Here is a 113,454-nt window from a genome sequence, read left to right on the forward strand (position 1 = left end):
TGGAAAAGAAGGCGCGGGTCGTATCGTTGAGCATCAGCGGGAATTCGAAATTGCGGATGCGTACGAGCGCGTCGGCCAGTTCGTAGATGGCATTGTCGCGCACCGGAGCCGAGCTGTGCCCACCGGGGTTGGTCGCCTCGATGCGGTAGTTGACCGGCGTCTTCTCGCCCACGTGGATGGTCTGGACGACAACCTTGCCGCCCTGATCGAGGCGTTTGTCGGTCCGGCCCGAGCCGCCTTCGTTCAGCGCGAATTCGGCGGCGATGAGGTCTTTGCGGTTCTCGGTCAGCCACTTGACGCCGTTGAACGCCGTGCTGGTTTCCTCGCCGCAGGTCAGCGCCAGCTTGAGCGTCCGCTTCGGCTTCTGCCCTGCCTTGCGCAAGTTCATGAACATGTCGACCCAGATCGCGTCCATCGCCTTCATGTCGGCCACGCCGCGCCCGTAGAAGTAGCCGCCTTCCTCGATGAAGGTGTAGGGATCGCGGGTCCAGTCCTCACGCTTGGCGACGACGACATCAAGGTGGCCGAGCAGCAGGATCGGCTTGGCCGTCTTCGAAGTGCCCGGCAGGATCGCCACGATCCCGCCTTCCTTCGGCGCTTCTGGCACGGCAAAGCGATGAATCTCGGCGTCGGTGAAGCCGGCCTTGCGCAAGTGGCCTTCGATCTTGTCGGCAAGAGCGGTGCAGCTTCCGGTGGTGATCGAGGTGTCGGTCTCGACCATTTCCTTGAGCAGATCGCGATAGGCCAGCTGATCGGGACGGAGCGGGCTTTCGGCGGCCGACGCGGGGGCGGAAAGCAGGCTGGTAGCGACCCCGAGGGCGAAAATCTTGCGCATGGCGGAACCCCTGTTTGCAGGGCAGCGGACGGCCCCGAAAGAGGCATATCAGCAAGATTGCGCGCCCTTGCCTACAGCCTTGTGCCGTGCTCGCTCCGAAGTCGACGATTTCAGGCCCGTCGCTGTGTAAAACAAGGCGGATTCGCTTGGGTTTTTGCCCTTTCGTGCCTATGTGCAAACTATGGCCAGCACCAACGAAAACACACCGAACACCAACGCCTATGGCGCCGATTCCATCAAGGTTTTGAAGGGCCTCGACGCGGTCCGCAAGCGCCCCGGCATGTACATCGGCGATACCGACGACGGATCGGGCCTCCATCACATGGTGTTCGAGGTTTCGGATAACGCGATCGACGAGGCGCTGGCCGGGCACTGCGATCTGGTGCTGATCGAACTGAACCCCGATGGTTCGGTCTCGGTCGAAGACAACGGCCGCGGCATCCCGACCGATATTCACACCGAAGAGGGCGTCTCGGCAGCCGAAGTGATCATGACCCAGCTCCACGCGGGCGGGAAGTTCGAGAACACCTCGGACGACAACGCTTACAAGGTTTCGGGCGGTCTCCACGGCGTCGGCGTCTCGGTGGTCAACGCCCTGTCGGAATGGCTGGAGCTGACCATCTGGCGCGACGGCAAGGAGCACTGGATGAAGTTCGCGCACGGCGATGCCGTCGCGCCGCTCGAAGTGCGCGGGCCCGCTCCTGAAGGCAAGAAGGGCACCCGCGTGACCTTCCAGGCCAGCCACGAGACCTTCAAGAACGTGCTCGAGTTCGATTTCGACAAGCTAGAGCACCGCTACCGCGAACTCGCTTTCCTCAACTCGGGCGTACGCATCCTGCTGCGCGACAAGCGCCACGAGGAGGTCAAGGAGCACGATCTCTATTACGTTGGCGGCATCGCGGCCTTCGTGAAATACCTCGATCGCAACAAGCAGGCCCTGATGCCCGAGCCGGTGGCGATCTCGGCCAACCGCGATGGCATCGGCATCGACGTCGCGCTGGAATGGAACGACAGCTACTACGAAAACGTGCTGTGCTTCACCAACAACATCCCGCAGCGCGATGGCGGCACGCACCTCGCGGCCTTCCGCGCGGCGCTGACCCGCACGCTGAACGGCTATGCCGAGCGTTCGGGCATGCTCAAGAAGGAGAAGGTCACCCTTACCGGCGACGACATGCGCGAGGGGCTGACCGCCATCGTTTCGGTCAAGCTGCCCGACCCCAAGTTCTCCTCCCAGACCAAGGACAAGCTGGTTTCCTCCGAAGTGCGCCAGCCGCTCGAAAGCCTGATGGCCGACAAGATGGCTGAATGGCTCGAGGAAAATCCCGCGCACGGCAAGGCGATCATCCAGAAGGTGATCGATGCCGCCGCCGCGCGTGAAGCGGCCAAGCGCGCCCGCGAACTGACCCGCCGCAAGGGGGCGATGGACATCGCCTCGCTGCCGGGCAAGCTCGCCGACTGCCAGGAACGCGATCCCGCCAAGTGCGAACTGTTCCTGGTCGAGGGTGACTCGGCAGGCGGCTCTGCCAAGCAGGGACGTGACCGCAAGACGCAGGCGATCCTGCCCTTGAAGGGCAAGATCCTCAACGTCGAGCGCGCCCGGTTTGACCGTATCATCGGTTCGAAGGAAGTCGGCACGCTGATTCAGGCGATGGGCACGGGCCTGCGTGACGAATTCAACCTCGACAAGCTGCGCTATCACAAGATCGTGATTATGACCGACGCCGACGTCGACGGTGCACACATCCGCACGCTGCTGCTGACGTTCTTCCATCGGCAGATGCCCGACATCATCAAGGCGGGCCATCTCTTCATCGCCCAGCCGCCGCTCTACAAGGTCGCCAAGGGCCGCAGCGAAGTCTATCTCAAGGACAACGCCGCGCTCGATCGCTACCTCGTCGAAGCCGGACTTTCAGGGCGCGTGCTGGAAACCACCGGTGGTGCGCGCAGTGGTCCCGATCTCGAAGCACTGGTCGAACACGCTTTGCGCCTGCGCAACCTGATGGCCTTCGTGCCTCGGCGCTACAACACCGCGATCATCGAGGCGCTGGCACTGTCGGGCTCGCTCGAACACGCCATTGCCGGGGCCGAGCGCGATGCGGCGCTGGTCCGCGCGGCCGACTGGCTGAACCGTGGCGATGGCGAAGCGCGCTGGACGGTCGAGCTTGCCGAAGAGGGCGGCTATCACGTCAAGCGCGTGTGGCGCGGGGTGACCGACCATCACGTGATCGAAGCCGGGTTCCTCGTCAGCGCCGAAGCGCGCAAGCTGGCGCGGCTCGCGGCCGAAAACGCCGAAGTCTATGCCGGCATGGCCCGTCTGGTTCGCGCCAGCACGGCGCCGGTCGAGGCCGAACCTGCGGTCGTGGCTGAAGGTGACGACGAAGCCCCCGCAACTGCTCCTGCCGCCAAGGTCAAGGACGCGATCACGCGGCCTTCGGAACTGCTCGACGCAGTCTTTGCCGGTGGCCGCAAGGGTCTGTCGATCCAGCGCTACAAGGGCCTTGGCGAAATGAACGCCGAGCAGCTGTGGGAGACCACGCTCGATCCCGACAACCGCTCGCTCCTGCAGGTGAAGGTCGAGGACGCCGACGTGACCGACGAGATCTTCACCCGCCTGATGGGCGACATCGTCGAACCGCGCCGCGAATTCATTCAGGAAAATGCGCTGAACGTGGCGAATCTGGACGTCTGATCGTGGCCTTCACCGACGATATTCCGTGGGACCAGCCCGCCACGATGATCGACCTCGAAGGCCGCGCGCCAATCATCGGCACGATCCGCGACTGCGCTCTGCACTATGGGCTCTACAAGCCCCATGCACGCGACAACGCACGCGTGCTGCTGACCAAGCCGATCCATCGCGAGGGTCGGGCGACGCGGACGTGGCTGCTCGATCCATCGGAGATTGCGGAACTGGCCGACCGGCTGGCGCGCGAGACGAACTGACCCCCAGCTTTTGACCGTCACCCCGGCGAAGGCCGGGGCCATGGACTCTCGTTACAGGTCATGGATCCCGGCCTTCGCCGGGATGACGGAAATGTGAGATGGTGTTAGTCCGCCCGCATCGCCGCCGCAGCCAGACTCTCGGCTTCTACCAGCAGTTCGTCATCCGCAGCGCCCGCAGGCGTCGTCTCGCGGCCGATCATCACCAGCACCGGCACCGCCAGCGGGCTGACGCGGTCGAGTTCGACGTGGACCAGCTGGCCCGCGGCGCGGTCGAGCAAATCCCCTAGCCGCCCCACATCGGTCATCCGCGCCCGCGCATCGGCCCAGGCGGCCTCGAGCAGCAGGTGGTCGGGCTCGTACTTGCGCAATACGTCGTAGATCAGGTCGGTCGAGAACGTCACCTGCTTGCCCGACTTGCGCTTGCCCGGATGCTGGCGCTCGACCAGCCCGGAGATCACCGCAACTTCGCGAAAGGCGCGGCGCAGGAGGTGCGATTCCTGCACCCATTCCACGAACTCGTGCGCAAGGATATCGGGCGAGAGCAGCGGTGCTGGATCGAGCACGGGCCGCGCTCCCCATACTGCCAGGGAGTAGTCGTTGGCGACAAAGCCCAGCGGCATCAGCCCGCGCTCGTTCATGCGGCGCGTGATGAGCATGCCGAGCGACTGGTTGGCGTTCCAGCCTTCGAAGGTGTAATAGACGGTGTAGTGCTTGTTCTGGTGCGGAAAACTCTCCGCCAGCAGCATGCCCGGCCCCGGCAATCTGCTGCGCCAGTCCTGCATTTCCAGCCATTCGCGCACGTCGTCGGGAAAGCGCGACCAACCTGCGCGGTCCACAAGCAGGCCCCGCACACGGTCGGAGAGGTGCGTTGTCAGGGGCAGGCGTGCGCCCATGTAGCTGGGGATCTGGCCGGGCTTCTTCGCCGCGCGCACGATCAATTCGAGATCGCGCACGCCCTCGACTTCCAGGTCCATGCCGGCAAAGCGGATCGTGTCGCCGGGGGAGAGCGTCGCGCCGAAGCTTTCCTCCACCTTGCCCAGCGAGCGTCCGTTGCGGAAGCGCACTTCCAGCATCTCGGAATCGACGATGATCCCTGCGTTGAGCCGATGCCGCGCGGCATGCTCGGGATGGGTCAGACGCCATGTACCGTTGCGGTCGCGCACGATGCGCTTGAACCGGTCGTAAGCGCGCAGAGCGTAGCCGCCCGTCGCCACGAACGCCAAAACCCGCTGCCACTGCGCCGCGTCAATCCAGCGATAGGGATGGGCCGACCGCACCTCCGCATAGAGCGCCGTCTCGTCGAACGGCCCGGCGCAAGCGCAGGCCATCACATGCTGCGCCAGCACGTCGAGCCCGCCGGGGCGGAAGTCCTCGCCATCGCGGCGGCCTTCGTGGACCGCTTCCTGCGCGGCGAAGGCTTCGAGAAACTCGAAGCGGTTGCCCGGCGCGAGAAGTGCGCGGCTCGGGCAATCGAGGCGGTGGTTGGCGCGGCCGATGCGCTGGAGCAGGCGCGATGAGCCCTTGGGCGCGCCCATCTGGACGACAAGGTCGATGTCGCCCCAGTCCACGCCAAGATCGAGGCTGGCAGTGCAGACCAGCGCGCGCAGCTCGCCCCGCGCCATCGCGCCTTCCACCTTGCGCCGCGCCTCCTTGGACAGCGAGCCGTGGTGGATGCCGATCGGCAACTTGTCGTCGTTCACGTCCCACAACAGCTGGAAGATGTACTCGGCGAGGAAGCGCGTGTTGGTGAAGATCAGCGTGGTCTTGTTGCGGCGGATTTCGTCATAGAGCTGCGGCACGGCCCATGCCGCCGCGTGACCGCCCCACGGCACGCGCTGGTCCTCGGGGTTCATGATCGAAAGCTCGGGCCTGGCGCCTTCCTCGCCCTCGACCAGCCGCACCGAAGCGGCATCGCCATCGGGCGCGAGCCAGGCGCAGAAGTCCTGCGGATCGGCCACTGTCGCCGAAAGTGCCACACGCCGCATGCCCGGTGCCAGCGCCTGCAACCGCGCCAGCGACAGCGCCAGCAGATCGCCGCGCTTGCCGGTGGCGAAGGCATGGACCTCGTCCACGATCACCCGCTTCAAACCGGCGAACATCGTCGCAGCTTCGGGATAGCTCAGCAGCAGCGAGAGCGATTCGGGCGTGGTCAGCAGGACGTGCGGGGGCTTTGCGCGCTGGCGCGCCTTGCGATCGGACGGCGTATCGCCGCTGCGTGTCTCCACCCGCACGTTCAGGCCGATATCGCCGATGGGCGTGAGCAGGTTGCGCTGCACGTCATGCGCCAAGGCTTTGAGCGGCGAGACGTAGAGCGTGTGCAGGCCGTCGCCGGGAGGATTGTCGCCAGCAAAGTCCGCCAGAGTCGGCAGGAAGCCGGCGAGCGTCTTGCCCGCGCCGGTATCGGCCACCAGTAGCGCGTGCTGCCCCGCCCGCGCCGCCTCCAGCATTTCGCTCTGATGCCGCCGCACGCGCCACCCGCGCGCGGTAAACCAGTCGGTGATGGAGGAGGCCAGAATGTCGGACGAGGGCGTCATTGCCCTCAAGATAGGGACGGTCTCACAGAACCGAAAGGATCGCCTCGCGCTCCTTGGCCGATCCCTTCCAAGCCAGAGTGGCGTCAATCAGGGTTATGGTCACGGCGCACTGGTCGGCATCGGACCCCTTGTTGCCCATCGCCTGGCTGACGCGCTTGTCCGGAAGGCCGGTGGCGGTCATGACCTTCTCGACCAGCGGCCCCGGCACGCTGGCCGTGCCGGGCGCGATCCGCTGCGGCGGCCCCAACTGGCGTGCATCCAGCATGCGCGTGGCCAGATCGCGCTCGCGCAGTTGCAGCGCCACGGGGATCGAGACTTCGGGCGCCAGTCTGCGCGTGCGCACGTAGGCCATGCACTGCGCCGCACCAGACTTGCGCGCCGCGCGCAGGATGTCTGCGCGGATGCGCTGGACGTCTGACAGCAACTGGCCCTTCTGGACCAGCGCGGTCATGTACATGCGCTCGCGCACCAGATCGTGGACCTTTGCGACATAGACCTCGTCACTGCTGCCGTCGCTGCGTGCGATGGTGCGGTTGGCGCTGAACAGCGCGGCGAGATCGGGCTGGAGCGACTGCAGCCCGTCGAAGGTGATCTCCGGCCCGAACACCGTGGTCACCGCGCGATTGATGATCTCCTGCTCGCGCGCCGTTTCGGCGGACGAAAGCTCTATCGGCGGCACCGGCGGTGGCGCTGACTGCCGATCATTGTCGCTGAAGGCAAATCGCGCGACCTGGATCAGCAGGATGACGGCAAAGGCGATCAGCCGCCCGTTGCTGAACCAGCCCTGCCCGACATCGCTGCCTGACGGCTTCTCCCACAGCGCAACCCGCCAGGGATCGAAGTGGTGTTCCAGTTCAGGGAAGTTGCGCCGCACCCCCTCGAGCAACTGGTCGACTTCCGCACGCTTGACGAACCAGCCCTTGCGGCTTCCCTGCTGGGCGGGCGTGGTCAGTTCCTTCCACGCCTTGTGCAGCGGGTGCTTGGGGTCCTCCACCTTCTCGCGGAAGCGCAGGCCGCGCAGGCGGGCGTTGAGGAATGCGACGGCAGGCCGCTCGGAAACCTGCCCACGCTCGCTCTCCCAGCCGAAAAGCGCGGCGGCGGGTTCGAGCAGCGGGGCCGAACGTGGCCATGCATCGGCAAGGATGCGCGCCAGCCAGTTGTCGATTTCGTCGAAGCCGGTCACGCTGACCGTTTCGGCATGTCGCAGCACGGCCTTGAGATGGCCAAGCGCCATAGCCTCTTCCCACCCCTCGAGCGGGGGAAGCTCGTCGTCCTGGGCTTCGGGCAGAAGCAGGCGATAGAGCGCCTGTTCGTGTGCCCATGCCGGCATGACCGCATCCGACGTTGCCTCGAGGCCCAGCAGCACGGGGCGCGCAAACGGATCGCGCGCCACGGCGATGGCCTGATCCGCCGGAGCCTGTGCCGCCGAAAAACCGCTGACCACATCAAGCTTGGGAGCAGCGCCGCCCAGCCGCGTCGTCAGGCTCGGGTCGGATTCGCCCTTGGCCTCGGGTGCGGCATAGAGCCAGCTGGAAGGCTCGGGGTCCGGCTCGGTAGAGGCTTCGGGTTCCTCTAGCGGGGTCACGCCCGCGAAAGGATCGAACTCCTCCTCGGCTGCGGGCTTGGCGGCCTGCATCCTTGCCCAGCGCAGCGCCGCGTCGCGCGCCTCGCGCAGCCGGGCATAGCCAGCGACGTCCTTGTCGACATCCATCGCCTTGAGCCGATCGGCATAGGCGCGACGGATCGCCGCCACTTCCGGCGTCTTGGCAATCCCGAGGACTTTCCAGGCCTGCGTTGGCGTCAAAGCGGCGGGTTCGCTTCGAGCATGTCGAGCAGTTCGGTGAGCCCTGCCGCTGCATCGGCAATCCGGCGCGGGTCCTGGCTGTCGAGCGCGGCGACGAACATGCGCGTCCTGTCACCCACGTGGGCGCGAATGTCGCCGAGGAACTCCTCGTAGCAGCGCTCCGCCCGTGCCAGCAGAGCCTGATTGCCCGCTTCCTCGCGCGGGTGATGCTTGAGTGCGGCCAGCGCCTTGCGCCGCGATTCAAGATCGTTCGCGGCCCGGCGATCCTCCTCGTCGATGATCACCAGATTGTGCTTCGCGCCGGTCAGCGGCACTTCGACGTCGACTTCGAGCAGGCCCGAACTGTCGTAGGAAAAGCGCACGTCGATCGACACTTCGCCTGCGGGGCGCGGCGGCACCGGCACCTTGAGCTGGCCGAGGTGGACGTTGCCCGAGACCTCGCGCGCCTCGCCCTGATAGATTTTCACCTCGATCTGCTTCTGGTTGTCGGAGATCGTGCTGTAGAGGCCCGAGCGGCTGACTGGCACCGGGGTATTGCGCTCGATGATCGGCGAGAACAGGCCCTGCTGCACCGTGCCGCGCGCCGAATGTTCCGCGGTTTCTATGCCAAGCGTGAACGGGCAGACGTCGGTGATGCGGATTTCCTCGAGCCCGCCGTCGCGCGCGATCAGCCCACCCTGAATCGCCGCGCCCAGCGCCACGGCGTGGTCAGGGTGGACCGAGGAATTGGGAAATCGCCCGAACAGGCGGGTGATCGCCTTGCGCACCACCGGCATCCGCGTGGCGCCACCGACGAGCACGACTTCGCTCAGGCTTGCGGCATCGATCTGGCTGTCGCGCAGCGCGCGCACCACCGGATCGCGCAAGCGCTTGATCAGCCCCTCTGCCTGCGCTTCGAATTCGCTGGTAGTTACAGTGGTCGAAAGCCGCCGGTCCTCCACGGTCAGCGCGAATTCGGTCTCCTGCGCCTCGCTCAGCGCGCGCTTGGCCTTTTCGGCAGCCTGCAGCAGCAGGGCCTGCGCGCGTTGATCGCCGAGCTTGCCAAGCAGACCGTCAGGATCGAGCCGCCCGCGCACCGCCGTTGCCAGCGCGGTGTTGAAATCGTCTCCGCCCAGCCGGTTGTCGCCAGCAGAGGCGCGTACCTCGACGATGCCCTCGAACATCTCGACGATCGAGACATCGAACGTGCCACCGCCAAGGTCGAAGACCAGGAACGGTTCGCGCTCCTCCTTGTCCTGAAGCCCGAAGGCGAGCGCGGCGGCGGTGGGTTCGTTGATAAGGCGGCGGACGGTGAGCCCCGCCAGTTCGCCCGCGCGCCGGGTGGCCTTGCGCTGGCGGTCGTTGAAATAGGCAGGGACCGTGATCACCGCCTCGGTCGGGCGCGTGCCGGTCAGCGCGGTCACGTCGTCGCGCAGCGCCATCAGGACCAGCGCGGAAAGGTCCTCGGCGGAAAACTCCTTCTTGCCCAGCTTCACCTTGCGGTCGGTGCCCATGAAGCGCTTGAAGCTGGTGGCGGTTGCCCCGTCCTTGAGGCCCACACGCTCGAGCGCGGCCGCGCCGACCAGCGTCGTTCCATCCGGCAGGACCGATACGGCCGAAGGCGTCAGCAGCGCGCCCAGCGCATTGGGCACCAGCTGCGCCTGTCCCCCGCCATTGTCGTCTGCCTGCCACAGGGCCACCGCGCTGTTGGTGGTCCCCAGATCGATCCCGATGAGCATTCGTCTTCCCGTTCTGGTCAAGCGGCGTGATGCGACAGGCCTTGCGCGCTTGGCAAGCGCAAAGCATCAGTCCGGGCGCGACAATCCTACGGACTTCAGCCGAGCATCGACTTCGGCCATGAGCCGGTCCAGTCCGCCCGCATCACGGGCCTCGGCGCGCACCACCAGCACGTCCTCGGTGTTTGAGGATCGCAGCAGCCACCAGCCGTCGGGCGTGTCCACGCGCACCCCGTCGGTATCGTTGACCTGCCTCCCTTCAGCCTTGAGCGCCGCCAATACTTCGCTGACTGCAGCCACCTTGCGCTCACGCGGCACGGCAAAGCGCAGTTCGGGCGTGGCGACCATTTCCGGCATTGCATCGCGCAAGGTGGCAAGCGACTGCCCGATCCGGATCGTTGCCGCTATCAGCCGGACTGCGGCGTAGAGCGCGTCGTCATATCCGAAGTACTTGTCGGCAAAGAACACGTGGCCGCTCATCTCTCCGGCGAGCGGCGCACCTGTCTCCTTCATTTTGGACTTGATCGGCGAGTGCCCGGTCTTCCACATCAGCGGCACGCCGCCGAGCGCGGCGATCCGCTCGAACAGGGTCGAGCTGGCCTTCACATCCGCGATTATCGTTGAGTTTGGCTGATCGTGCAGCAGGTCCTGCGCATAGACTGCCAGCAGCTGGTCCGCCCACACAACCCGGCCCTTGCCGTCGACAGCCCCGATCCGGTCGCCATCGCCATCGAAGGCAAGTCCGAAATCGAGCCTTCGCGCCACGACAGCCGCCCTCAGATCGGCGAGATTGGCTTCGATAGTCGGATCAGGATGATGGTTGGGAAAATGGCCGTCCACGCTCGTGTGAAGAAGGGCATGCCGTCCAGGCAGTCGCGCCGTAAGCGCCTCGATGACGGGGCCCGCAGCGCCGTTGCCGGCATCCCAGCCGATGCTCAGGCGGTCGAGAGCAACCTGGTCGATCCCCTCGAGGGCGCCGAGCAGGCAATCGACATAGGCTCCGGCAATGTCGGCGTTTTGGACGCTGCCCCGGCCAGACGCCCACTGTCCTTCACAAGCGATGCGCCCGAGATACTCTATGTCCCCGCCAAAGAACGGCGCACCTTCAAGTACCATCTTGAAGCCATTGTGATTGGCGGGATTGTGGCTGCCGGTTACGTGAATGCCGCCCTGCACCTCTGGGGTTAAGGCGCCCGCGGCAGGAGTCGCTGCAAAGTAGAGCATCGGGCTTGGGCCAAGTCCGATTCGCACCACGTCCACACCGCTTGCGGTTATCCCTTCGACCAGTGCGTGTTCGAGCACGGGGGAACTGATCCTTCCGTCGTAACCCACCGCCACGCGGCTGCCGCCACGCGAACGAACGACCGAACCGAAGCTGCGCCCGACCGCGCGCGCGTCGTCCGCGCTCAGCGTTTCGCCGAATACGCCGCGAATGTCGTACTCGCGCAGGATCGAAGGGTGGAAGTCGTGGGCCATGTCAGACGATCGGCGCGCCCGTCGTTTCAGCCGCCGCGCCGGTCCGTGAGCCGCGCGAGGAGCAGATCGCGCGCGGCATTGGCTTCATGGACCGCCTCGCTGCTGCCGCCGCGGTCCGGGTGGACTTTCTGGATGAGCCGCCGATGCGCCTCGATCACCTCGTCATAGCCCGCCCCCGCGCCCAGCCCGAGGAGATTGCGTGCCCGCTTCTCGTTCGCCGCGCGGGAGTCTCCCTGCAGCAGTTCCCACGGCCAGCGTCCTGACAGCAGCTTGCAGGCAATGCTGACAAGGGCGACAAGCGTGAGCAACTTGATCATCAGGCCGCGCTTTCCAGCTTCGGTTCTGGGGCATTCTTTGCCGGCACCGGCAGGTTCAACCCCATCACCAGCGTGCGCAGTTCCTGCCGCGCGACCAGATGGCTGGTGCCGAGTTCGCCGAGATGTCCCTTGTCGAGCAGGGTCAGTCCGCTCGGGAACAGCTCGCGATAGATCACGCGTTCGGAAAGTCCGCTAGCCACGCGGAAGCCCACGCGCTTGGACAGTTCGGTCAGTGCCTGGTCGATGCGGCGCTGGTTGCGCGCTTCGGTATAGCCGGTGCGGTTGCGCACCACGACCCAGTCCATCTCGCGCCGCGCATCCTTGATCGTGGCCATGGCCCGCTTCTTGCGCGCTTCCCAGATCAGCTCGGCATAGAACGACAGGCGGCGAACCTTGAAGGTCTCGGCGTCCACCTGTCCGATCAAATCGAAGTCGACGAAGCTGTCGTTGAGCGGCGTGACCAGCGTATCCGCGCGCGTCGCCACGTGGCGGGCCATCACGTCGTCGCGGCCGGGCGTGTCGTAGATGATGAAATCGCAGGTTTCGGCAAGCCGCTCGGTCAGCGCGTCGAGGTCCTCGACGTTGTCCCCGCCGAAGACTTCGAACGTCGCCGTCGGCAGCGTGATCTCGCGGCGCTTCATCGTCTCGGCGCGGTTCTCGAAATAGCGGTGCATCGTGCGCTGGCGGTGGTCGAGGTCGATCGTCGCCACACGCGCGCCCTGATAGGCCAGCGCCACGGCGACGTGCACCGCAGTGGTGGACTTGCCGGTGCCGCCCTTTTCGTTGGCGAAGACAATGCGATGAGGGCCATGGGACAAGGCGCTGGACAAGGCTGGGTACTCTCTCGGTTGTTGCAGCGTCAGGCTTGCGAGAGGCGTTCGCCGCCCGTATCGCCCGTCCAGTCCGACTTAGTGGAGTGGCTGCCAAGGTGCAAACGATCAACCGGCTGGAAGACCTGCGCAAAGCGGTCGATGCGCTCAAAAACGGGGGAAAAACGGTCGCGTTCGTCCCCACCATGGGCGCGCTGCACGAAGGCCACCTGACGCTGGTGCGGCAGGCCCGCCAATGCGCCGATCACGTTGTCGCGTCGATCTTCGTGAACCCGCGCCAGTTCGGCCCGAACGAGGATCTCGACGCCTATCCCCGCCGCCTCGCCGCCGACGCGGCCCTGCTCGAGGCCGAGGGCGTGGCGATCCTGTGGGCGCCCACGGTCGATCAGATGTACCCTGATGGCTATGCCACCAACATCAGCGTTTCGGGCGTGAGCGAGGTTGCCTGCGGGGCCGCACGTCCCGGCCATTTCGACGGCGTGGCCACGGTGGTGTGCAAGCTGTTCAACCAGGTCCGCCCTGACTTTGCCCTGTTTGGCGAGAAGGACTGGCAGCAGCTTGCCATCATCCGCCGCATGGCGCGCGACCTCGACCTGACCCAGCCCCACGTCTCGAACATCATCGGCGTCGAGACCGTGCGCGAGCCGAGCGGTCTCGCCATGAGCAGCCGCAACCAGTATCTGACCGAGGCCGAGCGGAGCAATGCGGCGGGCCTGTCGGCCGCGATGCGTCGCGCCATTGCCGCGATCGAGGGCGGCGCCGATGTTGCTGAAAGCCTCGCGACGCTGAAGGCGGACATCCTCGCCACCGGCTTCGCCTCGGTCGACTATGCCGACTTGCGCGATGCCGCCTCACTCGAATCGCTGGACCGGTATTCCGGGCACCCCGCCCGTCTCCTCGTCGCTGCGCGCATCGGCGCGGCCCGCCTGATCGACAACATGCCCGTAGGACCACGATGACCCCGATTGAGCCGACCGCGTCCTTCAAGGACAACCTCGCCCTGCTGCCCTCCATCGACGGCATTGCGCGCATCGACCTGAGCGATGCCGCAGGCACCGTCGTCGCCAGCATTGCCAACGAACCGGGCAAGCAGGGCTCGCTCGCAGTCTACAACTATCTCAAGCTGTGCTTCGGGAAGCTCGATGCCGCAGCTGCGGCGCACGGCCTTGCCGTGTTCGGCGAGCATACGCCTGACGCGATGGCCCGTCCCGGTGCGCATCCGAACATCGACCGCCTGCTGGACATCGGCGCGACAGGGCTCGAGATCACGGTGCTCGGGAAGTAGTCAGGGCGGGGCCGGGTCTGCTCAGAACTCGGACCAGTCATGTGCGGGAACAGCCTTCAGCGCGGCATTGCCGTGGGATTGGTAGAGCGGCTGCGCGGCGGGCACTGCCGGCCGTATCAGCGTTGCACTGCGCCGACCTGTCTCGAACCGTTGCACCACCTTTACCAGTTCGGCGGCCTCCTGCGCCAGTGACCGTGCCGCTGCCGTGGATTCCTCGACCATGGCGGCGTTCTGCTGTGTGACGCGGTCCACGTCCACGACTGCTGTGTTGATCTGTTGCAGGCTGATTGCCTGCTCCTGCGCGTTGGTCGCGATCTGCGATACGAGCGTGTTGATCTCTCCGACGCGATTGAGAACTCCGGACAGGACAAGGCCGGTCTGCCCCACCATGCTCACGCCCGAGGCAACCTGCTCGCTCGATGTCGAAATCAGCGTGCGAATGTCGCGGGCCGCGTCGGCAGAGCGCTGGGCGAGGGCCCGCACTTCGGTGGCGACCACGGCAAAGCCCTTTCCGGCATCGCCGGCCCGCGCAGCTTCGACACCCGCGTTCAGCGCCAGCAGATTGGTCTGGAAGGCAATGCCATCGATGAGCCCGATGATCTGGCTGATTTCTTCGGCGGATTTGGCGATCGCGGCCATTGCGTCGACGGCCTTGTTCACGACCACCCCGCCATTGCTCGCCTCTTCCTGGGTGTGGGCGATCGAGTCACGGGCATCGTCGGCCGATCTTGCCATCGCATGGACGCCAACCGTGACCTGATTGAGTGCCACCGATGTTTCTTCGATGCTCGCGGCCTGCTGCTCGTTCCGCCGGGCGAGATCATCCGATGCGGAATTGATTTCCTGCGATCCGGTCATGACGCTCTGAGCGGTCTGCTCGACGCTGCTGATTGCTTCGTTCAACGCACTGACCGCGCGGTTGAAGTCGAGGCGCAGATCCTCGTAGACGCCTGGAAAGGGCTGCTCGATAGCGCAGTTGAGCCTGTTGGCGGCAAGGGCGCCCAGCGAGGTCTTGAGTGCAGAGACAACCAGTTCCTGCGCGACTTTTGCCTTTTCGACCTCCAGCGCATTCTCGGTGAAGGTCGCCATGGCCTTTGTCATGCGGCCCACGCAATCGCGGTGGTCGGTGTACTGGATGGGGCTCTGGGTATCTCCCTCGGCAAGCCCTTCCATGCGCAATACGGTGTTCACGTAGGGCGTGCAGATGCGGTCCTTGGCGACCAGGGTCGTTGCAATGATCGCTCCGACCGAAGTCAGGGCAATGCCAAGCGAGACCATCTGCGGTGCCAGATCATAGGCCCCAAGAATGGTCGCAACCAGGCCAAGGCCCGAAAGTGCGCTATAGACGACGAGGAGAGCCGTGAATTTCTCGCGGATCGGCGCATCACGTTCAAACCAGTCAAGCATCGCCACCATAGCTCCTTTTTAGCGAGCCACTTGCGCGCAGCGACGACGACGCAGGAACTCTGGCTCCTCCTTGGGTTACACGGTAAGGCGTAGAGACCATGCCCAAGAGGGCATAAGGATTCGCACTAGGGGCGTTGGTATAGGTTTTGCCGATCAGTGCACTGGCGGATCGAAAGCGGGCACCGCTCCCACAGGCGCTACGGGTTCGCCCTCGTTTCTCGGCGGCAGCGCGTTCTCCGGCACATCGTCGATCATCATGTCGCGGGTGGGCACATGTTCGAGGTTGCGCACGCGCACCGCGATGGTCTCGCCTTCCAGCGTCAGTTCGTTGAAGCTGGGCGGGGTGGAGCGGACGCGCTGGCTGAGCGTGCCGGCCCCGATCATCCGCACGGGGCCGTTGACCGTGGGGTGGATGAGGTCGAAAGGGTCGTGGACGTGGCCCGAGAGGACGGCAAGCACGTTGCGGCTCGCCAGTTCGGCCAGCGCACGGTCGCCGCCGCGGGTCAGCGCCTTGCCGCGCGTTCCGGCCTCGACCAGCGGGTGATGGCAGGCGACGATGGCGCGGGTGCCTGCGGGAAGCGCATCGATCGCGGCCAGCGTATGCGCCAGTGCCGCCTTTCCGACCGCGCCCTTCGACCAGTTGAGCCGGAACTGCGCGCGTGCGGTTGTCTTGAGCGGCACGATCTTCGCGCCCGGAATCGGCAACTCGCGTTCCAGCACGCCCTCGATCGAGCGGAAGCGGCGATAGGGATCGGTAAAACGCTCGATCAGGTTGAAGTAGGGGAGGTCATGATTGCCGACTTCGACCGTCACCGGCACGTCGAGCGCCTTGATCCAGTGGCAGGCCGCCGCAAATTCGCGATGGCGCGCGCGCATCGTCAGGTCGCCGGTGATCGCCACGGCATCGGGCTTCTCGCGCGCGATGCACTGCGCCACCCAGTCGAGCGCGCGGCGGTCCTCGAGGCCGAAATGGATGTCGCTGATGTGAAAGATGCGGGTCATGCGCGAGGGTTGATCGTCGCTGCGGGCGCGGCGGTCAAGCTCCTGCGGGCGCGGTCGAAATGAAGTCGAGCGCAAAGGTGTCGCAGGTGATCCGCTCTTCACGGCCGCCTTCGCGTCGTTCACCATCGATCATCAGCGCAATCGGCGCCTCGCTCACCAGCGTGACAGCATCGAAGGTGCCGAGTTCGTCATGCGGTCCCTGCCGGAAATCACGCTTGACCAGCATGGCAAATCCTTGCGCGGCGAACTCGCCAAAGTCGGCAAAGTCATAGCCGTCGGCTTCGAGCTGGTCTCCGCTGCAGCCGATGCGGACAGCGCGATAGCCTTCTGCCTTGCCTGCGACCGGATCGGTCAGCCGCACGCCGGGGCCGTCGCGGGTTTCACGAAAGGCATTGCCGAAGCTCTCTGCGATCGTGGCCAGATCGAGATCGCGCACGCCTTCACGGACGTCTGCCCACATCGCGCCCGGCCCGGCCAGCACTTCGATCAGGCCAGCACCTTGCGAGGTGCGGATGGCACGACGACGGATCTTGCGTGCGCTTGAGAGGGCTCCGGTGATCGCCTCGACCGGAACATCGCCGTGGAGCGACTTTGCGAGCAGGTTCTGGGTGCCGCCGGGCAGGACCAGCAGTGCGCCACCCCATCCTTCCAGCGCCGAACCTGCCGCATTTATCGTCCCGTCGCCGGTGAAGATCGCAAGGGTGGCAACACCTGCAGCATCGAGTTCCTCGCCCGTTGGGAGATCTTCGTCGGGGAAGCGGATGACGCGACCGGGGGCATGGCCCGCGGCAGCTAGCGAGGCGGCGACTTCATCCACAGCAGAGTCGGTGTTGCTGCCGCTTGCCGAATTGGTCAGGAGCCAGAGAGGGGAGTGTTCCATCACGCCCTGAACCGGTGGCGCGCCTCAAGGTTCCGCGTCATACCCGATCGGTCAGGATCAGCCAGGCCGAGAAGCTGTTGAGCATCGAATAGACCACATAGGCAATCGGTCCGCCGACGTTGCCTTCCGATGCGAACAGCAGCGCGCCGAGCAGCAGCGCGAACTCCACGACCAGCGTGAACCGTCCGCCCAGGCTGTGCACGATCCACGGCATGCGGCCGACAATCGGGTGCCCGCTGTCCATCACCGCGCGGTGAAGCGCGAAGTTGCCGATGCCGAGGAGGAAGGTGATCAGAATCGCCATGCGCCTGCCCGACCTTATTGAAACGCCATGGGATTGTCACACCTGCAGTTCGTGGAGTTGAAATTGCATTTCGTCGGACGCGCTAAGCACTTGTCGGACGTAACGGAAAGCTGGTCGAGACGCGCAAGATTTCATCGTCGGTCGGGCGTAGCGAGAATGCATGCGGTGCACCGGAAGAGCCGGAACAGCCGCGAAAAACACCCCCAGCCGGTTCCCTCGCCGGCATCCCGTCGAAGGAAGTTGCCATGTTCGCAAAGACCCTGTTCTCCGCCGGCCTCCTCGGCCTCGCTCTTTCCGCCAGCCAGCCTGCTCAGGCCGCCGAAAAGATGGTGCACTATCACGATCTCGATCTGTCCACCAAGGACGGCAGCAAGCAGCTCGATGCCCGGCTGCGCAAGGCCGCCAAGGAAGTGTGCGGGCTGAGCCAGATGGACCTGCCTTCGTCTGAATGGGAATCGGCCCGCCAGTGCTTCGTCAAGTCGCTCGCCGATGCCCGCAAGGCCAAGGCAGGCGCCGTGCAGGCAACGGCGCTCGCCTCAGCCAAATCCAAGTCCGATCTTGCTGTCCGCTGATCCCGGCAGCTTGCAAACCCGGCGGATCCAGTCCCCCACCGGGTCAAACTTGAGGGGTCGTCCTGAAACGGGCGGCCCCTTTTTCCTCAACTCGCTTCGCGCAGCGCAGGGCCGGTCGGCTTCTTCTCGAGTTCGGCACGATCCCGCCAAGTCAGGTCTTCGGGCGAGAGCCTGCGGCCATCGTGCGACTGGATGCCGATCTGTGCGATCGGCTGACCGTCGCGCGCGTCGCACAGCACAGGGTTTGCCGGAACGCCAAGTTCCCACTTCTCGCCCCACTGGCGCAGCGCCAGCATGGCGGGCAGCAGGTCGATGCCCTTGGGCGTAAGGCGATATTCGATGCGGCGGCGATCATCGGCGCAGTGTTCGCGCTTGAGGATGCCCGCCTCGACCAGGCGCGAAAGGCGGTTCGACAAGATGTTGCGGGCAATGCCGAGCTGCTCGAGAAAATCCTCGAAGTGGCGCACGCCGTTGAACCCGGCTCGCAGGATCATGAAGGACCATCGCTCGCCCATCGCTTCAAGCGCGCAGGGCAGGCCGCACTGGGCGATTTCGCCGAGTGGTTCTCTAAGGTGGGGCTCACGAAGTTTGTCCATGTCATCCTTTGCATAGCCCATTCGCGGGACCTGTTTAAGTTTCTAGTTGCAACCTGCAACCTATATTGATAGGTATCGATTCGCAACGGAAATAGCATCCTCTCCAGAACCCCGCAATTTCCGAAGCCCTAAACAAGGTAATCCAGGGGAAGAACAATGTTTGCAAGCAAGACCAGCGGCGCCCTGCGCCAGCTCCTCCCGGCGGTCCTCGCCCTCGTCGGCACCACCGTCAGCTTTGCCGTCACCGCTGAAACCGCCCGTGCCGCAACCAACGGACCGTTCTATTCAGTCACGCTGACCCGTCCGATGGATGGCACGCAGAAGCTCGTCCAGAAGGGTGTGCTGTGGAAGTGCGAAGGCGCCGAATGCTCCGCCGCCCGCGACACCTCGCGCCCGGTCATCGTCTGCGCCCGCCTCGCTCAGAAGGTCGGCCCCGTCGCCCGTTTTGCCACGCCTGAAGGCGAGCTTGCCGCGCAGGACCTTGCCCGCTGCAACGAAGCGGCTGCCGGATAAGCCCACTTTTCGATCTCCAGCGCATTCCCGGAACGATACCCTGCCGGGGGTGCAATCCCTGACCGTCAAGGTCATTGGGCCGCGAACAGCAACCCTGTTCGCGGCCCCTTTTTGCGCTATGATCCGGCTATGCAAATACCCTTTAGAGTTACCGCTCTGCTCGCGAGAGTTGCCCTTCTGCCTCTGACAGTTGGATTTGTGCCGGCACAAGCACAGCAGGCTCCGGCCCTGTCCGCACAGACCCATGAGGACTTGCGCTGTTCTGCGGCCTTTGCCCTTGTCTCGCTTGAGCAATCCAGCGGCGAAATGCTGGCCGGATGGCCTCAACTCGCCGTGCGGGGCAAGCGCTTCTTTGCCGATTCGGGTGAGGCGGCGATGAAGGAAGGGCAGTTGTCGCGCGAACAGGTTCGCGAACTGATCGCTGTGGAGGTGCGCGCACTGCAGACAGCATCCGATCCGGACAAGGCGCTGGCCGACCTCGCAAAGCCCTGCGTCGCCAGGCTCGATGCCAAGGTCGCTCCGCTCGCCATGCCCAACCTCAGCCAGTGCGCCGCGATCTTCGGCATCGCCTATGACGAAGTCCACGGCCGCGAGGGGATGAGCCCGGCGGCGCAGGATCTGAGGACGCTCGCCTCGGTGCTGGCTGCGCGCGAGCGCGAGGCGCTGATCGCGGCGGGAGGCACGGGAGACGATGCCGACCGAAAGCTGTCCGAAGCACGCACGGCGATGGGCGGCACCGCTGCCGATGGCACCGCCGAGGTCGACCGCTACGAAATCGCCCATTGCTACGACCTCGCCAAGCCGGCCGAGAAGTCGCACTATTGAGCGACGGGTGCAGGCTCCCCATATTCGCGGCAAAGGAGATCCCCAGATGCCCGACAAGATGAACCTGAGCGATGCCGAATGGCGCGAGCGCCTCTCGCCCGAGCAGTATCACGTGCTGCGCCAGGGCGGCACCGAGCGCGCCTTCACCGGCGCCTACGAGAAGAACAAGGCAAGCGGCGAATATCACTGTGCCGGTTGCGGCGCGCCGCTGTTCAAGTCCGACACCAAGTATGACAGCGGATCGGGCTGGCCGAGCTTCTATGCGCCGGTCGAACCGGGTGCGATCGAGGAGCACCGCGACACCTCGCACGGCATGGTCCGCATCGAGGCGCGTTGCGCGCGTTGCGATGGGCATCTTGGCCACGTGTTCCCTGATGGCCCCAACCCTACGGGCCTGCGCTACTGCATGAACAGCGCCTCGCTCGATTTCACGCCCGAGGACTGAGCTTGGGCGGAGCCTGACGGTCGTTTGCCGAATTAGCGGTTAACCCTGCGTTACAACTGGCCTATGCAGAGGGCCGCAGGAGTGCGCCGGGGCTGCTCGCAGACCGGCTCTGAATGAGGGAAGCGGTAAAAGACTGATGGCCAGACGGGACATTCCCCGCCGCCCCGACGGCGGCAGGTCCGAACCGCAACCCAAAGGCAGCTCCACGCTGGGACGGTGGTTTCGCCGCATCCTTGCGTGGGGTGCGGGCTTTGCGCTGCTCGGCACGATTGCGCTGGCCGTGGCGGTGGCGGTCACCATGCGCTCGCTTCCCGGCTACAGCGAACTGAAGTCGAGCCAGACCGGTCAGATGATCGTCGTGCGTGCGGCTGACGGATCGGAGATCGTCACGCTCGGCCCGAGCTACGGCAAATGGGTGCCCTACGAGCGCATTCCGCAGGTGATGAAGGATGCGATGATCTCGGTCGAGGACCGGCGCTATCGCAGCCATTGGGGCGTCGATCCGATCGGCGTTGCCCGATCGCTGATGGTCCGCGTGGAGAGCGGGACGTGGAAGCAGGGCGGCTCGACGATCACCCAGCAGCTCGCCCGTAACATCTTCCTCAACAATACCAAGACGTTCGGTCGCAAAGCGCGCGAATGGGTGCTGGCGCTGGCGCTGGAGCAGAAGTTCTCGAAGGACCAGATCCTCGAACTCTATCTCAACAAGGTCTATTTCGGCGGCGGCGCCTATGGCATCGACAGCGCCGCGCGCAAGTTCTTCGGCCATTCGGGCGAGGAGATCACCCTGCCCGAAGCCGCGATCATCGCTGGCCTGGTAAAGGCGCCGTCGCGCTATTCGCCGACCGCCGATGCCGATGCCGCTGTGGGCCGTGCCGGCGTAGTTCTGCAGACCATGCAGAACTCAGGCGTGCTGACCGCGCAGGAAGCGCAGGCGGTCGATCTCAAGGCCGTGAAGATGGTGGAGGATCGCGGCAGCCAGAACTCGGCGCGCTACTTCACCGACTGGGCCCTGCCGCAGCTCGACCTGATCCTGCCCGAGAACGACAAGCCGATCGAGGTCTGGACCACGCTCGACCCGATCGCGCAGAAGGCAGCGACCAGCGCGATTGCCGGTTTTGCACCCAAGGGCGCGCAAGGCGCATTGGTCTCGCTCGACCGCGATGGCGCGGTGCTGGCGATGGTGGGCGGCACCGATTACGTGACCTCGAATTACAACCGCGCGGTCAACGCCGTGCGGCAGCCGGGTTCGGCATGGAAGCTGTTCGTCTATCTCTCCGCGCTGGAAGCCGGGTACACGCCCGATGACCGCGTCGTCGACGAGCCGGTGACGATCGACGGTTGGACGCCACGCAACGACGGCAACCGCTACGCTGGCGAAATCGACCTGCGCACCGCGTTCGCCTATTCCAAGAACACCGTGGCGGCGCAGCTCGGCAACGAGGTCGGCTTCGGCACTGTCGCCAACATGGCACGCCGCTTCGGCATCACCACGCCTATAAACACGCTGCCCTCGATGGTGCTGGGATCATCCGAAGCGCGGGTGATCGACATGGTGCGCGCCTTCGCCTCGGTGCAGGCCAAGGGCATGTCGGTGACGCCCTATGGCATCCGCAAGGTGACGACGACCGATGGCGAAGTGCTTTACAAGCACCGGCCCGACACTGCGCAGCAGCTGGTCCCGCCCTATGTCGCGGCGGGGATGACCGACCTGATGCAGACCGCGGTAAATATCGGCACGGGCCGCGCCGCGCAGATCGGGAGGCCGGTGGCGGGCAAGACCGGTACGACGACTTCCAACAAGGACGGCTGGTTCCTCGGCTTTTCGAGCGGGATCACCACCGGCGTGTGGATGGGCCGTGACGATGCCAAGGCGGTGCCCGGCCTGCAGGGCGGTGCGGCCCCAGCGCGCGCCTTTGCCGCCTACATGAAGGTCGCCACGCGCAAGCGCCCGGTCGAGCAATTCGACACCGAGCTGAAGCTGCCGCAATGGCAGCTGGAGCCCGATGGAGAGGCGATGCAGGGCAATCCCGACGACTACTTCTACGTCGACGAGCAGGGCAATCTCGTCGATCCTTCGCGCAGGCAGGCGGACAACGGCGACGGGTTTGATCCCGATGCTCCACCCGAAGGCGTGCCGCCGGAAGTTCCGCAGGCCGCGAATGACGATTTCCTCAACCGGGCGACCGGTCGGCGCGATCCGGAAACCGTGCCTCCCGCTGCCGGGATGCGTCCGAGGCCTACCACTACGAGACCTGCGACCAACCCCTGAATCTTTTACGGCCTGAACCTTTTGGCTGTCCGTTCGTTGGCTGCTCGATGGGAGGCGATTACGCCTTCCGATTGAGGAGACGAACCATGAGCCTGCTGCAATGGGCGGTCGCTGGTGCGGCCGGATACGCGATCTATCGCGCGGTGCAGAAGAACAAGACCGAACACGCCCCTGCCGCGTTCGCGCAAGGGGAGGAGCCGGGCGGAAACTTTTCGCAGGTCCGCTCGGCCGGGGTGGAAGGAATGCGGTCCGACCCCAAGCGCTGGGACAAGATCGACCAAGCCTCCGACGAAAGCTTCCCGGCCAGCGATCCGCCGTCGACTTATTGATCGAACAGGCTGTTTCTACCACGTCATCCCGGCAAACTCCGGGACCCATTGCCTCTCGTTGAGACGCATTCGCCGCGTGATAAGAGAGGTTGTGGTCCCCGGCCTACGCCGGGGTGACGGTTTGGGGTGGGTGGACGATGGAGCTTTCTGGTCGGCGTTCTGCCGATGCTCTGCTGAATGGTGACCTTACCACTTGCTCGTCATCCCGGCGCAGGCCGGGATCCATGGGCTTTCGTTGAGACGCAGACGTTGCGATTTGCGAGGGGTTATGGACCCCGGCCTGCGCCGGGGCGACGGCTCAAGATGGTTTGATCGTCCCAACAAAAAAAGGCCGCTCCACTGATGGGGCGGCCCTCTTCTATTTCGTCGTTTGTGTTGATCAGCGGATGCGGACCGGCATGTATACTACCGGCTGGCCGCGGCGCTGGATGCGCAGAAGCACGGCCTCGCGGCCCTCGGTCTTGGCAGACCGTACAATCTTTTCGAGATCAGCGATGCTGGTCACGTTTATGTAGTTGGCCGATAGCACGATGTCGCCGCGCTGCAGCTTGGACGCTGCATCGGACGAAGCGTCGACAGCGGTGATGACCACGCCCTTGGCATCTTCGCCTGCGCCGAGCTGGCGGGCGATCTGCGGGGTCAGCGGGATGGCGGCGATGCCGAGCGAGCCTTGCAGGACGCTGGGGCCCTGCTGCTGTTGCGGCTTGCTATTGGGGCCGAACTGGTCGTCGTCCTGCGCATCGGGGTCGAAGGTCTGCTGGGCGAGCTCTTCCTCGCTCGGGCGCTTGCCGACGACGGTCTGCACCGTGAGGCGCTGGCCATTGCGGATAAGTTCGATCGGGATGCGCTTGCCCGGCGTGGTGTTGGCGACGATGAACGACAGGGTCTGGTCGGGCGTGACCTCCTTGCCATCGACCTTCACGACGACGTCGCCCCCCTGCATGCCGGCCTTGGCCGCTGCCTGTCCGGGCTCGACCGCCTGGATGAACTCGCCGCGGTTCTTCGGCAAGCCGAGCGATGCAGCGAGGTCTTCCGACAGCGGCTGGATGCGTACGCCGAGATAGCCGCGCTCGATCGCCTGACCTGCGCGCAGCTTGTCGACGATGGGCGCTGCGATTTCCGCCGGGATGGCAAAGCCGATGCCGACCGAGCCGCCGGTGGGCGAGAAGATCGCATTGTTGATGCCGATGACGTTGCCCGCCATGTCGAACATCGGACCGCCCGAGTTGCCCCGGTTGATCGAGGCGTCGGTCTGCAGATAGCGGTCATAGGCCGAGCCCGAACCGGTGTTGCGATAGACCGCCGAGATGATCCCCTGCGTGACCGTGCCGCCAAGGCCAAAGGGGTTGCCGATGGCAATCACCCAGTCACCCACGCGCGCCTTCCGCGAATCGCCGAACTTCACGAACGGGAAAGCCGTCGGGCGGCTGATCTTGAGCACCGCGAGGTCCGAAGCCGCGTCCTTGCCGATCAGCTTGGCAGGATATTCGGTGCCATCAGGCGTGGTGACGGTGATCGATTCGACCTCGCCCTGCCCGTCGGCAGTGATCACGTGGTTGTTCGTGACCACATAGCCATCGGCAGAGATGATGAAGCCCGAGCCCAGCGACTGCGCCTCGCGCGTTTGCGGGCTGCCGCCCTGACCGCCGCCGAACAGATCGCCGAACGGCGTTCCGGCGAAGGGGTTGTTGTTCTGCACCTTCACGCGCTGGCGGGTGGAGATGTTCACCACCGCAGGCTGGAGCTGCTGCGTAAGATCGGCGAAGCTCGACGGCGCACCGGCGCGCGGGACGACGCTGCGCATCTCCGACTGGTCGTTCTGCGCGACTTGCGCGCCTGCGGGAAAGCCTGTCACCAGGGTCAGTGCGCTGCCTGCGAGCAGCAGCGCCGAAGTCACACCATAAGCGTATCGCACGTGGCCTGGTCCTCTTTTTCTATCAAGCGCCGAATGCGGCGCGGCTGACTTGTGCCGCAGTCGATTCACGCGTCTTGCGATGAACGGACTTTGAATGACGATGTTCCGTATCGTTCAGGTTAGACTTTACTTGCCCTTGAACTGGCGGAGGTATTCGTTGTCGGGCGAGAGCACGATCGAGGTGCTGGATTCCTTGGTTGCAAACACGGCGTCGTAGCTGCGCATGGCCCGGTAGAAATCGTAGAACGCCGGATCCTTGTTGAAGGCGTCGGCATAGGTTTTCGATGCCTCGGCCTGCGCCGTCGCACTGACGATCTGCGCCTGCTTCTGGCCTTGTGCCCGGATGGTGGCGGCTTCCTGCAGGCGCGCAGTGGCCATGCGGGTGAAGGCCGATTCGAGCGGGGAGCCTTCGGGAAGGTCGGCACGCTTGATCCGCACGTCGATCACCTGCGCGCCATATTCGCGCGCTTCGCGATCAAGGCCCTGGCGAATCTGCTCCATTGCGCGGCCGCGGTCAGCCGTCAGCAGCGAGCCGAACGTGCGCTTGCCCAGTTCCTGGCGCAGTGCCGAATTGAGGATCGGCTGAAGCTGTTCGGCAACGCGCTCGGTCGTCCCTGCGGTCTGCACCATGCGCACCGGATCGATGATGCGGAAGCGGGCGAAGGCGTCAACCTCGAGGCGTCGCTGGTCGGCCGAAAGGACCTGCTGACGCTCCATGTCGAGATCGAGGATGCGCTTGTCGACCTCGACCACCTTTTCCATGAACGGGATGCGCCAGACCAGACCCGCGCCGGTCTGTCCGAAATCTGCATCGGGCTTGAAGCGGTTGACCACGCGTTCGGGCTGGCCGAGGCGGATGATCACGGCCTGGGTCTTTTCATCGACCACCTTGAGGCAGCTGGCCACGGCGGCAAGCGCGATCAGCGCAGCGACGATCGGGACTTTGCGTTCCTGCCAGAATGTTTGCATGGCGCTCATCTTACTGGCCCCCTTCCTGCGTCTTCTGGCTGCGCTTCATTTCGGGCAGCGGCAGATAGGCCTGGGTGTTGGGCGTTTCGAGGATCACCTTGTCGGTCTTGCTCAGCACGCGCTCCATGGTTTCGTAGTACATGCGGCGGCGGGTCACTTCCGGGGCGAGCTTGTACTGCTCGTAGACCTTGTCGAAGGCGGCGGCTTCACCTTGCGCTCCGGCGGTCAGCTGCTGGGCCTGTGCCTGGGCGCGGTTGATGGCGCTCTGCGCGTCCTGCTGGGCGGCAAGCACTTCCTTGAAGGCGTCGATGACCTTGGCTGGCGGATCGGTCTTCTTGATGTCGACGCCCTGGATCAGCACGCCCGAGCGATAGGCGTCGAGCACGCGCTGCATCCGGTCGCGCACGTTCTGTTCGATCTGCTGACGGCCAGAGCCCATCGCGTCGTTGAGGTTCACCTCGGCGATGGACTGGCGCATCGCGGCTTCGGCCACTTCGCGCACGGTCTGGTCGGGATCGGCCAGCTGGAACATGTAAAGCTTCAAGTCCTTGATGTTCCAGCGGACGAGGTAGGTGAGGTCGACGAGGTTCTGGTCGCCCGTCAGCATCAGCTTCTCGCCATCGCCCTCGGGAATCGATTCGCGGCGGATCGAGGTGACGTCTTCAACCTTCACCGACTGGATCGGCCAGGGCAGGGTCAGCGCGGTGCCGCTGTCGAGCGTGCGCGAATAGGAGCCGAACGTGGTGACCACGCCCTTTTCCTGCGGCGTGATCAGGTGGACCATCGAAGTGCCGAGCCAGACTGCGGCGATCAGCGCGATGCCGACCGGCGCCCACGACTTGCCATCGGGGCGCTGCGGTAGGCGGGGCATGTTGGGGCCGCGCCCGCCACCGCCGCCACCGCCACCACCCTTGCGGTTGCGGAACAGGTCTTCGATGTTGGGTCCGCGGCGCGCAGGGTCCTTGGCAGGCTCACCCGATTGGGGTGGGAGCCAGGGGTTGCGCGGGCCTTCGGCAGGCGGAGGAGGCGAAGAGGGCGGCGGAGAACCTTCGCCATCGGCAGCGGGCGGCACATCGTTGCCTCCGCCAGAGCCCCAGGGGCTTTTCTTTCCGGTCATGTAAAGGCCCCGGCCAAAACGCGCGATCAATCCGCCCAAGTCTGTCATGCATTCGTTATAGGAACGCCGAGCGCGAAAAACAGTGTCCATTCCCGAAAATTCATCTGCTAGGGGGCAGGAGAAGGCTCCAAGGCGGAGCGGAACAGGGAAATGGCGTGAGCATCGAAGAACAGGCGCTGCGCGAGGCGCTGAATGCGGTGGCGGGTGACCGTCTGCAGTCGGTCAAGCTTTCGAAGAGCGAGGCAGGCGAGGCCGCGACGATCGTGCTGGAAGTGGGCGGGCTGGACCGGCTCGACCGCGACAAGCTGGAAATGGCACTGCGCGATGCTGCGCGGAAGGCTGGCGTTGCCGAAGTGCGCATCGGCATGACCGCCGAGCGCAAGGCGCGGGTAATCATCGCGGTGGGATCGGGCAAGGGCGGCGTCGGCAAGTCGACGCTATCGGCCAACCTCGCGGTGGCCATGGCGCGGCTGGGGCGCAAGGTCGGGCTGGTCGATGCCGACATCTACGGTCCCTCGCAACCACGCCTGCTCCTGACCGAAGGCCGCAAGCCCGAGGCCGAGGGCAACAAGATGATCCCGATCGAAAGCCCGTGGGGCGTGCCGATGCTGTCGATGGGGCACTTGGTACAGCCCGGGCAGGCAATTGCGTGGCGCGGCCCGATGGCGGGCAATGCGCTGGGCCAGCTGATCGACGCGCATTGGGGCGACACCGAGATCATCGTCGTCGACCTGCCTCCCGGCACCGGCGACGTGCAGCTGACCATGCTGTCGAAGCACAAGCCTGCGGGCGCTGTGATCGTCTCCACCCCCCAGGATCTGGCGCTGATGGACGCGACGCGGGCGATCGGCCTGTTCGAACAGGGCCAGGTGCCGATCGTCGGAATGGTCGAGAACATGGCGGGATACATCTGCCCGCATTGCGGTGAAGAGAGCGATCCCTTCGGCGTGGGCGGGGCGGAAGCAGCGGCGAAGACGATGGGCTTGCCGTTCCTTGGCCGCGTGCCGCTGGACATGGCGATCCGGCGCGAGAGCGATGCGGGCAATCCGCCTGCCGCAGGCGATACCCCGCAGGCCGAAGCATTCCTCTCGATCGCGCGGGCGGTGCTCGCCTGGCTTGACGGGAAGCGCTGAGGCCCATGCGCCTCACCCGGCGAGGGATGCTGGTGGGAGCAGGGGTAGGCGGCGCGCTGCTCATCGCCTTCCCGCTGATCCCCCGCCGCTATCCCGTGCCGCTCGAGGCGGGCAAGGACGAGCATGTCGTCGATGCCTTCCTGAAGGTCGGTCGGGTCAAGGGTGGGGCAGCCGGTAAAGCCGACTGTATCCTGACCGTGGCGGTGCCCTTTTGCGAAATGGGGCAGGGGATCACCACGCTCGTTGCGCAGATCGTGGCGGATGAGGCAGGCGCGGACTGGCGCAAGGTGGCGGTGGAAGCCGCGCCGATCAGCCCGGCCTATGCCGACCCGGTACTTTCGGCAAAGTGGGCGCCGCTGTGGATGCCCGCTTTCGCCTCGCTCGGCGCCGATGCGGAAGGCATGCTGGCGCGGCTTCATGCCGAGCGCGGGCCGCTGATGATCACCGCCGATGGCACCGCGCTGGCCGCTTTCGAAGCACCCTTGCGCGAAGCGGGCGCGGCGCTGCGGGCGATGATGGCGCAGGCCGCCGCCGACAAGTGGGGCGTGGGCTGGGAAGAGTGCGAGACGAAGGACAGCTTCGTGACGCATGGGCCCAAGCGCCTGTCCTTTGCCGAGCTGCTTGATACAGCGGTGGACTACGATCCACCTGCCGTCCCGGTCCTGCGGGCCGAGCCCCCGCGCGAGAAACCCGGGCAATTTCCCGAAGGCGCACCGCCACGCCATCCAAGGCTCGATCTGCCCGCCAAGGTCGATGGCAGCTTCACGTTTGCAGGCGACGTGCGCCTGCCCGACATGGTCTTCGCCGCGATTGCCCACGGGCCGCAGGGGGCCAGCGTGCTGTCGAGCTACGACAAGCAGGCTGCGGCTTCCGTGCGCGGGCTGGTTGGCGTGGTCCATGCCAGGCGGTGGCTGGCGGCCGTGGCGACCGACTGGCATTCGGCGGACAAGGCGGTGCGGGCAATGGAGCCGCGTTTCAAGGCGGACGGGCCCATTGCCGACAGCGAGAAGGTGCTGGTTGCGCTCGACAAGGCGCTGACCAAGGGCGAGCCGCAGCGATTGCTGGCCGAGGGCGATCCCGATGCGCTGCTCGCCAAGCCTTCGCTGACCGCGCGCTACGATGTCGAGCCTGCCTTCCACGCCCCGCTGGAAACGGCGAGCGCCACGGCGCGGCTGCGTCATGGGCTGCTCGAACTGTGGATCGCGACGCAGGCACCGGAGCGGGCACGGCGCGCAGCGGCGCGGGCGGCGGGGCTCTCGCGGCGTGACGTGATCGTCTATCCGATGCACGCAGGCGGCAGCTTCGATGCGCGGCTCGATGTGCGGATCGCGGCCGAAGTGGCAGCGATCTGCAAGGTCATCGGCAAGCCGGTGCAACTGACATGGTCGCGCTGGCAGGAAGCGCTGGCCGGCATTCCCCGCACGCCGGTTTCGGCCCAGCTGGATGGTGCGCTGAGCCCGGACAAGACACGCGTGCTCGGCTGGCGGGCGCGGCTGGCCGTTCCTGCGACCGCGTTCGAGTCCGGCGCGCGGTTGCTCGACGGTTGGGGCGTGACGGATGCGCTCGATCTGCAGGATCAGGCCGATCCCATGGCATGCGAAGGCGCGATGCCGCTCTATCGCATTCCGGAAAAGGCGGTGGAGCAGGTGCCGCTGGCGCTGCGTCAGCCGACCGCGCGGTTTCGCGGGCAGGCCCATGGCTATACCGCGTTCTTCACCGAAAGCTTTGTCGACGAGCTCGCCCATGCGGCGGGCAAGGAGCCGCTGTCGTTCCGCGTCGGCATGCTGGAGGGCGAGCCACGACTGGTGGCATGCCTGCAAGGCGCGGGCCGTCTGGCGCAGTGGGGCGGCGGGATCGAGGCTTCGGGGCAGGGGATTGCCTGCCACCAGATGGAGCTCGCCCTTGGTGGCGGCAGGGTGACGAAAGGACTGATCGCGGTCGTCGCCACGGCACGTAGCGAGGCGGGCGTGGTGCGGGTCGAGCGGCTGAGCGCCTACGTCGACATCGGCCGCATCGTGAACATCGACATCGCCCGCCAGCAGATCGAAGGCGGGCTGATGTTCGGGCTAGCCCATGCTGTGGGCGGGGCCAGCGGCTATGCCAAGGGGCGCCCCCTTGCGGGCAGGCTCTCGCAATTGGGTCTTCCCCTGCTTGCCGATTGCCCGAAGGTTGATATTGCCTTTGCCGACAGCAACGAAGACCCGTTCGACCCCGGCGAACTGGGCATGGTTGCGGTGGCCCCTGCCATCGCCAATGCCCTGTTCTCTGCCACGGGCGTGCGCTTCCGCCGCCTGCCGCTGATTTCCGAAGGCCTCTGAGCCCTCATTTAAGGACCCTAATGGAACGCCCAGCCGACCATCCTGTTGTGCTTACCGGCAAAGTCGGCGTGCTTGTCGTCAACCTCGGAACGCCTGATGCGCCCGATGTGAACGCGGTGAAGCGCTACCTCAAGGAGTTCCTTTCGGACCCGCGCGTTGTCGAAATCCCGAAGCTGATCTGGCAGCCGATCCTGCGCGGCATCATTCTCAACACCCGGCCCAAGAAGTCTGCCCATGCCTACAGCCAGGTGTGGAGCGAGGACGGCTCGCCGCTGGCCGCGATCACCAAGGCGCAGGCCCGCGCGCTGCAGGCGCGGCTGGGTGATGCCGCGATCGTGCGCCACGCCATGCGCTACCAGTCGCCCTCGATGGAAAAGGAGCTAGATGCGCTGCTGGCAGAGGGGTGCGAGCGCATCCTCGTGGCGCCGCTCTATCCGCACTATTCGGGCGCGACGACCGCCTCGGCGCTCGATGCCGTGGCCGACTGGATCAAGGCGCGTCGCCGCCTGCCCGCGCTACGCACGTTGCCGCCCTATCACGATGATCCGGCCTATATCGGCGCGCTCCATGCCGACATGACACGGCAGATCGCCGCGCTCGACTTTGCGCCCGAAGTGCTGATGCTGAGCTACCACGGCATGCCCGAACGCACACTGTTCCTGGGCGATCCCTATCATTGCCACTGCCGCAAGACCTCGCGCCTGCTGGCCGAACGCTTTGCACAGAGCCATCCCGACCTGCGGCTGGTGACGACGTTCCAGTCGCGCTTCGGGCGGGCCAAGTGGCTGGAGCCTGCGACCGATACCGTTCTGGTCGAAGAAGCAGGCAAGGGCACGAAGCGCGTGGTCATTGCCGCGCCGGGCTTCTCGGCCGACTGCCTCGAAACGCTCGAGGAACTGGCGATCAGGGGCAAGGAGGATTTCGAGGCGGCCGGCGGCACGCACTTTGCCGCGCTCGAATGCCTCAATGCCGGGGCCGAAGGCATGGGCCTGCTCGAGACGCTGGCGCGGCGCGAGCTTTCGGGCTGGATCTGAAGAACCCGCTTGGCTGCTGCTGACAGCCATGTTAATTAACCGGTTAAACCACAATACCGGGAGATAGCATGGCCAGCCTCGCGCCTGACGTTGCTGCGAACCTTCATACAGAGCGCGCCAATCCGCACTGGGTGCGGCTGGGCGGCGATCACAAGCTCGATCACATTCCGGGCGAGGACGGCTGGCCAGTGCTCGGCACGACGCTGATGCAGCTGGCCGACCCCCTGGGCTTTCAAAAGCGCATGGTCGATACTTACGGCCCGGTGTTCCGCACGCGCAGCTTCGGACGGCGCGGAGTCAACCTGATCGGGGCGGATGCCAACGAACTGGTGCTGTTCGACCGCGACAAGCTGTTCTCCAACGAGCAGGGCTGGGGACCGGTGCTCAACCTGCTTTTCCCGCGCGGGCTGATGCTGATGGATTTCGAGGCGCACCGGGTGGACCGCCGGGCACTGTCGATCGCGTTCAAGCCGGAGCCGATGCGCGCCTATTGCGGCGTGCTCAACAGCGGCATTGCCTCGGCGATGGAGAACTGGGGCGGCAGGATGCGCTTCTATGACGCGATCAAGGCGCTGACGCTGGACACGGCGGCGTCGAGCTTCCTCGGCCTGCCGCTCGGGCCGGAAGCCGACCGGCTGAACAAGGCTTTCGTCGACATGGTCCAGGCCTCGGTCGGCGTGGTGCGCAAGCCGCTGCCGTTCACCAAGATGGGCAGGGGCGTTGCCGGGCGGCGCCTGATGGTCGAATACTTCGGGCGGCTGGTGCGCGAGCGGCGGGCCAATCCGGGGCAGGACATGTTCAGCCAGTTCGCGCTCGCCACGCGGGACGATGGATCGCTGCTGCCCGAGGACGTCGTGGTCGATCACATGATCTTCCTGATGATGGCCGCGCACGACACGATCACGTCTTCCGCCACGGTGCTGTTCTGGCAACTGGCGAAGAACCCCGAATGGCAGGATCGCCTCAGGGCTGAGGCGCGGGCAGTGACCGGCGGAGATGGCCTGCCTCTGGCCTATGAAGACCTCGGCCGGATGGAACTGACCGAAATGGCGTTCAAAGAAGCGCTGCGCTTCATGCCGCCCGTGCCCAACATGCCGCGCCGGGCCTTGCGCGAGTTCGAGTTCGGCGGCTTCCGCATCCCGGCCGGCACGCCGGTCGGCATCAGCCCGGCCGCCGTCCATGCCGATCCGGCGCACTGGGATTCGCCCGAGGTGTTCGATCCCATGCGCTTCACGCCCGACAAGGTCGCTTCACGGCACAAGTATGCCTGGGCGCCGTTCGGCGGCGGAGCGCACATGTGCCTCGGGCTCCACTTTGCCTATATGCAGGTCAAGCTGCTCGCCAACCATATCCTCACCCGCTTCGAGGTGCGGATGCAGCCGGGAGCCGAGCCTTCGTGGCAGGCATGGCCGATCCCCAAGCCGCGCGACGGGCTGCGCGTGGAGATGCGCCGAATCTGTTGACGATTCGGGCGCTCACGGTTAAGGGGCGCGCTTTCCGGCGGGATATCCCGTCATCCCACGAGAATTCATGCGGCCGCCCCGTGCGCCCGCTAAGGCACGAGAAACAGGAAAACCATGGCCAACACGCCGCAAGCCCGCAAGCGTATCCGTCGCAATGATCGTCGCGCCGAAATCAACGGCAACCGCCTCTCGCGCATCCGCACCTTCGTCAAGAAGGTCGAATCGGCGCTTGCTGGTGGCGACAAGACGGCTGCTGCTGCGGCGCTGAAGGAAGCCCAGCCTGAACTGGCTCGTGGCGTTGCCCGTGGCGTGCTCCACAAGAACACCGTTGCCCGCAAGATGTCCCGCCTGTCGAAGCGCGTCGCCGCGCTCTGATTCGGCTGCTCCTGCCTGACCGGAGGTCGGGACGGGAGATTCGGACCTGTGCGTGATTCTCTTTTGCCTCTTTGGGCCTAAGGGATATCCCGCAGATTCGGGCACAGAAACGGAACATGGCCGACGGGTTTCCCGTCGGCCGTTTTCGTTTCTGCGACGTGTCATGCATGCGGCTGTGCATTGTTACAGTGTGCAGTCGCAACAAGTCACGGAAACTACGCGATTCGCTTGGTTCAAACCCACTGCATAAGTAAATTTCGTTATTTTTCAGTGACTTGACGCATATCTGCGGGTTAAGGCGAGTCAAGGGCATTTATTTCAGTTTTTTTGCGCTCGCCCCGCTTGCGTGATGCCCCCCAACCCCAATAGACAATGCGAACCGGGGGCGGGAATCACTGCCTATCGGCGTCACAGGAAATTTTTTCGAACGGGGTCTGTCGCGCATGTGCGTGGCGGGGCGGCAGGTGAATTGTGCCTGCGTGCCCGACAGCGTGCGGGCAGGGAAGTCGGGGCAGCGACGCGTGAAGATTGATGATTTCGCAGGGGGGGCCGGCAGCCACGATGTGGCGGCCGTGGCCCAAGCCGACCGGATCGGCAACGAGCGGACTACAGTGGGCAGGAAGGGAAAAGACAGCACGATGATCGAGGACCAGGAAGCGCTGGATCTTGCAGCAGACTGGGCCGACATCAGCCAGGGGCTGAAGAAGGATCTCGGCCCGCAATTGCACGCGCAGTGGATCAAGCCGATCCAGCTCGGCTCCTTCTGCAAGGAAACCGGAACGCTGGACCTGTTCCTGCCGACCGAGTTCTCGGCGAACTGGGTGGCGGACCGCTTCGCTGACCGGCTGAGCCTTGCCTGGAAGATCGCCCGTTCGGAAGTGCGCCAGGTGCGCATCACCGTCCACCCGCGCCGCCGCTCCATGCCCGAGCTGCGCATCGGCGGGGAAGCGCCAGTTCAGGCCCGCGTGCCCACCCACATGAATTCCGCCCCGGCAATGATCGATTCGGCGCTTTCTGGCCTCGATCCTTCGCTGACCTTCGCCGAGTTCGTTTCGGGTTCGGCCAACGTGCTGGCGGTCAACGCCGCGCAGCGCATGGCAGCGATCGAGACCCCGCAGTTCTCGCCGCTCTACCTCAAGGGCTCGACCGGGCAGGGCAAGACACACCTGCTCCACGCCATCGGCCATGCCTTTGCCGCCAACAAGCCGGGCGCGCGCATCTTTTATTGCTCGGCCGAGCGGTTCATGATCGAATTCGTGCAGGCCATGCGGTCGAACGAGATGATCGAGTTCAAGGCGCGCCTGCGCGGCTTCGACATGCTGCTGGTCGATGACATCCAGTTCATCATCGGCAAGGCGAGCACGCAGGAGGAGTTCCTCCACACGATCGACGCGCTGATGAGCGCCGGAAAGCGCCTCGTCGTCGCCGCCGACCGTGCCCCGCAGGCGCTCGATGGCGTCGAGCAGCGGCTGCTCTCGCGTCTGTCGATGGGCCTTGTGGCGGACATCCAGCCTGCCGACATCGAACTGCGCCGCAAGATCCTCGAACATCGTCTGGGCCGCTTCGGCAACACCCAGGTGCCATCGGACGTGATCGAGTTCCTTGCTCGCACCATCAACCGCAATGTGCGCGAGCTCGTCGGCGGTCTTAACAAGCTGATCGCCTATGCGCAGCTCACCGGCCAGCCGGTGTCGCTGCAGTTGGCCGAAGAGCAGCTGACCGACATCCTCTCGGCCAACCGCCGCCGCATCACCATCGACGAGATCCAGCGCACGGTCTGCCAGTTCTACCGCGTCGACCGCACCGAAATGGCGTCCAAGCGCCGCGCTCGTGCCGTGGTGCGCCCGCGTCAGGTGGCGATGTACTTGGCCAAGGTGCTCACCCCCCGCTCTTACCCCGAGATCGGGAGAAAGTTCGGTGGGCGCGATCATTCGACGGTGATCCACGCAGTGCGTCTGATCGAGGAACTGCGCACCCGCGATGCCGACATGGATGGCGATGTGCGGACGCTGCTGCGGCAGCTGGAGGACTAAGACAAAGGGCAATGCGAGGGTCATCACCCTCGCGCTCCCATGAGTTGGCGCAGGCTCGATGTGTATTGCCAGATCCGCGAAGCGGCTTGATCTTTCCGGCTTCGCCGGGGCGCATGTGGGCAACCAAGCACCAATTCCCGGGAGCGCGAGGGTGATGACCCTCGCATTTCCTCCCTTTCTTCCCTAACTGCGTCGCATGACGCCAGACCGCCTAGACCGCTTCGCCCGCCATATCGTCCTGCCCGAAGTGGGCGCGATGGGGCAGGCGCGGCTTGCGGCGTCGCACGTGGTGCTGATCGGCATGGGCGGCATCGGTTCGCCCGCCTTGCAGTATCTCGCCGGGGCAGGCGTGGGCCGCCTTACGCTGATCGATGACGATGTGGTCGAGGCGAGCAATCTGCAGCGCCAGACGATCTACACGGGGGCTGACATCGGCACGCCGAAGGCTGAGGCAGCGGCTGCCTGGGTGGCGGCGTTTGATTCTGCCCTGACCGTCAACGCACATGTCACCCGCATCACGGGCGACAATGCTGCTGACCTGATTTCAGGGGCAGACGTGGTACTCGATGGCTGCGACAACTTCGCCACGCGTCTTGCCGTCTCGGATGCCTGCGTAAAGGCGGGCGTGCCGCTGACCAGCGCGGCGCTGGGGCGGTTTCAGGGACAGGTGGCGAACTTTGCCGGGCATCGTGAAAACCACGCCTGCTATCGCTGCTTCGTGGGCGATGCTTTCGACGCCGAGGATTGCGATACCTGCGCCGATCTTGGCGTGCTGGGGGCGATGGTCGGCATGGTCGGCGCGTTCGGTGCTATGGCGGCGATGCGGGTGCTGCTGGAAGGCGTCTCGACGCTAGGCGATCCCCAGTGGGGGCAACTGCACGTATTTGACGGCCTGAAGCCTTCCCTGCGCACGATGCGTATTGCGCGTGACCCGGAATGCAAAGGATGCGGCGCAGGCATCTGAGCGTCTCCTGAGGGCAAAAGGAAAAGGGCGCGAGGACCGAAGTCCCCGCGCCCTTTCTGTCTGGCTTGAAGCCGCCTCTTACGAAGCGAGCTTCCGCAGCACGTAGTGCAGGATGCCGCCATTCATGAAGTACTCGACTTCGTTGGCGGTATCGATGCGGCACAGCGCCGTGAAGGTCAGCTTGGTGCCGTCCTTGCGGGTGACTTCCACTTCCACGTCCTGGCGCGGCTGCAGGTTGGCAACGCCCTTGATCGTGAAAGTGTCGTCGCCCGAGAGCGCCAGCGAGGTGCGGTTCTGACCTTCCTTGAACTGCAGCGGCAGCACGCCCATGCCGACGAGGTTCGAGCGGTGGATGCGCTCGAAGCTTTCGACGATCACGGCGCGGACGCCGAGCAGGTTGGTGCCCTTGGCCGCCCAGTCGCGGCTGGAACCGGTGCCGTATTCCTTGCCCGCGATCACGACCGTCGAAACGCCGTCGGCCTTGTGCTTCATGGCAACGTCGTAGACCGAGCCGACTTCATCGCCATAGCGCGAGAAGCCGCCTTCGATGCCGGGGACCATTTCGTTCTTGATGCGGATGTTGGCGAAAGTGCCGCGCATCATCACGTCGTGGTGGCCACGGCGCGCACCGTAGGAGTTGAAGTCTGCCTTCGAGACCTGGTGCTCCATCAGCCACTTGCCTGCCGGGCTGTCGGCCTTGATCGAGCCGGCCGGCGAGATGTGGTCGGTGGTGATCGAATCGCCGAGGATCAGCAGGGGCTTGGCCTCGATGATGTCGCTGACCGGAGCCGGCGTCATCGACATGCCTTCGAAGTACGGCGGGTTGGCGACATAGGTCGACCCGGCGCGCCACTGGTAGGTTTCCGAACCGGTGACGTTGATCGCCTGCCAATGCGCATCGCCCTTGTAGACGTCGGCATAGCGGGCCTGGAACATCGCGCGATCCATGCAGCCAGCCATCGTCGAGGCGACTTCGCTGTTCGAGGGCCAGATGTCCTTGAGGTATACGTCTGCGCCGTCCTTGCTCTTGCCGATCGGGGTGGTGGTGAAGTCTTCGATCACCGTGCCCTTGAGCGCATAGGCTACGACCAGCGGCGGCGAGGCAAGGAAGTTCGCGCGCACGTCAGGCGAGACGCGGCCTTCGAAGTTGCGGTTGCCCGAGATCACTGCGGCGGCGACGAGGCCGTTGTCGTTGATCGCCTTGCTGATCGGTTCGGACAGCGGGCCCGAGTTGCCGATGCAGGTGGTGCAGCCATAGCCGACGAGGTTGAAGCCGACCGCGTCGAGGTGCTCCTGCAGGCCTGCGCGGACGAGGTAGTCGGTGACCACTTGGCTTCCGGGGGCCAGCGACGTCTTGACCCAGGGCTTGGGCTTGAGGCCCAGCTCGTTGGCCTTCTTGGCGACGAGGCCAGCCGCTACCAGCACGCCGGGGTTCGAGGTGTTGGTGCACGAGGTGATCGCCGCGATAGTCACGTCACCGTCGCCGATGTCGTAGTCGGTGCCCGCCACCGGAACGCGCTGCTGCGCCTTCTTGTAGGTGTTGGCCATGTCGGCGTTGAACACGTCGTCGACTTCGGGAAGCGAGACGCGATCCTGCGGACGCTTGGGGCCAGCGAGCGAGGGCACCACGGTCGACAGATCGAGTTCGAGAGTCGAGGAGAAGATCGGTTCGATCGACGGATCGATCCAGAAGCCCTGCTCCTTGGCATAGGCTTCGACGAGCGCGATCTGCGCTTCCTCGCGGCCCGTAAGGCGCAGGTAATCGAGGGTCTTTTCGTCGATGCCGAAGAAGCCGCAGGTGGCGCCGTATTCGGGGGCCATGTTGGCGAGAGTCGCACGGTCAGCAAGGCTGAGCGCGGCAAGGCCGGGGCCGAAGTATTCGACGAAGCGGCCGACAACGCCGTGCTTGCGCAGCAGGTTGGTGCAGGTCAGCACGAGGTCGGTGGCGGTGACGCCTTCCTTGAGCTCGCCGGTGAACTTGAAGCCGACGACTTCGGGGATCAGCATCGAGACGGGCTGGCCGAGCATGGCCGCTTCGGCTTCGATCCCGCCGACGCCCCAGCCGAGCACGCCAAGGCCATTGACCATGGTGGTGTGGCTGTCGGTGCCGACGCAGGTGTCAGGATAGGCGACGGTCACGCCGTTCTGGTCGGCGGACGTCCACACCGTCTGTGCGATGTTCTCGAGATTGACCTGGTGGCAGATGCCGGTGCCGGGGGGCACGGCGTAGAAGTTGTTGAGGCTCTTCGAACCCCACTTGAGGAAGTCGTAGCGCTCCATGTTGCGCTCGTACTCGATCTCCATGTTCTGCTCGAAGGCCTTGGGATGGCCGAACTCGTCGACCATGACCGAGTGGTCGATCACGAGGTTGACCGGCACCAGCGGGTTGATCTTGCTGGTGTCACCGCCGAGCGTGGCGATGGCATCGCGCATCGCGGCAAGGTCGACCACGCAGGGCACGCCGGTGAAGTCCTGCAGCAGAACGCGCGCCGGGCGGTACTGGATCTCGTTATTCGATTCGGTGGGGTTCTTCTGCCAGTCGACCACGGCCTTGACGTCGTCGGTCGAGACGGTGAAGCCGCCATCTTCGAAGCGCAGGAGGTTCTCGAGCAGCACCTTCATCGAGAAGGGCAGGCGCGAGATGTCGCCAAACTTGGCGGCGGCCTTGTTGAGCGAATAGTAGGCGAACTCCTTGCCGCCCACGTTCATCGTGCTGCGGGTGCCGAGCGTATCCTGTCCGACCTGGGTCATGGCTGTGCGTCTTCCCTCCTGTCGCGGCCGTTGCTGTACGGTGCCACGCGGGGAATCGCTCTTGGACCAAAGGCCCGTGGCGGCGCGGCGAGTTACGGCCTGAAAGCGAGAGGGCGATGCGCGCAAAGCGCGGACGCGTCAAGGGCGGGAGGGCCGCATTTTTCGCCAGTAAGCGCCGAATTTGCCGCTATTGGCATTTAATGCTTCGCAATTGCAAAAACTGACGCTCAGGCTGTATTTCTAACGGATCGGGTTGCGTAAATGCAGCCGGCTACGATCAGGGTCACGCCGACGAGCATGGGCAGCGTGACCGGCTCTGCGAAGAGCAGCCACCCGACCAGCGCCGCCCAGAGAAAGGCGGTGTATTCCAGTGGCGCGAGAACCTGCGTTTCGGCACGGCCATAGGCCCAGCTCATCAGCATCAGTGAAGCCGTGGACAGGACCGCGGAAATCCCGATCAGTCCCCAGACATCGGCATCTGGCCAAGGTGCGAACCACCAGGCCCCCACGGCGAGAAAGAGAAATTGCACGAGTGTCTGGAAGAAGGCGACTTCCTCGGGCCTTGCGACAAGAGCCTGCTTGCGTTGCAGCACGAGGTTCCAAGCGTACAGAACGGCCGACACCAGAATGGCGGCCAGACCTTTGACAGCTTCGATATCGGATGGGCCATTGAACTTGCCGCCCGCAATCACTGCCACGCCTGCCAATGCGATGACCGACCCTCCGATCGCGGCGGGACGCACCTTTTCTCCCAATGTCAGGGCAGCAAGGTAGATCGCGATCAGAGGTGCGATGAACGACAGGGCAATGCCTTCGGCCAGCGGCAGGCGGATCAGCGCATAGAAAAACAGCACGGCCATGACCGTGGCGACCACGCCTCGCAGCACATGGACTTTCAGCACCTCTGGCGATGGCCAGCCCTGTCCGCGCCACAACCATAGCGGCGCCATGATCGCTGTGCCCGCAAGCCCGCGCCAGCACATCGCGGCATAGGCGCCCACGGCAAGCGATGCAGCTTTCATTACCCCGTCCATTACCGAGAAAAGTGAAAGGCCCAGCATTGCGGCCAGCACCGGGAACAGGGGAAACCGCTTGTCGTTCATCAAGGTGCCATAGGCAAACCGGTTTCAGGATGAAACCATGTTGTGCGATGTCGCAATGATTCAGGCTTCAGACAGGCCCGATCCGCGATATCGGTACGGGTTGATAGTCAGTGGGGCTTGAGGCAGGACGTGGAAAGTCACATCTTTCGGGTCTTGTGATCGAGTTGTGCGAGTGAACAGGGAAATGCAAAGCGTGAAGCGTGGGATGAACGGGGCCGGCCTTTCCGGCAAGCTGGGCGTGGCATTCGTGGCGCTTTCCATTGCAAGCCAGCCGCTTGCTGCGCAGGCAGCAGCCGCGCAGGCCGTGCCTTCACAAGGGCCGGTCGATCTCACGAAGCAGGCGAAGCCGGCTCCTGTGCCCGCGCCCGAGGTCAATGCACCTGCGGCAGCACAAGCCGGAACAGTTCAGGCCACCGTGCCGGTTGCGGCACCCCACTGGACCCAGTCAGACGCCCAGGCTCTGCTGGCGGCGATCAAGGGCATTGGCGCTGAAGGCTTGTTTCCCAAGGACTACCAGCCGGAATTGCTCTCGGCCGCAATCGTCAAGGGGGAAGGGCCTGAACTGGACGATACTGCGACGCGCGTATTTACCTGGCTGGCCGAAGACCTGCGCGACGGGCGCACGCCGATGACTGCGCGCGTGCAATGGTTCGCGGTCGATCCCGATCAGGACGTCAACCCGACCTCGCTGATCCTCGCCGAAGCGCTTGAGAAGCATGACGTGAAGGGCGCGCTGATGGCGCTCCTGCCCACCGTGCCCGATTACGCCGCGCTGAAGGCTGCGCTTCCCAAGGCGCAGACGCAGAAGCAGGCCGCCCTGATTCGGGCCAACATGGACCGTTGGCGCTGGCTCGCGCGTGATCTTGGCACGCAGTATCTTCTGACCAACGTGCCCGAACAGATCCTGCGCCTGACCGTGCGCAACAAGATCATCAGCACATACAAGGTCATTGTCGGCAAGCCCGGCAAGACGGCAACGCCCCAGCTGGCCGAGACGGTCGAAGGCGTGATCTTCAACCCGACCTGGACGGTGCCGCAGTCGATCGTGGTGGGCGAAGGCCTGGGCGCGCGGCTGGTCAACAACCCCAGGCAGGCCGAGCGCGAGGGCTACAAGGTCACCAAGGCGGGCGATGGCACGATCTATGTCGTGCAGCAGCCGGGCGACGGCAATTCGCTAGGCCGCATGAAGCTCGACATGCCCAACGAGCATGCGATCTTCCTGCACGACACGCCCAACCGCAACCTGTTCAACCTGCCCGCCCGTGCGCTGAGCCACGGCTGCGTGCGCGTGGAGCGGGCGACCGAGCTGGCGATGACCATGGCGATTCTCGGTGCAGGGATGTCGCCGGACGATGCAGTTCTCGCCCACTCGTCAAAGACCTATACCAAGGTGCCGATGACCAAGACCTTCCCGGTCTATCTCACCTATTTCACCGTCGCACGTGACGTGACCGGCATGCTGCGCTCGTTCCCTGACATCTACAGCCGCGACGCGCCGGTGCTGGCCAGCTTCGCGCAGCCGCGCCAGCAGCACACGACGCAGCGCAAGAGCAACGAAGCGGTGATCAAGCTCGATAATCCGCTTTGATGCGGACGAGATGAGAACAAGGCTCAGCGTCTGCCAGCGCAAGGCGCGCTATGACACCGTTGAAGATGCCGTCGAGGCCGCACGAAAGAGCGGCCTCGTACTGCATGCCTACAAGTGTGATCGCTGTTTTCGCTGGCACCTGACGAGCCGGACGAAGGGGCGGCGCCAGCCCCGGCCTCAGCCCAGCCCTAGCCTGTCCGCGTAGATCAGGCGCCCGCCGGAGAGGTGCCACAGTGCCTCGTTGAAGTCCGCCTCGCTCATCGCGAAGCAGCCGTCCGATCGGCCGAGCTTGCCCCACTTCTCGAGCATGTCGGGATTGGCGTACCATGCAGGATGCAGCACGATCGCACGGTCGAGCACGTTCGAGTTTTCCGGGCTCAAACCGCCGAGCCGGATCGAGGTGCCGTACTTGCCCTTGTACCATTCGTAGCTGACATAGGCCCCGCGCGAGGTGGCAAGGCTGCCGACGTCGTTCGAGAACGTCTTGAGAAAGCCGTCATGCTCCGGGTCAGAGCCGCGTCCGTGCGCCACGAGGAACGAGCGGACTTCGCCCCGGTCGAGATTGGCGAAATGGAAGCGCGGCAGCGATGATGGCAGGGCAAAGTCGGCAATGCCGACGATGTCCGTCCGCCACAGCGAGGCGCGGTGCTTCTCGACCTGCTCGGCGGCGATCCGCAGGACTTCGCGGTGCTGTTCGTTCGGATAATAGGTGGCGGCCGCCACGCGCGGCGGAATCACGGCTGCGGCGGCGCTTGCCGCTGCGCCTGCCAGTATCGTTCGCCTGTCGACTCGATGTGTCATGCCAAGTCCCGTACCACGCCGCCCCCGTATCGGGCGTGAACGACCGCCATTCTATGCGTTTTCGACCGAATTTCCAGCATTCGCGCCAAGCTGCTGCAAAGCAGGTCCATCGACCCGCATGACCGTCCATTCGTCCATGAACCTTGCGCCGAGCGACCTGTAGAAGCCGATGGCAGGCTCGTTCCAGTCAAGCACCGACCATTCCAGCCGCGCGCAGTCACGCTCCACCGCCAGCGCGGCGAGATGCGAGAGCAACGCCTTGCCAAGGCCGGAGCCACGCGCTTCAGGCTTTACAAACAGGTCCTCGAGATAGATCCCCGGCTTGCCTTCGAAAGTAGAGAAGTTGTGGAAGAACAGGGCAAAGCCCTGCGCCTTTCCATCAATTTCGCCGATGATCACTTCGGCGTAGGGACGGGGGCCGAAGAGCTTTGCTTCGAGCACTGCCTCATCGAAACGCACTTCGTGGGCCAGCTTTTCGTATTCGGCCAAAGCGCGGATGAGTTCGGCAATCAGGGATATGTCAGCAGCGGACGCCGCGCGGATCGAGATGGTCATGGCTTCGGCCTAGCGATTCATGCGGAACCTTGCCAGCCCCGCAGGATTGCAAAAGACATGACGACCATGATCCGCGCTGCACTTGCCCCACTCCCCCTGCTCCTGGCACTTGCCGGGTGTACGACAGACGGTGGAGGAACGCGGCCCGAGAGTGCTCCACACCCTGCGCAGACGCCTCGACAAGAGGCGGTCACCACGCGCATTCTCGATCGTACGGCAGCCGATAAGTTGCTCCAGAATGCAGGTGTCACCCTGCAATGGATAGACTGGAACACGCGCGGCACTGCCAATGCGCGCAACGATGCCGGGTTGATCAGGCTTACGGCCAGCCAGGCTTCGGCAGCTGGTCCCGGCCGCCTCTGGCTGGATGGCCGTGTCACGGAAGTGGGAGCAGATTACTTCATCTTCTCGGGCACCATCCGGATCACGGACACGCCCGATCCCGGTCGCAAGTGCGATGCAACGCGTAACGACTGGCGCTTCGCCGTGACCCAGAACCGCCCCTACTGGCGCCTGCGCACGTTCGAATGGTGCGACGGGCTGACCGACTACATCGACATCTACAAGCCCGCGACCGGGGGCTGATGGATCACTCCGCCGCTTCGGTCACGTTCCCTGCATCGCTGGTCGCCGCTTCGATCTCTGCTGCCTTGGCTTCGACCAGCGCGACGATGTGTTCCAGCATGTCCTCGGACTGCACGGTGTGGTCGGTCACGCCCGAGAGATAGACCATGTGCTTGCCATTGCCACCGCCGGTGAGGCCGATGTCGGTCTCGCGCGCTTCGCCGGGGCCGTTGACGACGCAGCCGAGGACCGAGAGCGAAAGCGGGGTCTTGATATGGCTCAGGCGGCTTTCGAGGGCTTCCACCGTGCGGATCACGTCAAAGCCCTGCCGTGCGCAGGACGGGCATGACACGACGCGGACGCCGCGGGTTCGCAGGCCAAGCGACTTGAGGATTTCGAAGCCGACGCGCACTTCCTCTTCCGGTTCGGCCGAAAGCGAGACGCGCAGGGTGTCACCGATGCCGGCCCAGAGAAGGTTGCCGATGCCGATGGAGGATTTCACAGTACCGCCGATCAGGCCACCGGCTTCGGTTATGCCCAAGTGCAGCGGGCAATCGACTGCTTCGGCAAGACCCATGTAGGCAGCGACGGCGAGGAACACGTCGGAGGCCTTCACGGCGACCTTGTACTCGTGGAAATCGTGATCCTGCAGCAGCTTGATGTGATCGAGCGCAGATTCAACCAGCGCTTCGGGGCATGGCTCGCCATACTTCTCAAGCAGGTCGCGCTCCAGGCTGCCAGCATTGACGCCGATGCGGATGGCGCAGCCATTGGCCTTGGCGGCACGGACCACTTCTGCGACCCGGTCATTGCTGCCGATGTTGCCGGGATTGATGCGCAGGCAAGCCGCACCCGCATCTGCCGCTTCCAGCGCGCGCTTGTAGTGGAAGTGGATGTCCGCAACGATCGGGATGCGCGCGGCCTTCACGATCTTGCCGAGCGCTGCGGTGCTTTCGACGTCCGGGCACGAGACGCGGATGATGTCTGCGCCGGCGTCCTCGCAGCGGCGGATCTGGTTGATCGTGGCGACGGGATCGGAGGTCAGCGTGTTCGTCATCGTCTGCACGGTGATCGGGGCATCGCCGCCAACGGGGACCGTGCCGACCATGATCTGGCGGCTCTTGCGACGCGCGATATCGCGCCATGGACGGATCGAGGACATGCCCCCTCTATAGGGTGTCCAGCGCCTGTCCGGAAGGCTTCTAAAGCGACCCTGCGAACATGAACTCGGGATCGCAGTGATCGCCGACCCAGAATTCGATGTCGGCCACCTTTTCAAGGCCATATCGGCGGTAGAACCGCTGGGCATCGGGGTTGTGGGCATAGACCGAGAGTTGCATCTCGTCGGCCCCCCAGGCCTGCGCCTGCGCAATCGCCCAGTCCATCAGCCGCGCGCCATGGCCGCGGCCGATAAGGTCTGGATCGGTGTAGAGTTGCTTGAGCTCCATCGGTCGTTCGGCAGTGGTATGCCGGGGCAAGCTGCTGTTGCGCACGATCTTGCAGAAGCTGGTCAGCCGCCCGTCCTCTTCGATAACCGCGATCTGCATGTCCGGATCGGCAAGTTGCGCGCGAAGTGCAGGTTCGCAATGCGTCTCGTCCAGAAAGGTGGCGAGGTTTTCCGAGCTGTAGAGGTGCCCGAACTTCGCGACGAAAGCCCGTCTGCCAAGGTCGACGAGGGCGGTAATGTCGGCTGAGGTTGCTGGGCGCAGGCTGGCGAGGCTGGACGTCATGCACGCCCTTTAGCCCGAGCCAGCCAGCAATTCCAAGCGCATCAGCTTCCCTTGGCGTCCTTCACCTTGGTGTAGGGGACGAACTTGCCCAGCCCGATCGAGCCGCGCCAGAACCCGACGTTGCGATCGACCATGCGCACGATATCGACGCTGCACAGCTGCGAACCGAAAGGCGTGGTCACCATGATGTCGTTGTCATCAAGCGTGCTGGCACCGGAGTCCGGGCGATTGACCCAGATCGTGTTGCCCGCGTCGTAGACGATCGCGGTCTTGTCGTAGATCCGGGTGCTGATCACACGGGGCAGGTAGAGGCAATCCTGCGGCTTGCCAGCGACGCGGCCTTCGAGCGTCTTGGCAAGTTCCTGCTCTGGGGTGAGACGCGGCTTGGCGTCGGCGGCAGCTCCGGCAAGGAGCAGCGATCCGGCGGCCAGTGCCGCAGCAATCCTGCTGGCGGTATTCATCATGACTGGCACTTCCTTCTGAGTCGATCCGGGAAGTCTAACGCGGATCGGCTTAACCCGCGCTGACCACGTAACGCCGCAGGCCGGTCAACCCTTCGTCAGGCCGTCCCGCCCACGGTAAGTCCTTCGACCAGCAACGTCGGCTGGCCGACGCCTGCAGGAACGCTCTGCCCGCCCTTGCCGCAGACCCCGACGCCTTCGTCGAGCGCAAGGTCGTTGCCGATGCCGGTGACCTTGGTGAGGCAGGTCGGGCCATCGCCGATCAGCGTTGCGCCCTTGATCGGCGCGCCCAGCTTGCCGTTTTCGATGCGATAGGCCTCGGTGCAGGAGAACACGAACTTGCCGCTGGTGATGTCAACCTGGCCGCCGCCAAACGACTTGGCGAAGATGCCGTTCTTGACGCGGGACAGCAGTTCGGCCGGATCGTCGTTCCCGCCGCGCATGAAGGTGTTGGTCATGCGCGGCATCGGCGCATGGGCAAAGCTTTCGCGCCGCCCGTTGCCGGTGGGTGCCACGCCCATAAGGCGGGCGTTGAGGCGATCGTGGATATAGCCCTTGAGGATGCCGTCCTCGATCAGCACGTTCTCCTGCGTCGGCGTCCCCTCGTCATCGATGGAGAGCGAGCCGCGGCGGCCCTGTCCGTTCACGCCGAGCAGGGTGCCGTCGTCGACCACGGTGACGCCGGGCGCAGCCACTCGCTCGCCGATGCGGCCGGAGAAGGCGCTGGTGCCCTTGCGGTTGAAATCGCCTTCAAGGCCATGGCCGACCGCTTCGTGCAGCAGCACCCCGGGCCAGCCGGGGCCAAGCAGCACGGTCATCTCGCCGGCAGGGGCGGCAACGGATTCGAGATTGACGAGCGCCTGTGCCAGTGCCTCGTCGATGGCGCGGTTCCACGTCTCTGGCGAGAACAGGTCGTCATAGAGACGGCGACCGCCAATGCCGAACGAGCCGGTTTCCCGGCGTCCGTTCTGCTCTGCCACGATCGAGACATTGAGGCGCACCAGAGGGCGCAAGTCATGGGCGACGAAACCGTCGGCGCGCACGATCTCCACCACCGACCATGAGCCGGAGAGCGAGGCCGAAACCTGCGCGACGCGCGGATCACGGGCACGGGCGGCAGCGTCGATGGTCTCGAGCAGCTTGACCTTGGTTTCGAACGGCACCGCATCGAGCGGCGAGGCCTCGGTATAGAGGTGGCGATTGTTGTTGCGGGGCGGCGGGGCGGGCTGGCCCTTCGCCGGATCGAGCAGCTTGAGCGTCTCGCCTGCGCGCGCGATGGCGGCGGCGGAAATTTCGTTGGCGTGGGCAAAGCCGGTCATCTCGCCCGAGACACCGCGAAGGCCGAAGCCCGCATCGCGTGAGTAATCCGCCGTCTTCAGGCGGCCATCGTCAAACCCGAAGCTCTCGCTGGCGATGAACTGGAGATAGAGTTCGCCATCGTCGCAGGATTTCAGCGCATTGGCGGTAATCGCCTGCGCTTCGTCAGGAGTAAGCAGGCCGGAGCGGTAGAGCAGCGAGCGGGTGTCGAGATCGGTCATCAGACCGATATAAGCACTGGGTCACAGAAGGCCAGAGGCGCTTCCGTGACAGGCCTTCAAGCTGCGGCTGCCGTATCGGCCGGACCGCCCTTGAGCACGAAGCGGCGATCGCAGTAGCCGCATTCGACAAAGCCCTTCTCGTCGATCTCGAGCCAGACGCGGGGGTGGCCGAGCGCGGCGCCGCCACGGATATCAGATGCGCCATCGCACTTTACGCGATGATGATCGGTGTAGACGGTTTCGGGTGCCTGAATCATGGGCTTGCGGCTAGCAAATCGGCGGGCTTGAGACAATTGCGTTTTCGCTGGCACTGGTGCAGGCAGCGGCCATGGCAAGCACCGACGATACTCCACCCGCAATTCGAATTCGCGATCTGGTGAAGCGCTATGCGCCCACGGGCAAGGCACCCGGGAAACTTGCGCTCGACGGCGTGAGCTTCGATGTGCCGCAGGGGCAGATCTTCGGCCTGCTCGGCCCGAACGGCGCGGGCAAGTCGACGCTGATCAACACGTTGGCCGGCCTCGTCATGAAGACCTCGGGCAGCGTGGAGATCTGGGGGCATGACATTGACCACGACGTGCGCAACGCAAAGGCCTCGATCGGCATCGTGCCGCAGGAAATCGTCTTCGACCCGTTCTTCACCCCCGCCGAGGTGCTCGACAATCAGGCAGGGCTCTATGGCGTGCCCAAGGCGATGCGCCGGACGATGGAACTGCTGCGCGCGGTCCATCTGGCTGACAAGGCCGATGCCTATGCCCGCTCGCTGTCGGGCGGCATGAAGCGGCGCTTGCTGATCGCCAAGGCGATGGTCCACGCCCCGCCGGTGCTCGTGCTGGATGAGCCGACCGCCGGGGTCGACGTCGAACTGCGTCGGCAGTTGTGGGAGCTGGTCGGCGAACTCAATCGCGACGGGGTGACGGTGGTGCTGACCACGCATTACCTGGAGGAAGCCGAAGAGCTCTGCGACCGGATCGCGATCATCAATCACGGCAAGCTGATCGCCAACAAGCCCACGCGCGAGCTTGTCGACATGGCGCGGGAAAAGATTGTCGTGCTGACGCTGGATCGCAGCGTCGATGCTGCAGTGCAACATCCAGCCTTCCTGAAGAGCGTCGTTTCGGGTGAGCGACAGGTCGAGATCAGTTACGACAAGGACCGGATGACGGCCGGCGAAGTCATGTCGCTGGTCCAGGGGCAGGGCTTTGCCATCGTTGATGTTTCGACGCGCGAAGCGGACCTGGAAGACGTCTTTGTCACACTGACGAGCCAGCCCAAGGAAGCGGCCTGAACTTTCGTTAGGAGCTTACAGAAACTTAGGTAAATCGGCGTTCTTCTGCGACGTCTTGCGCCAACCACCGCGTTCGCGGCGACGAATGGGTGCCCCGCAACGCTTGCACGTTCCGACGAAGGACGAGCCGTCCCATTCCACGCCGGAGCGCTTCGGACGGTGTCGGTCGAAAAGGCATTGCAGTCTTGCAAAAGGCACAAGGCCCTCCATCGCGGGTAGTAGCTTCTACGTGTAAATACCTACCATGCTGCGTCTGCGAAGCAAGCGACCAAGATAGTTAAGCAACATTAAATTCAAAATGGACCTTTCCGGCGCCGGCTTTGCCAAGACTTTCCCGATGCATCTCCAGTCGCTAGGGCAGGGCTCGACCAGTCAATGCAGCGCCGTAAATGGCGTCAGACGATGGAGAACCGCTTGAGCGGCAAGGATAAGGGCGAAAGATCCGCCGGGGTGCAGGACTACCATGACGTGCTGATCATCGGATCGGGCGCGGCTGGGCTTACTGCTGCCCTGGTGCTTGCCGAGACCTGCCGCGTGCTGGTCCTCGCCAAGGGTGGCCTTGATGGCGGATCGACCAACTGGGCGCAGGGCGGCATTGCGGCAGTGCTCGATGCAGGCGATACCTTCGATGACCACATTCGCGACACGATGATCGCCGGGGCCGGTCTCAACCGGCGCGAGACGGTCGAATTCGTGGTCGAGAACGCGCCGGAAGCGATTCGCCGTCTCGAACAGCTGGGCGTGCCTTTCAATGCGGAGGCCGGCTCGCTCCACCTGACGCGCGAAGGCGGCCATTCACATCGCCGCATCGTCCATGTCGACGATGCGACCGGCGCTGCGGTCCAGAAGGCGCTGCTCAAGGCGGCGCGCGAACATCCCAACGTCACCCTTCTGCCCGGACGCACCTGCATCGACCTGATCACAGGTCGCCACGAGGCTGCGCGCTATTCCGGCTCAGGGCGCGTATGGGGCGTCTATGCGCTCGACGAAGCAAGCGGCAAGGTCGAGGCGCACACTGCGCGGGCGACCATACTGGCAACGGGCGGTGCCGGGCGTGTCTACCAGTTCAGCACTGCACCGCGCGGTGCGACAGGCGATGGCATTGCCATGGCGTGGCGGGCGGGTGCGCGGGTTTCCAACATGGAAATGATGCAGTTTCACCCGACCTGCCTCTACAACCTGGAGGTCAAGAACTTCCTGATCACCGAGGCGGTGCGTGGCGAGGGCGGGCGGCTGATCAATCCGCGCACAGGCAAGCGCTTCATGGAGTTCTACGACGCCGAACGGCTGGAACTCGCCCCGCGTGACGTGGTCGCGCGCGCGATCGATGCCGAAATCAAGAAGTTCGGCCTCGACTATGTCCATCTCGACATCAGCCACATGCCCCAAGACTTCGTGCGCGGGCACTTTCCGAACATCTATGAAAAGCTGATGGGCCTTGGCATCGACATGACGCGCCAGCCGATCCCGGTCGTCCCCGCCCAGCATTACACCTGCGGCGGCGTCCTGATCGATCTCGACGGACGCACGGATCTGCCGGGGCTCTACGCGGCGGGCGAATGCACGGAAAGCGGGCTGCACGGCGCCAACCGCCTTGCGTCGAACTCGCTGCTCGAATGCTTCGTGTTCGGTGATGCCGCAGCGCGCGACATCCAGCGGCGCTGGGACAGCTTCGATGCCCCGCCCGAAGTCCGTCCATGGGACGAAAGCCGCGTCACCGATTCCGACGAGGAAGTGGTCATCAAGCAGAACTGGACAGAAATCCGCCGGTTCATGTGGAACTACGTCGGCATCGTCCGCACGAACAAGAGGCTCGAACGCGCGGCACACCGGATCGCGATGCTGAGCGGCGAGGTCAACGATTACTACGGCCACTTCCGCGTCACGACCGACCTGATCGAACTGCGCAACCTGCTGCAGAGCGCCGAGCTTATCGTGCGCTCGGCAAGGGCCCGGCACGAAAGCCGGGGCCTGCACTACACGCTCGACTATCCGCAGACCGACGCTGTGGCGCGCGATACCATCCTTGTACCTTAGGCTGCTTCTGCCTCGACGAACTCGGGATAGAACACCGGCTCCCTCTTGGACCAGCCTTGCGCGGTTGCGGCCGCTTCGCTGATCGACTGGAGCAGATCGCGGCGGCGGTCGGGGCGGATCACCGGCAGGGCTGCCGCTCCGCAAAATGCGCCGGGAAGCCACGGCCGGACTTCCGCACCGAGCAATCGCTCGTAGAGAAAGCGATAGGCCGAAAAGCCGGTGAGGCGGTTCTGCGCAAGGTCGAACGCGGTCAGCCGGACCAGTGGGCCGATGAAGGGTTCAAGGCTGCCGAGGTCCTGCACATCGGGTAGCAACTGGCGCAGCAGGGGAAGTTCGCGGTAAAGGTCTGCCTGCTTCTCGATCGCGCGAGCTTCGTCGGCACTGCGTGCCCAGCGCCGCAGGGCATCACCGCGTCCACGCACAAGGTCGAGGCTGCGGCGAATGTAGCGCTGCTCGCACGGAGCGAAGCTTGCGAACTCGCGCAGTTCCGAAATGGTCATGCTGCTTGCGCCGTGATGCGCCATGGTCCTGCCCTCCAGCCGCCCGACTCGTGTCTTGCGGCAGGCTCAGCTTGGCAGATCGTGGTTAACGACGTGTTAGAGGGTCAATCCGAATGCGCTGCGCAAGACTGCGCAGCGCAAGGCAGGATCATGCAAACGCCTTGTACGCGCCGTAAGCGCTGGTCAGCGTGAGCACGATGCCGACCATGATCAGCATGGTCTTGGCCGGAATGTGCTTGGCCGCCCAAGCTCCGAATGGAGCGGCTGCAAGTCCGCCGATCAGGAAGCCGAGCGTGGCTCCGGCAACGTCGGCAATGCCAAGGTGCCAGATGAACGCCGCAGACACTGTCAGCGTCAGGAAGAATTCGACGGTGTTCACCGTGCCGACAACCTTGCGCGGATCAGCGCCCTGAATCAGCAGGTTGGACGTGACCACCGGACCCCAGCCGCCGCCACCAGCGGCATCGAGGAAACCGCCGACGAGACCGAGCGGCGCAACCCAGCCAGCTTCCTTGATCTTGGGCGGATAGAGAACGCCCCGGACGAGCAGGTAGATGCCGATACCGCAAAGATAAAGGAGCACCCAGGGCTTCACCAGCGATGCGTCGATCGAGGAGAGGACATAGGCCCCGAGGATGCCACCAGCCATGCCTGGCAGAAGCAGGCGGAAGAACAATTTCTTGTCGACGTTGCCGTGGAGCAGGTGACTGATGCCCGAGGTTGCCGTGGTGAAGCATTCGACAATGTGCACGCGTTGCGAGGCCAAGGCTGGCGGCACGCCCAAAACGCCGACGAGCAGGGTGTTCGAAATGACGCCAAAGGCCATGCCCAAGGCGCCGTCCACCATCTGCGCGGCAAAGCCGACAGCGATGAACGGGAGCAGCGCCGTGAAATCGATACCGGCCAGAAAATCCATCGCGAATCCCTTCCCCTGTCGGGGCGACGATTAGCCGGATTCAATGTCTACCAAAACAGAAGAATTTTTTGCGCGCCACGAACCGCCGCTTTGCTGCGACAGGTTGCAGGCCATCCCCGCTGGATCAACGGCGCCGATAGCGGAAGTACCAGACCTCGTGCCCGTAAACCGTGCGCGCCTTGTGCTCATAGCGCGTTTCCGGCCATCCACCGGGGCGTACCTGAAAATCCTTCGCGTCGTTGGCCAGCCAGTCGAACTGGTGCTTGTGGCGGCGCATGACCATCAGGGCGTGGCGCAGGTAGATCGCGTGGTCGGTGCCAAAGCGGAATTCGCCACCAGGCTTGAGCTTTGCCGCGAACAGGTCGAGCGGGCCGTCGTTCATCATCCGCCGCTTGGCATGCCGTGCCTTGGGCCACGGATCGGGATGCAGCAGGTAGAGGAACGACAGGGCGCCGTCCGGAATCCGCCGCAGCACTTCCAACGCATCGCCATGATGAATGCGGACGTTTGGAATAGGCGGGTGCGCGCCGTTGTCTCCCGAAACATGGGTCAGCGCCTGCGCCACGCCGTTGAGGAACGGCTCTGCCCCGATGAAGCCGTGATCGGGCAGCATGTCGGCGCGGAAGGCCATGTGCTCTCCGCCGCCGAAGCCGATTTCGAAATGGAGCGGGCGCGGCTCGCCGAATAGAGCCTCGGCGGTGATCGGCCCTTCTGCGGGCATGGAGATCTGGGGAAGCAGGTCATCCACCAAAGCCTGCTGCCCTTGACGCAGAGGCTTGCCCTTGGCGCGGCCATAGAGGCGGTTGATCGTCGTCGGATCGCCGGATTTGTAGGCTGTCATGGCGGCGGCGTTTGGCAGGGAGGCCCGCAGGGGTCAATATGATCGGCTGCAAGTTGGCACGCGTATGGCGTGGTACAAGAAATTTGGATGGACGGTGCGAGCAGGCTGTGGTGATCACGATCGCATGTCTGCCACCGATCATGGCCCCCGCGCGATTGCGGATTTGACCGACAAGGAACTCGAAGTCCTCCGCCTGCTCACTGCGGGTCACACGATCAAGTCGATCGCGACGGTTCTTGATCGCAGCGAAGCCTCGATCAACGAGCGCTTGCGCGACGCCCGGCGCAAGACCGGCATCGGCAGCAGCCGCGAACTGGCGCGGCTGGTGGCAGGACAGGAAAACTGGCCCAGAAAAACTGATCTTCCATCGCCCGGTGCTGCAGGCGACGCCGGTGAGCAGGACTCATCCGCGAGGCCTCATTGGAAGAAGGGAAAGATTGCCATGTTCACTTTGCTGCCTCTTGCCGCCGGGCTCATGCTCGTTGCAACGACATCGCACCGCGCCGACGAGCCGCAGGCCAGCCAGAACGCTGCTGCGACAGTATCGCCACTCATCGGCAAATGGTCGCTGGACACTGCCAGAATTCCCGAGGAGGAGCGCCCCGGCTCGGTAACGATCGCGTTCAGCATCTCGCCCGACCGCCAATGGACGACGCGGGTGGACATCGTCGCGCCGGATGGCAATGTCATGAATGCCAGTTCTACCGCAGCGACTGACGGCGTGGCAGTGCCGATTTCGGGCAATATCCCGATCTACGATACAGCATCGCTCCGACAGCCCGCGCCAAACACGCTGGTCATGACACTCGGCAAAGCGGGAGCACCCGTCGCCACCCGCGTCTACACGGTCGCCCGCGATGGCAGGTCGATGACCGAGACGATCGTCTGGGCCGACAAAACGATGCCCAAGATGGAAACGACCTACTTCAACCGCGTCGGCTGATCGACTGGCGCGAAACTGGCGGGGAGGCCTTGGTCAGTCCTTGACGAGCATCTTGTGCTTTGACTTCGCCCAGGTTTCCCCCGCGTCTCCGCCCCACAGTAGCCAGGCAATAAACCCGGCCGAAGGATCACTGTCATTGTTCCAACGGTCCTGTGCAGCTTTCTTGTCCACGGCGTGTCGCGCGAAGTAGCTGAACATCGATTTCACGTCGCTCTCGGACAACAAACTTCCGTGAGAAAGCTGGCGCGCCCTCGCAAGTCCGACTTCCGTTCCGCCGCGGCCGAACCTTTCGTGCAGACGAAGGCCGCGCCGTGCTGCCGAAGCCATCCGCTGGGTCGGCCTGAAGGCACGCGTCTCAGTCACGCTTCAGCGCTCCGGGCTTGTGCGCTGCCCGTTTGCCTTTCTCGGTTTCGACCAGGTATTCCGGTTTGTCCCTGGATGCCGCCACCTTGTGCCCCTTGATCGTCGTCGGCTTTTCAAGCTTGCGCACGACCTTTCCGTGCGCCTCGCCACCGTGGCTGCTCCACGATACCTTGTCTCCGGCTTTCAGCGACTTTGCCATGATCGGTCCTTCCTTTCGTGCGTTTGCAGAAAGGAGCGGCCAAGAGGTGTGAAGGTTCCGTCGCTTGCCTCGATGGGCAGGTCTGTAACGGAAACCAAAACGGCCCGCCGGAGAGGGCGGGCCGTTTCGAGGAATGGCTTGAGATATTGCGGAAATCAGGCCGCTTCGATCGCGCTCATATCGTCCGGATCGCGCAGCACATAGCCGCGGCCCCAGACGGTTTCGATGTAGTTTTCACCACCACAGGCATGCGCCAGCTTCTTGCGCAGCTTGCAGATGAACACGTCGATGATCTTGAGTTCGGGTTCGTCCATCCCGCCATAAAGGTGGTTGAGGAACATTTCCTTGGTCAGCGTGGTGCCCTTGCGCAGCGAAAGCAGCTCGAGCATCGCGTATTCCTTGCCGGTCAGGTGCACGCGGGCACCATCGACCTCGACCGTCTTGGCATCGAGATTGACCGAGAGCTTGCCGGTGCGGATGACCGACTGCGAGTGCCCCTTCGAACGGCGAACGACCGCGTGGATGCGGGCGATCAGTTCTTCGCGATGGAACGGCTTGGTCACGTAGTCGTCGGCACCGAAGCCGAACGAGCGGACCTTGCTGTCCATTTCCGAAATGCCGGAAAGGATGAGGACCGGCGTCTGCACCTTGGCAACGCGCAGCTTCTTGAGCACGTCATAGCCGTGCATGTCCGGCAGGTTGAGGTCGAGCAGGATGATGTCGTAATCATACAGCTTGCCCAGATCGAGGCCTTCTTCGCCAAGATCTGTAGAGTAGACGTTGAAGCCTTCGGTCGTGAGCATGAGCTCGATCGCCTTGGCCGTAGTAGGTTCGTCCTCGATCAGCAGTACGCGCATTGAACCGCCCCTTGATTGCCATGTCCCCGTGGCAATTAACCCGACTTCAATTCGGATTGCCCGCCATTAACCATAGGAGGAATGAACATGAAAGGTTAATTTGTTGTAAACCCGCGGGCGGGGCTCATTCGCGTTAACCGGGCATGTGCCGGGGAATGAATCGTTTTGGCACGAAAGTGATTCAGATCGGGACGAAAATCGCCTGATTTCGGGGTGTCCCGTATTGAATCACTCAGCCTCGAGAGCCCGCAAAAAGGTCCGGAGTGGTTAACAAAAACGCCATCCGGCCCCGCGCGAAGTGATTCGCGCCCGCCGAATCAGGCCCCCGCGATACCAAGAGTGGACGCCGCCTCGCGCAATTTCCTCGCGCTCGCACTGTCGTTGCGGAAGGCAGCTAGGCCTTTCTGCAGCGCTTCGGCAGCCTTGCGTGGCTCGCCCAGTTGCATTCGGCTGCGCAGCAGCATGATCCAGCGGTCGACATTGGCCGGGTCATTGGCGAGCTTGGCCTCGAGCCCATCGACCATGCCGCGGATCATCGCTTCCTGCTGGCCCTTGGGTAGGCCCGCAGCCGCCTTCATCTGGTCACTTGTCGGGCCAGGGATCGCCGCAGCGGCCTTGTGCGGGCCATCGGTAATCACGCCATTTGCAGGCGCTGCAAACTTCGCCTCGGCAAGTCGCTTTTCCACGTCGATCTTGCGCTTTTCGCCGACATTGCGAATCACCTCGCGGATATCCTCGGCATAGGGCGCGTCGGCCGGCGTATCCTCAAGCAGGTCGAACCACGCGTTGATCGCCTGCCGGTGCCGTCCCGAAAGGTCCATCGCCACGGCCTGGAAGTAGCGCGCGCGGGCATCCTTGGGGTCGAGCTTGATCGCCTTGTCGAACGCGGCCTTGGCGTCGCGCGGCATGCTGCCTTCTTCCTTGCTCGCCAGGACAAGCGCCTCGCCAAGGAACGACCAGGTTTCGGCATGGTCGGGATCGAGCTTGGTCGCCTTCTTGAGCGCGGTGGCGGCCTCGGCATAGCGCTCGGTCTGGAAGTATGACCAGCCGAGCATCCGCCAGCCTTCGGCATCGTCGGGTGTTTCGGCGAGCTTGGCTTCCAGCTTGGCGATGACGTCATCGACCGAGGGCTGCTGGCTCGGCACGGCAGGCGGGGGGACGGCGGCGGGCGGCGGCGTTTCCGGCCCACGCATCATCGCGACGCCGCCTGCGCCCAACGCGATCAGGCCTGCGGCCAGAAGCGCGACCTTGCCGATTCGCGATGCACCCTGCGCAGGTTCGCGCGTTTCGGTGGCAGGTTCGGGATCGGTCATCGCAAACTCCTGTCGGATGCCTTGCACGTCATCCGTGTGCTGCGCCGCATATCGTGCGGGGGCGGTCGCATGCAAGCTGTTGCTCAGCAAAGACGGTGCAGCGAATTTTGCGACTGGCAATGCGCGGCTCTTCGGCTAAAGTCCGCGCGATAGGGGTCGCAAATCGGTTTTTGAAAGTGGGCAGGGGCAGGGACATGCTCCGTTCGCTTGCGATGCGGGGGACGCATACCGGTGGGCGAGGTTTTCAAGGTTGCGATTATCGGTTCGGGCCCGGCAGGCATGAGCGCTGCCGGACGCGCGGCGCAGCTTGGTCTGAGCCACGTGCTGCTCGAAAAAACCGATCACCTCTCGGACACGATCTACAAGTACCAGAAGGGCAAGCATGTGATGGCCACGCCATCGCAGCTGATCCTGCGGTCGGATCAGGAGTTCGACGCGGGCAAGAAGGAAGACATCCTCGACAAGTGGAACCGCCGCACCGCCGAACTCGGCGTGAACGTGAAGTACAATGCCGAGGTCAAGTCGATCAAGGGCACGGGTCCTGCGATAGAGGGTTCGGTCCAGAAGATCGTCACAAGAGCGCGCGATGGATCGAGCACGACGACCGAACTGCAACGCTTTGCCCCGCCCTATGCGATTGAGCTGACCAGCGGCGAAACGGTCATGGCCGAGAACGTGGTTCTCGCCATCGGCACGCAGGGCAACCCGAACCTGATGCGCTGCCCCGGCGGTGATTTGCCGCACGTCACCTACCAGCTCGATGACCCTTACGCCGTGCTCGACCAGCACATCGTGGTGGTCGGCACCGGTGACGCAGGTATCGAGAACGCGCGCGGCCTAGTCGAGGACCCTGCGCAGGGCAACGTGGTGACGGTGCTCAACCGCGCGCCCAAGTCTACCAACGTCCGCGAAAGCTTCGCCACCGCCAAGGAGCCCAACGCCAAGGCGCTGGTCGAGGACGACGCTGCGGGCAAGCTCACCATCCGCTACGAGACCGAGACCAAGGCCATCGAGCCGGGCTGGATCACGCTGTCCACGCGCGATGGCGAAGAGCGCATCCGCTGCGACCGGATTATTGCCCGCATCGGCTCTGCCCCGCCGCGCGGCTTCGTCGAAGGCTGCGGCATCGAGTTTGCGAGCGCCGACCGTCTGGCTTTCCCGACGCTGTCGCCCCAGTTCGAATCGACCGCGCCCGGAATCTTCGTGATCGGGGCGCTGGCGGGCTATCCGCTGATCAAGCACTGCATGAATCAGGGCTACGACGTCGTCGAGTTCATCAATGGCAATACCGGCCTGAAACCGGCGGACGAGCCGCTGCTCGAAGCCAAGTTCGCAGGCCTGCCGGGCAATCGCTCGGTCAACGACTGGCTCGAATTCCTGCGCACCAACGTCACCATCCTTGATGGCATGACCACGCTGCAGCTGCGCGAGTTCATGCTCGATTCGGCCGCGCGCGCCTATGCCAAGGGCGAGACGGTGTTCGAGAAGAACGATCCCGGTTCCTCGCTCTTCGCGATTGCCTCGGGTTCGGTCCACGTCCGGCTCGATCCGAAGGACCCGTCAAAGGTCGTTCCGATCCCGGCAGGCACGATCTTCGGCGAAGTCGGCCTGATCTCGGGCCGTAAGCGCGGCGCGACGATCGTTGCGGCGGAAGACACGATCTGCGTCGAGATCAGCCGCAACGCCGCGCTCAAGCTGCAGAGCCAGGTGCCGACAGCCAAGCGCGCGATCGAGCGTATTTCGACCGAGCGCCAGATCCTGCAGATGTTTGGTTCGGGCCTGACCAGCGCCGACATCGCAGAGGTCGTCGAAAGTTCGAAGATCATGGCTGTCCGTGCGGGCGACGCGATCATCAATGAAGGCGACGAGGACAAGGACATCTACGTCATTCGCGTCGGCTCCATGGTGGTCGAGAAGGAAGTCGGCGGAAAGCCGGTGTTCCTGTCGTACCTGCCCGCCGGGTCCTATGTTGGCGAAATGGCGCTGATCGATGGCGGCCGCCGCACGGCAACCGTGCGCGCCGCGATCAAGAGCGAGGTCATCAAGATCGATGGCGAGGCCTTCGGTCGCGTACTCGCGGCCAAGCCTGCCCTGCTCGAACGCGCGCGCAAGGACATGGAAGTCCGTCGCGCGACCAACGCCTTTATCGAATCGAAGAAGGACAGCTTCTCGGGCGTCGTCGACCTCTACTCCGAACAGGCCAAGTTCCTCGTTTCGCAGGGGCTGGGCGAAGCGACCGACGTGCTGCTCATCGACGAGCGGCTCTGCGTGGGATGCGACAACTGCGAGAAGGCCTGCGCCGACAGTCACGACGGCCTCTCGCGCCTTGATCGCGAGGCCGGAAAAAGCTTCGCCCACCTTCACGTGCCGACATCGTGCCGCCACTGCGAACACCCGCACTGCATGGCCGATTGCCCGCCCAATGCGATTCATCGCGGGCCCGATGGCGAAGTGTTCATCAACGATACGTGCATCGGCTGCGGCAACTGCCAGCGCAATTGCCCCTACGGCGTGATCCGCATGGACAAGGTGCCGCCAAAGAAGCCGTCGCTGCTTTCGTGGCTGTTCTTCGGCTCCGGGCCGGGACCGGGCGAGCCGTCCTACAAGTGGTCAAAGAAGAACACGAAATACACCGGCGACCCGGCGGTCGACGAACTGCTCGATCGCAAGAAGGCGATCAAGTGCGACATGTGCGCGGGGATCGAAGGTGGCCCGAGCTGCGTCCGCGCCTGTCCGACAGGTGCCGCCATCCGCGTATCGCCCGACGAGTTCCTGACCGTCGCGCGGCTCGAGAACGAGGGAGTCTGAGCCAATGGCGAGCATCGCACCCCGCAAGCGTACCGGCGCCACCCGCGCGCGCACTTCCACGCATGAAGGCTTTCTTACCCACCGCAACCTGTTTTGGGGCAAGCTCTCTGCTGCGCTCGCGCTGGCGCTGATCGGGCTGTACATCTTCGTACCGTTGCCGGGCACGCACTTCGGTTCAAGCTGGTTGGGCTATACGCTCGGCACCGTCGGCGCTCTGCTGATCCTCTGGCTGACCATGCTGGGCATGCGCAAGCGCGCGATCACGCCGGGGCGCTGGAGCCTCAAGGGCTGGACATCGGCCCACGTCTATCTTGGCCTGTGCCTGACAGTCATCGGCACACTCCATTCGGGCTTCCACCTCGGCTGGAACGTCCACACCCTGGCCTGGGCGCTGATGCTGATCGTGATCGGTTCGGGGATCTTTGGGATCTGGGTCTACGCCACGCTGCCCCGCGCGCTGTCGTCCAACCGCTATGACGAAGAAGGTGCGATCACCGAAAAGCAGATGATCGAGGCGCTGCGCTCGCTCGACCGCCAGATCCACGACGCCGCGCAGCCGCTCGATGCCGAAACCGCGACGCTGGTGGGCCGGAGCCTCGACGAGGACCCATTCGCTGGCTCCTTCTGGAACCGCATCACCGGCAAGTATCCGAACTGCGCTACGCGCGGCACGGCGGCGGAGCTGCGACGCCTGCGCGCCTATCGCCCGCGCCTCGACAACGATCCGCTCGACAAGGTCGACGCGCTGCTGACGCGCAAGGAGGCAATGCTCGGGCGAATGCGACGGCACCTGAAGCTCAAGTCATGGCTGCAGGCCTGGCTCTACATTCACGTGCCCGTGACCTTTGCGCTGATTGCGGCGCTTTCCGCCCATATCGTCAGCGTCTTCTTCTACTGGTGAGCGAGAGATGAGCTTCCTAGTCCGCCAGATCGCGCTCAAGTCCAGTGGCGAGGAGATCGTCCGGCCGTCCACGGTCGAAGGCGAAGTCCTGACCATCGGCCGCGATGCCGCATGCGACATCCACCTGCCCGACCTTGCCGTCGATCCACGCCATGCGCAGGTCACCCGGCAGGTCGACGGCAGCCTCGTCATCGCCTCGATCGGCGCGCAGCCGTTCGAGGTCAACGGGCGCAGCACCACGCAAAGCCCGCTCGACCCTGCGGTTGGTGCCGAACTGACTTTCGGCGGGCACCGCATCTCGGTGTCGAGCGATGCGCAAACCGGCGCCGCCACGTTCACCGTGCGCCGGGTCGAGGCCGTGTCCGATTCGGCCGAGGACAAGGACATCACCACCGTCTACACGCTCAAGGGCCTCCTGCCCGGCAAGCGCATGTCGGCGTGGACCTTCGCGGTGCTGGTGCTGATCTCGTTCCTCGCCTTCCCGATCTACAGCTACATGACCTACAAGCCGCTGGCGATGCAGGAGAAGGCGCGCAGGCCCGATGGCTTCCATGCCGACCAGACATGGTCGTCAGGTCCGTTGAGCCTTGCCCACAAGAACCTCGGCGGCGATTGTCAGGCCTGCCACACCCAGGCCTTCGTCGCGGTGACCGACAACGCCTGCCTCACCTGCCACACCAAGGACGCGCACGATCACATCGCCGACAAGTCGCGCCTGCTGAAGGCGCGCGGCGAGCCCACCGGCATGGCCGCGTTGCAGCGCGCCGTGGCCAGTGCCTTCAACCGCCCAGCAGGCAGGTGTGTAGATTGTCACACCGAGCATGAAGGCGCGGGTGCTATGCCGGCCACCCAGCAGAAATTCTGCGCCGATTGCCACAACGGGATGAAGGGTCGCTTGGCCGATACCAAACTTGCCGATGCCGCCGATTTCGGGACGGCCCATCCTCAGTTCAAGCCGATGCTCATCAGCGGCATGAACGGCAAGAAGCCGCTGTTCCAGCGCGCCGACTGGAAGCCGGGGCTGACCGAGAACAACGGCCTCAAGTTCACCCACGGGCAACACCTTTCGAAGAGCAACGGCATTGCCCAGATGGTCCGGCGCATGCCCGGCCGTTTTGCTGCCAGCGATGCCCTGCAGTGCAAGGATTGCCACAAGTCCGATGCTACCGGCACCCGCTTCAAGCCGGTGGTGATGGAAGATTCCTGCCAGTCCTGCCACTCGCTCGGGTTTGACCGGATCGGCGGCACCTTCCGCACCCTGCGTCATGGCGAGCCGGAACTGGTCGTGGCCGATCTGCGTGCCTTCTATCGCGGCGGCGCTCCGGCGCGCCCGGCCAATCTCTCCGGCCTTGCCCGCCGCGTCCCCGGCGATGCCGCGCTGCGTTCCACCGCTGCGGACTATGCCCGCGCCGTGCGCTTCTACCCGACGCAGGCCGATCAGGCCGTGGCGCAGGTCTTTTCGCAGGGCGGCATGTGCTATGATTGCCATACCGTGACGCGCGGCGGATCTGCTGCGAGCGGTGGATTTGCCGTACAGCCCGTCGCCCAGAACGACCGTTACTATCACAAGGGCTGGTTCGATCATAAGGCGCACAACAAGAGCGACTGCGCCGATTGCCACGTAAATGCGGCTACCTCGAACAAGGCTGCCGACCTGCTGGTGCCCGGCATCGACGGCAAGGGCGGCTGCCGTTCGTGCCATGTCGGCGGGGAAGGCGCGAAGCTTGCAACCGTATCCGTGAAAGACCCTGTCGATTCCTCGTGCGCAATGTGCCACTCCTATCACATGGATGCTGGCGCTCCCTGGGCGCCCAAGAAGGACCGGAAGAAGGACGTGGCGCAATCCGTGGCAGTGGCTGAAAGGCCCAGGTTCCCGGTGAAGCTGCGCTAGCGCACCGGAACGGGGGGACGATGCTGATCGCGCAGGTCACGGATATTCACTTGGGATTCGAACCCGATTCCCCCGGTGAATTCAACAGGCAGCGGCTTGACCGCGTGCTGGAGGAACTGGCTGCAATGCAGCCGCGTCCCGATCTGCTGCTCGCCACGGGTGACCTGATCGATCGCGGCGACAAGGCCAGTTACGCACGGCTGCGCGAAGCCTTTGCCGACCTGCCGTTCCCGGTTCACTATGCCCTCGGCAACCACGACGTGCGCGCCACGTTTCACGATGTCTTTCCCGAAGCCACGTTCGATGGCGGTTTCCTCCAGTACGTTGTCGAAGCGGGGCCCTTGCGGCTGATCGTGCTCGATACATTGGAAGAAGGGCGGCACGGCGGCGCCTTCTGCGAAAAGCGCGCTGCCTGGCTTAAGGCCCGCCTTGATGAAGCGCCCGACGCCCGCACGCTCATCGTCCAGCATCACCCGCCGGTCGAAGTCGGCATTGCGTGGATGAACACGGACCCCGCCGAACCGTGGGTCGAGCGGCTAGCTGCCTGCCTGCGCGGTCGCACCAACATCGTCGGCGTGGTCTGTGGTCACATCCACCGCGCGGTGACGACCGCATGGGCAGGCACAATCGTCGCCACCTGCCCGTCAACCGCGCCGCAAGTCGCGCTCGACTTGCGGCCGATCGACCCTGACGTGCCTGACGAGCGCAATCTGATCATTGCCGACCCGCCGGGCTATGCGCTGCACTGGTTCAATGGGCGCGAACTGATCACCCACTGGGACACCGCCGAGGATCACCCGGTTCTCGCGCGTTACGACGCCAACCTTCAGGGCATGATCCAGGACATGCTGGCCGAACGCCCGCAGGCCTGAGGCACCGTTCGCGCTACGGCGCAGCGGTTACCTTCGGGGCGGCAGCAAAGGGCTTGATGCCAAGCTTGGGGTAGATCTCCGCCGGGTAGTAGAACGACCCGTCCTTCACCACCATCGCGATGGACTTGATCGCCTTGAGGTCCTGCGTCGGATCGCCCGGCACGAGGAAAAAATCTGCCAACTTGCCGCGTTCCAGCGAGCCGAGCTGCTGGTCCTGCTTGAGATAGGTGGCCATTTCCAACGTGGCGCGCGACAGGACCTGCCCTGGTGTCATGCCCAGCTTGCCGAACAGTTCCAGCTCGCGGTGATAGTTGAACGCGCCACCGAGGTCGGTGCCAGGGATCAGCAGGATACCCTTGCGATTCATCTCGGTCAGCGTTTCGAGCACCTTGCCATAGGCAGCCACGTACTGCGCACGCTCCTGCGGCGTATCGGTGCCGAACAGCGCCTGCTTCAACTGGCGCTGTTCGGCCGGGGGCATGTGGTCGATGTAGTCGACCGCGCCCGGGTTTGGCTGGCCGTCGAGCGCAGTCAGCCCCAGCTCATGGATGCCGATGGTCGGCTCGTGCGCGGTGTGCCGGGCGACCATCGCATCGAGCGTCGCCTGCACCTTGGCGGATTTCATGTCGAGCGTAGGAAAACGCCGCATCGCGGTGAAACGGAACAGCGTGCGGGTGTCCTCGCCGGGGTTCAGCACCCAGCCGAGCATGAGCTGGTTGACGTGGGTGATCTCGTCGAACCCGGCGGCGATCATCGCATCGGCATTGGAAAACGCCGGCACGTGCCCGGCCACCCTCATGCCAAGACGATGCGCCTCTGCCACGACCGCCGGGGCCCAGTCGGGGTTCATCGAATTATAGAGCTTGGCCTGCCAGAAGCCCCGTGCCGCATACTTGCGCACCGCCGCGATGGCTTCATCCTGTGTCGACACCAGCGTCCCGTTGCGCGCCGAGAACGGACTCTTGCCCTCGATGAAGCCCGACCGGATGATGCGCGGACCCGCCAGTTCGCCCTTGTCGATCCGCGCCACCAGCTTGTCGAGGACGTCGTCGCGGTTGCCCATGTCGCGCACCGTGGTGATGCCCGCCAGCACGTTGAGCAGGGCATCCTGCTGCCCGATGTGGCCGTGCATCTCGTAAAGCCCCGGCACAAGCGTGCCGCCGCCACCTTCGATCGTGGTTTCGCCCGGCGTCGCCACGCTGCCTGCCGCCACGACTTCGCTGATGCGGTTGCCGGACACGACCACGTCGCGCAGATCGGTCAGCGCTTTCGCCACGGGGTCGAACAGTCGCACGTTGCGGATGCGCACTGGCCCTGGATAGTGCCGCGCGCCCTCCGCCTGCAGTCGCGAGAACCGCTCGGCCCCGAGCCTCTCGGCCAGCGCGACCAGCGGCTCTTCCGAAACCTTCTCATAGCCCTTGCGCACCAGCACGTTGCTGTCTGTCAGCACCGCGAACAGCTCGCCCGAACCTTCGAGCGCGATGTAGTTCGGATCGAGTGCCAGCCCGCCAAGTTCGTAGATCGTGACGTCGACCTTGCCATCAGGCCCGTCGAAGCTGCGGCGATCCCGTTCGACCAGGGTCGCCGTGCCGCCCGGCGCGATGGCAAGGCTGCGGCCGGGGGCCGCGAGCAGAGCCCTGGCAAGGATCGCGATGTCGAAGACCGACCCGTTCTGCGTCACATAGTAGCGGGGAGCATCCTTGCCTTTGATCGTGCCCTTGCCGGCAAGGTCGGTCCAGCTGGCGCCTGCCGCCGTGCGCCGAAAGCTTTCGTTGACCGCATTGCCGAAGGTGGTCTTGCCGGTGATGCGCCAGTCTACCGGGGCCCCATCGGCATCGAGCGTTACCGTTTCCCGGATCGTTGGCCCGCGCCCGTTCTGCTTGATGTCATACTCGATGCTGACCTTGCGGCCTTCGCTGTCCACCACGTAGCGACCGATGTCGACGCCTTCGGTTACCATGCGGAACTCGATTGGCTTGGCGCACAGCGGCGATGCGGCGCTGACGAGCGCCGCCGCGAGGAACAGCTTGAACTTCATGGCAGGATAGGCCCCGGAAAACGTTTCAATTGCGACGAGGCTAACCCAGTCAGCGCACGCCTGCCAGTGCCTTCTGCCGCCGCCGCTGCACCGAACTTCCCAGCCCGATCGCCTCGCGATACTTGGCCACCGTGCGCCGCGCGAGATCGAAGCCGCGCGCCTTCAGCAGGTCGACCAGCGCGTCGTCCGAAAGGATCGCCTTGGGGTCCTCCGCATCGATCAGCTGGCGGATCGCGGCTTTCACAGCCTCTGCCGAAGCGCCTTCGCCGTCCGACGATCCCACGCCCGAGGTGAAGAAATACTTCAGCTCGAACGTGCCGCGATTGCAGTGGAGGTACTTGTTCGAGGTTACCCGGCTTACAGTCGATTCGTGCATCGAGATCGCTTCGGCCACGGTGCGCAGCGTCAACGGACGCAAGTGCGCAACGCCGTGGCGGAAGAAACCGTCCTGTTGCTTCACGATCTCTGCGGCGACTTTGAGAATCGTCTTCTGCCGTTGGTCGAGCGCCTTGAGCAGCCAGTTGGCATCGGCCAGCTTTTCGCCAAGCCAGGCCTTGGCGTCCTTGGTCATGCAGGCGCCGCGCATCTCGACGTAGTAGCTGCGGTTGACAATCAGCCGCGGCAGGGTGGCCTGGTTGAGCGCAATGTCCCAGCCGCCGTCCTTGCCACTGCGGATCAGGATGTCGGGCACCACCGCCTCGGCCATTCCCCCGCCAAAGCGCAGGCCCGGGCGCGGGTCGTAGCTGCGCAACTCCGCCAGCATCTCGGCGAAGTCCTCGTCGTCGACCTGGCACAGTCGCTTGAGCCGCGCGACTTCGCCGCGCGCGACAAGCTCCAGATTGTCGATCAGCCGCGCCATGCACGGATCGTAGCGGTCGGCCTCCTTGGCCTGCAGCGCGATGCATTCAGCCAGATTGCGCGCGCCGATGCCCGTCGGGTCGAGCGACTGGACCAGACCCAGCGCGCGTTCGACCACGACCGCCGAAAGGCCCAGCGCTTCGGCCACTTCGCCCAGCGGCACGGTCAGGTATCCGGCTTCGTCGAGCTGGTCGATCAGCCAGCGTGCCACGAACAGCAATTGCGGGTCGGACGTCTCGGCACCGATCTGCGCGTGGAGATGCTCGGCCAGCGTTTCCTCGCTGCGGCCGCGCTCGTCGATGTCCGGCCCTTCGCCTCCGCCGCCGCCCATGTCTCGCGACGAGGACAGCTCGAATGTGCTGGCATCACCCGTGTCGCGATCCCGGTCGAGTGCCGAAGCGTCGATGTCGAGGGGGCGGTCCTCGGCCACGCGCCCTTCCGATACGAGTTGGTCCACCGGCGAGGATTCGAGATGCGTGCGGCGCAGCTCTTCAGGCACCGCCTCCACAGTCTCGCCCGCAGCACTTTCGCCGATGTCCAGCAGAGGGTTTGCGTCCAGCGCCTCACCGATGAAGGCTTCAACCTCGAGGTTGGACAGCGCCAGCAGCTTGATCGCCTGCTGCAACTGCGGCGTCATCACCAGCGACTGGGTCTGCCGGATATCCAGCCTCGGCCCGAGCGCCATAGTCTAGATCCCCCCCGAGACCTGCATCAGTTGCCGTGATGCATCACAGAGTGAAGCCTTCGCCGAGGTAGAGCCTGCGCACATTGGCATCCGCCACCAGCGCTTCAGGGCTACCGGCAAAGAGCACCTGCCCGCCGTAGATGATGCAGGCGCGGTCAACGATGTCGAGCGTTTCGCGCACGTTGTGGTCGGTGATCAGCACCCCGATGCCGCGCCCTGACAGGTCCTTCACCAGATGGCGGATGTCGCTGATCGAAAGCGGGTCGATCCCGGCGAAGGGTTCATCGAGCAGGATGATCGAGGGCCGCGCCGCCAGTGCACGGGCAATTTCGCAGCGCCGCCGCTCACCGCCCGAAAGCGCCATCGCGGGGCTGGACCGCAGCCGGGTGAGGCCAAATTCGTCGAGCAGACGCTCAAGCTCAGCCTCGCGCGTGGTCTTGTCCGGCTCGATCAGTTCGAGCACGGTCGAGATGTTCTGCTCGACCGTCATGCCCCGGAAGATCGAGGTTTCCTGCGGCAGGTAGCCAAGCCCGAGGATCGAGCGGCGGTACATCGGCAGCTTGGTGATATCCACGCCGTCTAGCAGGATGCGCCCCGAATCGGGCCGCACCAGCCCCATGATCGAGTAGAAGCAGGTCGTCTTGCCCGCGCCGTTCGGCCCGAGCAGGCCCAGCACTTCGCCCTTGCCGACCGAAAGCGAGATGTCGGTCAGGACCGCCCGCTTGTCATAGCTCTTGGCGATGGACACGACCTCGAGCCCGCCTTGCGGAATCGGCGGTGCGGCATTCGCGGGGGCGGCAGCTTCTTCGATCACGGTCATCAATCAGGCTCTGCAGTTTCAGGCGCTTGGATGCACCAATAGCGTTTCAATGCCACGCGGCAAACCCCGCAGCGCGCGATTGGCAGGATTTATGCATGGGTGTGCTTTTACAAAGGTGAACGGGTGATGATGTCCCGATGAAGAACGCACCGAATTGGAATTGATCTTGCAGGTTTGCCTCGTGCGTGATCTAGTGGCTATGGAGCAGGATAAACAAAGGAATGGCGCCATGAACAAGGCCCTCCAGTCGCAGAAGGGCCAGTCGGCAACCGTCGATTGGCGCAAGAAGATGAGCAACAATGTTGCCTACGGTCTTCTCGTCTATACCGCCTTGCAGATTTTCGTGACCATGCACGAGATCCAGGGAGAGAGCGCCTCGATCCTGCCCGTTTTCGTCCTCGTCATGCTGGTCGCCGCGATCATCCCGCTGTTCCGCCATTTCGAACGTCGCTGGGAGCATCTGACCGACGATCAGGCGCACAATCCGGCATACAGCGTCGCCTTCAGGCGCGATCAGATCAAGGTCTGGGCTCTGGCAGCGGTGCTTCCCTTCCTGATCACCGGCGGGTTCAAGGCCTTCACTGCGCTTTCCTGAATTCCGGCATTTTCTACCGCCAAGACCTATCGATTGCCCCCGCCCCGCGAGGGCGCTAGACCGCGCAGCCTTCCTGCTTGCGAAAAGGTCTCTCCATGCTGTCACCCGCCGATGCCCAGGAGCGCTGCGAAGCGCTGATCGCACGCGCACGCCGTGCCGGGGCCGATGCGGGCGATGCCGTGTACCTCGGCAATGCCTCCGAATCCGTTTCGGTCCGCTTGGGTGCACTCGAGGAAGTGGAGCGCTCCGAATCCGAGAACATCGGCCTGCGGGTGTTCGTCGGCGGGGCTTCGGCCTCGATCGGGTCGACCGACCTTGGCGATGCCGCACTCGATGAACTCGCCACTCGCGCCGTCGCCATGGCGCGACTCGCCCCTGCCGACAAATTCGCTGGCCTTGCGCCTGAAGAGCTGCTGCTCAAGGGCCCCGCGCCCGATCTTGACCTTGATGATGCCGCAGAACGCAGTCCCGCCGAACTGCGCCGCCTTGCCGAAGAAGCCGAGGATGCCGCACGCGCGGTTGCGGGCGTGACCAACAGCGAAGGCGGTGGAGCCAGCGCCGGACGCGGCCTCTTCGCACTGGCCACCAGTCATGGCTTCTCGGGAGCCTATGCCGCTTCCAGCCACAGCCTCTCGGCCAGCGTCGTTGCGGGCGAGGGCAGCGCAATGCAGCGCGACTATTCCTGGCGCAGCACCCGCTTTGCCACGGACTTGCGCGCACCGGCCGACATCGGCCGCGAAGCAGGCGAGCGTGCCGTGCGCCGCCTCAACCCCGGTCGCGTCAAGAGTGGCCCCATGCCAGTGGTGCTCGACCCGCGCGTTGCCAATTCCATCGTCGGCCATCTCCTCGGCGCGATGTCGGGCGCTTCCATCGCCCGGCGCGCGAGCTTCCTGCTCGACCGTGACGGACAGAAGCTGTTCGATAGTTCGATCACCATTACCGACGATCCGCTGGTCGCGCGCGGCATGCGCTCGCGTCCGTTCGATGGCGAGGGCCTGCCGACCTCGGCGCGCAAGATCGTCGATGCCGGGCAGGTCACCGGCTGGCTGATGGACGCCGCCGCCGCACGTCAACTGGGCGCCACGCCCACCGGCCACGCCTCGCGCGGGTCATCAGGTGCGCCGCATGTCACCTCGAGCAATGTCGTGCTCCACCCCGGCACGCAGACTCCGGCGGAGCTCATCGCCGACATTGCCGATGGCGTCTATGTCACCGAACTGATCGGCCACGGTGTCAACGGCGTGACCGGCGATTACAGCCGCGGCGCTTCGGGCTTCCGCATCGTGAATGGCGAAATTGCCGGGGCGATTGCCGAATTCACCGTGGCGGGCAACCTGATCGACATGTTCGCTGCGATGACCGCTGCCAACGACCTCGAAGTCTATCGCGGGATCGACACGCCAACCCTGCGCATCGACGGCATGAGCGTCGCCGGCGACTGACGCAAAAAGGGGCGCTGGTCCTTCCGAACCCGCGCCCCCTTGGAACCTCGCGTATAACGATCAGGCCGGCTTGGCAGCCTTGGCGCGTTCGATCGCCTCAATGGTGATCTGTTTGGCGTCGTCAGCGCCGCCCCAGGTGCCGACGCGAACCCACTTGTCCTTTTCCAGGTCCTTGTAGTGGGTGAAGAAGTGCTCGATCTGCTGCAGCACGATCTCGGGGATGTCTTCCTTTTCCTTCACGTCCGAATAGTACGGGAAGGTCGAATCGACCGGCACGCAGACCAGCTTTTCATCGCCGCCATGCTCGTCTTCAAGGTTGAGCACGGCGATCGGGCGCGCGCGGACGACCGAGCCGGGGACGAAGGGCGAGCGCGCAATCACCAGCGCGTCGAGCGGGTCGCCATCGGGCGAGAGCGTGTGCGGCACGAAGCCGTAGTTCGCCGGGTAGCGCATCGGCGTGTGCAGGATGCGATCGACGAACAGCGCGCCCGAAGCCTTGTCGAACTCGTACTTGACCGGCTCACCGCCGACCGGAACCTCGATGATGACGTTGAGGCTTTCCGGCGGATTGTCGCCGGTGGGAATCATGTCGATGCGCATCTTTGGCCCTGTTCGTTAAGGGTGGAGAGAATGCGCCGCCACTAGCGAACAGACTTGTGCACCGCAACAAGACTTATGGCGTAACCCTTATCCCAGCGCGTTTATCGTAAATGCAATTACGCCGATGTTGAACACGAAGGCTGCGAGCGAATGCAGCGTTGCGATACGCCGGATGGATCGACTCGTGATTTCTGTGTCCGATGTCTGGAACGTCATTCCCAGTGTGAAGCTGAAGTAGGCGAAGTCGAGATAATCCGGCGTTTTCGTGCCGGGGAATTCGATCCCTGCGCTGTCAGCCCCATCGTGGGCGGAATAGTAGAGGTGCGCGTAGTGCAGCGCGTACACCGTGTTGGCAAAGAGCCACGTCAGCGCCAGCGTGCCGATCAGCTTGGCCAGTGCCACGCTGTCCCCCCCCGAAGCGCGCGGCAATTCCGCCGCGATCGCCGCGAGGACGACCATCGTCACGATCGTGGTGATCGCCAGCACGAACAGCCGGTTGGCGTCGTTGTCTGCCGCGTGGCGGCGAATTTCGGCCACGCCCGAATCGCGCAGGAGCGGGATCAACGAAAGCAGGAACACCACCGCCGCAAGATCGAACCCCATTGCAGCGGCATCCGTAATGCTCTGTGCCGCAGAAAAGTGCCGGAACCCGAAGAATCCCGCCACCAGCACCACAAGGAACAGGACGAAGCGCGGCGGCGCCAGCCGGTTTCCCAGCGTTGCGCCGCCGCGCGCCATGCCGCTTACTTCTTGGACTTTGCGGTCGCAGCGCCGGGACGCTTGGGCTCAAGCAGCATGTCGAGCCCGGTGGCAGCCTTGCCCGGTGCCACGCGTTCGAGCCACGGGTAGCGCAGCCCGTCCTTGTAATCGAGCTTGATGGTCTCGAAGCGGGCACCGCGCTTGACCAGCAGTTCCAACGGTGTGCCCTTTTCGCCCTTGGCGGCAGTGATCGCCTTCTTCAGGTCGTCCGCGCTGTAGGCCGTGCCGTTCACCGCCATGATCTGCGTGCCGGTCACGATGCCCGCGTTGAACGCCGGGCTGTCCCAGCGCGTGCCGGTAACCTTGCCGTCCTTGTCGAGCGAGATGCCGATCGAGTTGGCAAGGCTCAAGCCTTTACCGAAATCGATCGCAGCCTTCATGTAGGGGTTGGGCTCTTCCTTCCAGACGAGCTTGTAGCCGCCCTTCTCGATCCCGTTCAGCGGCGCGGGCTGGCCCGGCTGGTTGATGCGGGTATCGATCAGCTTGGCCCAGTCATAGGGGTAGAGCGCGTTGAGCTTGGTGACGATCTCGTCGACCTCGAACGGGATCTGCCCGTAATCGCCCGGATTCATCCCGAAGAACGTCTTCGCGAAATCGTCGATCGACTTCTTGCCGCCGGTGCCTTCGCGAAGGATCTGGTCGATCTCGAGCCAGACCAGTGCGCCTTCGGTGTAATAGTCCTCGTTGCGGGCAAGCGAGGAATAGGGCTTGGGCTTGCGCGAGGCAAAGACCGGATCGAATCCGGTATCCTCGACCGAGCGCCATTCGCGCCCCGGCTGCTGGGTAAAGCCACCGGCCCATGCCGCCAGCATGCCCAGCACCATGTCCTTGCCCTGCATGCCCGAACGCGCGGCCAGCACCGCGCCCCAGAATTGGTCCTGCCCTTCGTAGGTCCAAAGGAGGTCGCCCTGCATCGGCTGGCGATAATCGGGCGTCCACAGCCGCGCCGGGCGGCGGAACTTCCCCGACCACGAGTGTGAGTATTCGTGCGGGAGCAGGTTGCGATCCCACTCCTGTTTGGCCCACTCGGTAAAGGCCTCGGGCTCCAGCTGGTTCTCGCTCGACCGGTGATGTTCGAGGCCGATGCCGCCGATCTTGTCCGACAGGGCGAGGAGGAATTCGTAGTGATCGAAGTGGTTGGCGCCGAAGGCCAGCTTCGCTTCCTGCACCAGCGCGCTGTGGGCGGCGATGTGCTCGGGCTTGGCTTCGAGCTGTTCGGGCTTGTCCGCCACGACATTGAGCGTGACGTTCTGACCCAGATCCCACTTCTTGAAGTACTTGCCGGCAAAGATCGGCGAATCGACCAGCGTTTCGTAGTCGGTCTCGGCCCAGGTCACGCGGTTGCCCGCCATGCTCATGCCATCGAGCGCCGTTGCCGGGGTCCAACCCTGCGGCAGGGTGACGGTCGGCTTGACCTTGATGCGGCGGACGTAGTGGCCTGCAGGATAAAGGCTCATCTTTTCCCACTGCAGGTTGAGCATTTCGGGCGTCATCGTGATGCGCCCTTCGGCCGATTGCAGCGGCGATGTGTGGATCAGCTTGGCGACGACTTCCTTCGCGCCCGCAGGCAGCATGACATGGAAGGCATAGACCTCGACGCGGTCACGCTTCCATTCCACCGGCTTTCCATCGACGAAGAACTGCACGCCGACCAGCTCGGCAAGCGGCCCGCGTGGACCGTGGTTGCCAGGCAGCCACTGCGGATAGAGCAGGATGAGTTCCTTTGCGCCTGCGGCCACCGGAATCGTCTGCGTTACCTTGTAGTCGCCGCGCACCACATCGGTCGCGTCGATGTCGAGCATCATAACGCCCGGATAGGCCACGTCCTGCGCGTCCGGCACGGTCTGCTGGATCGGCACGGCCATCGGCGCTGAATTGGCGGCAAGAGCCTGAGTGGAAACGGAAAGGGCGAGGAGGAGCGGTGCTGCCTTGAAGTGCTTGATCATGGTGCATGTTCATGGCGCGAAGAAGTCGCATCCGCAACCATCAGCGCGCACCTTTTTCTGACCGCTTTCCGTTTTCGCGCTTTCGGGCTAATCGCGCGCTCCATGAGCACACAGACACCAAGCATTCAGACGCCTCAGGCCATCCGCGGCACCCAGGACATCTTCGGCCCTGATGCCGAGGCCTTCGCCTTCGTCGTCGAGACCTTCGAACGCGTCCGCAAGCTCTACCGCTTTCGCCGCGTGGAAATGCCGGTGTTCGAAAAGACCGCCGTTTTCAGCCGCTCGCTGGGCGAGACGACCGACGTCGTCTCAAAAGAAATGTACAGCTTCGAGGATCGCGGCGGAGAATCGCTCACCCTGCGCCCCGAATTCACCGCAGGGATCGCCCGCGCCTACCTCACCGACGGCTGGCAGCAGTACGCGCCGTTGAAGGTGGCGACGCACGGGCCGCTGTTCCGCTACGAACGCCCGCAGAAGGGCCGCTATCGCCAGTTCCACCAGATTGACGCCGAGGTTATCGGTGCGGCCGAGCCGCAGGCCGACGTCGAACTCCTCGTCATGGCCGACCAACTGCTCAAGGAACTGGGCATTGCTGATGGCGTCACGCTGCAGCTCAACACGCTGGGCGATGGAGCCAGCCGCGATGCCTGGCGGGCCGCGCTGATCGACTACTTCCGCGCCGTGAAGGGCGAGCTTTCCGAGGACTCGCAGGACCGCCTCGAACGCAACCCCTTGCGCATTCTCGACAGCAAGGACCCGCGCGACAAGCCGTTCACCGCCGACGCGCCGAAGATCGACGATTTCCTCAGCGCCGAAGCGCAGGACTTTTTCGCCAAGGTCACCGGCGGCCTTGATGCCGCAGGCGTCGAATGGACCCGCGCCCCGGCGCTCGTCCGTGGCCTCGACTACTACCGCCACACCGCCTTCGAATTCGTCACCGACCGCCTGGGCGCGCAGGGCACCGTGCTCGGCGGCGGACGCTACGACGGGTTGATGGAAGCGCTTGGCGGCGCGGCCACGCCTGCGGTCGGCTGGGCTGCGGGCATCGAGCGGTTGGCGATGTTGGTGGGGGACCAGTATCCATCTACGGATACTGAGGTTGTAGTCTTCACTGAGCTTACAGAGCTAGAAAACCTTGCGATTTCTGTCGCCAGCGCCATTCGTGCGGGCTCGCCTTCTGAGTTGGCGGTGCATGCTGACTTGTTGATTTCGGGATCGCCTAAGAAGCGGTATCAAAAGGCAAAGGCGTCTGGTGCATGGCGTGCATTGTCGATCGAAGGCCTTGGAGGTGTCTTGGGGATCGCCCGACTCCGAGATCTTAACGTTGAAAGCGCTTCGCCAGTTAGAAGCCGGATAAAGGCTGCACTTGAGACAAGATTCAATATTCAGGAAACTGAGGTGGCGAACGCACATACGTGGGTGTTGGTGAGTAAGAAGTGAGCGTCTCCGAAGCCCGTCTCGCCCAGATCGCCAACCGCTTCGCCGAACTCGAAGCGCGGCTGGCCTCGGGCACACTGGAAGGCCCGGACTTCATCGCCGCCAGCCGCGACTATGCGGAACTCGAACCCGTCGCCCGCGTGGCGCGCGAGATCGCGGACATGCGCGCCGAACTGGCCAGCCTCGCTGCGCTTGATGACCCCGACATGCGCGAACTGGCCGACGAGGAACTGCGCCGCATCCACGCCGACCTTCCGCAAGCCGAACACCGCCTCGCCATCGCGATGCTGCCGCGCGATTCGGCGGACAGCCGCCCGGCCATGCTCGAAATCCGCGCCGGTACCGGCGGCGATGAAGCCGCGCTCTTCGCTGCCGACCTGTTCCGCATGTACGAACGCTACGCCGCCGAGCAGGGCTGGCGGGTCGAGGTCGTCTCGGTCAACGCCAACGACATCGGCGGCTACAAGGAAGTCGTTGCGAACGTCGCGGGTAACGGCGTCTTCGCCAAGCTCAAGTTCGAGAGCGGCGTCCACCGCGTCCAGCGCGTGCCCGTGACCGAGTCTGGCGGGCGCATCCACACCTCCGCCGCCACCGTTGCGGTCCTGCCAGAACCCGATGAAGTCGACGTGCGGATCGAGGACAAGGACCTCAAGATCGACGTATATCGGGCGAGCGGCGCGGGTGGACAGCACGTCAACACCACCGATTCCGCCGTGCGCATCACCCACCTGCCTACCGGCACGGTCGTGACCTGCCAGGACGGGCGCAGTCAGCACAAGAACAAGGACAAGGCGATGCAGGTCCTGCGCGCCCGCCTGTTCGAGGCCCAGCGCGATGCGGCACAGGGCGAAGAGGCCGAGGCGCGCAAGGCGATGGTCGGCTCGGGCGATCGCTCCGAACGCATCCGCACCTACAACTTCCCCCAAGGCCGCGTGACCGACCACCGCATCAACCTCACGCTCCATCGCCTGCCCGAAATCCTCGAAGGCCCCGGTCTAGCCGAACTGATCGATGCCCTGATCGCCGAGGACCAGGCGAAGCGCTTGGCAGCGATGGATGGATAGACCGGGGATGGCTGACTGCATGGGTGGAGGGACCATCGCCGCCGCCCTCCGCATCGCCACCGAGCGCCTGTCCGCCACAAGCGATACCGCGCGCCTCGATGCCGAACTGCTGATGGCCCACGCGCTCGGCTGCAGCCGCACCGACCTGCTGCTGCGGCATATGCAGGCCGAGGCTCCGGCAGCGTTCGCCCAGCTCGTTGAACGCCGCCTCACCCACGAACCTGTCGCCTACATCACCGGCACTGCGGAGTTCTACGGTCTCGATCTCGCCGTCACGCCTGATGTGCTGATCCCGCGCGGCGATACCGAAACCCTCGTCGAAGCCGCGCGCGAGGCCTTTGCCGATCGCAGTCCGCCCCGCCGCATCCTCGATCTCGGCACGGGCTCGGGCGCGTTGCTGCTTGCAGCGCTGTCGCTGTGGCCCGATGCGGAAGGGATCGGCATCGAACGCTCCCCTGGCGCGCTCGCTGTTGCGAAGGCCAATGGCGAGCGCCACGCGCCCGCCGCACGGTTCCTCGCAGGCGACTGGACGATATCGGGCTGGGCCGACGATCTGGGCCAGTTCGATCTTGTCCTGTCCAACCCGCCCTATGTCGAGGACGCTGCCGAACTGGCCGCCTCGGTCCGCGCGCACGAGCCCGCGTCGGCGCTCTTTTCCGGACCGGAAGGGCTCGACGACTACCGCATTCTGATCCCGCAACTGCCAGGCCTGCTGGCCGCAGATGGCATCGCGATTGTCGAGATCGGCTGGTTGCAGGCCGATGCCGTATCGGCTCTGGCGCAGGCCGCCGGGATGAGCGCGGGTGTCCATTGCGATCTTGCGTCAAGAAAAAGGGCGGTGGAAATGGCGCGAATTACCAATATTCCTCTTGGCAAGGGACCTGCGGCCTACTAATTGTGTTTACAGGCAGGGGACGGACGAAGGCTTCCCGTCCCGGCCAGCTCCACCATTTGCAGGGAATATCGGCCAACGGGGCCGGGACGAGCGCAGATGCTGGGAACCCCGATTCGCATGATGCGGACCGGTGGCGGAGGGTTGCGCGGCATACGGGTTGCTCAAGCTTTACGAGAGGCCGCCCCATTTAAGGAAGTGCCTGAGTTGAATAACAATCGTGGTAACAACCGCCGTCGCGGTCGGGGCAACAACAATCGCCCGCAGAACGGTGGTCAGCAGCTCAACCGGATCGACAGCCGCGCAAGGGGCAATGCCCCGCAGATGCTGGAGAAGTATCGCAAGCTTGCGCAGGACGCTCACCTCAACGGTGATCGCGTGCAGGCCGAATACTATCTGCAGTTCGCCGACCACTACTTCCGCGTGATCGCCGACACCCGCGTCCGCCAGGAAGAACAGCGCGCTCGCCCCAATGGCGAACGCTGGCAGGAGCAGGAAACCGACGACAACGGCGACGACTTCAGCGTCGAAGGCGATTTCCCGGCATTCGACCGCCCGAGCTCAACCCGCCACGAGCGCGAAGATCGCAGCGAAAGCCGCCAGCGTGATGATCGCCCGCAGCGCGAAGATCGTGCCCGTGACGAGCGTCCCCGCGAAGACAGGCCCCGCGACGACAGGCAGCGCGAAGATCGCGGCGAGCCTCGCCAGCGCGACGAGCGTCCTCGCGAAGCCCGCGAAGACCGCCCCCGCGAGGATCGTAACGAAGGCCGCCGCGAGAACCGCCGGTTCGACCGCAGCCGCAGCCGCGAGGCTGAGGCCGAAGTTGCCATGGAAGAGCGTCTTCCCGGTGAAGGCGTCCCCGCCATCGAGGGCGAGCCGATTGCCGAGGTTGCCGACAACCCGTTCGTCCGCGAAAGCCGCGCCGGTCGTGGCTTGCGTCCGCGAACCGAGCGTCGCCCGCGCCGCACGGCTGAAGACGAGGCACCTGCCACGCTCGACGCCTCGTTCCTGCCGCCCTCGATCAGCACCCGTAGCGAGCCCGAGCCGGAAGCACCTGCTCCCGCCCCCGTGGTCGCCCCCGAGACTGCCGACGAGGCACCGGCACCCGCGCCCAAGAAGCGCGGTCGCCCTCGCAAGAACCCCTTGCCCGAGGCCACCGCACCGGCAGAGGGCTGAGGCCATTCCATTTTGAGAGAACGCGAGGCCGCAGAGATTTCCACCAGATCTCTGCGGCCTCGGCACGTCCGGGGCCAACATCTTCCGACAAGCTCGGGATGGGCGAGGCAAGGGAAGTGACCTGACGGCCTGCAAGGCTTGCGGGCAGCACCGGCCAGCCCCATAGCAGGGGGGCATGAGCAGCTTCCGCTTCCCCCTTCGCCCGATCCCCCGCGATTCCCTGCTGACCATTGCCGCCGGTGGTCTGGCCGCCTGCGGGTTCCAGCCATTGGGATTATGGCCGCTGACGCTGGCTGCCTTCGCGTTCCTGATTCATCGCCTGCACGTGGTGAAGACCTGGCGTCAGGCCATGCTTGCCGGATGGCTGTTCGGGGTCGGGCACTTCACCGTCGGCAATGGCTGGATTGCGACCGCCTTCACCTATCAGGCCGAGATGCCTGCATGGCTTGGCTGGATCGCGGTGTTCCTGCTGGCACTCTATCTCGCGGTCTTTCCCGCGCTCGCCACATGGGCGGGCTGGTGGCTGGCGAACACCCGCCGCGCCATGCTTCTGCCTGCCTTTGCTGCAAGCTGGATCGTGGCCGAGTGGCTGCGCTCGTGGCTCTTCACCGGCTTTGCGTGGAATCCGCTGGCCATGGTCACGCTCGGCGAGTTCGAGCGTCCCGGCCTCGCGCTGGCGGCGCAATGGACCGGTACATATGCGCTGTCCGGCCTTGTCGTGCTGCTAGCGGGCTGGTGGCTTTTCGCGCTCAGGGCGTGGCGGCAGGGGACAAAGTGGGCCGCAGGCGCATACGCGCTCGGCCCCGCGTTGCTGATGGTCCTGCCCCTGCATGGCGAGCGCCGCGAGGGCACCTTGCCGTTCACGCTGGTCCAGCCCGACGTACGCCAGGAGCTGCTCGCCGATCCTGCAAACTTCGAGAACCAGTTCCGCCAGACCGCCATGCTCTCGCTCGCCCGCAAGCCCGGCGAGAAGCGGCTGGTGCTCTGGCCCGAAAGCGGCGTCCCCGATTTTCTCCGCCCCGGCTACGCCCAGTTCTGGTACGACGAGACGACCTATGCCTCCGACCCGGTGCTGGCCCGCGAACGTCTCGGCCGCGTTGCGGGTAACGGTGGCCTGTTGCTCACCGGTACCACCGACCTTGCGATGAAGGGACGCAAGGTCATCGGCGCGTGGAACGTGGTGACCGCGCTCGATTCGTCCGGCACGATCCGCGGCTCGTACGCCAAGTCCCATCTCGTGCCCTATGGCGAATACCTGCCCATGCGCGATATTCTCGAGCCGCTCGGCCTTTCGCGGCTGGTCGCAGGCAGCCTCGATTTCTTCTCCGGACCGGGACCGCGCACGGTTGACTTCGGCCCCCCCGCGCAAGGTGGCTGGGGCAAGGCAGGCTTCCAGATCTGCTACGAGATCATCTTTTCAGGCCAGGTCGTCGATCGCGCAAATCGCCCCGACTACCTGTTCAACCCCTCGAACGACGGCTGGTTCGGTGCCTGGGGGCCGCCGCAGCACCTGGCTCAGGCGAGGATGCGGGCAATCGAGGAGGGCCTTCCGGTCCTGCGCGCCACGACTACCGGGATCAGCGCCGTGGTCGATGCCGATGGCGTCGTGCGCCAGTTCATCCCGCCGCAGCGCGCAGGACGGCTCGATGGCAAGGTGCCGCCCGCCCATGCGCCCACCCTGTTCGCGCGCACCGGCAACATGCTCGCGCTTGGCTGGGCAGTAGTCCTTCTTTTCGTTGCGCTGGTTGCAAGTGCTACACGGAAACGCTAAGCGAGCGGGACATAAAGCTTTCTTTATATTGCGGGCATCCAAGCATAGGGCCCGGATGACTTAAGCCCACCTGGCATAGGACTTCCAATGCGCACCGACTATCTGTTCACTTCCGAAAGCGTTTCCGAAGGCCACCCGGACAAGGTCGCCGACCAGATCAGCGACGCCATCGTCGACCTGTTCCTGTCGAAGGACCCCGAAGCGCGCATCGCCTGCGAAACGCTGACGACCACGCAACTCGTCGTGCTCGCCGGTGAAATCCGCTGCAAGGGCGTCTACGAGAACGGTGAATGGGCCCCGGGCGCGCAGGAAGAGATCGAGAAGACCGTGCGCCAGACGGTCAAGCGCATCGGCTATGCGCAGGACGGATTCCATTGGGAGAAGTTCGAATTCATCAATCGCCTCCACGGCCAGTCCGCCCATATTGCGCAAGGCGTCGATGCCGGTGAGAACAAGGACGAGGGCGCGGGCGACCAGGGCATCATGTTCGGCTACGCCACTGATGAAACCCCGGGCCTGATGCCGGCGACGCTCTACTACAGCCACAAGATTCTCGAGCGCATGGCCGCCGACCGCCACTCGGGCGCAGCGCCCTTCCTCGAACCCGATGCCAAGAGCCAGGTCACCCTGCGCTACGAAGGCTCGCTCCCCGTCGCCGCCACCGCCATCGTCGTCTCGACCCAGCACAAGGCCGGTTATGACGAGAACGACCCGGCCAAGCGCGCCCAGCTCGAGACCTACGTCAAGGGCGTGATCGCCGAAGTGATCCCGCCGGTCCTGCTGCGTGAGACCGAATACTTCATCAACCCCACCGGCAGCTTCGAGATTGGCGGTCCTGACGGCGACGCCGGTCTTACCGGCCGCAAGATCATCGTCGACACCTATGGCGGTGCAGCCCCGCACGGCGGCGGCGCGTTCTCGGGCAAGGATCCGACGAAGGTTGACCGTTCGGCAGCCTATATCACCCGCTATCTCGCCAAGAACGTGGTCGCAGCAGGCCTCGCCACGCGCTGCACCATCCAGATCGCCTATGCCATCGGCGTGTCCAAGCCCCTGTCGCTCTATGTCGACACGCATGACACCGGCACGGTCGGCGACGACAAGATCGAACAGGCGATCCTCGGCATCGCCAAGCTCGGCGGCCTGACACCGCGCGCGATCCGCACGCATCTGGGGCTCAACAAGCCGATCTACCAGCCGACCGCCGCCTACGGCCACTTTGGCCGCAAGGCCGAGGGCGACTTCTTCCCGTGGGAGCGCACCGATCTGGTCGAGGACCTCAAGGCCGCACTCGCCTGACCGGTCCTGATCGCTGAAACGCAAAAGGCCCGCTTCCGGCAAGGAAGCGGGCCTTTTTGTTAGTCAGTGCCGAGCAGCTCAGCTGGCGCGGCGGACCTTGTTGCGGTGCGCGCCAACGCCCGGAGCGCCACGCGGACGGAAGTTGCGCGGCTGGTTCGGGTCACGCTCGCCACCGTTGACGGTTGCCTCGAGCACCGGATTGCGCACGGGGCCGCGATCGCCCTGAGCGCCATCGCGGCGTTCATGACGCGGCGAGGTGTCGCGCGGACGGCCGTCGCGGCCCTGCGCCTTGCCACCGAAGTTCTGGTTGCCACGCTTGTCGCCACGGGGCTGGCCGCCGCGGTTGTCACCGCTACCGCCACGGCCACCGTTGCCACGCTGGGCGCGGGCATCGTGGCGGGCATCACGTTCCTGCTCTTCCGGCTTGCGGCTGGGGGCAGGGAGCTTGGCGGCTTCGGCCATGAAGTTCTCAGGCAGAGCCATGGTGTCGATCTTCAGCCGCGTCAGCTTCTCGATGTCCTTGAGATAGGGCTTCTCGTCGGGCGCGCAGAAGCTCATCGCAATGCCGTCAGCCCCGGCGCGCGCGGTGCGGCCGATGCGGTGGACGTACTGCTCGGGCACGTTGGGCAGTTCGAAGTTGAACACGTGGCTCACGCCCGAAACGTCGATCCCGCGTGCGGCGATGTCGGTGGCGACCAGCACCGGGCACGAACCCTGGCGGAACGCCTCCAGCGCGGCGGTGCGCTGCGCCTGGCTCTTGTTGCCGTGGATGGCGCGGGCGTCGATCCCGGCGGACGATAGGTGGCGCACCACGCGGTCGGCGCCGTGCTTGGTGCGGGTGAACACCAGTGCGCGGTCGAGTTCCTTGGTGGCAAGGAGATTGCGGATGCGCAGGGTGAGCAGCGCCTGCTTCTCGGCCTGATTGACGAAGGTGACGTACTGTTCGACACGCTCGGCCGTGGTCGAGTTGGGGGCGACTTCGACGCGCACCGGATTGACGATGAACTGCTTGCCCAGGTCCTCGATCGCCTTGGGCATCGTGGCCGAGAAGAACAGGCTCTGGCGCGTCTTGGGCAGGAGGTTGGCCACGCGCTTCAATGCGTGGATGAAGCCGAGGTCCATCATCTGGTCAGCTTCGTCGAGCACGAAGATCTCGGTGCGCGAGAGCGTCAGCGCGCGCTGGTCGATGAGGTCGAGCAGGCGGCCCGGCGTGGCGACGAGAATATCGATGCCCGGAACGAGGCGGCGTGCCTGCTTGCCGATGGGTACGCCACCGAACACGCAAGCCACCGAAATGCGCAGGTTGCGGGCATAGCCCTCGATGTTGTCGGCAATCTGCGCGGCCAGTTCGCGGGTCGGCGAAAGGATCAGCATGCGGCACGAGGCCGGCTTGCGCTCGATCGGGTTGGCGGCAAGGCGGTGCAGCGAAGGCAGCGCGAAGGCTGCGGTCTTTCCGGTGCCGGTCTGCGCGATGCCGAGCAGGTCGCGGCCCTGCAGCAGGGCCGGGATCGCCTGGCGCTGGATCGGCGTGGGATCGTTGTAGCCCTTGGTTTCGAGGGCGCGGAGAATGGGTTCGGCAAGGCCGAGTTCAGCAAAAAAGGACATGAATATGCTTTCGTCAGCGCATCGGTAAAAAGCCGACGCGCAAAGGGAGTTCGCTATGCGCAAGCGCCGATAAGGCACGAGCGGGGTCGATCGTGCGACCCATGCGTGAAAGGGGAAGCGGGCGGGGCAGAGACCGTTCGTCCGGGGCGGATTTCTGCTTCGAGAGCGAAATCTCACGCCAGCACCCGGATTGCAGCGGATTGCCCGCCGCCGGTCTTGCTGCGCTGCACATAGGGACGAGTTCCCGATAAGGCAAGGAAATTCGGGCAAAAGGCGGTTGCAAGGCGTCTTGCACCTCGCCAACGTGACTGCAAAAGGAGTGGGTCGATGCGTTTCACGATAGGTATGGTGGCAGCTCTGGCCCTTGCTCCGGCCAACGCGCAAGCCGCGCCAAAAGGGGCCGAGGCAAAGATGGTTGCCACCATCGATGCCGAACAGGCCCGCACGCTCAAGTTCCTCGAAACCATGGTCAACCAGAACTCGGGCAGCCGCAATCTCGAAGGCGTGCGCAAGGTGCGCGACATCGTCGTGCCCGAATTTACGGCGCTGGGCTTCACCTCGCGCTGGATTCCGATGGAGCAGACCGGCCGGGCAGGGCACCTCGTCCTCACGCACAAGGGCCGCAAGGGTGCGAAGAAGCTCCTGCTGATCGGCCACCTCGATACCGTGTTCGAGCCCGATTCCCCCTTCCAGACCTATGTCCTCAACGGCGACAAGGCGACCGGCCCCGGCGTTGGCGATGACAAGGGTGGCATTGCCGTGATCCTTGCCGCGGTCCGCGCCATGCATGCCGCAGGTACGCTCAAGGGCGCCAATATCGAAGTCTTCCTCACCGGCGACGAGGAAGAGGCCGGCTCCCCCACCGAAGTCGCCCGCGCCGATCTCGTCGCCGCAGCCAAGGCCGCCGATGTCGCGCTCGATTTCGAAGGCCTGAGCCGCGAGGACGGGCGTGACATGGGCTCCATCGCCCGTCGCTCTTCGCAAAGCTGGTCGCTGATCGTGGAAGCCAAGTCCGGCCACTCCAGTGGCATCTGGGGCGCGCACGCAGGCGATGGTGCGATCTATGCCGCAGCCAAGATCGTGAACGCCTTCCGCGAGGAACTACCCGAGCCATACCTCACCCTCAACGTCGGCCTGATCGCGGGCGGTGCCGAAGCCGAAGTGGCGGAAGACAACGCCCACGTCTCGGCCCAGGGCAAGACCAACATCATCGCCAGCAAGGTCGTCGCCCGCGGCGATCTGCGCACGCTCAGTCCCGAACAGAACGCCGCCGCAATGCGCAAGATGGAGTGGATCACAGCGCGCAGCTACCCCGGCGTCACGTCGGCGAAGATCACCTTCAGCGAAGGCTACCCGCCGATGGCCCCGACCGCAGGCAACAAGGCGCTGCTGGCCAGGCTGAACACGGTCAACGCCACGCTCGGCCTGCCCGAGATGCAGCCGCTCGATCCGATGAAGCGCGGGGCAGGGGATATCAGCTTCATCGCCGCATATGTCGACGGCCTTGTCGGCCTCGGCCCCCACTCCACCGGCGACCACGCGCCGGGCGAAACGGTCGACGTGCCCAGCATCTGGACCCAGGCCAAGCGTGCCGCGCTGCTGATGACGCGGCTTTCGGCGGAAAAGTCTGTCCGGTGAGCCTCGCCGACCCGCCCAGTCCGTGTACCGGCGTCTGCAAGATCGATCCGGTAAACACGCAGTGCCTTGGCTGCCACCGTACGCTTGCGGAAATCACCGCATGGTTCACTGCATCGCCTGCGCAGAAGCACGCGATCCTGCAAGACCTTGCTGAGCGTCAGAGCGTCAGCGTCAGGTCGATGTAGCCATAGGTCGTATTGCCGGTCGGCGGAGCATTGGGCGCATCACGCAGCAACTCGCGCTTGAACAGCACGGCCGCGCCGGTATCCAGTTGCAGTGTTCCCGGCACGATCCAGTGCCGCACACGTCCCTCGATCTGGTGCCCGCCCAAGCTGCCCGAAGCCCCGCTCGCATCGCGAACGCCCGTCGCGGCAAACTGGTCGCGACGGTTCTCTGCCCAGGCCGTGCGCCACGCCAGGAAGGCATCGGTCCGCTTCGAAGGCGTCACTTCCAGCCGCAGTGAAGGCGACACGATGTTGCTCCGCCGGAACGGCCCATAAAGCCCGTTTGGACCGAACTCGAAGCGCCGCGCGGAATAGAGCGTGTCGAACCGCGTGAACTTGCCGGCCTTGCCCTTGTCCCCGCTCGCGGCATCGAACATCGCCACCACGCGCGGCTTCCAGCCCCCCGCAAAGGTATATCCCGCATCGACGTGGACGAACCACGCGAAGACATCGAGGTCGGTCCGGTCCGCCGCCCCCGCCGTCCGTCGCGCCTTGCCGAACTGCACTGCGCCTTCGAGGTCGTGGTCCCACGCTCCCGAGCTCGCCTTCACGAAATGCCGCGCCCCCACCATGCCGATCCGCCGGTTCGTCGTCGCCAGCCTCGCGCCATCGCGCTCGATCAGCCCGAAGGCATAGGGCTGCAACGTTCCCCCGAGCACCTGAGGCAGCGTGCCGTGTGCGCCGAAGAACACGACGTCAAAGTTCTCGCGATCCCACTGCACCCGGTCGTCACGAATCCCTTCCACGTCGTCGGGCAGGCGCTGGTGGGGGAGGGCGAACATCAGGTCGAGGCTGCGTCCCTTGCCTCCATCGAGCGCAAAATGTGCTCCGGTAAAGGCGTTGGTCGTGTTCCGAAACCGCTGCCGCGCCACCATGCGCCGGTTGCCGAGATCGAGCGTATATCGCCCCAGGGTCAACGCATTCTTCTCGCCCAGCTTGACTGCTATGTTGGCTTGCACCAGTTCCAGCGCGTTCACCTCTCCGCTATTGGCCGAAGACCGCGCATCCTGCCCCCACGCCCGGGCATCCCACAGCTCGGCATTGAAGCGCACAGGTCCCGTGTCATAGCTGGCCGCCAACTCTGTCCGCAGCGATACCATCGTGTCGTTTGCAGGGGCGGGTGCAGGACGGAACTGCCCATCGATCGATTCCACGCGCAGCCGTGCCGAAGCCGAGAGCGTCAGCGGGTTCTCTTCCGCCGATGCTGGCAGCGCGATGCAACAGGCAGCAGCGGTTATGGCAATTTGCTTCACCTTCGGTCCCTCATCAGGCATCGGTTGCCGGCTGGTGTCTGGCCGCGCCCATAACCCGGCCTTGCTTCGCGCGCCATAGGTGGCTAACGCGCCCTTACGTCACTTGGGGAGTAGCCACCGCTTTCACAGCGGCCCTCAGCGCCAACATGCTTGGTCGAGAGACCATGGCGCAGGCGGCAGGACCTTCAGGTCCACCGGGCGAGACCAATGACAGCGAACCCATCGCCCGGGCCGGGCGGAGGGGTACGTTGTCGTTGGCCTGATCGCTCCGCCCGGCCCCGGAATTGTTCATGTTCGAAGCCTTTACCACTTCCACCGCGATCGTTGCGCTCGCCGAGATCGGCGACAAGACGCAATTGCTCGCGATCATCCTCGCCACGCGGTTCAAGCGCCCGCTGCCGATCGTGCTCGGCATCCTTGCCGCCACGCTCGCAAACCATTTCCTCGCCGCGCTGCTCGGCGCGACTGCTGCCGCCTACCTCGATGGCCAGTGGTTCCGCTTCGCCGTCGCCATCGGCTTCGTCGCGATGGGCCTGTGGACGCTCGTGCCAGACAAGATGGACGAGGACGAAGCGCCCAAGCCCTCGCGCTACGGCGCCTTCCTCACCACGCTGGTCGCCTTCTTCATCGTCGAGATGGGAGACAAGACGCAGATTGCCACGATCGCGCTCGGCGCACGGTTCAACGATGCCTTGGCTGTCACCGCTGGCACCACTCTCGGCATGATGATCGCCAATGTCCCTGCGGTGTTCTTCGGCAGTGAACTGATCAAGCGCGTGCCGCTCGATGTGGTCCGCATGATCGCTGCCGCCCTGCTAGTCGCCACCGGTGTGTGGCTCTTCGTCCAGACGCTCGGCATCTGGTAAGCGCTTTACGTGTTCGACATTTGTTCTTAGGCTGGCGGCATGATCGAATCAGCTGCCGCCGGTCTTGGAGCCACTTCTGATGTTGTCGAACGCGAGTCCCGCGCCGTAGCGCGCGGCATATGCCGCCTGTTCGCGCGCAACGATATCTGGTGCCTGCCGGAGATGCTGCTGCGCTCGGGCCGCCGCGCCGATCTGATGGGCATCGATGCCAAGGGGCAGGTGGTGATCGTCGAGATCAAGGTCAGCCGTGCCGACCTGCTCGGCGATGGCAAGTGGACCGATTATCTCGATCATTGCGACCGGTTCTACTGGGGCCTCGCGCCCCACCTCGATCGCGCTGTGCTCGAAACCGAAGATTTCCTGCCCCACGCGTGCGGGGTCATCGTCGCCGATGGCTATGACGCCGAGATCCTGCGGCCCGCGCCGACGATTCCCCTGGCGGCCGCAAGGCGCAAAGCCGAAGTCGAACGGCTGGCCCGAGCCTCGCTGCGCCGCCATCTGGTCGGCCTCGATCCCCACTGCGCCAGTTGGGGCGGTTAGGGTCGGCGCTTTATTCCGAGTGGAGGGATCAGCGTGAGCAATCCGGCCCGCGCCACCAGAAACTCATGCCACAGCGCCGTCGCCGCAGCCGCCGGAGACTGTCCCCTTGCCGAAACCGCCAGTAGCGCGGCAAGACCGGGCTCCATGATCGCGGCCAGATCGTCGACGCCCTGCTTGGCGAGTTCGCACCGCCAGCCACCGGTATCGCGCATGATCGCCGGAAAGTTGCGCACTTCGGGTTTGCGCGGTTCGGGCTGCAGGCCGGCCAGCGTACAGACAACGGCCGCAGCATCGTGCAGGGCCGACCACTTCATCGACATGGCATTGCCCGAGGCATGACCGAATTCGGCTCTTCCAGCCCTGGCAGGCAGGGCAGTGGGCGAATCGCTGGCAGAGGAAGGCGTTGCGTGCATGGCGCTTGTGTAGCTGCCGGGGCGCTACCAAATTGCTAAGCTCGTTTGCCGCTATCCCCAAACCTGCACAAAATCGCTGGCAAGCATGCAAAGGCGCTGCTAGGTGCCTTCCCGGTCCAGGCACCCGTAGCTCAGCTGGATAGAGCGTTGCCCTCCGAAGGCAAAGGCCACAGGTTCGAATCCTGTCGGGTGCGCCATTTCCAAACAAAAGAGAGAGCTGCATCGGTTGCGGCGCTCGCTGGTTCTGCCAACACGGACTTTGAGCTGCGGCTCTGAATGTGGCTGTCGTTCACAGCAACATCTTCCGGCAAGGGCCACTTTTACGACTGACGCAGCTCGCGCCCCTCCTTGCGCAATTGCCTGCTCAGCAAAATGCCGAGCTTTCCGACATCGGCCGGGTGCATGTTGTGTCAGTGCTGGCAATGTGCTGTGGGCGCGTGGTGATCGCGGCTGCCAGTCCGTCACGGCGCGCAATCGTGCGCACCTGGCAGCGCCAACCTGAACCAGAGGCCCGCGGCCATTTGGGTTGAGCAAACTTGTTCTTCACGAGCCACCCGGAAACCAGTCGCTGCCAAAGTTGCATCGGCAGATCGATGGCTGCCCAGCGTCCCTGATCGACATCCCTGATCGCTAGCCCTGACCGTCCGAACCAATGCTCTCGCCTGGGCGAGCATGCCACTTATCTTGTGCGCAGGGTTGTTGGCGCAACATTGAACCGCGCCTTGAAGGCGCGGTTGAAACTGCTGATGTTGCCGAAGCCGTGATTGAAGGCGATCTCGCTGATCGAGAGATGGCGCTTCTCGTGATTCTCCAGATCGGCGCGACAGCGCTCCAGCCTGCGCATCCTTATCCATCTTGCAGTTGACACGCCTTCACGCTCGAAAAGCTTATTGACGTATCTTGGGCTCAGAGAGTGGGCCGCCGCTATGGTTTCGAGCGAGATCGTCTCGTCATCGAGATTTTCGTCGATATGCTGCTGGATGCGTCGCAACGTCGAATGCCGCCCGGTGGCTCTTGAAGGCGCCGCGGCAAACTCGCATGCGAGGCTCAGCCCCAGCAGATCAAGCAGGGAGTTGGCTATTCGGTTGGCGTCTGTAGTGCTGATGCGCGACGCCTCCTTGAGCGCAGAGCGCAGCATGACCGAGGCAAGATGGCCGATCCCGGCAGACCCGTTGATGCGCTGCGACATGATTTGCTCGGTCGAGGTCAAACGGCCTTCGATCCTGTAGCGCGGAACACGGACCCACAGCGCGTCGAAGCTACTCGGCACATCGATTTCATAGCTGCGGGTGCTGTCCAGAATCGCCAGATCGCCCCGTTCCAGAGCGGCGACATGGCCTGCCTGCGACAGGTTGGCCTTGCCCGCCAGGATGCAGCCGATAAAGAAGTTGTTGTGAGAGGATTCCTCGATCATCCGGGGCGAGCGGATGACCCGGTGCGGGCCGCCCTTGGTGATCGCGCGAATGAACCTGAGGTCGCCGAAGGGATAATCATACATCAGTCCGACCAGGCGTTGTGCAGGGTCGATCTGGGAAAATTCCAGTTCGACAAAGATCCGTGACAAGCCCTGTGCCCATTGAACGGCATTGCCCGCGATCCTGACCGGCTTGATCGATCTGTCCGACTTGTTTGGCATCGCGCCGCACCTCGTCCCCAGCCCATTTGCGGGAACAAGAATGATCAACAGCGTACTTTTTCGCAAGGCTACATTTATGCCCGCTTGAAGGCAGGCGCTATAAAAATAAGATATATCATATGGTTAGTTATAAATTATGGGGTGCTCCGAGCATCCATCTTCACCTGAAAAAGTCACAAAGCGCATAGTTGTTCCGTTTTTGCATAGCATTAGGGCCGAACCTGCCGAGACGCTGGCAGCGATTGAGAGGACTATCACTCTCGAAAGGCGGCACAGGGCCGTCCAGACGCAGCGACGCGGCCACAAGACCGCGCGGTGTGAGAGGGGAAGTCTGAAAATGCGCGATCTTCGCAACACCCGGAACCTATTTGCCGCGCTGCTTTGTGGCGCATCGGCCCTTGCATTCGCACCCGAAGCGGCGCTCGCCGCGGATGAACCGCAGGCGCAAGAGGCACAGGACAGCGGCGGGATCGGCGAGATCATCGTCACCGCGCAGAAGCGCGCAGAGAACGTGCAGGACGTTCCCATTTCGATCACCGCATTCACCGCTGACGCGCTACAGGCGCGTGGCATTTCCGACGTCACCGCAATGGGCAACCTTGCCCCGAACGTGACGCTCGATGCCGGAACGCCGTTTTCCGGCTCGTCCTCGGTGCTCTCGGCGTTCATTCGCGGCATCGGCCAGAACGATTTCGCATTCAACCTCGACCCCGGCGTCGGCGTCTACCTTGACGGCGTCTATCTCGCCCGTTCCGTCGGCGCTAACCAGGACCTGCTCGACATCGAGCGCGTGGAAATCCTCAAGGGCCCGCAGGGAGATCTGTTCGGCCGCAACACCATTGGCGGTGCGATTTCGATCGTCACGCGCCGTCCGGCCAAGGAGTTTGGCGGACGTCTTGAGGTTACGGCAGGCCGCTTCGGACGTATCGACACCAAGGGCACGGTCAATGTGCCGATCAGTAACAAACTGTTCAGCGCGTTCAGCTTCTCGACCAAGAAGAATGACGGCTACCAGCGTCAGATTGCGTTCCCCGGTTTTGCTTCGGGCGTGATTGCCGACAACTTCAACTACTTCGGCAACAAGCGTCCAGACCGTTTCGGTGGTGAGGACCAATACAGCATTCGCGGCAAGCTGTTGTGGGAGGCCACGCCCGATGTGACCGTCACACTTGCGGGCGACTACCTGCATCAGGACAACAACGGCGTCGCATCGACCGTCATCAAGACCCACACCAATCCTGCCGATCCGAGCAACGTCTTCGGCCCGCTTTATAACGGCTGCATTGCCGGCGCTCTGCCGCCTTTTGCAATGGCCGGGATCTGCAACAACATTGTCCAGGGCACTAATCTGGGGGGCTTGGTCGCCACCAGCCCGACGCTGTTCTACGGTGACCAGTTCCTGACCAGGGACATCGACGACAGCTACGCTACGGGCAACAACTTCTCGCGCCTGCGCAGCTATGGCGGATCGCTGACGTTCGAATGGGATCTGGGCGCTGCGCAGCTGAAATCGGTGACGGGCTACCGGGAATTGCACTGGCAATCAGCGCAGGACGAGGATGGTTCGCCGCTGCCGATCCTGCAAACCTCGTTCGACATGAACCAGAAGCAGTTCAGCGAGGAATTGCAGCTGACCGGCGCGGCGATGGATGACAAGCTTACCTATGTCCTCGGAGCCTACTATTTCGACGAAAGCGGCAACCTGCACGATCTCGTCACCTTCCCGGGCGGGCTGCTGCAGATCGACGGCCAGAACTATCTCGGCACCAAGAACTATGCCGGATATGCGCACCTCAACTACAAGTTCAACGACCAGTTCAGCATCACGCTGGGCGGCCGCTACACGCACGAGAAGAAGACCTTTACCGGGCTGCAGTCCGACCCGAACGGCATCTTCTACAAGCTGAACGGCTATTACACGGTCGATGAAGCGGCGCGGCAATCGCTGTGCAACAATGGCGCAGCCGTGCCTTCGCTTCAGGGGATTCCGCCAGGCCTGTTCTGCTATCCCAGCGGCACCAACATCACGCAGGTCTATCCGGTCGCGCCTGCTGGCGGATTTAAGCAGAGCTTCAACAACTTCTCGCCCAAGATCGGGCTTGAACTCAAGGTCACGCCCGACGTGATGATCTATGCCTCGTTCGCCAAAGGCTACAAGACCGGTGGCTGGACCACGCGCCTGACCACACCGCAGCCGGTTGGCACGCCTGCGCCAACGTTCGGCCCGGAAAAGGCGACGACCTGGGAAATGGGCGTGAAGTCGGAGTTTGCCGATCGCAAAGCTCAGCTCAATGTCTCTGGCTTCTATACCAAGTACAAGGGCATCCAGCTCAATTTCCAGATCGGGACATCGCCTACCCTGCAGAACGCCGGCGAGGCCGAGATCTACGGGTTCGAGGCGGAGTTCCAGGCGCGGCCAGTCGCTGATCTCACGTTCTCGGCGGGCATCGGCTATACTCATGCAAAGTACACTTCGCTTTCGCCGTTCGTGACCGGGGTGACGCTGAATTCACGCCTGCCCAAGACGCCGGAATGGAAGCTGACGTTCAATCCGCAGTATCGCATCGGGCTCGGCGATCATGGCGACCTCATGGTTTCGGCGGACTACACGCACACCAGCTCGCTGTTCAACGACACCGAGAACACCCTGCTGCTCAAACGTCCGGCGACCGATGTTGCCAATGCATCGATCACGTACCGCGCGCCTGACAAGAACTGGGAACTGGCAGCCGGCGTCACCAACCTGACCGACGAGCGCTACCTTACGACCGGACAGAACCAAGTTGCGGGCGGGGTCACTTACGGCACCTACAGCCGCCCGCGCGAATGGTCGGTCACCGGCCGCGTGAATTTCTGAGCGGGGCACAGGAAATGGCCACCATGCAAGACGTAGAAGCTCCTCTGGCAGGCCCGCTTTCCTGGCCGTCACAGCCAAGGGTCAAATTGGGCATGACCGGGGCCGAGCCGCCCCTGTCAGACACCGAGACCGCATTCCAGGACATGGCGCACGCCTTCGCCCGCGATGTGATGCGCCCGGTCGGGGAGAAGCTCGACCGGATGACCCAGGACGAAATCCTGAAGAAGGATTCGATCTACTACACCGAGTTCCGACCCAAGTATCTCGCGCTGGAGATCAATCCGGTCACGCTCGGCGAACTGCCGCCGGCGGAACTGGGCAAGGTCCTGCCGATCATCATGGAAGAGTTCGGCTGGGGCGATGGCGGACTGTCGGTGACGATCGGCGCCTGCCAGTTGCCGCCGCTGCTGGCGCTGATGTTCGGCAAGCAGCACTTGCTGCAACGCTTCCCGGTGGACCTGATTGGCTGCTGGGCCATCACCGAGCCCGACCATGGTTCGGATTCACTCGATCCTTCGAAGCAGATCTTCCACCCGCAGGGCAAATACGGCCGGCCTAACTGCGTCGCCAGGATCGACGGGAACAAGGTGATCCTCAACGGGCAGAAGTCCGCCTGGGTTTCCAACGGCCCGATTGCCGATGTCTGCGTGCTCTATTCGGCGGCAGATCGCGGCAATGGACCCGATCCCGAGAACGGCGTCGTCATGCTGGTGCCAATGAATGCCAAGGGCGTCAGCCGGGGCAAGTTCATCGACAAGCTCGGCCAGCGACCGCTTCCGCAGGGCGAGATATTCTTCGATAACGTGGAACTGTCTGCAGACCACATCATCGCGGGCCCTGAAGAGTTCCAGCGGGCCGTCTATGCCATTCATTGTGAAGCCAACGGCCAGATGGGCGCGATCTGGACGGGCTCTGCCCGCGCTTCGTTCGAGATAGCATGGAAATACGCGCATGAGCGCAAACAGGGCGGCGTGCCGATCTATCGCCATCAGTCCGTGGCGAAGAGCCTGTTCCACATGTACCGCAAGGTCGAAGCTTCGCGTGCGCTGGTTCGGCGGGTAGCGCTCTACAACATGACATCGCCCATGCCGTCGCTGCAATCAGCGATGGCGACCAAGGTGACCGCAACCCAGACCGCTTTCGAAGTGGCGTCCGATGCACTGCAGATGCTCGGCGGCAACGGCAACACGCGCGAATATCCCATCGAGAAGATCCTGCGCGATGCCCGCGCCTCGATGATCGAGGACGGCTGCAACGAAATCCTGTCGATCAAGGGCGGGTATCAGATGATGGACCCCGACCTGCTTTGAAGCCTCCTATCGCGGAGTAATTCCGATGAAGACCAATGCCATCATTGCCGGAGGCGGGATGACCGCTTTCGGCAAGTTCCCCGCGCGCACCCTGAAGGACCTTGCGGGCGAGGCCATCAAAGCCGCACTTGCCGATGCCGGCCTCGAAACCGCAGACATCGAAGCAGCATACATGGGCAACGCTGCTGCCGGGACGATCACCGGACAGGTCTGCGTGCCCGGAGAAGTCGTGCTGCGGTCTCTCGGTATCGGCGGCATCCCGGTGATCAACGTCGAGAACGCGTGCGCAACGGCTTCCACCGCGCTTAACCAGGCCGCTGCGATGGTTACTGCAGGCCTTTATGACGTGGTGCTGGCGGTGGGCTATGAGAAGCTGGTCCACGAGGACAAGGCCCGCACGTTCTCAGTGTTCTCGGGCGCTGTCGATGTGACCGACATGGACGGTCTTGCAGCGCTGGTCGACGGCAAGATGAAAGCGGTGGGCCTGGAGGGCGATATCGCCGGTGCCGCTTCGCGTTCGCTGTTCATGGACATCTACGCGACCGAAGCGGTTGCACACATGAAGGCCTATGGCACGACGCGCGAACAGCTTGCCGCCGTACCTGCGAAGAACTCGCGCCACGGCGCGCACAATCCGCGCGCACAATTCCGCGATGTGACAACGGTCGAAGAGGTTCTAGCGGCCCGTGAGATCGTCTGGCCGCTGACCTTGCCGATGTGTTCGCCAATCGGTGACGGCGCCGCGGCCGTTCTGCTCGTGAGCGAACGCAAGGCTCGCGAATTGGGGATCACCGACCCGGTCAGGATCACGGCCAGCGTGCTGGGCACAAGCTGGGACTATCCCGAAGGACGGGAGTCGCTGGTGTTCCACGAGCTGATCGGCCGGGCCTATGACGAAGCAGGGCTTGGCGCGGACGACATTGACGTCGTCGAACTGCACGACGCGTCGGCTTCGTCGGAAATCCTCCACACCGAGTACCTTGGGTTATGCCCGGTTGGCGAGGGTGGCCGCGTGATCGAAGCGGGGCTGACCGCGCTGGGCGGGGGAGGGCGCACGGTCGTCAACCCGTCGGGAGGCTTGCTGAGAAAAGGCCATCCCATCGGTGCGACCGGCATCGCGCAGATCGTAGAGCTTTACGAACAGCTGTCCGGGCGCTCGGGCGCCCGCCAGGTCGAAGGCGCGCGCGTTGGTCTGGCCGAGAACGGTGGTGGCTACATCAACGGTGACGTCGCGGCGCTGTGCGTCACCATTCTCGAGCGGTAAGTGCCATGTCCGAACCCAACCCGCTGATCATCGCAAACCTCGTGGCCGCACAGGCTGCGGCGCTGCCCGATCTCGACGTGCTCACCTTCGAAAGCGAGGGTGAAACCGAGACGCTCACCTTCCGCGAGCTATGGGAAAATGCGCAGCGCATCGCCGCAGGCCTCAAGGCGCTTGGCCTACGCAAGGGCGATCGCTTCGCCCTCCTGATCCAGAACCATCCCGAATTTGTTGAACTCATGGTCGCCTCGGCCATCCTTGGCACCGTGATCGTGCCGATCGACCCGCGCACGCGAGGGGCAAAACTGGCCTACATGCTGCGCGACAGTGACTCTCGCGGCGTGGTCTGCGCCGGCTACTCGGTCGATGGCCTGGTCGAGGCCTTGCCCGACTGCCCCGACATCGGCTGGGTCGCGCTGGTCGGCGAACTGGCAGACAACACGTTGCCGGTGCCTTGTCATGCCATCGGAAACTGGCTCGCGGCCCCGCTCCCAGATCCGTTGCTGGCGGTCGCCGTGCACTCGGAAGCCGAGCCGATGCAGCTCATGTATACCTCAGGCACGACCGGGGATCCCAAGGGTATCGTGGTGCCGCACGGGCGCTTTGGCGCGGTCTCTGGTCACGGCGAAGCGGTGTTCGGCTATCGTGCAGGCGACCGGCCGTACACCGGGCTGTCGTTGACCCACGGCAACGCCCAGTTCGTTACGCTGGCACCATCGCTCAAGATGGGGCTGCGCGCGGTGATCAGCCGCAAGTTCAGCAAATCGCGCCTGTGGGACATCGTCCGCCAGCACGGCTGCACGACGTTCTCGCTGCTCGGAGGAATGGTGACTGCCATTCATGCCGAACCGCGCAAGCACCATGATTCCGACAACCCGGTCCGGCTGGTAATCTCTGCCGGAATGCCCGCCGCACTGTGGGAAGAGTTCGCCGAGCGCTTCGGCGTGGACATCTTCGAATTCTATGGTGCCATGGAAGGCGGGATGTCGATCAACCGGCCCGGCGAAGGTCCGATCGGCAGTTGCGGCAAGCCCGCTCCCGGCCTGCTTGCCAGCATCATGGACGAAGCTGGCAACGAACTTCCCCATGGCGAAGTGGGCGAATTGTGCTTCCGTCTGGAGGGGGCGCCGTTCCCGCCTGTCACCTATCACAACAACCCCGCAGCATCGGCGAGAAAGGTCCGCGATGGCTGGCTGCTGTCGGGCGACATGGCCCGCATGGATGCAGATGGCTGGATCTTCTACGAATACCGCAAGGGTGGTGGAATCCGCCGCAATGGCGAGTTCGTGAATCCTGCCTTCATCGAGCGCGTGCTGGGCGAACACCCCGGCGTGGACGACATCTTCGTCTACGGCGTGCCGTCACGCGGCGGGGCACCGGGCGAGAAGGACGTGGTCGCAGCTATCGTGCCGACGGACTCCTATGCGCCTGCAAGCCTGTTCGCATGGGCCCGCGCCAAGCTCGAACGCAACATGGTGCCGACGTACCTGCAAGTGGTCAGCCAGATCCCCAAGACCGCCTCGGAAAAGCCGCAGGAACGCCACCTGCTCGAGGCTTTCTCTGCTGAAGGCGCAACAATCCATACCGAACAAGGAGAAGATGCATGAACGACATCGAAGTCGTCCTATATGGTGCCAGCGGCTATACGGGCGAGCATGTCATGTGGAAGCTGGCCGAGCTTGGCATCCCGTTCATCGCCGCAGGACGAAATGCAGCGCGCCTGAAAGCCCGGATTGACGCACAGCCCGAACTGAAGGGCGCGCGCTACGAGATCGTGGAGGTGGCGCACGATGAAGCGGCCTTGACCCAGTTGCTGCATGGCCGGAAAGTCGTCCACAACCTCGTTGGCCCTTACATGCAGTTTGGCGAGCCTGTCGTGCGCGCGGCGCTGGCAGCAGGGTGCCACTACCTTGACGCGACGGGCGAGCAGGACTGGAAGATCCACCTGCGCGACTCGTACGGCAAGGCCTTTGCCGACAAGGGGCTGGTGCTTGCGCCTGCAACATCGTCGATGTGGGTATCGGGTTTGCTGGCGGCGGAATCGGTGCTGGACAAGCCCGGTGTCGATAGCGTGGACATTCTCTACACGCTGCACGGTGTCCCGTCTGCCGCATCGACGCTCAGCTTCATGCGCATGTGCTGCCAACCGCAGCTGCGCCTTGTCGACAACGTCATGACGCCTTGGCCAGCCGGCGCACATTATCCAGTCAACGTGCCGGGGGTGCATCAGGTGTTGACTGCCCTGCCATGGAGCGGCGGCGGTGAATCGCTGTTCTACGAACACGACGACCGCGTCATAAATTGTTCGACGCTGGTCACGTTCCGCAATCAGGGCCTGATGGCGATGCTCGTGCCCAAAATGCAGGAGTTTGCCGAAAAGTACGCGCATCTTTCCGCCGAGGAGCAGGAAGCCGCCACCAATGCCTGGGCCATGGAAATCGCACCGCAAGGCGATATGCCGCGCGAGGACTACAGCCAGCACCGGGTGCTGTTCACCTGCCATGGTCGCGGCACGCTGGTGGCCCGTTCCACCGCGACGTGGGGAGTGACCGGTTATGTAATGACCGGCCTGATCGGCGTCACCACGATCGACACGCTGCTCAAGAACCGCCAGCGCGCAGTCGGCTTCCAGCCAGCGACGTCGGTCGTGGGGCCGAAAGTCATGCGCGCGGCGCTCGAAGACGGAGGCGTGTTCGGCCAGATGACGGCCATCATTCCGTGACCGGGCGCGTGCAGGCCAAGCGCGTGCTGGTCACTGGCGGGGCTACCGGGCTTGGCGCTGCCATCGCCCGGCGGCTTGCAGAAGAAGGCGCGGTCGTGCTGGTCGCTGACATTGCCGAAGTTGCCGGCGCGGCACTGGCCAGCGAGATCGGCGGGCATTTCTACCGGCTGGATGTCTCGTCCGAAGCCGGTTGGACTGCCGTCATTGCCGCGATTGCCCGTGATTTCGGCGGGCTTGATGCTCTGGTCAACAATGCCGGTATCGCCAGCAGCAAGGGCGGCGAGGATATCGAACGTATTGACCTTGCCGACTTGCACCGCATCTTCGCGGTCAATGTCGACGGTACCATTCTGGGATGCAAACACGCCATTCCGCTGATGGCGAAGAGCGGACCCGGCTCCATCGTCAACCTGTCGTCGATGGCGGAATGACCCTGACAAACTGAGGGCTCTGCAATGCGGTTCATGGGAAAGGTCATCGCGGTAACGGGGGGCGGATCTGGCCTTGGCGCGGCGATCGTCGCGCGGCTGGCGTCCGAAGGGGCGGAGGTTGGGGTCATCGACCTCGACCCACAGGCAGCTGCGCGCGTTGCCGGGCAGGTGCAAGGCGCCAAGGCCTTTGCGGCGGATGTATCGGACCCGGCGGCGATGCACAGGGCCATCGCGGATGTCGTCAGCTGGCGAGGCAAGCTTGATGGTGCAGTCAACAATGCGGGCGTGGGCGGACCATTCGTGCCGTCGGCCGACTATCCGCTCGACTGGTGGGACCGTACCATCGCGATCAACCTGTCGGGCGTGTTCTATTCGATGCGGGCAGAGCTTCCGCACCTGATCGCAAACGGCGGCGGGGCAATCGTCAACATGTCGTCGATCTGCGGCTTCATCGGTCAGGCGGGGACGGCGGCTTATGTGGCGGCCAAGCACGGCGTTGTCGGCCTGACAAAGACCGTTGCACTTGAATACGGCGCGCAAGGCGTGCGCTGCAACGCCGTGTGCCCGACCTATGTCCGCACGCCGCTGACGCTCGCTGAACTCAAAGACCAGGCGATCTGGGCAGATCTCGATGCACGCCATGCCACGGGGCACTGTGCCACGCCCGACGATGTCGCAGCGATGACTGCCTTCCTGCTTTCCGGCGATGCACGATCCGTCACGGGCTCTGCGCACCTCGTCGATGGCGGCATCACAGCTTCATAGAAACCGGGAGAGCCGTGCAATGATCACGATCCACTACTGCCTTCATCGCAAGCCCGGAATGAACCGCGAAGATTTTGCGGCCTACTGGCGCGGACCTCATGCTGAACTGGTGAAGTCGCTCGCCGATACGCTTCGGATCGTGCGCTACGTCCAGAACCACGGCGCACTGGCCGAGGTTGCAGCGCAGATGCAGGCAATGCGCAACACAGCCGAACCTTTCGACGGCGTGGCGGCGATCACCTTTGACACTCCCGAAGACCTCGTGCGCGGCAACACCGATCCTGCGGCTGCGCAAGCGCAGGCACGGCTGGCACAGGACGAGGCGCAGTTCATCGACATAGCGCGTTCCTCGATCGTCTTTACTACGCCGCTCACGGTTATCGGCTGATGGTGGAGGGACGCTTTGCGGGCAAGGTCGCCCTCATCACCGGTGGCGGCAGCGGCATTGGCGCGGCCTCCGCCAGACGGATTGCGGATGAAGGTGGCAAGGTCGTGGTGATGGGACGCCGCGAGGCACCGCTGCGCGCCGTTGCCGAGGTGTGTGGAGGTCATGCCGTAATCGGTGATACCGCCTCGCTCGACGATCTGGCACGCGCCGTCGCCGAAGCAGAAGAACGTTTCGGCGGTCTGGATGTGCTGGTCGCCAACGCCGGCATCGAACTGTTCGGATCGGTGGAAACTGTCTCTCTGGGAGACTGGCGCCGAGTATTCGAAGTCAATCTTGAAGGCGCGATGCTCGCCGCCCGGGCTTCGATCCCGGCGATGCGCAGGCGCGATGGCGGAGCAATTCTGCTGTTGGCATCCGTGGCGGCGCTTGCCGGTGCGCCCTCCTATGTGTCCTACCTGACCACTAAGGCAGGAATGCTCGGCCTCAATCGGTCAATCGCTCATGACTATGGCCCCGAAAACATCCGCTGCAACGCCCTTTGCCCCGGCTGGGTCAGAACCGAGATGGCAGAGCGTGCTATTGCGGATATTGCCGCCCTCAAAGGCATAAGCGCTGACGCCCTCGCCCGCGATATGGTCAAAGTCTATCCCTTGCGCCGGATGGCCGAACCGGCAGAGATCGCCGCCATCGTTGCCTTCCTGTGCTCAAGTGATGCAGCATTTGTAACCGGAGCCACATTGTCGGCAGACGGGGGCGGGGGAATTGTCGACGTTGGTACGCTGCAATTTGGGTAAAGGCGCGGATACAGGTAGTATTGGGAATCCTTGGGGGCAGGCTGCCTGAGACCCCGCCTTGACTAACGCGCCGATGCCGCCAAGAGGTCTGCACCTCAGATTGCCAAGGCAGCCCTGCTTCATGATCCGGCGCATCGCCTCTCTGCTCGATCCCTTCCTGATGGCGCTGATCGCCACCGTAGTGCTGGCGAGCCTGCTGCCTGCGCGGGGCGCCTTCGTGCCCATCGTCGGTGCGGCGGCGGATGCCGGGATCGTGCTGCTGTTCTTCCTCCACGGCGCCAAGCTTTCGCGCGAGGCGATCTGGGAGGGGGCGCGCAACTGGAAGCTGCATCTGGCTGTGCTGGCGGCAACCTTCGTGCTGTTCCCGCTGCTGGGCCTTGCCTGCGGCGCACTGCCCTTCCTGCCAGCGGAATTCGCGGCGGGCCTGCTTTTCCTGACCCTGCTGCCCTCGACCGTGCAGTCCTCAATCGCCTTCACCGCCATCGCACGCGGCAACGTTGCTGCTGCGGTCTGTGCGGCCTCGTTTTCGAATCTTGCCGGAATCTTCGTGACGCCCGCACTGGTCGCCTTGCTGCTGGGCGGGGCGACGGGCGGCTTCTCCTGGGCTTCGGCGCAAACCATCGTCCTGCAACTGCTCCTGCCGTTCATGGCCGGGCACCTGCTGCGCCCATGGATCGGAGGCTTTGTCACGCGCAACAAGGCGTGGCTCGGCAAGGTCGATCGCGGCTCGATCCTCCTCGTGGTCTATTCTGCGTTCGGTGCGGCCGTGGTCGAAGGGCTGTGGCAGCGGGTCCCGCCGCTCGGGCTTCTGGTGCTGGCGCTGGTCTGCCTGGCGCTGCTGGCCATCGTGCTCGGTGCAACCTGGTGGCTGGCGCGTGCCATGAAGCTCCCGCGCGAGGATGCCGTCGTCCTGCTTTTCTGCGGTTCCAAGAAGAGCCTCGCCTCGGGCGTGCCGATGGCGGGCGTGTTGTTTCCCGCGGCTTCAGTCGGGATCGTTCTGCTGCCGGTGATGATCTTCCACCAGCTCCAGCTCATCGCCTGCGCCCTGATCGCGCCAAGGCTGGGCCGCCAAGCCGAGTCATAGGAACGGCGGCGGAGCGCAAAGGCCCCGCCGCCGCACCGTCCGGAGGCACCGGATGGGGTTGTGACCGATCAGAAGCGGTCGGCGTTCATCACCTTGGTCCATGCTGCCACGAAGTCGGCCACGAACTTGTCCTTCGCATCGTCCGAGGCATAGACCTCGGCCACGGCGCGCAGTTCCGAGTTTGAGCCGAACACGAGGTCGACCGGGGTTGCCGTCCACTTCAGCGCCCCGCTCGCGCGGTCCTTGCCTTCATAGAGCCCGGGCGTTGCCGCCTTCGCCCACACCGTGTCCATCGACAGCAGGTTGACGAAGAAGTCGTTGCTCAGCGCGCCGGGACGGCTGGTGAGCACGCCCGCCTTCGATCCACCGGCATTGGCGCCCAGCGCGCGCATTCCGCCCAGCAGCACAGTGGTTTCCGGCACCGTCAGCCCCAGCATATCCGCCTTGTCGACCAGCGCCTCGGTCGGCCCATAGAACGATTCCGCCGCGTAGTAATTGCGGAAGGCATCGGCCTTGGGCTGGAGGTAGCCGAAGGATTCGACGTCGGTCTGCGCCTGCGTCGCATCGACCCGGCCCGGCGCGAACGGCACGCTCACGTCATGGCCTGCTGCCTTGGCCGCCTGCTCGATCGCGGCATTGCCGCCCAGCACGATCAGGTCGGCCAGGCTCACCTGCTTGCCGCCCTTGGTGCTCTTGTTGAAGCCAAGGCGGATTTCCTCGAGCTTGGCCGTCACCTTGGCCAGCTCTGCCGGATCGTTCACTGCCCAGTCCTTCTGCGGGGCAAGCCGCACGCGGGCACCGTTGGCACCGCCGCGCATGTCGGTCGCGCGGAAGGTCGAGGCCGAGGCCCATGCCGCCCGCACCAGCTCGCCCGTGGTCAGGCCCGATGACAGGATGCTGCCCTTGAGCGTGGCAATGTCAGCCGCATCGACTGGCGCATAGCTGGCCTTGGGCAGCGGGTCCTGCCAGGTCATGGTCACCTTCGGCGCATCCTTGCCGAGGTAGCGCGCCTGCGGGCCCATGTCGCGGTGGGTCAGCTTGAACCAGGCGCGGGCAAAGGCATCGCTGAAGGCCTGCGGATTCTTCTTCCAGCCCAGCGTGATCTTGCGGAAGCCCGGGTCCTCGCGCATCGCGATGTCGGTGGTGAACATGATGGGCGCGTGGCGCACGTCGGGCCGGTGCGCGTCGGGTACGAGGTTCGCCGCTGCCGGGTCCTTGGGAATCCACTGCGTCGCGCCCGCAGGGCTCTTGGTCTTGACCCACTCGAAGCCATAGAGGTTGTCGAGATACTGCGTGGTGAAGGCGATCGGATTGGCCGACCATGCGCCTTCCAGCCCGCTGGTCACGGTGTCCTCGGCGTTGCCCTTGCCGCATTTGTTGGCCCAGCCAAGGCCCTGCTGTTCGATCTTGCCCTGGCCCGGATCGTTGCCGACGCATTCCTCCGGCTTGTGCGCGCCATGCGCCTTGCCGAAGGTGTGGCCACCGGCGATCAGCGCGGCGGTTTCCTCGTCGCTCATCGCCATCGCGCCAAACGCGCGGCGGATGTCGGCGGCGGCGGCCAGCGGATCGGGCACGCCGTTCGGACCTTCGGGATTCACATAGATCAGGCCCATCTGCGTCGCGCCCAGCGGCCCCTTGAGGTTGCCCTTGCCATCGCGGCGCTTGTCGTCAAGCAGCTTGGTCTCCGGCCCCCAGAACACGAGATCCGGCTGCCAGGCATCGACGCGGCCCCCGGCAAAGCCCAACGTCTTGAAGCCCATGTCTTCCATCGCGACATTGCCGGTGAGGACCATCAGGTCGCCCCACGAAAGCTTGCGCCCGTACTTCTGCTTGATCGGCCAGACGAGGCGGCGGGCCTTGTCGAGGTTGACGTTGTCGGGCCAGGAATTGAGTGGCTCGAAGCGCAACTCGCCGCCGTCCGAACCGCCGCGCCCGTCACCTGTGCGATAGGTGCCGGCGCTGTGCCAGGCCATGCGGATGAAGAACGGGCCGTAGTGGCCATAGTCCGCCGGCCACCACGGCTGCCGCGTGGTCAGCACCTTGCGGATATCCGCCTTCACCGCATCGAGATCGAGCGAGGCGAACTCGCGCGCATAGTCGAAGTCCGGACCATAGGGATTGGCCTTGGTCGCCTCGTTCTGGCGCAGCGCGGTCAGGTCGAGCGTCTTGGGGTACCATTCCTTCGCGGCGGGCTCGCTCGTCGGCGTAACGGTTTCGGCAAGAGCTGTGCTGCCGAGCGGCAAGGCGGCCGCGAGCACGGCGGCCAGCGCGATCCTGCTGATCTGCATGAGTTTCTTTCCTCCTGTTGCTCCGCACGATAGCGGGCTGACAATCGGATAAATCGCTTAATGATCGCAGACCAACGGGTTAGTCCTATCACAGTGATCGGTTGGGCCGTTCATCCGGCAGCAATCCGGCAATAAACCCGATTGCGGCCGGAGGGGGTCTAACTTTTTCGCAGCAGCTTGCCGCGAAGAGCCACGAAAGACACGAGGGTTCCCCGAAGGGAAAAAACACAACCCCGAATTCAACGATGTCTTGAGAAAGGAAACTGGAGCGGGCGAAGGGATTCGAACCACGCTCGCAGCGGCTTGCCGCGCAGAGCCACGAAAGACACGAGGGTTCCCCGAAGGGAAAAAACACAACCCCGAATTCAACGATGTCTTGAGAAAGGAAACTGGAGCGGGCGAAGGGATTCGAACCCTCGACCCCAACCTTGGCAAGGTTGTGCTCTACCCCTGAGCTACGCCCGCTCGTGCGTTTCTGGCCGGTGGGAAATGCCCCGTCCGGCTGGGGTGTGGGGGCCTCTAACGGTGACTCGATGAGAGCGCAACACCAAAAATGCATGTTGGGTAAAGTCTCTGCGCAAAAGCCCGATTCCAGCCCCTTTCCCCTTGCCGAATGGACAAGCCTTCCCACATGGTGCGGCACACGCGAAAGACATTCGACCGGAGACGCATCTTGGCCAGCATGGGGCTCAATCTCGACGAACAGAAGGCGGTGGACCGCTTCCGCAAGGACGTGGTCGAACCCTCGATGACCCAGCTGGTCATCCTCGATTTCTGGGCGGAGTGGTGCGGGCCGTGCAAGGCGCTGACCCCGGTGCTTGAAAAGGTCGCGGCAGAGTACGCGGACAAGGGCGTGGTCCTCGCCAAGATCAACGTCGACGAGGAACAGTTCATTGCCGCGCAGTTCCAGGTGCGCTCGATCCCCACAGTCTATGCGATGTTCCAGGGCCAGCCGGTGGCTGACCTCACGCCCGCGCGCACCGAATCGCAATTGAAGCAGTATCTAGACCAGCTCCTTGCCAAGCTGCCCGTGCAGGCCGGCGAACCGCAGCAGGACGTGACGCCGCTGCTGGCCATGGGCGAGGAAGTGCTGGCCGAGGGCGATGGCGAACGCGCGGCGAGCATCTTTGCCCAGATCGTCGAGATCGCGCCCGACAATGCGCAGGCTCACGCCGGGCTGGTGCGTGCGCTGATCGCCGCGGGCCAGAAGGACGAGGCTCAGGCCGTGCTCGATTCGCTCCCGCCCGAAATGGCCAAGGACCCTATTTTCGCACAGGCCCGCTCGGCGCTGGCGCTGGCCGAGGACGCGCCGGAGGAGGCTGAGCTTGCCGCCCTGCGCGCTGCAGCGGCCGAACGTCCGGCCGACATGGAGGCGCAGCTCGCCTTCGCCAACGCGCTCTACGCCAGTGGCGCGCGCGACGAGGCCGCAGCCAAGCTGCTCGCGATGATCGCCGCCGATCGTGAATGGAACGATGGCGCGGCCAAGGCTCGTCTGCTGCAGATATTCGAAGCCATCGGGCTGGAAGATCCTTGGGTTTCGGCAACGCGCCGCAAGCTCTCCACCGTGCTGTTCGGCTGATCGCGATGGGCGCGAGCGCAAATACGACGCGCCTGTCGATCTTCCCGCTGGCAGGCGCTGTGCTCTATCCCGGCCTGCAACTGCCGCTGCATATCTTCGAGCCGCGCTATCGCGCCATGGTCAGCGATTCGCTGGCGCGTGACCGGCGTATCGCGATGATCCAGCCGCAATCGCCCGAGAACGGCGCGCCGCTGTTCCGCATCGGCTGCGTTGGCAAGATCGCCGATGTCGAGGCGCTGGAGGACGGGCGGTTCAACCTGATTCTCGAGGGCATCTCGCGCTTCCGGGTGATTCGCGAACTCGAAGTCACCACGCCCTTTCGCCAGGTCGAGGCCGAACTCATCGCCGACGACATGGCTGAAGCGCTGAGCGCGGTCGAGCGGGCCTCGTTCGAACAGGAAGCCCGCCGCTTCGCCGATGCGCAAGGCTATGCGGTGGACTGGGATTCGGTTGGCCGGCTCGACGACATGTCGCTGATCAACGGCGTCTCCCAGATCGCCCCGTTCGACGCCGCCGCCAAGCAGGCCCTGCTCGAAGCGGATTCCCTCGCGGCACGGTGCGAATTGCTGGTCCAGCTCATGCAATTCTTCGGCAAGCGCGACAACGACGACGGCGGGCGGGTGACTCTGCAGTAGTTGCCGCGAACGTCAGAACTGCGCCTGAATCCCGTCGATCACGAACTGCGCGGCAAGCGCGGCCAGCAGAACGCCGAGCAGGCGGGTGATCACCGCTTCGACTTGTGAGCCGAGTGCGCGGATCAGCGGGCGGGCGGCAACAAGCGCGATAAAGCTCAGCACCATGACCACGGCAAGCGCGCCGAGGATGACCACGGTCTCCTGCGTCCCGTTTGCCCGCGCTGTCAGCAGCATGACAGAGGCGATCGAGCCCGGGCCTGCCAGCATCGGCATGGCCATCGGGAACACCGAGACGTCCTCTACCTGCGGTTGCGCGGTACGCACCTTCTCCGCGCGCTCCTCGCGCCGTTCGGTGCGCTTTTCGAACACCATGTCGAGCGCGATCAGGAACAGCATGATGCCGCCTGCGATGCGGAAGCTGTCGAGTTCGATGTGCAGCGCGCCCAGCAGGTCCTCGCCGAACAGCGCGAAGACCAGCAGGATGCCCGTGGCGATCAGGCAGGCGCGCAAGGCCATGCTGAACGCCTGTTTTGCCGTGGCGTTGGCGGTGAGTCCTGCGTAGATCGGCGCGCAGCCGGGCGGGTCGATCACCACGAACAGCGTGACGAAGGCGGAGAGGAATAGCTGCCACATCGCCTCAGGCTCCGTTCGCTTTGAAATTGCGCGCGATGACCTCGGTCATTGCTCCGTTCTTCCAGATCCACGCGGTAAAACGGCGGCTGCCATCGGGCATTACGGTTGATCGCCAGGCAAGGCTGCCATCGCGCGATTGGCCGTCCTTGCTGTCGCCGCCCTCAGATGCCGGGATGGCTCCTGCAAGCGGACGCAGCGGGGGGAGCTTGCTGTCCTCCTTGCGTTCGCGCTTGCTGCCGGGCTGGAGCGGCGGGTCGCCGGCAGGGCGGCGGCGCGCCGGGCAATCGGCGACCTTGCCCTCTGCCCAATCAACCTCGCGCAAGGGCGCGGCGAGGTCCTGCCCGTCATCTAGCACCCACTTCCAGTCCACCTTCCCCTTGAACTGGCGCTGCCAGACGGTGACGTACTCGCCGTTTCCACCAGAGGGACCGGCCCATCCGCCAAAGGTCAACCCTGCAGTGCCATCGCAACTGATCCATGCCAGATGCGGTGCCCACTTGACCGGCGCTGCCGGGTCCTTGCGGTCCTTGAGCAGAGTTTTGGCAAGCTTGCGCCCGCCCTCGAACATTTCCGCAGTTTCGTCAGCGGTCTCGCGGAAAGCGGTCCACTGCCCCTTCTCGCGGGCGAGGCGGGAAAAGCCGATGTCCGCGGCAATCAGGGCAGATGGGCTGGCATAGGCGCGCTGCGGGCGCCCCGGCCCTTGCCCCTCGGGCGCGGATTGAGCCAGGGCGGGAGTCGAGCAAACGAGGAATGCGAGGGGGATCAGACGCTTCATCGCGTCAGCCTAGCCGATGCGCCGCAGCCTGCCCACCCTGCTGCGACTAGGTTCGCTTCGCTCTCCAAGTCTCGCGGCCCTCCCGCCTGCGGGAGGGCGAAGTTTTGGCACGGCGCTATCACTCCCCTCCCGCAGGCGGGAGGGGTCGGGGGTGGGCAGGTTCCAGAACTAACGCTTCAGACCGCGTCGGCCGCCAGTTCCAGCCCCTCGTTGCGATAGGCCGCGACGAGCGTGTTGCGCAGCAGGACGGCAATGGTCATCGGGCCGACACCGCCCGGTACGGGGGTAATGGCCGAAGCGACGGCGGCAGCCGAATCATAGTCGACGTCGCCCACCAGCTTCGTCTTGCCTGCCTCGGCGCCCGCAACCCGGTTGATGCCCACGTCGATCACGGTTGCGCCCGGCTTGATCCAGTCACCCTTGACCATTTCTGCCCGGCCCACGGCAGCGACGACGATATCGGCGCGCTTGACCACTTGCGCCAGATCCTTCGTCCGGCTGTGCGCCACGGTCACCGTGCAGCTTTCTGCGATCAGCAATTGTGCCATCGGCTTGCCGACGATGTTGGAGCGGCCGATGACGACAGCATCGAGGCCCGAGAGATCGCCCAGCCTGTCCTTGAGCAGCATCAGGCAACCGAGCGGCGTGCAGGGGACAAAGCCCGGCTGGCCCACGGCAAGGCGGCCTGCGTTGGTCACGTGGAAGCCGTCGACGTCCTTGTCGGGATTGATCGCGGCGATGACCTTCTGCTCGTCGATATGCTTCGGCAGTGGCAGCTGGACAAGGATGCCGTCAACCGCCGGATCGGCGTTGAGCTGATCGACCGTCGCCAGCAGATCGGCTTCCGCAGTATCGGCAGGCAGCTTGTATTCGAAGCTGTTCATGCCGGCTTCCACCGTGCTCTTGCCCTTGGAGCGGACATAGACCTGGCTCGCCGGGTCCTCGCCTACGAGCACGACGGCGAGGCCGGCCTTGCGCCCTGCCTTGGCCTCGAACGCAGCAGCAAGGTCTCCCACGCGGGCACGCAGGGTGGCGGCAAAGGCCTTTCCGTCGATTACGGCAGCAGTCATCGGGTCATCCGTCCGGAGTTTGCGAGAAGCCTCAGACCGCCGTGGCGAGAGAGGCGAAGAAGAACAGGACCTGCACGAGGATGCGCAGGCCGAAAATCAGAATCATCGGCGAGAAATCGATGCCGCCGGTGTTGGGCATGATCCGGCGGATCGGATTGAGCATGGGATCGAGAATGGCACCTAGCGCGGTCCAGACGGCGGCCACCGCCTTGTTGTGCAGGTTCACCACGTTGAAGGCGATCAGCAGGCTCAGCACAAACTGGACGATCACCACCATGACGACGATGTCGATGAGCTGGGAAAAGACCGAGATCAGTGTGTACAGCAGCATTGGCGCATTTCCCTTGTCGGCACGGATGAGGCTGCCTTGCGGCAAGCCCAAGCTCCTAGCCGACCCTCTCCCCGAGCGACAAGTGCCCGTTCACCAGCGCAATGAGCCGGAGTGCGGCAGTCTGTATGCAGCACTTACCAATTTGGCAAGCAGGCCGGGGGACGGACAGCCGGACGATCACGGCTCCAGCGTGGTGCTTTCGACGTGCCAGCGCAGCTGCTCCGATGTAGCGCCGGGAATGTCGTTGACCCGCCGCAGCACGACTTCGCCCGCGATCGTCCTCTCGCCATCGGTCACGACCACCGGGGCGGTGTAATAGATCGAGCCTGCAGCGCCTTCCTGCTGCCCTCGTCCGACCGATACGGTGGGGGACTTCAGCTTGCTCCAGTTCGCGGCAAAGGCCGCCTCGTCCATGCCGCTGCGCGTGCCGTGCTCGCCCCAGAACGCGCGCATGGCGCGCCAGTCGCGCGCTTCGATTGCGGCCGCAAAGGCGTCGAGCACTTCTTCGGGCCGCCGCGAAAGCGATGGCTGGGGTGGGGTGTCTGCGGGGTTAGCCGCTGCCAAAGGCGCCTGACTTGCCTGCACGGGCGAGGCTTCCGCCTGACTTGCGGATGGTGCGGGCGTGGCAGGGCCCCTCTGGCAGCCGCCGAGATGAAAGACGAGCGCGGAGGCGGCTGCGAAAGCAAGAGCGGTACGGATCATCCTGCCCTGACGCTTCGCCCGCCTGCAGGTTCCGGCGTTAATCGGAACTTCAGGCGCGGATCAGCGTGCCCGCACCGCGCGCGGTGAAGATTTCCAGCAGCATCGCATGGGGCACGCGGCCGTCGAGCACGACGGTGGCCTCGCAGCCCGCTTCCACCGCGTGGACGCAGGTTTCGAGCTTGGGGATCATGCCGCCGCTGATCGTGCCGTCTTCGGCCAGCCGCGCGATGTCGGCGGGGCGCAGGTCGGTGAGAAGGTTCTTGTCCTTGTCGAGCACGCCGGGAACGTCGGTCAGCAGGAACAGGCGCGAGGCACCCAGAGCAGCGGCGATGGCGCCTGCCATAGTATCGGCATTGATGTTGTAGGTCTCGCCATCGGGGCCGACGCCGATCGGCGCGATCACCGGGATCATCCCGGCGTTGACGATGGTGTCGATCACGGTGGTGTCGATCCGGTCCGGCTCGCCCACGAAGCCGAGATCGACCACGATCGGATCGCCGTCCTCGCCCTCGATTGCCTTGGGCGCCTTCTTCGACTGGACCTTGCGGGCAATGACCATGCCGCCGTCCTTGCCTGAGATGCCGATGGCCTTGCCGCCTGCGCGGGCGATCCAGCTGACCAGTTCCTTGTTGATCGCGCCTGCCAGCACCATTTCGGCAACTTCGGCGGTCTGCTTGTCGGTGACGCGCAGGCCATCGACGAACTTCGATTCGATGCCAAGGGCCTTCAGCATCCGCCCGATCTGCGGCCCGCCACCGTGGACGACCACCGGATTGATGCCCACGGCCTTGAGCAGCACGATGTCTTCGGCAAAGTCCTGCGCCAGTTCGGGATCGCCCATGGCGTGGCCGCCGTACTTCACCACGAAGGTCTTGCCGGCATAGCGCTGGAGATAGGGCAGCGCCTCGGTCAGGGTCTGTGCCTTGGCAAGCATCGCGGGGTCGTGGTTCTGGCTCATGCGCGGGCCCTTACGCGCAAAGGCAGCGGAATCCAATATTGGCGTTGCGGTGCGCGCGGCAGCTTATGCCGTCCAATCAGGAAGCGCGGTCGAGCCAGCGCCCGAGTTGCACGAAGACCCAGATCAGCGGCGGGACCATGATCGTCGACAGCACCAGCTTGGAAATGATCTGCCCTTCCATGATCGAAAGCAGCGGCAGGTCCTGTCCGTAGAACGAGATGGTGATGAACAGTACCGTGTCGACCACCTGGCTGAGCATCGAGGCGAGCCACGCGCGCAGCATCAGCATCCGGCCGCGCCCACCAGCGATCCGCGAGAACAGGTAGACGTTGAGCGTCTGCGAGGTGCCATAGGAAATGAGGCCTGCAAACTGCATCCGCGCGCCTTGGCCGAGCAGGCGGGCAAAGGCGTCCTGATCGCCCCAGAACGGCGCGGGCGGCACGACGTTGATCACCGTCGTCAGCAGGATCATCGAAACGATCAACGGTACGAAGCCGAAGCGCACCAGCCGGTTGGCAGTATCCTGCCCGAACAGTTCGGCGACGGCGCTTGCCATCACCACCAGCAGCAGGAAGGCAAAGATGCCCGATTCCACCGCCAGATCGCCCAGCAGCGGCCAATGACCGAGAGAGGCAAGCTTCACCCCCAGCACGCCCGCCAGCACGCACATTCCGCCATAGAGCAGCGAGATGGCGAACAGCGAACGGGGGATAGCGGGTGCGGAAGCGGCGTTATCGTGCATCCAAGGCCGATAGCGCGCTTTTCAGCTTGCGCCAATTCGCTATTAGGTTCGGCTGAAACCAAAATTGCGGAGCAAGATCCAGCCCGATGCGTGTTGCCTCAAGCCTTTTCGGGATGGTGCTCATCCTTGCGCTCGCCTTCCTGCTTTCGTCCAACCGTCGCGCGATTCGGCTGCGGGTCGTTGCGGCGGCCTTCGCGCTGCAGGCAGGCTTTGCCGCGCTGGTGCTCTATGTGCCCGTGGGCAACCGCATGCTGCAGGGCGCGGCGGGCGGAGTGGAAAGCCTGCTCGGCTTTGCCCGTGCGGGCGTGGCCTTCCTGTTCGGCCCGCTGGCCGATCCTGCGATCGGCGGCACCAGCTTTGCCATTTCGGCGCTGCCGGTGATCGTGTTCTTCGCCGCGCTGATCTCGATCCTCTATTACCTCGGCGTGATGCAACTGGTGATCCGCTGGATCGGCGGCGCGCTGGAGAAGGTGACCGGCATCAGCAAGGTCGAATCGCTGTGTGCGGCAAGCAACATCTTCGTCGGGCAAAGCGAATCGCCACTGGTGATCCGCCCCTATCTTGCCGCGCTCAATCCCAGCCAGCTGTTCACCGTGATGACTGTGGGCATGGCTGGCGTGGCGGGGACGATCCTTGCGGCCTACGCCAGCATGGGCATTCGCATCGACTATCTCGTCGCCGCAGCCTTCATGTCCGCGCCCGGCGGCATTCTCATGGCCAAGCTGATGATGCCCGACGAGCCGCCGGTCCCCGCCGAAGTTGCCGACGAGGCCCTGCCCAACCCGCACGTCAAGCCCAGCCTCGCGTCGGACGAGGAAGAGCGCCCCGCCAACATCATCATGGCTGCGAGCCAGGGCGCGCAGACCGGGGTGAAGCTTGCCGTCGCCGTGGGCGCGATGGTGCTGGCCTTCGTGGCGCTGGTCGCGCTCGCCAATGGTATCCTCGGCTGGATCGGCGGCTGGTTCGGCGCGCCCGAGCTGTCCTTCCAGATGGTGCTGGGCTATGTCTTTGCGCCGGTGTTCTACCTGCTCGGTGCCGATGGCTGGGCCGAGGCGATGCAGGCGGGGGGGCTGTTCGGCTCGAAGATCGTGCTCAACGAATTCGTGGCCTTCATCGAACTCGGCAAGGATACCGCGCTGTCGGCTCACACCGTCGCCATCGTGACCTTCGCGCTCTGCGGCTTTGCCAACTTCAGCTCGATCGCGATCCAGATGGCAGTCACCGGAGGCCTTGCCCCCAACCAGCGCCCGGTCATCGCCAAGCTCGGCATTCGCGCACTGGTCGCAGGCGCGCTGAGCAACCTGATGAGCGCAGCGCTGGCGGGGTTGTTCTTGTCTCTGTGATCGAGAGCTTTCCCTTCCATCTGCGTGACGCCGACGCTGCTGCCGCAGAATCTCCCTACACCTTCTTCATTCCCCTGCTCGAAGAGCGGGTGCAGGTGGCTGTGGGCGATCTGGTGAAGCTCGGGTTCGAATACGAGTGGGAGACGCAGGAGTACGGCGGCGAGCGGATGTGGGTAAGGGTCACCCGCAAGTCAGGACTGAATTTCACTGGAACGCTTGCCAACGAACCGTGGGAGCCCGGTTTGCAGCACGGGCTTGAGGTGGCTTTTGGCGTGGGGCAGATCCTCGATATCGAATGGGAAAATCCTGATGCCCATCCCCCATTTCACCCTCACCGGTCATATTGGGAGCGGTGCCTCGTCGACGACTGCGTCCTAACCGGCAGCGTTCCTGTCGAGTATGTCTATCGCGAGAAGCCCGAAATGGCAGGCGAAGACGACAAGTACCCGGACAGCGGCTGGCGGCTACGCGGGCAGGATGGGCATCCAGCTGCCGATCCCATTGACGACCGCTCAGTCAGTTATGTCGCGTTGGGCGCGGTTCTGAACAGAGACGACAGTTTCATCAGTCTGCTTGAAGCCCCAGTCGGCAGCGCCTTCATGCGCGATTTCACCACGGGTTTGTATTACCCGGCCGATTAGCTTAGCCGTAATGCGCCGCCAGCAGATCCACCGCCTTGGCGAGTTCGCCGTCGAGGTAGCCCAACAGCTTGTGCCAGTCGTGCGCGCCCGCAAGTTCGCCGGGGCCGTCCGATACGCCGCGCAGGCCCACGAGCGGAACGCCGAAGGTGCGGGCGGCGCGGGCGACGGCGTAGGTCTCCATGTCGACCATGTCGGCGCTCACCCGGCCCCAGTGATCGCCGCTGACGACATCGCCCCCGCTCGAAAGCGTGGCAACAGGCAGGTCCACCGGGGTTTCCAGCGGCAGGTCCTTCGGCTCGTCGAGATAGGGCACGACGCCCGGCTCCACGCCCAGCGCGGAGGCGTCCATGTCACGCCACGAGACGCTGCCGATCTGGTGGATCGATCCAAGCGCACAGCGCCGCGATCCGGCTGAGCCGAGGCAGACGATCAGGTCGGGCAGGGTGCCTGCAGCCTCCAGCCGCGCCAGCGCAATGCCCACATGCAGCGCAGCCTCGACCGGGCCGATGCCGGTGATCAGCGGCACGAAGCGGGCGCGCAGGTGTGGGCCATATTCCGGCTCTGCCGCCATCACGAAAAGCGCGCGCTTGGTGCCGAGTTGCGTCAGTTCAGCCATTCGACCGCTCACCCATTGGCTTGGGCCTTCAGCTGATAGAGCAGGTCCAGCGCCTCGCGCGGGGACAAGGCGTCGATGTCGAGGCCATTCAGCCGCTCGCGCAGCGCATCGACCTTTTCCTCCGCAGCCTCGATCGCGGCGGCGAACAGGGGCAGGTCGTCGAGCCCTGCGGCAAGGCCTCCGGTTGCGGCGCGGCCTTTTTCCAGCTTTTCGAGCACCGACTTGGCGCGCTTGATCACAGGTGCGGGCACGCCTGCCAGCCGCGCCACGGCAAGGCCATAGGACTTGTCGGCCGGACCTTCCGCCAGCTCGTGCAGCAGCACCAGATCGCCCTTCCACTCGCGCGCACGAACGTGGTGGAGCGAGAGCGAGTCACAGGTTTCCGCAAGGCGCGAGAGTTCGTGGTAGTGCGTGGCAAACAGGCAGCGGCACCGGTTGATCGAATGGATCGCCTCGGCCACCGCCCATGCCAGCGACAGGCCATCGTAGGTCGACGTGCCGCGGCCCACTTCGTCGAGAATCACGAAGCTGCGCTCGGTCGCCTGGCTGAGGATCGCAGCCGTTTCGACCATCTCTACCATGAAGGTCGACCGGCCGCGGGCGAGGTTGTCTGCCGCGCCGACGCGGCTGAACAGGCGGTCGACCAGTCCGATCGTCGCACCTTGCGCGGGCACGAAGCCGCCTGCCTGCGCCAGCAGAACGATCAGCGCATTCTGGCGCAGGAAGGTCGATTTACCGCCCATGTTCGGCCCGCCGACCAGCCAGAGCCGGTCCTGCGAATTGAGGGCACAGTCGTTGGCCACGAAGCGCTCGCCCCGCACCCCAAGTGCCGCTTCCACAACGGGGTGCCGCCCGCCGGTGATCTCGAGGCAAGGTTCGTCGACCACGCGGGGCAAGGCCCAGCCACCCTCGGCAGCCCGCTCTGCCTGCCCTGCCGCCACGTC

Annotated in this window: 103 protein-coding genes, 2 tRNA genes and 1 riboswitch (2 of these 106 only partly in view); of the genes, 53 read left to right on the plus strand and 52 right to left on the minus strand. The window is 64.5% G+C overall.

The genetic code is table 11. The annotated features are described in order from the left end of the window. Positions 1–835 carry the 5' portion of a M20/M25/M40 family metallo-hydrolase gene (locus IQ25_RS08565; protein ID WP_144904765.1) on the minus strand. 584 nt of this gene lie to the left of the window's left edge, so the window shows 835 of its 1,419 coding nt (coding positions 1–835); the start codon lies at positions 833–835; its stop codon lies beyond the left edge, outside the window. A 181-nt stretch (positions 836–1,016) separates the two neighbouring features. Here IQ25_RS08565 and gyrB point away from each other — a divergent pair, with 181 nt between their 5' ends. Both gyrB and IQ25_RS08575 read left to right on the plus strand, forming a co-directional pair. After that, a complete protein-coding gene (gene gyrB, locus IQ25_RS08570) occupies positions 1,017–3,527 on the plus strand; it encodes a DNA topoisomerase (ATP-hydrolyzing) subunit B (protein WP_144904767.1) in 2,511 nt (836 codons plus the stop codon). Positions 3,528–3,571: 44 nt separating this feature from the next. Further along, positions 3,572–3,781, plus strand: a complete 210-nt coding sequence (locus tag IQ25_RS08575; protein ID WP_052242259.1) for a hypothetical protein — start codon at positions 3,572–3,574, stop codon at positions 3,779–3,781. Between the two features lie 104 nt (positions 3,782–3,885). Here the strand turns inward: IQ25_RS08575 and IQ25_RS08580 are convergent, their stop codons facing one another. The 6 genes from IQ25_RS08580 to IQ25_RS08605 all read right to left on the minus strand — a co-directional run bounded on the left by IQ25_RS08580 (position 3,886) and on the right by IQ25_RS08605 (position 12,457). Further along, positions 3,886–6,315: a ligase-associated DNA damage response DEXH box helicase gene (locus IQ25_RS08580; protein WP_144905070.1), complete on the minus strand. Its 2,430-nt coding sequence runs from the start codon at positions 6,313–6,315 to the stop codon at positions 3,886–3,888. A 22-nt stretch (positions 6,316–6,337) separates the two neighbouring features. Further along, the gene (locus IQ25_RS08585) at positions 6,338–8,119 is read right to left on the minus strand and encodes a hypothetical protein (RefSeq protein WP_144904769.1); all 1,782 of its coding nucleotides are present in this window, start codon (positions 8,117–8,119) and stop codon (positions 6,338–6,340) included. Then, positions 8,116–9,837 (minus strand): Hsp70 family protein, encoded by a 1,722-nt coding sequence (locus IQ25_RS08590; RefSeq protein ID WP_144904771.1) that lies wholly within the window; start codon positions 9,835–9,837, stop codon positions 8,116–8,118. Before IQ25_RS08590 ends, IQ25_RS08585 begins: the two co-directional genes overlap by 4 nt. A 66-nt stretch (positions 9,838–9,903) precedes the next feature. Further along, on the minus strand, positions 9,904–11,310 hold the full coding sequence (gene pgmG, locus IQ25_RS08595; RefSeq protein WP_144904773.1) for a phosphoglucomutase/phosphomannomutase PgmG: 1,407 nt from the start codon (positions 11,308–11,310) through the stop codon (positions 9,904–9,906). Positions 11,311–11,336: 26 nt separating this feature from the next. After that, the gene (locus tag IQ25_RS08600) at positions 11,337–11,627 is read right to left on the minus strand and encodes a J domain-containing protein (RefSeq protein ID WP_144904776.1); all 291 of its coding nucleotides are present in this window, start codon (positions 11,625–11,627) and stop codon (positions 11,337–11,339) included. After that, positions 11,627–12,457 (minus strand): division plane positioning ATPase MipZ, encoded by an 831-nt coding sequence (locus IQ25_RS08605; RefSeq protein WP_246415699.1) that lies wholly within the window; start codon positions 12,455–12,457, stop codon positions 11,627–11,629. The genes IQ25_RS08600 and IQ25_RS08605 overlap by 1 nt, the downstream gene beginning before the upstream one ends. Before the next feature lie 98 nt (positions 12,458–12,555). Here IQ25_RS08605 and panC point away from each other — a divergent pair, with 98 nt between their 5' ends. Next, a complete protein-coding gene (gene panC, locus IQ25_RS08610; RefSeq protein ID WP_144904780.1) occupies positions 12,556–13,416 on the plus strand; it encodes a pantoate--beta-alanine ligase in 861 nt (286 codons plus the stop codon). Next, positions 13,413–13,742, plus strand: a complete 330-nt coding sequence (locus IQ25_RS08615; RefSeq protein ID WP_144904782.1) for a DUF2322 family protein — start codon at positions 13,413–13,415, stop codon at positions 13,740–13,742. Before panC ends, IQ25_RS08615 begins: the two co-directional genes overlap by 4 nt. 21 nt (positions 13,743–13,763) lie before the next feature. On the opposite strand, the gene IQ25_RS08620 is transcribed toward IQ25_RS08615, so the two are convergent. From IQ25_RS08620 to IQ25_RS08635, 4 genes are all read right to left on the minus strand, one after another. Continuing rightward, positions 13,764–15,149 (minus strand): methyl-accepting chemotaxis protein, encoded by a 1,386-nt coding sequence (locus tag IQ25_RS08620; protein ID WP_144904784.1) that lies wholly within the window; start codon positions 15,147–15,149, stop codon positions 13,764–13,766. Positions 15,150–15,302: 153 nt separating this feature from the next. Further along, positions 15,303–16,151, minus strand: a complete 849-nt coding sequence (locus IQ25_RS08625) for a metallophosphoesterase family protein (protein ID WP_144904786.1) — start codon at positions 16,149–16,151, stop codon at positions 15,303–15,305. A 34-nt stretch (positions 16,152–16,185) separates the two neighbouring features. Beyond that, the gene (locus IQ25_RS08630) at positions 16,186–17,031 is read right to left on the minus strand and encodes a diacylglycerol kinase family protein (protein ID WP_144904787.1); all 846 of its coding nucleotides are present in this window, start codon (positions 17,029–17,031) and stop codon (positions 16,186–16,188) included. 37 nt (positions 17,032–17,068) lie between these two features. Then, complete coding sequence (locus tag IQ25_RS08635) at positions 17,069–17,335, minus strand: hypothetical protein (RefSeq protein WP_144904789.1); 267 nt, start codon at positions 17,333–17,335, stop codon at positions 17,069–17,071. Between the two features lie 245 nt (positions 17,336–17,580). Here IQ25_RS08635 and IQ25_RS08640 point away from each other — a divergent pair, with 245 nt between their 5' ends. Continuing rightward, positions 17,581–17,907, plus strand: a complete 327-nt coding sequence (locus IQ25_RS08640; protein ID WP_144904791.1) for a UrcA family protein — start codon at positions 17,581–17,583, stop codon at positions 17,905–17,907. Positions 17,908–17,993: 86 nt separating this feature from the next. Here IQ25_RS08640 and IQ25_RS08645 read toward each other — a convergent pair whose 3' ends face one another. Next, positions 17,994–18,503 carry a winged helix-turn-helix transcriptional regulator gene (locus IQ25_RS08645; protein WP_258536991.1) on the minus strand — a complete coding sequence of 170 codons (510 nt, stop codon included), beginning with the start codon at positions 18,501–18,503 and terminating at the stop codon, positions 17,994–17,996. Positions 18,504–18,659: 156 nt separating this feature from the next. Here IQ25_RS08645 and IQ25_RS08650 point away from each other — a divergent pair, with 156 nt between their 5' ends. The 5 genes from IQ25_RS08650 (at position 18,660) to IQ25_RS08670 (ending at position 22,887) form a co-directional block, all read left to right on the plus strand. Beyond that, entirely contained in the window at positions 18,660–19,016 is a 357-nt protein-coding gene (locus IQ25_RS08650) for a CC_3452 family protein (RefSeq protein WP_144904794.1), read from the plus strand. 198 nt (positions 19,017–19,214) lie between these two features. Beyond that, the gene (locus tag IQ25_RS08655; RefSeq protein ID WP_144904796.1) at positions 19,215–19,841 is read left to right on the plus strand and encodes a hypothetical protein; all 627 of its coding nucleotides are present in this window, start codon (positions 19,215–19,217) and stop codon (positions 19,839–19,841) included. A 46-nt stretch (positions 19,842–19,887) separates the two neighbouring features. Then, the gene (msrB, locus tag IQ25_RS08660; RefSeq protein ID WP_144904798.1) at positions 19,888–20,286 is read left to right on the plus strand and encodes a peptide-methionine (R)-S-oxide reductase MsrB; all 399 of its coding nucleotides are present in this window, start codon (positions 19,888–19,890) and stop codon (positions 20,284–20,286) included. Between the two features lie 136 nt (positions 20,287–20,422). Further along, positions 20,423–22,558, plus strand: a complete 2,136-nt coding sequence (locus IQ25_RS08665) for a transglycosylase domain-containing protein (RefSeq protein ID WP_144904800.1) — start codon at positions 20,423–20,425, stop codon at positions 22,556–22,558. 86 nt (positions 22,559–22,644) lie between these two features. Next, positions 22,645–22,887 (plus strand): hypothetical protein, encoded by a 243-nt coding sequence (locus IQ25_RS08670; protein ID WP_144904802.1) that lies wholly within the window; start codon positions 22,645–22,647, stop codon positions 22,885–22,887. A 379-nt stretch (positions 22,888–23,266) separates the two neighbouring features. Here IQ25_RS08670 and IQ25_RS08675 read toward each other — a convergent pair whose 3' ends face one another. From IQ25_RS08675 to hflK, 3 genes are all read right to left on the minus strand, one after another. Then, the gene (locus IQ25_RS08675) at positions 23,267–24,802 is read right to left on the minus strand and encodes a Do family serine endopeptidase (RefSeq protein ID WP_181447206.1); all 1,536 of its coding nucleotides are present in this window, start codon (positions 24,800–24,802) and stop codon (positions 23,267–23,269) included. 126 nt (positions 24,803–24,928) lie between these two features. Then, the gene (hflC, locus tag IQ25_RS08680) at positions 24,929–25,771 is read right to left on the minus strand and encodes a protease modulator HflC (RefSeq protein ID WP_144905076.1); all 843 of its coding nucleotides are present in this window, start codon (positions 25,769–25,771) and stop codon (positions 24,929–24,931) included. A gap of 10 nt (positions 25,772–25,781) precedes the next feature. Then, complete coding sequence (gene hflK, locus IQ25_RS08685) at positions 25,782–26,888, minus strand: FtsH protease activity modulator HflK (RefSeq protein WP_181447207.1); 1,107 nt, start codon at positions 26,886–26,888, stop codon at positions 25,782–25,784. Positions 26,889–27,253: 365 nt separating this feature from the next. Between hflK and IQ25_RS08690 the strand changes: the two genes are divergently transcribed. The 7 genes from IQ25_RS08690 to IQ25_RS08720 all read left to right on the plus strand — a co-directional run bounded on the left by IQ25_RS08690 (position 27,254) and on the right by IQ25_RS08720 (position 36,208). After that, a complete protein-coding gene (locus IQ25_RS08690; RefSeq protein ID WP_246415716.1) occupies positions 27,254–28,021 on the plus strand; it encodes an Mrp/NBP35 family ATP-binding protein in 768 nt (255 codons plus the stop codon). Between the two features lie 5 nt (positions 28,022–28,026). Further along, positions 28,027–30,339, plus strand: coding sequence for a xanthine dehydrogenase family protein molybdopterin-binding subunit (locus IQ25_RS08695; protein ID WP_181447208.1), 2,313 nt, complete (start codon positions 28,027–28,029; stop codon positions 30,337–30,339). Positions 30,340–30,359: 20 nt separating this feature from the next. Further along, positions 30,360–31,373, plus strand: coding sequence for a ferrochelatase (gene hemH / locus IQ25_RS08700; RefSeq protein WP_144904811.1), 1,014 nt, complete (start codon positions 30,360–30,362; stop codon positions 31,371–31,373). A 68-nt stretch (positions 31,374–31,441) separates the two neighbouring features. Further along, positions 31,442–32,836 carry a cytochrome P450 gene (locus IQ25_RS08705; protein WP_144904812.1) on the plus strand — a complete coding sequence of 465 codons (1,395 nt, stop codon included), beginning with the start codon at positions 31,442–31,444 and terminating at the stop codon, positions 32,834–32,836. A gap of 114 nt (positions 32,837–32,950) precedes the next feature. Then, positions 32,951–33,211, plus strand: coding sequence for a 30S ribosomal protein S20 (rpsT, locus tag IQ25_RS08710; RefSeq protein ID WP_144904814.1), 261 nt, complete (start codon positions 32,951–32,953; stop codon positions 33,209–33,211). A 638-nt stretch (positions 33,212–33,849) separates the two neighbouring features. Then, positions 33,850–35,244 (plus strand): chromosomal replication initiator protein DnaA, encoded by a 1,395-nt coding sequence (gene dnaA / locus IQ25_RS08715; RefSeq protein ID WP_144905078.1) that lies wholly within the window; start codon positions 33,850–33,852, stop codon positions 35,242–35,244. Between the two features lie 196 nt (positions 35,245–35,440). Beyond that, positions 35,441–36,208 (plus strand): HesA/MoeB/ThiF family protein, encoded by a 768-nt coding sequence (locus tag IQ25_RS08720; RefSeq protein ID WP_144904816.1) that lies wholly within the window; start codon positions 35,441–35,443, stop codon positions 36,206–36,208. 78 nt (positions 36,209–36,286) lie between these two features. Here the strand turns inward: IQ25_RS08720 and acnA are convergent, their stop codons facing one another. Then, the gene (gene acnA, locus IQ25_RS08725) at positions 36,287–38,959 is read right to left on the minus strand and encodes an aconitate hydratase AcnA (protein WP_144904818.1); all 2,673 of its coding nucleotides are present in this window, start codon (positions 38,957–38,959) and stop codon (positions 36,287–36,289) included. 227 nt (positions 38,960–39,186) lie between these two features. Then, the gene (locus tag IQ25_RS08730; protein ID WP_144904820.1) at positions 39,187–40,062 is read right to left on the minus strand and encodes a DMT family transporter; all 876 of its coding nucleotides are present in this window, start codon (positions 40,060–40,062) and stop codon (positions 39,187–39,189) included. 184 nt (positions 40,063–40,246) lie between these two features. On the opposite strand from IQ25_RS08730, the gene IQ25_RS08735 reads away from it, so the two are divergent. Continuing rightward, positions 40,247–41,650, plus strand: a complete 1,404-nt coding sequence (locus IQ25_RS08735) for a L,D-transpeptidase family protein (protein ID WP_144904822.1) — start codon at positions 40,247–40,249, stop codon at positions 41,648–41,650. Positions 41,651–41,827: 177 nt separating this feature from the next. Here IQ25_RS08735 and IQ25_RS08745 read toward each other — a convergent pair whose 3' ends face one another. Then, complete coding sequence (locus IQ25_RS08745) at positions 41,828–42,451, minus strand: murein L,D-transpeptidase catalytic domain-containing protein (protein WP_144904826.1); 624 nt, start codon at positions 42,449–42,451, stop codon at positions 41,828–41,830. 51 nt (positions 42,452–42,502) lie between these two features. Next, positions 42,503–43,006 (minus strand): GNAT family N-acetyltransferase, encoded by a 504-nt coding sequence (locus IQ25_RS08750; RefSeq protein ID WP_144904828.1) that lies wholly within the window; start codon positions 43,004–43,006, stop codon positions 42,503–42,505. A gap of 57 nt (positions 43,007–43,063) precedes the next feature. Between IQ25_RS08750 and IQ25_RS08755 the strand changes: the two genes are divergently transcribed. Then, positions 43,064–43,591, plus strand: coding sequence for a hypothetical protein (locus IQ25_RS08755; protein ID WP_144904830.1), 528 nt, complete (start codon positions 43,064–43,066; stop codon positions 43,589–43,591). Between the two features lie 4 nt (positions 43,592–43,595). On the opposite strand, the gene ispG is transcribed toward IQ25_RS08755, so the two are convergent. From ispG to IQ25_RS08780, 5 genes are all read right to left on the minus strand, one after another. Continuing rightward, positions 43,596–44,732 (minus strand): flavodoxin-dependent (E)-4-hydroxy-3-methylbut-2-enyl-diphosphate synthase, encoded by a 1,137-nt coding sequence (gene ispG / locus IQ25_RS08760; RefSeq protein ID WP_144904832.1) that lies wholly within the window; start codon positions 44,730–44,732, stop codon positions 43,596–43,598. A 40-nt stretch (positions 44,733–44,772) separates the two neighbouring features. Further along, positions 44,773–45,300, minus strand: coding sequence for a GNAT family N-acetyltransferase (locus IQ25_RS08765; protein WP_144904834.1), 528 nt, complete (start codon positions 45,298–45,300; stop codon positions 44,773–44,775). Positions 45,301–45,341: 41 nt separating this feature from the next. Continuing rightward, complete coding sequence (locus IQ25_RS08770; RefSeq protein ID WP_144904836.1) at positions 45,342–45,764, minus strand: hypothetical protein; 423 nt, start codon at positions 45,762–45,764, stop codon at positions 45,342–45,344. 95 nt (positions 45,765–45,859) lie between these two features. Beyond that, the gene (tldD, locus tag IQ25_RS08775) at positions 45,860–47,299 is read right to left on the minus strand and encodes a metalloprotease TldD (RefSeq protein ID WP_144904838.1); all 1,440 of its coding nucleotides are present in this window, start codon (positions 47,297–47,299) and stop codon (positions 45,860–45,862) included. Between the two features lie 56 nt (positions 47,300–47,355). Next, on the minus strand, positions 47,356–47,556 hold the full coding sequence (locus tag IQ25_RS08780; protein ID WP_144904840.1) for a zinc-finger domain-containing protein: 201 nt from the start codon (positions 47,554–47,556) through the stop codon (positions 47,356–47,358). 71 nt (positions 47,557–47,627) lie between these two features. Between IQ25_RS08780 and IQ25_RS08785 the strand changes: the two genes are divergently transcribed. Further along, a complete protein-coding gene (locus IQ25_RS08785; protein WP_144904842.1) occupies positions 47,628–48,587 on the plus strand; it encodes an ABC transporter ATP-binding protein in 960 nt (319 codons plus the stop codon). Between the two features lie 414 nt (positions 48,588–49,001). After that, positions 49,002–50,624 (plus strand): L-aspartate oxidase, encoded by a 1,623-nt coding sequence (gene nadB, locus IQ25_RS08790; protein WP_246415698.1) that lies wholly within the window; start codon positions 49,002–49,004, stop codon positions 50,622–50,624. Here the strand turns inward: nadB and IQ25_RS08795 are convergent. The 3 genes from IQ25_RS08795 to trmB all read right to left on the minus strand — a co-directional run bounded on the left by IQ25_RS08795 (position 50,621) and on the right by trmB (position 52,881). Continuing rightward, positions 50,621–51,148 carry a hypothetical protein gene (locus tag IQ25_RS08795; RefSeq protein ID WP_144904846.1) on the minus strand — a complete coding sequence of 176 codons (528 nt, stop codon included), beginning with the start codon at positions 51,146–51,148 and terminating at the stop codon, positions 50,621–50,623. The two genes, nadB and IQ25_RS08795, sit on opposite strands and share 4 nt — an antisense overlap. A 124-nt stretch (positions 51,149–51,272) precedes the next feature. Then, positions 51,273–52,040: a sulfite exporter TauE/SafE family protein gene (locus tag IQ25_RS08800; protein ID WP_144904848.1), complete on the minus strand. Its 768-nt coding sequence runs from the start codon at positions 52,038–52,040 to the stop codon at positions 51,273–51,275. Positions 52,041–52,164: 124 nt separating this feature from the next. Beyond that, a complete protein-coding gene (gene trmB / locus IQ25_RS08805; protein WP_144904849.1) occupies positions 52,165–52,881 on the minus strand; it encodes a tRNA (guanine(46)-N(7))-methyltransferase TrmB in 717 nt (238 codons plus the stop codon). 124 nt (positions 52,882–53,005) lie between these two features. On the opposite strand from trmB, the gene IQ25_RS08810 reads away from it, so the two are divergent. After that, positions 53,006–53,824: a helix-turn-helix domain-containing protein gene (locus IQ25_RS08810; protein WP_246415697.1), complete on the plus strand. Its 819-nt coding sequence runs from the start codon at positions 53,006–53,008 to the stop codon at positions 53,822–53,824. A gap of 33 nt (positions 53,825–53,857) precedes the next feature. Here IQ25_RS08810 and IQ25_RS21220 read toward each other — a convergent pair whose 3' ends face one another. The 4 genes from IQ25_RS21220 to IQ25_RS08830 form a co-directional block, all read right to left on the minus strand. Continuing rightward, a complete protein-coding gene (locus tag IQ25_RS21220; RefSeq protein ID WP_220094536.1) occupies positions 53,858–54,046 on the minus strand; it encodes a hypothetical protein in 189 nt (62 codons plus the stop codon). Between the two features lie 133 nt (positions 54,047–54,179). Then, the gene (locus IQ25_RS08820) at positions 54,180–54,386 is read right to left on the minus strand and encodes a hypervirulence associated TUDOR domain-containing protein (RefSeq protein WP_144904853.1); all 207 of its coding nucleotides are present in this window, start codon (positions 54,384–54,386) and stop codon (positions 54,180–54,182) included. Positions 54,387–54,541: 155 nt separating this feature from the next. After that, positions 54,542–55,243: a response regulator transcription factor CtrA gene (ctrA, locus tag IQ25_RS08825; RefSeq protein WP_011443965.1), complete on the minus strand. Its 702-nt coding sequence runs from the start codon at positions 55,241–55,243 to the stop codon at positions 54,542–54,544. Between the two features lie 317 nt (positions 55,244–55,560). Continuing rightward, the gene (locus tag IQ25_RS08830; protein WP_144904855.1) at positions 55,561–56,556 is read right to left on the minus strand and encodes a tetratricopeptide repeat protein; all 996 of its coding nucleotides are present in this window, start codon (positions 56,554–56,556) and stop codon (positions 55,561–55,563) included. Between the two features lie 279 nt (positions 56,557–56,835). On the opposite strand from IQ25_RS08830, the gene IQ25_RS08835 reads away from it, so the two are divergent. Genes IQ25_RS08835 through IQ25_RS08850 form a run of 4 tightly spaced genes read left to right on the plus strand, consistent with a single transcriptional unit; the run spans position 56,836 to position 63,028 of the window. Beyond that, a complete protein-coding gene (locus IQ25_RS08835) occupies positions 56,836–59,364 on the plus strand; it encodes a cyclic nucleotide-binding domain-containing protein (protein WP_221236719.1) in 2,529 nt (842 codons plus the stop codon). 4 nt (positions 59,365–59,368) lie between these two features. Then, positions 59,369–60,265, plus strand: coding sequence for a hypothetical protein (locus IQ25_RS08840; RefSeq protein ID WP_144904859.1), 897 nt, complete (start codon positions 59,369–59,371; stop codon positions 60,263–60,265). A gap of 7 nt (positions 60,266–60,272) precedes the next feature. Continuing rightward, the gene (locus IQ25_RS08845) at positions 60,273–62,156 is read left to right on the plus strand and encodes a cytochrome c3 family protein (RefSeq protein WP_144904861.1); all 1,884 of its coding nucleotides are present in this window, start codon (positions 60,273–60,275) and stop codon (positions 62,154–62,156) included. A gap of 20 nt (positions 62,157–62,176) precedes the next feature. After that, entirely contained in the window at positions 62,177–63,028 is an 852-nt protein-coding gene (locus tag IQ25_RS08850; protein ID WP_144904863.1) for a phosphodiesterase, read from the plus strand. A 13-nt stretch (positions 63,029–63,041) separates the two neighbouring features. Here the strand turns inward: IQ25_RS08850 and IQ25_RS08855 are convergent, their stop codons facing one another. From IQ25_RS08855 to lptB, 3 genes are read right to left on the minus strand one after another with little or no spacing between them, the layout of a single operon-like run. Next, complete coding sequence (locus IQ25_RS08855; RefSeq protein ID WP_144904865.1) at positions 63,042–65,066, minus strand: amidohydrolase family protein; 2,025 nt, start codon at positions 65,064–65,066, stop codon at positions 63,042–63,044. A gap of 49 nt (positions 65,067–65,115) precedes the next feature. Then, positions 65,116–66,609, minus strand: a complete 1,494-nt coding sequence (gene rpoN, locus IQ25_RS08860) for an RNA polymerase factor sigma-54 (protein WP_144904867.1) — start codon at positions 66,607–66,609, stop codon at positions 65,116–65,118. A gap of 43 nt (positions 66,610–66,652) precedes the next feature. Further along, the gene (gene lptB / locus IQ25_RS08865) at positions 66,653–67,429 is read right to left on the minus strand and encodes an LPS export ABC transporter ATP-binding protein (RefSeq protein WP_144904868.1); all 777 of its coding nucleotides are present in this window, start codon (positions 67,427–67,429) and stop codon (positions 66,653–66,655) included. Positions 67,430–67,658: 229 nt separating this feature from the next. On the opposite strand from lptB, the gene IQ25_RS08870 reads away from it, so the two are divergent. Both IQ25_RS08870 and IQ25_RS08875 read left to right on the plus strand, forming a co-directional pair. Further along, a complete protein-coding gene (locus IQ25_RS08870) occupies positions 67,659–68,024 on the plus strand; it encodes a hypothetical protein (RefSeq protein WP_181447209.1) in 366 nt (121 codons plus the stop codon). A 95-nt stretch (positions 68,025–68,119) separates the two neighbouring features. Continuing rightward, complete coding sequence (locus IQ25_RS08875) at positions 68,120–69,466, plus strand: TldD/PmbA family protein (RefSeq protein WP_144904870.1); 1,347 nt, start codon at positions 68,120–68,122, stop codon at positions 69,464–69,466. 60 nt (positions 69,467–69,526) lie between these two features. On the opposite strand, the gene ppa is transcribed toward IQ25_RS08875, so the two are convergent. The 3 genes from ppa to IQ25_RS08890 all read right to left on the minus strand — a co-directional run bounded on the left by ppa (position 69,527) and on the right by IQ25_RS08890 (position 72,771). Then, a complete protein-coding gene (gene ppa, locus IQ25_RS08880; protein ID WP_144904872.1) occupies positions 69,527–70,066 on the minus strand; it encodes an inorganic diphosphatase in 540 nt (179 codons plus the stop codon). 87 nt (positions 70,067–70,153) lie between these two features. Further along, on the minus strand, positions 70,154–70,804 hold the full coding sequence (locus IQ25_RS08885) for a DUF1345 domain-containing protein (protein WP_144904874.1): 651 nt from the start codon (positions 70,802–70,804) through the stop codon (positions 70,154–70,156). A gap of 5 nt (positions 70,805–70,809) precedes the next feature. Next, on the minus strand, positions 70,810–72,771 hold the full coding sequence (locus tag IQ25_RS08890) for a M61 family metallopeptidase (protein WP_181447210.1): 1,962 nt from the start codon (positions 72,769–72,771) through the stop codon (positions 70,810–70,812). Between the two features lie 102 nt (positions 72,772–72,873). On the opposite strand from IQ25_RS08890, the gene hisS reads away from it, so the two are divergent. From hisS to metK, 6 genes are all read left to right on the plus strand, one after another. Then, entirely contained in the window at positions 72,874–74,211 is a 1,338-nt protein-coding gene (hisS, locus tag IQ25_RS08895) for a histidine--tRNA ligase (RefSeq protein ID WP_144904876.1), read from the plus strand. Further along, positions 74,208–75,272, plus strand: a complete 1,065-nt coding sequence (prfA, locus tag IQ25_RS08900) for a peptide chain release factor 1 (RefSeq protein ID WP_144904878.1) — start codon at positions 74,208–74,210, stop codon at positions 75,270–75,272. Before hisS ends, prfA begins: the two co-directional genes overlap by 4 nt. 7 nt (positions 75,273–75,279) lie before the next feature. Beyond that, positions 75,280–76,167, plus strand: coding sequence for a peptide chain release factor N(5)-glutamine methyltransferase (gene prmC / locus IQ25_RS08905; protein WP_246415696.1), 888 nt, complete (start codon positions 75,280–75,282; stop codon positions 76,165–76,167). 195 nt (positions 76,168–76,362) lie between these two features. Next, positions 76,363–77,340, plus strand: coding sequence for a DUF4167 domain-containing protein (locus IQ25_RS08910; protein ID WP_258536992.1), 978 nt, complete (start codon positions 76,363–76,365; stop codon positions 77,338–77,340). A gap of 175 nt (positions 77,341–77,515) precedes the next feature. Then, positions 77,516–79,111: an apolipoprotein N-acyltransferase gene (lnt, locus tag IQ25_RS08915; RefSeq protein WP_144904882.1), complete on the plus strand. Its 1,596-nt coding sequence runs from the start codon at positions 77,516–77,518 to the stop codon at positions 79,109–79,111. A gap of 87 nt (positions 79,112–79,198) precedes the next feature. Then, positions 79,199–80,410 (plus strand): methionine adenosyltransferase, encoded by a 1,212-nt coding sequence (gene metK, locus IQ25_RS08920; RefSeq protein ID WP_144904884.1) that lies wholly within the window; start codon positions 79,199–79,201, stop codon positions 80,408–80,410. A 78-nt stretch (positions 80,411–80,488) separates the two neighbouring features. Here the strand turns inward: metK and IQ25_RS08925 are convergent, their stop codons facing one another. Then, positions 80,489–82,015, minus strand: a complete 1,527-nt coding sequence (locus tag IQ25_RS08925) for a DEAD/DEAH box helicase (RefSeq protein ID WP_144904887.1) — start codon at positions 82,013–82,015, stop codon at positions 80,489–80,491. Positions 82,016–82,342: 327 nt separating this feature from the next. Here IQ25_RS08925 and IQ25_RS08930 point away from each other — a divergent pair, with 327 nt between their 5' ends. Further along, entirely contained in the window at positions 82,343–83,653 is a 1,311-nt protein-coding gene (locus tag IQ25_RS08930; protein WP_144904888.1) for a M20/M25/M40 family metallo-hydrolase, read from the plus strand. Further along, positions 83,650–83,838 carry a DUF1289 domain-containing protein gene (locus tag IQ25_RS08935; RefSeq protein WP_144904889.1) on the plus strand — a complete coding sequence of 63 codons (189 nt, stop codon included), beginning with the start codon at positions 83,650–83,652 and terminating at the stop codon, positions 83,836–83,838. The genes IQ25_RS08930 and IQ25_RS08935 overlap by 4 nt, the downstream gene beginning before the upstream one ends. Here IQ25_RS08935 and IQ25_RS08940 read toward each other — a convergent pair. After that, on the minus strand, positions 83,811–85,130 hold the full coding sequence (locus IQ25_RS08940; RefSeq protein WP_144904890.1) for an alginate export family protein: 1,320 nt from the start codon (positions 85,128–85,130) through the stop codon (positions 83,811–83,813). The genes IQ25_RS08935 and IQ25_RS08940 overlap by 28 nt on opposite strands. Positions 85,131–85,222: 92 nt before the next feature. After that, positions 85,223–85,409, plus strand: a riboswitch (yybP-ykoY riboswitch). Between the two features lie 11 nt (positions 85,410–85,420). Here IQ25_RS08940 and IQ25_RS08945 point away from each other — a divergent pair. Both IQ25_RS08945 and IQ25_RS08950 read left to right on the plus strand, forming a co-directional pair. Beyond that, positions 85,421–85,996: a TMEM165/GDT1 family protein gene (locus tag IQ25_RS08945; RefSeq protein ID WP_144904891.1), complete on the plus strand. Its 576-nt coding sequence runs from the start codon at positions 85,421–85,423 to the stop codon at positions 85,994–85,996. A 39-nt stretch (positions 85,997–86,035) separates the two neighbouring features. Next, positions 86,036–86,536 (plus strand): MmcB family DNA repair protein, encoded by a 501-nt coding sequence (locus IQ25_RS08950; protein WP_144904892.1) that lies wholly within the window; start codon positions 86,036–86,038, stop codon positions 86,534–86,536. Here IQ25_RS08950 and IQ25_RS08955 read toward each other — a convergent pair. Continuing rightward, on the minus strand, positions 86,533–86,949 hold the full coding sequence (locus IQ25_RS08955; protein WP_144904893.1) for a hypothetical protein: 417 nt from the start codon (positions 86,947–86,949) through the stop codon (positions 86,533–86,535). The two genes, IQ25_RS08950 and IQ25_RS08955, sit on opposite strands and share 4 nt — an antisense overlap. Positions 86,950–87,069: 120 nt before the next feature. Between IQ25_RS08955 and IQ25_RS08960 the strand changes: the two genes are divergently transcribed. Beyond that, positions 87,070–87,146: transfer RNA gene (locus IQ25_RS08960), tRNA-Arg, on the plus strand. Positions 87,147–87,628: 482 nt separating this feature from the next. Here IQ25_RS08960 and IQ25_RS08965 read toward each other — a convergent pair. Further along, positions 87,629–88,585 carry a helix-turn-helix domain-containing protein gene (locus IQ25_RS08965; protein WP_144904894.1) on the minus strand — a complete coding sequence of 319 codons (957 nt, stop codon included), beginning with the start codon at positions 88,583–88,585 and terminating at the stop codon, positions 87,629–87,631. Between the two features lie 337 nt (positions 88,586–88,922). Between IQ25_RS08965 and IQ25_RS08970 the strand changes: the two genes are divergently transcribed. The 10 genes from IQ25_RS08970 to IQ25_RS09015 all read left to right on the plus strand — a co-directional run bounded on the left by IQ25_RS08970 (position 88,923) and on the right by IQ25_RS09015 (position 100,197). Continuing rightward, positions 88,923–91,442 (plus strand): TonB-dependent receptor, encoded by a 2,520-nt coding sequence (locus tag IQ25_RS08970; protein ID WP_144904896.1) that lies wholly within the window; start codon positions 88,923–88,925, stop codon positions 91,440–91,442. Between the two features lie 92 nt (positions 91,443–91,534). After that, positions 91,535–92,752, plus strand: a complete 1,218-nt coding sequence (locus tag IQ25_RS08975; protein ID WP_220094537.1) for an acyl-CoA dehydrogenase family protein — start codon at positions 91,535–91,537, stop codon at positions 92,750–92,752. 25 nt (positions 92,753–92,777) lie between these two features. Further along, the gene (locus tag IQ25_RS08980) at positions 92,778–94,016 is read left to right on the plus strand and encodes a thiolase family protein (RefSeq protein WP_144904900.1); all 1,239 of its coding nucleotides are present in this window, start codon (positions 92,778–92,780) and stop codon (positions 94,014–94,016) included. Between the two features lie 5 nt (positions 94,017–94,021). Continuing rightward, entirely contained in the window at positions 94,022–95,620 is a 1,599-nt protein-coding gene (locus IQ25_RS08985; protein WP_144904902.1) for an AMP-binding protein, read from the plus strand. After that, positions 95,617–96,735, plus strand: coding sequence for a DUF5938 domain-containing protein (locus IQ25_RS08990; RefSeq protein ID WP_144904904.1), 1,119 nt, complete (start codon positions 95,617–95,619; stop codon positions 96,733–96,735). The genes IQ25_RS08985 and IQ25_RS08990 overlap by 4 nt, the downstream gene beginning before the upstream one ends. Beyond that, positions 96,732–97,166, plus strand: coding sequence for an SDR family NAD(P)-dependent oxidoreductase (locus IQ25_RS21005; protein WP_158637713.1), 435 nt, complete (start codon positions 96,732–96,734; stop codon positions 97,164–97,166). The genes IQ25_RS08990 and IQ25_RS21005 overlap by 4 nt, the downstream gene beginning before the upstream one ends. A gap of 33 nt (positions 97,167–97,199) precedes the next feature. Further along, a complete protein-coding gene (locus tag IQ25_RS09000; RefSeq protein WP_220094538.1) occupies positions 97,200–97,931 on the plus strand; it encodes an SDR family NAD(P)-dependent oxidoreductase in 732 nt (243 codons plus the stop codon). 19 nt (positions 97,932–97,950) lie between these two features. Further along, entirely contained in the window at positions 97,951–98,319 is a 369-nt protein-coding gene (locus tag IQ25_RS09005) for an EthD domain-containing protein (protein WP_158637714.1), read from the plus strand. Then, the gene (locus tag IQ25_RS09010; RefSeq protein ID WP_144904912.1) at positions 98,319–99,113 is read left to right on the plus strand and encodes an SDR family NAD(P)-dependent oxidoreductase; all 795 of its coding nucleotides are present in this window, start codon (positions 98,319–98,321) and stop codon (positions 99,111–99,113) included. Before IQ25_RS09005 ends, IQ25_RS09010 begins: the two co-directional genes overlap by 1 nt. 121 nt (positions 99,114–99,234) lie before the next feature. Then, on the plus strand, positions 99,235–100,197 hold the full coding sequence (locus tag IQ25_RS09015; RefSeq protein WP_144904914.1) for a bile acid:sodium symporter family protein: 963 nt from the start codon (positions 99,235–99,237) through the stop codon (positions 100,195–100,197). A gap of 68 nt (positions 100,198–100,265) precedes the next feature. Here IQ25_RS09015 and katG read toward each other — a convergent pair whose 3' ends face one another. Together katG and IQ25_RS09025 are read right to left on the minus strand one after the other, a co-directional pair. After that, positions 100,266–102,485 (minus strand): catalase/peroxidase HPI, encoded by a 2,220-nt coding sequence (katG, locus tag IQ25_RS09020; protein WP_144904916.1) that lies wholly within the window; start codon positions 102,483–102,485, stop codon positions 100,266–100,268. A gap of 390 nt (positions 102,486–102,875) precedes the next feature. After that, positions 102,876–102,950: transfer RNA gene (locus IQ25_RS09025), tRNA-Gly, on the minus strand. 217 nt (positions 102,951–103,167) lie between these two features. On the opposite strand from IQ25_RS09025, the gene IQ25_RS09030 reads away from it, so the two are divergent. Continuing rightward, positions 103,168–104,064, plus strand: coding sequence for a tetratricopeptide repeat protein (locus IQ25_RS09030; protein ID WP_144905089.1), 897 nt, complete (start codon positions 103,168–103,170; stop codon positions 104,062–104,064). A 5-nt stretch (positions 104,065–104,069) separates the two neighbouring features. Next, positions 104,070–104,699, plus strand: a complete 630-nt coding sequence (locus tag IQ25_RS09035; protein WP_144904919.1) for an LON peptidase substrate-binding domain-containing protein — start codon at positions 104,070–104,072, stop codon at positions 104,697–104,699. Between the two features lie 12 nt (positions 104,700–104,711). Here the strand turns inward: IQ25_RS09035 and IQ25_RS09040 are convergent, their stop codons facing one another. From IQ25_RS09040 to IQ25_RS09070, 7 genes are all read right to left on the minus strand, one after another. Beyond that, the gene (locus IQ25_RS09040; protein WP_144904921.1) at positions 104,712–105,332 is read right to left on the minus strand and encodes a MarC family protein; all 621 of its coding nucleotides are present in this window, start codon (positions 105,330–105,332) and stop codon (positions 104,712–104,714) included. 4 nt (positions 105,333–105,336) lie between these two features. Then, positions 105,337–106,107, minus strand: a complete 771-nt coding sequence (locus IQ25_RS09045) for a hypothetical protein (RefSeq protein ID WP_144904923.1) — start codon at positions 106,105–106,107, stop codon at positions 105,337–105,339. Positions 106,108–106,283: 176 nt separating this feature from the next. Then, positions 106,284–107,177, minus strand: a complete 894-nt coding sequence (gene folD, locus IQ25_RS09050; RefSeq protein ID WP_144904925.1) for a bifunctional methylenetetrahydrofolate dehydrogenase/methenyltetrahydrofolate cyclohydrolase FolD — start codon at positions 107,175–107,177, stop codon at positions 106,284–106,286. 31 nt (positions 107,178–107,208) lie between these two features. Further along, positions 107,209–107,508 (minus strand): YggT family protein, encoded by a 300-nt coding sequence (locus IQ25_RS09055; protein WP_144904927.1) that lies wholly within the window; start codon positions 107,506–107,508, stop codon positions 107,209–107,211. 177 nt (positions 107,509–107,685) lie between these two features. Then, positions 107,686–108,210, minus strand: coding sequence for a hypothetical protein (locus tag IQ25_RS09060; protein WP_144904929.1), 525 nt, complete (start codon positions 108,208–108,210; stop codon positions 107,686–107,688). 49 nt (positions 108,211–108,259) lie between these two features. Continuing rightward, positions 108,260–109,168 carry an acetylglutamate kinase gene (gene argB, locus IQ25_RS09065; RefSeq protein WP_144904931.1) on the minus strand — a complete coding sequence of 303 codons (909 nt, stop codon included), beginning with the start codon at positions 109,166–109,168 and terminating at the stop codon, positions 108,260–108,262. Positions 109,169–109,244: 76 nt separating this feature from the next. Continuing rightward, entirely contained in the window at positions 109,245–109,910 is a 666-nt protein-coding gene (locus tag IQ25_RS09070; protein ID WP_144904933.1) for a queuosine precursor transporter, read from the minus strand. Positions 109,911–109,996: 86 nt separating this feature from the next. Between IQ25_RS09070 and IQ25_RS09075 the strand changes: the two genes are divergently transcribed. Together IQ25_RS09075 and IQ25_RS09080 are read left to right on the plus strand one after the other, a co-directional pair. After that, complete coding sequence (locus tag IQ25_RS09075) at positions 109,997–111,253, plus strand: NupC/NupG family nucleoside CNT transporter (RefSeq protein WP_144904935.1); 1,257 nt, start codon at positions 109,997–109,999, stop codon at positions 111,251–111,253. Next, complete coding sequence (locus IQ25_RS09080) at positions 111,250–111,894, plus strand: immunity protein Imm33 domain-containing protein (protein WP_144904937.1); 645 nt, start codon at positions 111,250–111,252, stop codon at positions 111,892–111,894. The genes IQ25_RS09075 and IQ25_RS09080 overlap by 4 nt, the downstream gene beginning before the upstream one ends. 1 nt (position 111,895) lies before the next feature. Here IQ25_RS09080 and IQ25_RS09085 read toward each other — a convergent pair whose 3' ends face one another. Both IQ25_RS09085 and mutS read right to left on the minus strand, forming a co-directional pair. Beyond that, complete coding sequence (locus tag IQ25_RS09085; RefSeq protein WP_144904939.1) at positions 111,896–112,510, minus strand: 5'-methylthioadenosine/S-adenosylhomocysteine nucleosidase; 615 nt, start codon at positions 112,508–112,510, stop codon at positions 111,896–111,898. 8 nt (positions 112,511–112,518) lie between these two features. After that, a protein-coding gene (mutS, locus tag IQ25_RS09090) for a DNA mismatch repair protein MutS (protein WP_144905091.1) crosses the window boundary here: on the minus strand, positions 112,519–113,454 show its 3' portion. It continues 1,641 nt past the right edge of the window; the window shows 936 of its 2,577 coding nt (coding positions 1,642–2,577); the start codon falls outside the window, past its right edge — the gene reads right to left on this strand; it ends in the stop codon at positions 112,519–112,521.

This window comes from Novosphingobium taihuense (assembly GCF_007830315.1).
GTDB lineage: Bacteria > Pseudomonadota > Alphaproteobacteria > Sphingomonadales > Sphingomonadaceae > Novosphingobium > Novosphingobium taihuense.

Coding starts and splice junctions, on each gene's coding strand:
- IQ25_RS08885 (WP_144904874.1), bottom strand. CDS start 70,804: ATGGCGCGCGGCGGCGCAACGCTGGGAAACCGGCTGGCGCCGCCGCGC.
- IQ25_RS09000 (WP_220094538.1), top strand. CDS start 97,200: ATGGGAAAGGTCATCGCGGTAACGGGGGGCGGATCTGGCCTTGGCGCG.
- IQ25_RS09010 (WP_144904912.1), top strand. CDS start 98,319: ATGGTGGAGGGACGCTTTGCGGGCAAGGTCGCCCTCATCACCGGTGGC.
- IQ25_RS08625 (WP_144904786.1), bottom strand. CDS start 16,151: ATGACCCGCATCTTTCACATCAGCGACATCCATTTCGGCCTCGAGGAC.
- gyrB (WP_144904767.1), top strand. CDS start 1,017: ATGGCCAGCACCAACGAAAACACACCGAACACCAACGCCTATGGCGCC.
- IQ25_RS08735 (WP_144904822.1), top strand. CDS start 40,247: ATGCAAAGCGTGAAGCGTGGGATGAACGGGGCCGGCCTTTCCGGCAAG.
- trmB (WP_144904849.1), bottom strand. CDS start 52,881: ATGACAGCCTACAAATCCGGCGATCCGACGACGATCAACCGCCTCTAT.
- IQ25_RS08580 (WP_144905070.1), bottom strand. CDS start 6,315: ATGACGCCCTCGTCCGACATTCTGGCCTCCTCCATCACCGACTGGTTT.
- tldD (WP_144904838.1), bottom strand. CDS start 47,299: ATGACCGATCTCGACACCCGCTCGCTGCTCTACCGCTCCGGCCTGCTT.
- metK (WP_144904884.1), top strand. CDS start 79,199: ATGCGCACCGACTATCTGTTCACTTCCGAAAGCGTTTCCGAAGGCCAC.
- IQ25_RS08590 (WP_144904771.1), bottom strand. CDS start 9,837: ATGCTCATCGGGATCGATCTGGGGACCACCAACAGCGCGGTGGCCCTG.
- IQ25_RS08875 (WP_144904870.1), top strand. CDS start 68,120: ATGCTGTCACCCGCCGATGCCCAGGAGCGCTGCGAAGCGCTGATCGCA.
- IQ25_RS08650 (WP_144904794.1), top strand. CDS start 18,660: ATGTTTGCAAGCAAGACCAGCGGCGCCCTGCGCCAGCTCCTCCCGGCG.
- IQ25_RS08630 (WP_144904787.1), bottom strand. CDS start 17,031: ATGGAACACTCCCCTCTCTGGCTCCTGACCAATTCGGCAAGCGGCAGC.
- hflC (WP_144905076.1), bottom strand. CDS start 25,771: ATGCAAACATTCTGGCAGGAACGCAAAGTCCCGATCGTCGCTGCGCTG.
- IQ25_RS08670 (WP_144904802.1), top strand. CDS start 22,645: ATGAGCCTGCTGCAATGGGCGGTCGCTGGTGCGGCCGGATACGCGATC.
- IQ25_RS08695 (WP_181447208.1), top strand. CDS start 28,027: ATGCGCCTCACCCGGCGAGGGATGCTGGTGGGAGCAGGGGTAGGCGGC.
- IQ25_RS08620 (WP_144904784.1), bottom strand. CDS start 15,149: ATGCTTGACTGGTTTGAACGTGATGCGCCGATCCGCGAGAAATTCACG.
- IQ25_RS08830 (WP_144904855.1), bottom strand. CDS start 56,556: ATGACCGATCCCGAACCTGCCACCGAAACGCGCGAACCTGCGCAGGGT.
- IQ25_RS09075 (WP_144904935.1), top strand. CDS start 109,997: ATGCGTGTTGCCTCAAGCCTTTTCGGGATGGTGCTCATCCTTGCGCTC.
- IQ25_RS08645 (WP_258536991.1), bottom strand. CDS start 18,503: ATGGACAAACTTCGTGAGCCCCACCTTAGAGAACCACTCGGCGAAATC.
- IQ25_RS08950 (WP_144904892.1), top strand. CDS start 86,036: ATGATCGAATCAGCTGCCGCCGGTCTTGGAGCCACTTCTGATGTTGTC.
- IQ25_RS08965 (WP_144904894.1), bottom strand. CDS start 88,585: ATGCCAAACAAGTCGGACAGATCGATCAAGCCGGTCAGGATCGCGGGC.
- IQ25_RS08615 (WP_144904782.1), top strand. CDS start 13,413: ATGACCCCGATTGAGCCGACCGCGTCCTTCAAGGACAACCTCGCCCTG.
- folD (WP_144904925.1), bottom strand. CDS start 107,177: ATGACTGCTGCCGTAATCGACGGAAAGGCCTTTGCCGCCACCCTGCGT.
- IQ25_RS08640 (WP_144904791.1), top strand. CDS start 17,581: ATGTTCGCAAAGACCCTGTTCTCCGCCGGCCTCCTCGGCCTCGCTCTT.
- IQ25_RS08890 (WP_181447210.1), bottom strand. CDS start 72,771: ATGATCAAGCACTTCAAGGCAGCACCGCTCCTCCTCGCCCTTTCCGTT.
- IQ25_RS08850 (WP_144904863.1), top strand. CDS start 62,177: ATGCTGATCGCGCAGGTCACGGATATTCACTTGGGATTCGAACCCGAT.
- IQ25_RS08720 (WP_144904816.1), top strand. CDS start 35,441: ATGACGCCAGACCGCCTAGACCGCTTCGCCCGCCATATCGTCCTGCCC.
- IQ25_RS09055 (WP_144904927.1), bottom strand. CDS start 107,508: ATGCTGCTGTACACACTGATCTCGGTCTTTTCCCAGCTCATCGACATC.
- IQ25_RS08930 (WP_144904888.1), top strand. CDS start 82,343: ATGCGTTTCACGATAGGTATGGTGGCAGCTCTGGCCCTTGCTCCGGCC.
- IQ25_RS08690 (WP_246415716.1), top strand. CDS start 27,254: ATGACCGCCGAGCGCAAGGCGCGGGTAATCATCGCGGTGGGATCGGGC.
- IQ25_RS08980 (WP_144904900.1), top strand. CDS start 92,778: ATGAAGACCAATGCCATCATTGCCGGAGGCGGGATGACCGCTTTCGGC.
- IQ25_RS08770 (WP_144904836.1), bottom strand. CDS start 45,764: ATGATGAATACCGCCAGCAGGATTGCTGCGGCACTGGCCGCCGGATCG.
- IQ25_RS09030 (WP_144905089.1), top strand. CDS start 103,168: ATGGGGCTCAATCTCGACGAACAGAAGGCGGTGGACCGCTTCCGCAAG.
- IQ25_RS08780 (WP_144904840.1), bottom strand. CDS start 47,556: ATGATTCAGGCACCCGAAACCGTCTACACCGATCATCATCGCGTAAAG.
- IQ25_RS08840 (WP_144904859.1), top strand. CDS start 59,369: ATGGCGAGCATCGCACCCCGCAAGCGTACCGGCGCCACCCGCGCGCGC.
- IQ25_RS09070 (WP_144904933.1), bottom strand. CDS start 109,910: ATGCACGATAACGCCGCTTCCGCACCCGCTATCCCCCGTTCGCTGTTC.
- IQ25_RS08925 (WP_144904887.1), bottom strand. CDS start 82,015: ATGTCCTTTTTTGCTGAACTCGGCCTTGCCGAACCCATTCTCCGCGCC.
- IQ25_RS08870 (WP_181447209.1), top strand. CDS start 67,659: ATGAACAAGGCCCTCCAGTCGCAGAAGGGCCAGTCGGCAACCGTCGAT.
- IQ25_RS08750 (WP_144904828.1), bottom strand. CDS start 43,006: ATGACCATCTCGATCCGCGCGGCGTCCGCTGCTGACATATCCCTGATT.
- msrB (WP_144904798.1), top strand. CDS start 19,888: ATGCCCGACAAGATGAACCTGAGCGATGCCGAATGGCGCGAGCGCCTC.
- IQ25_RS08855 (WP_144904865.1), bottom strand. CDS start 65,066: ATGAAGTTCAAGCTGTTCCTCGCGGCGGCGCTCGTCAGCGCCGCATCG.
- IQ25_RS08810 (WP_246415697.1), top strand. CDS start 53,006: ATGTCTGCCACCGATCATGGCCCCCGCGCGATTGCGGATTTGACCGAC.
- katG (WP_144904916.1), bottom strand. CDS start 102,485: ATGCAGATCAGCAGGATCGCGCTGGCCGCCGTGCTCGCGGCCGCCTTG.
- acnA (WP_144904818.1), bottom strand. CDS start 38,959: ATGACCCAGGTCGGACAGGATACGCTCGGCACCCGCAGCACGATGAAC.
- IQ25_RS08785 (WP_144904842.1), top strand. CDS start 47,628: ATGGCAAGCACCGACGATACTCCACCCGCAATTCGAATTCGCGATCTG.
- IQ25_RS08955 (WP_144904893.1), bottom strand. CDS start 86,949: ATGCACGCAACGCCTTCCTCTGCCAGCGATTCGCCCACTGCCCTGCCT.
- IQ25_RS09045 (WP_144904923.1), bottom strand. CDS start 106,107: ATGAAGCGTCTGATCCCCCTCGCATTCCTCGTTTGCTCGACTCCCGCC.
- IQ25_RS09005 (WP_158637714.1), top strand. CDS start 97,951: ATGATCACGATCCACTACTGCCTTCATCGCAAGCCCGGAATGAACCGC.
- IQ25_RS08945 (WP_144904891.1), top strand. CDS start 85,421: ATGTTCGAAGCCTTTACCACTTCCACCGCGATCGTTGCGCTCGCCGAG.
- IQ25_RS08795 (WP_144904846.1), bottom strand. CDS start 51,148: ATGGCGCATCACGGCGCAAGCAGCATGACCATTTCGGAACTGCGCGAG.
- hisS (WP_144904876.1), top strand. CDS start 72,874: ATGAGCACACAGACACCAAGCATTCAGACGCCTCAGGCCATCCGCGGC.
- IQ25_RS08730 (WP_144904820.1), bottom strand. CDS start 40,062: ATGAACGACAAGCGGTTTCCCCTGTTCCCGGTGCTGGCCGCAATGCTG.
- IQ25_RS08970 (WP_144904896.1), top strand. CDS start 88,923: ATGCGCGATCTTCGCAACACCCGGAACCTATTTGCCGCGCTGCTTTGT.
- IQ25_RS09015 (WP_144904914.1), top strand. CDS start 99,235: ATGATCCGGCGCATCGCCTCTCTGCTCGATCCCTTCCTGATGGCGCTG.
- argB (WP_144904931.1), bottom strand. CDS start 109,168: ATGAGCCAGAACCACGACCCCGCGATGCTTGCCAAGGCACAGACCCTG.
- IQ25_RS08575 (WP_052242259.1), top strand. CDS start 3,572: ATGATCGACCTCGAAGGCCGCGCGCCAATCATCGGCACGATCCGCGAC.
- IQ25_RS08745 (WP_144904826.1), bottom strand. CDS start 42,451: ATGACACATCGAGTCGACAGGCGAACGATACTGGCAGGCGCAGCGGCA.
- IQ25_RS08765 (WP_144904834.1), bottom strand. CDS start 45,300: ATGACGTCCAGCCTCGCCAGCCTGCGCCCAGCAACCTCAGCCGACATT.
- lnt (WP_144904882.1), top strand. CDS start 77,516: ATGAGCAGCTTCCGCTTCCCCCTTCGCCCGATCCCCCGCGATTCCCTG.
- IQ25_RS09040 (WP_144904921.1), bottom strand. CDS start 105,332: ATGTGGCAGCTATTCCTCTCCGCCTTCGTCACGCTGTTCGTGGTGATC.
- IQ25_RS08820 (WP_144904853.1), bottom strand. CDS start 54,386: ATGGCAAAGTCGCTGAAAGCCGGAGACAAGGTATCGTGGAGCAGCCAC.
- IQ25_RS08985 (WP_144904902.1), top strand. CDS start 94,022: ATGTCCGAACCCAACCCGCTGATCATCGCAAACCTCGTGGCCGCACAG.
- IQ25_RS08755 (WP_144904830.1), top strand. CDS start 43,064: ATGACGACCATGATCCGCGCTGCACTTGCCCCACTCCCCCTGCTCCTG.
- IQ25_RS08800 (WP_144904848.1), bottom strand. CDS start 52,040: ATGGATTTTCTGGCCGGTATCGATTTCACGGCGCTGCTCCCGTTCATC.
- prmC (WP_246415696.1), top strand. CDS start 75,280: ATGGCTGACTGCATGGGTGGAGGGACCATCGCCGCCGCCCTCCGCATC.
- rpsT (WP_144904814.1), top strand. CDS start 32,951: ATGGCCAACACGCCGCAAGCCCGCAAGCGTATCCGTCGCAATGATCGT.
- IQ25_RS09085 (WP_144904939.1), bottom strand. CDS start 112,510: ATGGCTGAACTGACGCAACTCGGCACCAAGCGCGCGCTTTTCGTGATG.
- IQ25_RS08665 (WP_144904800.1), top strand. CDS start 20,423: ATGGCCAGACGGGACATTCCCCGCCGCCCCGACGGCGGCAGGTCCGAA.
- hemH (WP_144904811.1), top strand. CDS start 30,360: ATGGAACGCCCAGCCGACCATCCTGTTGTGCTTACCGGCAAAGTCGGC.
- IQ25_RS08835 (WP_221236719.1), top strand. CDS start 56,836: ATGAGCGCTGCCGGACGCGCGGCGCAGCTTGGTCTGAGCCACGTGCTG.
- IQ25_RS08990 (WP_144904904.1), top strand. CDS start 95,617: ATGAACGACATCGAAGTCGTCCTATATGGTGCCAGCGGCTATACGGGC.
- IQ25_RS08600 (WP_144904776.1), bottom strand. CDS start 11,627: ATGATCAAGTTGCTCACGCTTGTCGCCCTTGTCAGCATTGCCTGCAAG.
- rpoN (WP_144904867.1), bottom strand. CDS start 66,609: ATGGCGCTCGGGCCGAGGCTGGATATCCGGCAGACCCAGTCGCTGGTG.
- pgmG (WP_144904773.1), bottom strand. CDS start 11,310: ATGGCCCACGACTTCCACCCTTCGATCCTGCGCGAGTACGACATTCGC.
- lptB (WP_144904868.1), bottom strand. CDS start 67,429: ATGACCGTGATCGAAGAAGCTGCCGCCCCCGCGAATGCCGCACCGCCG.
- IQ25_RS08705 (WP_144904812.1), top strand. CDS start 31,442: ATGGCCAGCCTCGCGCCTGACGTTGCTGCGAACCTTCATACAGAGCGC.
- ppa (WP_144904872.1), bottom strand. CDS start 70,066: ATGCGCATCGACATGATTCCCACCGGCGACAATCCGCCGGAAAGCCTC.
- ctrA (WP_011443965.1), bottom strand. CDS start 55,243: ATGCGCGTACTGCTGATCGAGGACGAACCTACTACGGCCAAGGCGATC.
- IQ25_RS08845 (WP_144904861.1), top strand. CDS start 60,273: ATGAGCTTCCTAGTCCGCCAGATCGCGCTCAAGTCCAGTGGCGAGGAG.
- IQ25_RS08975 (WP_220094537.1), top strand. CDS start 91,535: ATGACCGGGGCCGAGCCGCCCCTGTCAGACACCGAGACCGCATTCCAG.
- ispG (WP_144904832.1), bottom strand. CDS start 44,732: ATGTCCTCGATCCGTCCATGGCGCGATATCGCGCGTCGCAAGAGCCGC.
- IQ25_RS09060 (WP_144904929.1), bottom strand. CDS start 108,210: ATGATCCGTACCGCTCTTGCTTTCGCAGCCGCCTCCGCGCTCGTCTTT.
- hflK (WP_181447207.1), bottom strand. CDS start 26,888: ATGACCGGAAAGAAAAGCCCCTGGGGCTCTGGCGGAGGCAACGATGTG.
- IQ25_RS09035 (WP_144904919.1), top strand. CDS start 104,070: ATGGGCGCGAGCGCAAATACGACGCGCCTGTCGATCTTCCCGCTGGCA.
- dnaA (WP_144905078.1), top strand. CDS start 33,850: ATGATCGAGGACCAGGAAGCGCTGGATCTTGCAGCAGACTGGGCCGAC.
- IQ25_RS08635 (WP_144904789.1), bottom strand. CDS start 17,335: ATGGCGATTCTGATCACCTTCCTCCTCGGCATCGGCAACTTCGCGCTT.